We start from the raw sequence: 115,343 nt of genomic DNA on the forward strand, positions 1-115,343 counted from the left end.
CTCTTAAATCGGCGGGTGTTTCAGAAGTACCGTAGCGGGCAACCTCTTGAAAACTGTCTTCATAATCTCGGATTTCGGCATTGTCGCTATGTGTAAAAACATTGCCGTGAGCAGGCTCTAATATCTCTTCTTCAACAGGTCGGTCTTGGGCAATTTCGCGATCACTGTATTCTTTCAAAGTAGTAGCAGTCGGAATAGCTTCTAATCTTTCATAAGGAATTTCTTTTCCCGAAACCTTACAGACTCCATAGCTTCCGTCTTCAATTGCTTGAAGTGCAGCATTAATCTTGTCCAATTCGTCTTGGTCATGCTCTTCTAATGCTTGATCTCTTCCGCGTTCAAATAACTCTGTGCCCAAATCAGCAGGGTGGTTATCGTAGGTCGATAATTCACCGATAGAATCCTGCATCGTTTCTTCTTCTTTGTCATCTAATCTATTTGTCAATTGCTCTTTTTGTTCCTCTAATTGCTTTTGCAATGACGATATTTGTTCTTTTGTAAGCATTCTAGTCACATCCTTCAAATAGTTGATTGTAAAAAGCATCTATTGTCCATACTGTACAGTTCCCGCCTGTATACTACTTAAAACATGGAGTGATAAGTAAAAATACCAATTTCCGTAAACAATAAGAGACATAAGCAGAAATCCAATTTATCGAATAGGGATTAGCACAATATGGGACTAGATCATTGACATAACACGAAATAGAGGTGTATCTTAAAATAAGTTAAATTGAACATTTGTGAGCATATGAAATAGATATATCGCAGTTCAGTTCAAGGTCACGCAATGCGAAAAAAGATTGTATTGCAGATCTTTTAGGGGGATTTACAAGGTAATGAAAGAAAGTAAAGGACTTCTGTTAGAAGGCAGTGAATTAAATACTTCCACTTCTATTTTAAGAAGTAAGGTGATAAAGCTGGAGCAAAAACAAGATTTTATAACAATTTTTGCCCAGAATGATCAATATAAAGGAAAACGATTTTTTTGGAAAAGTCCTGATGGAGCATCGGTATTTGCCGGCATTGGGATTTGTAAAATGCTTCAATCCAATGGAATGGAGCAGATATATGAAGCGATAGAAAAGGAATGGCAAGAGCTTCTCGATGGAAGTGAAATTAATAATCCATTCCAGACAGCAGGTGTCGGTCCAATGTTGTTTGGCGGCTTCTCATTTGATCCTAAAAAGACACGAACACATCTTTGGGATAATTTTAAAGATGCTCATTTTTATTTGCCTGCGATTATGTTCAGTGAAATAGATGGAGAGCAGTATGTTACAGTCAATCAATACGGAAACGGGAATGATTTAGTAGAAGCTATCCAAGCTTGTTTCGAGGAACTTGAAAAAAGCGGAGATACATCTGCAGTAAACACAAGTGCTAATAAATTGTTGGACAGTAAAGAAATTAATGGTGAACAGTGGAAAATGATGGTGACAGAGGTTGTCGAGGACCTAGGACAATCCTTAAAAAAGGTTGTTTTGGCAAGAGAAAGCAGATTAGTTTTTGAACAAGATATTAAGACAGAAACTGTACTAGAAAATTTGCTGAACAGGCAAAAAAACAGCTATGTTTTTGCATTAGAATCAGACAAAGATTGTTTTATTGGAGCTTCACCAGAAAGACTTGTCAAAAAAGCAGGAAAACAAGTCTTTTCCGTATGCTTGGCCGGGTCTATTGCTCGGGGAATGAATGAAGAAGAAGATTATTCCTTAGGACAGGAACTGATGAATGATCCGAAGAACAGAGTGGAGCATGATTATGTCGTGCAAATGATAAGGTCTGCAATGGAAAAGGTGTGCAGCACATTTGATATACCGAATGAGCCGCGTCTTTTGAAAATGAGGGATATTCAGCATCTATTTACACCAGTGACTGGAACGCTGAAGAAATCAGCTTCTGTATTAGCTCTGATTAAATTATTGCATCCTACACCGGCATTAGGTGGATACCCGCAAGCACTGGCAATCGAAAAAATTCGCGAGGCTGAAATGTTAGACAGAGGTCTATACGGAGCGCCAATTGGCTGGCTTGATTATCGAGGCAACGGGGAATTTGCTGTAAGCATCCGTTCAGCCCTTATCCAAAAAAATGAAGCCTCTTTGTTTGCAGGCTGTGGTGTCGTTAAAGATTCAGATGCTGAAATGGAATTTAAGGAAACGGCAATTAAATTCAAGCCGATGCTTTCTGCATTAGGAGGTCATTTAGGATGAACCATCAAGAAAACTTAACCGCTTATTTACAATCATTTGTAAATGAGTTAATCCGAAACGGGATAAAAAATGCTGTTATAAGTCCCGGTTCTCGTTCAACACCGATTGCTTTGTTAATGGCTGAGCATAGTCAAATGAACGTACATGTTCATGTAGACGAGCGCTCTGCCGCCTTTTTTGCTTTAGGAATGGCAAAGGCTCTGAAGGAACCGACTGTGCTAGTGTGCACTTCAGGTACTGCTGCAGCCAATTATTTTCCTGCTATTGTCGAGGCGAAGATTTCAAGAATTCCACTGATTGTTCTGACTGCAGACAGGCCTCATGAATTAAGGGATGTAGGTGCACCGCAAGCAATCGACCAGGTAAATCTTTATGGAAACCAGGTGAAATGGTTTATGGAAATGTCACCGCCTGATGCAGCTCCTGAAATGCTTCGTTATGTGAAAACAGTTAGTTCGAGAGCAGTTGCATCAGCCATGAAGGAACCAAAAGGGCCAGTGCATTTAAATATGCCGTTTCGCGAACCTCTGATTCCAGATTTTGACAACTTAAGAAAGTATGAGAACGAAAGCCGTCATGTGGAAATTATGAATGGAACGTTAACTGTGGCAGATGAATATATAAAAGGGCTTGCCCAAAGACTTGAAGGGATGAGTGAAGGAATTATTGTTTGCGGTGAAATAGACAAGGAGAATTTTTCTGCTGCGATTTTGGATTTGGCAAAAGAGCTTGATTTTCCGATACTAGCAGATCCGCTATCACAGCTGCGTTCGATTGATGATCCAGATAATTTGATTGTCGATACATATGATGTGTTTTTACGGAACGATGCTGTAAAGCAAGTCTTAGCTCCTGAGGTTATCATTCGTTTTGGAAGCATGCCTGTGAGTAAACCTCTTACTTTATATATGAAGCAATCGGAAGCACTGCAAATAGTTGTTGACGGTGGCGCTGGTTTTCGTGATCCTAATCAGCTGACTTCTGAAATGATTTATTGTGATGAAACAATATTTTGTAGGAAGCTTGTGGAACATGTTAAGAAAAACAAGCACAATGATGGGCAGCTATGGAAGGACATCAATGAAAAAACAAAACAAGCACTTAGTCAGGTTGCAAATATAAGTGAATTAAGTGAAGCGAAATTATTTCACTTATTAGCTGAGCTGCTACCAGATAATTCGGTGTTATTTGTCGGCAACAGTATGCCTATTCGTGATTTAGATACGTTTTTCCATAAACAAAAGAAAAATATTTCTATTTATGCGAACAGAGGAGCAAATGGGATTGATGGAACAGTGTCAACAGCACTCGGGGTTGGTGCTGCAAAACAGCAGCCATTGTATTTAGTACTTGGAGATTTGACGTTCTTCCATGATATGAATGGTCTTATCGCTGCAAAACAATATAATGTGCCAATTACAATCATTCTCATTAACAATAATGGGGGCGGGATCTTCTCCTTTTTACCGCAAGCCCAGCATCCGAAACATTTTGAATTATTGTTCGGTACACCATTAGATATTCATTTTGAACATATCATCAGGATGTATGGCGGGAAATACAATGCTGTCGAGGATTGGGATCATCTTAAGTCTTTATGTGCTTCAAGTGAAGATTTTGGCATTAGATTATTCGAAATAAAGACAAATAGAGATGAAAACTTAAAAGAACACCGTCAGATCATGGCGAAAGTTTCCCAGGAAATACAACATTATTTGAGAGACGACAAAAAATGAATATAGTGGTCGATCATATTTCATATCATGTCGAAGTTTATGGTAAAGGACCTCCGCTAATGCTGTTACACGGCTTTACTGGAGATTCTAGTACGTGGACGCCTTTTATTCCGGTTTTTGCAGCAAACCGGCAGATTATTGTCATGGATATAATCGGACATGGCCAAACTGCCTCACCTGCAGAGAAGCACCATTATCATATAGAACATGCGGCATATGTTATGAAAAAAGTGCTTGAATCGTTAAAAATAACTTCCGTCGATCTTTTAGGCTATTCAATGGGTGGTCGGCTTGCGCTCTCATTTGCAGCTATATATCCTGAGATGGTATCGAAGCTGATACTTGAGAGTGCAAGCCCTGGACTTAAAACAGAAGAGGAAAGAAAAGAAAGACGAATACAGGATAAGCAATTAGGAGAGTATATTTTAACGAGTGGCCTTCTTAATTTTGTGAATAGATGGGAAAATATCCCGCTGTTTGCCACACAGTCTCGTTTAAGTAAAGCTGTTAAGGAACAAATAAGAAGCCAAAGACTTTCAAATAATGCACTTGGACTTGCTAATAGCTTGGAGCAGATGGGAACAGGCTCTCAAGTTTCCTGGTGGGATAGGCTTGAAACGCTTAATTGTCGGACATTGCTGATAACTGGAGACTTGGATAAAAAGTATTGCCAGCTAGCGGCAGAGATGCGAGAAAAGAATAATTGTATGGAATGGATTAATGTAAAGGATGCTGGCCATGCAATTCATGTGGAGAAACCGAAAATTTTTGGTACAATAGTAAGTGAGTTTTTGTCGAATAGCAGTTGAACAAGAAATTAAATTCGGCAAAATATAAAGGGAGGCAATAAAAATGGCAGTAGAATGGGTTGCTGTGCGCAATTATGACGAAATAATGTATGAAACATACAACGGCATTGCAAAAATAACAATCAACAGGCCGCATGTACATAATGCTTTTACACCAAAAACAGTAAATGAATTAATTGATGCTTTTGCAAGAGCAAGAGATGACAGCAGTGTTGGGGTAATTATCTTAACTGGTGCTGGTGAGAAAGCATTCTGCTCAGGTGGAGACCAGAAGGTAAGAGGACATGGTGGTTACGTTGGGGAAGATCAAATTCCTCGTTTGAATGTTCTTGACCTGCAACGATTAATTCGTGTTATTCCAAAACCGGTTATCGCAATGGTTAAAGGATACGCGATTGGCGGCGGTCATGTACTTCATGTAGTATGTGATTTAACAATCGCTGCAGACAATGCAGTATTTGGTCAAACAGGACCAAATGTAGGAAGCTTTGACGCAGGTTACGGTTCTGGCTATTTGGCACGTATTGTCGGTCATAAGAAAGCAAAAGAAATTTGGTTCTTATGCAGACAATATAATGCACAGGAAGCACTGGATATGGGACTTGTAAACACGGTTGTTCCTTTAGAGCAAGTTGAAGAAGAAACAATCAAATGGTGTGAGGAAATCCTTGAGAAGAGTCCAACTGCTTTACGTTTCTTGAAGGCAGCATTTAATGCTGATACAGATGGTCTTGCAGGGATCCAGCAATTTGCCGGAGATGCTACGCTTTTATACTATACAACGGATGAGGCAAAAGAAGGACGCGATTCCTTTAAGGAAAAACGCAAGCCAGATTTTGGTCAATTCCCACGTTTCCCTTAATGGTTAAGGGATAAAATGAAAAGGGTGACTCTTAGCATCTAACTTCCGCTCCAGCTAGAGAGAAAGGAAGATAGATGAGAGTCGCCTTTCTTTAATTTACAAATAAATAATTAGTAATGTTAAAGGGGAGAATTATATGGGAGAAATACTTCCTAATTTCCTGAAAAATCGTGCTTCTTTAACTCCTAACAAAGAAGCAATTGTTTACAATAAAAATCGTTTAACCTTTCATGAGCTATATGAAAAAGCATACTATACAGCAGGGGTATTGGCTGCAGAAGGAATCACAAAAGGGGACTATGTTGCTTTTTTAGTGAAAAACGATCTCCACACAGTAATTTCTCTTCTTTCTCTTCAGCTGCTTGGTGCAAGAGCAGTACTCTTGAATAATCGGCTTACAGCAAGTGAATTGCTGTATCAAATAAAAGACTCTAGTTCTCTGTTTCTTATTGCAGATAATGATTTTCGGACAAAGGCAGAGGACGTGCTCCGTAACGCTTCCTCCTTAAAAGTCATCTTTCAAAAAGAGTTGGAAACAAAGCCTTTTCAGCAGCCTTTCGTTCAGGAAACAGTGCATTTAAATGAAACATGTACAATTATGTATACGTCTGGTACAACCGGATTTCCAAAAGGTGTGATTCAAACATATGGTAATCATTGGTGGAGTGCTGTCGGGAATGTTTTAAATGCAGGATTAACAGAAAATGATGTTTGGCTGTGTACTGTTCCTATCTTTCATATAAGTGGCTATTCGATCTTAATGCGGAGTCTTCTGTATGGAATGAAGGTTATCCTTCATGAATCATTTGATGAAAAACGAGTGCTTGCAGATTTGGTGCAGGAAAAAATAACAATTATGTCTGTCGTAACAACAATGCTGAATCGAATTGAAAAGGCTGCAAATGGTGCGTTCCCTGACTATTTCCGCTATATGCTCCTTGGCGGCGGCCCTGCTTCTATTGAGTTAATATCGAGCTGTATGAATAAGGGAATACCTGTTTATTATTCGTATGGAATGACAGAAACCTCATCTCAAATCGTTACATTACCTCCTGAGGATGCCGCAAGAAAGATTGGCTCTGCAGGCAAGCCTTTATTTCCCGCCCAGCTGAAAATTCTCGATGAAAAAGGGAATGAGCTAGGAGCAAATGAAGCTGGGGAGATAGTTGTATTTGGACCTAATGTGTCAAAGGGATATTTAAACAAAGGCCCTCACTCTGTTGATGGCTGGTTTCATACAGGGGATATTGGGTATAAAGATTCAGAAGGCTTTCTGTATGTTCTCGATCGGCGCTCTGATTTAATTATATCTGGGGGCGAGAATATTTATCCAGCAGAAATAGAAGCTGTCTTATCCTCCATTACAGGTATAAAGGAAGCGGGTGTAGTTGGAATGGATGACCGAAAGTGGGGACAAGTTCCAATCGCTTTTGTCGTATGTGAGGAAGGGACGGAGGTTCTTGCAGCACAAGTTTTGGAGGTATGTAAAAGAAGATTAGCTTCCTATAAGCTACCGAAGGAAATCCGTTTTATTGAAGAACTTCCGAGGAATGCCTCCAAAAAAATCGTGAGAAGAACATTACGAGAATGGATTAAGCCGCACTAAAAACTAATTAAAATTAATTAGGGGGCAATCATAATGGAGCCAAATTTGTATCATGGAAATTTGTACTGGCCGCAAACACTGGAATACATTCCATCCTATCCTGCTCTTGCAGAGGATATCGTATGTGACGTGCTTATTGTAGGTGGCGGGATGTCAGGTGCAATTTCTGCTAATATCCTTTCAAAGGAAGATTTAAAGATAGTTGTTGCAGATAAACGAAAAATTGCGCATGGCAGCTCCTCGGCAAATACAGGGCTTCTTCAATATTCTAATGACATGATGCTTCATGAATTTGCCCAGTCAATTGGTGAGGAACAGGCTGTGAGATTTTACCGTCTCTGTTTTGAGGCGATGAAGGATCTTAAAAGCTTAGCGAGCTCTCTTAAAGAGGATGTTCAGTTTAAGCCAAGAAAAAGCTTGTATTATGCAAGTACGGAGCATGATGCAGCCAAACTGCAAACAGAATATAATATGTTAAAAAAACATGGCTTTCCTGTTGAATATTTGCATGAAAAGGATATTAAGGAACGATTTGGATTTTCTAAACCTGCTGCCATCTTAACAGATGGAGATGCAGAGGTTAATCCTCAGAAGTTTGTTATGCAACTTATGAAAGAGGCAGCTTCACAAGAGAACGTTCAAGTTTTTGAACAAACAGAAATGAAAGAGCTAGGATTTAATGATGGCTATTGGCATTTTAAATCCAATAAGGGAGCGACAATACGAGCGAAAAAGGTCATTTATTCGACTGGGTATGAGGCAGCACTTCATACAAACAAGCTTGGTGCAGAACTGAATCGTTCCTTTGCGATTGCGACTACACCTTTACAATCCTATCCTGGCTGGGAAGACATGAGTTTGGTTTGGGAAACAAAACGCCCCTATTTTTATATGAGAACTACATACGATGGCAGAATAGTGGCAGGCGGACTTGATGAGGATCCGATGGAAGCTCCGACCGATCCAGAAATTATTCAAAAATACGGGGAGAAACTACTGGCAAGAATAAAGGAGCATTACCCTGATTACGACATAGAGGTTGACTATGCTTATGGAGCGACCTTTGGTGAATCTGTTGATGGCAGACCATTTATCGGAAGACATCCAAACAAAGACGGTATTTTTTATTGTTTAGGGTATGGTGGGAACGGAACGGTGTACAGCATGTTTGGGGCAAAAATGATACGTGAAATGATTATGGATGGCCATCATCCTGATGAGGAACTAGTTGCACCTGACAGACCAATTGATAAATCTGCATCGAACTAAAAACGCAAAGAAAAGAGAGGCAATTGCCTCTCTTTTCTTTGCGTTTACTCAGTCGGCTGAAATGTTTTGCAGTCCGTTTCGCGGCTGTTATCAGCATATTCACCAACATGACTTACTACATAAATTTGATCTGCTCCACATAAATTTCCACTTTCCCAAAAACTACAGTTTCTTACTTCACAAAGTACATCTTTTGCCAATAGAAACACGCTCCTTATTTGGCTTATGCTTAATAGGAATCGGATAACCCTTTTCCTATAATTAGTATGGAGCAGGTACTTCGGATTTATACTAGTGTGAATGTGAGCCTATTTTTTAGTTGCTTGTAAGTATTTCTTATCATGCATAAATAGTTTCCAGAAAAAGTAGAAGCCAGGAAACAGGATAATAAAGGCAGCGATATAAGTTGCGAATATTGCATGAAAAGAACTAGGGCTTGTAAAGGAAGATGTAATTGTTACCTCAGGATAAACGATATATGGGAGATGAGCTTTACCGTAAACATAGCTTGCTATCATATATTGAATCGTAATCGAAACAATAGCGAGCCGCGGCAATCCCCTGATATCCTTGTTTTTTCGGGATGGAAGAAACAGACCTGCGCCTCCAAGCAGAAAAAAGAAAAGAGAGAGGAGAAGCAAATATAAATCATCCATCATCTTTACATAAATCCAATTTGCATCCTGCTTTAAAGTAATCATGATAAATACAGCCATCAGTAAGGAAATAGGACCAAGAATAATTGCATCCCTTCTGTAAAGCCGATAGGCCTCAGGCTCTTTCGAAACATTTGAATAGTCAGCCAGCAGCAAGGAAGACAAAAAAAGTGTGCTGCTCAAGGCAAAGCCAAAGAAGGCATATTCATTCGGACTTGAAAACAGGCCGACTAAATCAAGGCTCTGTTTACCATCAGCAAAATCAACAAATCCTCCATGTGTAATTGGAAGGACACTAAGCAAAATCCCGGGAATTAACATCCCGGTTATACCAGAAATATACGTAAGAGGCTTGCGGTATTCTTCAACAATATTTGAAAAGACAAGGAAGGCACTTCTGATTGCTAACAGCAGCAGAATCAGACTTCCTGGTATAAGGAGTACCGTTCCTAACGTATAGGCAGCCTTCGGAAATAAGCTGTAGACTGCGACAACAATTGCAACAACAAAGGTATTTGTCACTTCCCATGTTGGGGATAGATAACGGTTAGCGATATTGGTTGCTCTTGTCTTGTCTCTATTAATGTAAACCATTGACCAAAAGCCAGCGCCAAAGTCCATTGTTGCCATTATTGCATAGATAAAAACGAAACCCCACAGTACTGTAATCGCAAGTAATGAATCTGTCATTTTGCCACCACTCCTTAACTGTTAGATCCAAACAGTGGGATCTCTTTTTCCTTTGCAGCATTTAAGTCTTTCAGTACCGTGTTTTTACGGAAGTAATAGATAAGCACTAACGAAACGGTTACCCCAAGAATGATATAAACAATCATAAAAGAGAAAAACAGTAATGGAAGGTTACCGGAGGTCGTAACTGAGTCTGCTGTTGATAGCTTCCGATAAATAGTCCAAGGCTGTCGTCCTGTACATGCAAAAATCCAACCGCATTCAATACTTAAAATAGCAAGTGGTCCTGATGCCACAAATATCCACATTAAAAACTTAGGAAAACGTTCCTTCTTCAGCAAGTATTTCCATGCTAAGGAAGCAAAGGACAGCAAAATTAAAAACGAGCCTATTCCAACCATCGCATTAAATAGCGTATGTATATAAAGCGGCGGCCAATATTCCTCAGGGAAATCGTTTAAGCCTGTCACTACTGTATCGAAGCTGTTACCTGCCAAGAAACTAAGCGCCCAAGGTATCTCGATAGCACCGACAATTTCCTTGTTTTCCTTGTCCGTATAACCCCCAATAGCAAGAGGGGCATGCGATTGTGTTTCAAAAAGACCTTCTGCAGCTGCCAGCTTTTCTGGTTGATATTCGTACAGCTTCTGTGCAGATTCATGTCCATTTAACGCAGTAAGTAAGGAAAATACAGCACCAACTGCAAGGCTTAATACTAATGCCTTTTGATGGAACTGAAAAATTCGCGAGCCAAACGGCTGCTTCATCATCTTCACTGCAGAAACAGCTGCGACAACAAAAGCTCCTGTAGTGTACGCACTCATAGCGACATGTCCTGCCGAGACAAAGAAAGTAGGATTGAAGAAGGCCTTCCATGGATCTACGTCCGTTATTTCCCCGTTAGTCATATTAAATCCTTGAGGGGTACCTTCAAATGCATGAACATTTGTAATTAGAATAGCAGAAGCTAAGGCACCAATGGCAACAAGAATAAGACTGATGATTCTTGCCCATGGTGGAATCCTTTCGGCAGCATATACATAGATGGACATAAATAATGCCTCTATGAAAAAAGCATAGATTTCAATTTGAAACGGCAAGGCCATTACTTCTCCGATTACTTTCATGAAACCTGGCCATAAAAGAGAAAGCTGAAGACCTGCAATTGTTCCTGTAGGGATGCCGACACCTAGCAGAATCCCGAATGTCTTTGTCCATCTTTTTGCCATAATGACATAGTCAAGGTCCTTCTTTCGTTGATAAAGAATTTCTGCTACTAACATCATTAAAGGCAAACCGACACCAATTGTCGCGAATATGATGTGAAATCCCATCGTCATCCCGAACATACTTCGAGCAGTAACTAGATGATCCATTAATATCTATCCTTTCCTTCTATATTGCATTTACTGCTGTTAGTATTTTCAGGAATTGGCGGAATTATGTAAGATTACCTGTATGCAGGATTTGAGTTGTTATTTGAGGTGGTCTTCAAAAGATTTTTTTTTTACTATATAATATAGATGTATATAGTGAAAAAAAGCATAAACCAGAAAGATAGGAGATAAGAGAATGACATTATTAAATGATATTTTAACTTTTAACGAAGAATTTGTAGCGGAAAACAAATATGAGCGTTATATAACGACGAAATTTCCTAATAAAAAGATGGTTATTTTAACTTGTATGGACACAAGACTTCTTGAGCTATTGCCACATGCTTTAAATCTTGCTAATGGTGATGTAAAGCTAGTAAAAAATGCTGGCGCAATGGTAGTGCATCCTTTCGGAAGTATCATGCGAAGCATTCTAGTGGCTGTTTATGAATTGAAGGCAGACGAAGTAATGATTATTGGACATCATGATTGTGGAATGAGTGCATTAAACTATGACTCTATGCTGGATAAAATGAAGGATAGAGGAATTTCAGAGGATACGATCAGCACGTTAGAGAACTCAGGCATGGACTTGGATAAATGGCTGACAGGCTTTAGTTCTGTTGAAGAAAGTGTGTCACATAGTGTGAAAATGGTGAAGAATCATCCCCTTCTTCCACCGAAGGTTCCTGTTCATGGCTTAGTAATTGACCCTAAAACAGGAAAGCTTGACCTTGTTGTCGATGGCTATGAAGCTTAATTAGGGGAATGATCCTTTTTATGCGGCCATTCTTCCGGGACTGGATCGATTCCGCCTGGATGAAATGGATGGCATTTGGAAATGCGCCGAATTGTTAAAAAACCACCCTTCCATGCGCCATGCTTTTTGATAGCCTCTAATCCATAGGAGGAACAGGTAGGATAGAAGCGGCACGAAGGCGGGGTTAACGGTGAAATTGCCTTTTGATAAAAACGAATGATTAAGATGAACAGTTTGCTTAGCATGTTTAGCACTCCTAATTTAATGCTTAATGAAGACAGTATAGCATGCTGGCAATTGAGATGAAAATGTCAGCACTTCATGAGAAGAACATAATTGTGCCGGGGAAATATAATATAATTAAGTTGATGAAATTACTCGGGTTTTACGTTATAATAAAGTAACGAAAAAAAAGGGGATGACTTAAATGCCTTCAGTTGAAAGCTTTGAATTGGATCATAATGCCGTGAAAGCTCCTTATGTTAGACACTGTGGTGTCCACAAGGTAGGAAGTGACGGAGTTGTTAATAAATACGATATTCGTTTTTGCCAGCCAAATAAACAGGCAATGAAGCCTGATGTTATTCATACATTAGAGCATTTGCTTGCCTTTAATCTTCGAGCACATGTTGAAAAGTATGATCACTTTGATATTATTGATATTTCGCCAATGGGCTGCCAAACTGGCTACTATTTAGTTGTTAGTGGTGAACCGACAGTGGAAGAAATTATTGATTTGCTTGAAGATACAATGAAAACAGCAGTAGAAATCACAGAAATTCCTGCTGCAAATGAAACACAATGCGGTCAAGCAAAACTTCACGACTTAGAAGGTGCAAAAAAGCTAATGCAATTTTGGCTAAAACAAAGCAAGGAAGACTTGAAGCAAGTTTTCGCATAAAAATTAGAGATGCTGAAATTTTTTCAGCATCTCTTTTTTTATAACAATGGACTTAATAATCTAGAGAATGATTCCTTAAATTTAATCCACAATGATCTTTTTGAATAGCTGTCCAATGTCAGGGAAGTACATAATTTCATGTCCTCGAGGAAGCCGTTTGTGAGTGCTGTAGATATTTCCTCACTGTATATAAATGCGTTTACCTCGAAGTTAAGGCGAAAGCTTCTCATGTCAATATTAGCAGTACCGACAGAGCTGATTTTACTGTCCACAAGCAGTGTTTTTGCATGTATAAAGCCATTTTCATATATATACACCTTAGCTCCTGCCTTTAGCATTTCACCAATATAAGAGTAAGTTGCCCAGTATACAAACATATGGTCAGGTTTGTTAGGAATCATGATTTTGACATCAACACCAGATAGTGCAGCAATCCGTAAAGTGTCCAGCAAGCTTGTATCTGGGATGAAATAAGGTGTTTGAATAAACACAGATTCCTTGGCAGCAGTAATCATTTTAATATAACCGTTTTTAATCTGCTCCCATTCTGAATTAGGCCCACTAGAAACTATCTGCATGCCAATATTGCCGACAATTTCGTCAAGCTTGCCAGGGAAATATTCTGGTGAGTAATGAATTTCATGGTGCGGTGCCGCCTGATTCCAATCCAGGATAAATCTTGTCTGGATAGCATAAATGGCAGTTCCGACAATCCGTAGATGTGTGTCTCGCCAGTAGCCGAATTTCGGATTAAGCCCCAAATATTCATCTCCGACATTAAAGCCGCCGATATAGCCAGTTTGTCCGTCAATAATCGCAAGCTTGCGGTGATTACGGTAATTCATACGTAAATTAATCAAATGAAACTTACTCGGGAAAAAAACGGCAACCTGTCCGCCAGCTGCCTTTAAATCCTTAAACGCTCGCTTTCGTAATGTTCTGGAGCCGAGCTCATCATACAAAAGCCGAACCTCAAGACCTTCTTTTGCTTTCTCTGTTAACGCAGTTATTAATTTAGAGCCAATCCCATCATTTTTAAAAATATAATATTGGAGATGGATTGATTTCTTTGCATCCTTAATGTCCTGCAGCAATTGATCAAATTTTTCTTTACCGTCCGTAAAAATATCGACTGCGTTATTTTCGGTTAAGACTGCATCATTATTGAACAAATTCATATAAATAAGATCTTGGTTATTTTTGATAACATTATTTGTCGTCCGCAACTGATTAGAGCTAATTTGCAATAATTGAGACGCGAGTACTTGTTCGATTCCAAGCTTCTTTCTTTCATCCCATTGAAACATCTTTCGATTTCTCAAGTTTTGGCCAATAAGAAGATATAAGATAAATCCAAGAATAGGGATAAAGGTCAAAACCATGAGCCAAGCCCAAGTGGCAATAGGATCTTTTCTTTCAAAGAAAATAACAAGGAATGCGAAAATAATATTAAGTAAAATAATCGTACTAAGTAAAATGGTGTATACGTGCATAGAACAATCCCTTTCAACCTTGTGTCTTGTAATAAATAACCCATTTGTCTTATCTGTTGGAAGCGACAAAGGAAAAAATAGAGGTAAGCAGAAGATTTCTGTTTCATTATAGGTGATAACGAACGCAGTGGAAACTATTTTGTTCCTATATAATCTTCCCTCCAATAACCAATATTAAACGAAATAAACAGTTGGTAAAGGTAGTAATAATGTCGCAATAAAGATTTAGAAATAACTTTTATGGTTTCTAATTTTATATAGAAAAATCTCAGCAAATGAATCATAGGGGCTGAATGTAGCTTACTAAATACAAGTCACTGGATTTTCACAATAACAAATGGATTGTATAGTTAGCAGAGAGGCAGAGTATATGCTTTTGGAAGATGGAGAGCATGGGTTCAAGTGAAGGAAATAAAAAAAGTAACCTCACATTTTAACCGCAAAAAGACAAGCTTCTTTTCTAGAGCTTGTCTTTTTGCGTCAATATTGTTAATGCAAATTCCTTTGTGTAAACAGCGTATGCCCCTGCTGACGATAATCGTCTTTCGCAAATTTTCCTTTAAGGCTTTCAATTAAGTATAATCCCATAAAATCATATAGTTCCTGCTCATTTAATTCCTGAATGATATGCAGAAGATCATCTCTGGACATCTCCTCCAAAAAGGCAAATGCGAGCATATCAATATCTTCTTCATCGCCTGTTAGCTTATTCTTATATAGGTTATATAATTCATCAACTAATTTCATATTCCATTCCCTCCAATGGTATAATCTTGTTTTTATAATGTAAACGCTTTATTAAATATACATACTATAATATCGGAGAATGTCTATTTTCGCCACATCATATTTACAGCTTTCGGTTTCATTATTATATCCCTTTTCTTTATAATGGTTACATACCCTATCATTTGAAAGATATTCCATTCGAAATATAATAAATAGACTGGTGGATGCGAGGCAATAGATGAAAACATTTTATGACATAAATGGATTGATGGTGAATTTGTCATTTAAGGAAGAAGCATTTTCCCTTCGAGCAAAACATGTGCTTGTGATTTGTACTTGGCATGGCAGATGGTTACTGACAAAGCATAAGACAAGAGGCATTGAGTTTCCTGGCGGCAAGGTTGAAGAAGGAGAAACACTAATAGAAGCAGCTAGACGTGAAGTGATGGAAGAAACAGGAGGGATTATTGAGAGGATAGAGTGGATTGGTGAATATGAGGTCTGTGAACAAGAAGCAATATTTGTCAAAGCGGTTTTTTTCGCTGCTATTGGTGACATTCTAGAAAGGGATAACTATCTGGAAACAGATGGACCTTATTTTTTGGAAGGAAACATACTAGAAGCACGTTTTCATGACTCCTTTAGTTTTATTATGAAGGATAAAGTGCTCGATTACTGTATTAAAAGAATGGAAAAGCACTTATCAGGAGAAAATTTGGGGTATTAGATAAAAAACGAAGCAGGAGGGATTCATCTTGAATGGAGAAATTTTGGAGCAAACTAGATTCCCTTCCCCAAACCCTTCCATCGATTTATACATTGTCACATATGCTGTGAATGGATTAAAAGTGAAAGGCTTGCTTGCTGTCCCAAAACAGCAGGACATAACAGATGGGTTTCTATATTTACGGGGCGGAATCAAAAATGTCGGAAAGGTCAGACCTGGAAGAATCGTTCAATTTGCAGCAGAGGGCTTTATTGTATTTGCACCATTTTACAGGGGAAATCAAGGTGGAGACGGGAATGAAGATTTTGCGGGAGAGGATAGAGAGGATGCTATTGCGGGATTCGAGCTTCTAAAAAATTACCCTGGCGTTGAGCGTGTGCATGTCTTCGGCTTTTCAAGAGGCGGTGTAATGGCTTTATTTGTCGGCATATATTGTCCTGTTGCTTCTATTGTTACATGGGGTGGTGTTTCTGATATGGTGCTGACATATGAAGAGCGCAAGGATTTGCGAAGAATGATGAAAAGAGTCATTGGCGGTACACCGGCAAAATACCCTGAACGCTTTCAAGAACGAACTCCCCTTTATTACTTGGACAAGATTAATGCACCTACTTTAATTATTCATGGGATACAGGATAAGAATGTTTCAATTGAACATAGCATAAAGCTGGAGGAAGGGCTGCAAAAGTCAGGGAAAACGGCTGAGACTTGGTATTTTCCTGAGTTTACACACTATTTTCCACCGAAAGTTAATCGAATGGTAGTAGAAAATTTATGCGCTTGGATGAAAAAACAGGCTGAAAAACTGGTAAAATAATAGTGATGAGAAAAAAAGGGAGGGAAAGTATATGGGAATGCCCTTAGAATTAAACACAATGATCGTTACGAAAGGGAAAGAAACACGCTTGGAGGAAAATTGGTTTATGCTCGAGAAAGAAGCATATCGATTATATCCGCTGCATATTCCTTTAGAAGTGAAAAAAGCAATAGAAGGAGAACTGATTGGAACTGCTTCCATTGAAAAACTGGAATGGGCGGAAGGAAAGACGAAAATTACCTACCAGTTAATTGCATTAAATTCAACTAATTAAGGACAAATATATTGACATTAATGAAAAGATTGAGATATTATGAAGTCTTGAACGGATACTCTCTTATCCTGAGCTGGTGGAGGGACTGGCCCTATGAAACCCAGCAACCTACTATGTGAAGAAAATAGGCTGAAACATTCATTAGAGATGGATGGGGCAGACATGTTCTCTTAGGAAAGGTGCTAACCTGAAGCAAGGAAATATCCTTGAACGATAAGAGTGAAAGGTGCGAATCAATTTTGCTTGAAGCCTTTTCACTATTGAAAAGGTTTTTTGTGTGCAATTTGGTCCATTATCTTTTAAAAAATGTATATTTTCATGTGTGTTTTTTGAACTAAGAAGTTTTTTGCCGAAGGCTTACCCTTCTCGGATAAAAACGCCGTGTTTACTTCATACTATCTAGGGAATGAGTACCGTATCAATTTAGAGGGCAATTTATAGAAAAGACTATTCTTACTATGCTTGCCTTATAATAAGGAGGAAATCAGATGTCATCAAAACGTCGCTTGTTTACTTCTGAATCGGTAACGGAAGGTCATCCGGATAAAATCTGTGACCAAATTTCAGATGCGATTTTAGACGCTATTCTAGCAAAAGATGCAAATGCCCGTGTTGCAGCAGAAACATCTGTGACTACAGGGTTAGTTTTAGTTGCAGGAGAAATAACTACATCTACATATGTGGATATACCGAAAATTGTAAGAGAAACAGTTAAAGAAATTGGCTACACTCGTGCGAAATACGGTTTCGATGCACAAACGAGCGCAGTGCTTACTTCTATTGATGAGCAGTCAGCAGATATTGCTTTAGGTGTTGATCAAGCTTTAGAAGCACGTGAAGGTACAATGTCTGATGAAGAAATTGAAGCGATTGGTGCAGGAGACCAAGGTCTAATGTTCGGTTTTGCTTGCAATGAAACAAAAGAACTTATGCCTCTTCCAATCTCTTTGGCTCATAAGCTTTCAAGAAGATTGGCAGAAGTTCGTAAAGAGGAAATACTACCGTATTTGCGTCCAGACGGTAAAACACAAGTTACTGTTGAATATGATGAAAATGACAAGCCTGTAAGAATTGATACAATTGTAATCAGTACACAGCATCACCCTGAAGTAACTTTGGAGCAAATTCAGCGCAATATAAAAGAATATGTTATCAAACCAGTTGTTCCAGCAGAATTAATTGATGAAAACACAAAATACTTCATTAATCCGACTGGCCGTTTTGTTATTGGCGGACCACAAGGTGACGCAGGATTGACAGGCAGAAAAATTATCGTAGATACATACGGCGGATATGCACGACATGGCGGTGGAGCTTTCTCTGGTAAGGATCCAACAAAAGTGGACCGTTCAGCAGCTTATGCAGCACGCTATGTAGCGAAAAACATCGTTGCAGCAGGATTGGCTGACAAGGTTGAAGTACAGCTTGCATATGCAATCGGTGTTGCTCAACCAGTTTCTATTTCTATCGACACATTTAAAACAGGTACTGTATCGGAAGATGTACTGGTAGAAGCGGTTCGCGAAAACTTTGATCTTCGCCCAGCAGGAATCATTAAGATGTTAGACTTGCGTCGCCCAATATATAAACAAACGGCAGCATACGGACATTTCGGCCGTAACGACCTTGATTTACCTTGGGAACGTACAGATAAATCAGATGTATTAAAAACAGCTGTAGCTGGTAAATAAAAGAAGGAGTTGCACGTAAATAAAGTGTAACTCCTTCTTTCTTTTTTCGTCTAATTAGTCAGTAGAAAATTTTACTTGTTTTTAGCTCTTAAAATTATCAAGAGTTTCGTCTATAATGTATTAATGTGAAATATAAATGATAGTCAATATTTGCTAATAGGACATTTTAATGTTTTAAGATAGCTTCGATTACATTTAAAGAATAAAAGTAAAACTTTATACTAACAGTAATTTTGGTCTCCTTATACAGGAGAAGAATGGAGTAGGTGAGCAGTATGTGTGGTTTTGTAGGTTGTATACACGAAAAAGAGCAAAACTTCCAAGAGGCGCAAAAAGAACAATTTGCGAATATGAATAGAATTATTACACATCGTGGACCAGATGATGAAGGATATTTTTACGATGAGCATATTCAATTTGGCTTCAGAAGATTGAGTATTATCGATATTGAATCAGGGCATCAGCCGTTAACATATGAAAATGAACGTTATTGGATTATTTTTAACGGGGAAGTTTATAACTACCTTGAAATTAGAGAAGAGCTTGTAAAGGCAGGACTAACTTTCCAAACTAACTCAGATACAGAAGTTATCATTGCGTTATACAGCCATGAAAAAGAAAAGGCTGTTGAAAAACTTCGCGGTATGTTTGCATTTGTTATTTGGGACAAGCAGGAAAAGACATTGTATGGTGCTCGTGATCCTTTTGGAATTAAGCCTTTCTTCTATCATGATGATGGCGAAAAGACATACTTCGCTTCAGAGAAGAAGAGTATTTCGATGGCATTGGAAAGCGATGTATTAAACTATGAGTCTCTACAGCATTATATGACTTATCAGTTTGTGCCTGAGACTAATACAATGTCAGAGGGTATTCATAAGCTTGAGCCAGGTCATTACTTCACGAAAAAACTTGGTGAACCAATGGACATCAAATGCTATTGGAGAGCATCTTTCAAGCCTGTAAATAAAACAGAGTCAGATTTCGTTAAAGAAATTAAAGATGTGATGTTTGACAGTGTAAAAATGCATATGCGCAGTGATGTTCCAGTTGGGTCCTTCCTTTCCGGCGGAATTGATTCATCCATTATTGCAAGTATTGCTAAGGAATTCCACCCTGGAATCAAGACATTCTCAGTCGGTTTTGAGCACAATGGTTTTAGTGAAATTGATGTCGCGAAGGAAACAGCGGATAAGCTTGGTTTAGAAAATATCAGCCGTATCATTACACCACAGGAATATATGAATGAAATTCCAAGAATTATGTGGCATATGGATGATCCGCTTGCCGATCCAGCGTGTGTGCCTTTATACTTTGTTGCGCAAGAAGCTAGAAAACACGTTACAGTTGTTCTTTCAGGAGAAGGAGCAGATGAACTGTTCGGCGGATACAATATTTACCGTGAGCCACAGTCATTGGAAGTGTTTAATAAAATCCCTAAAATCGGTAAATCGCTGTTGCGTGCCATTGCAGCTATTCTTCCTGAAGGTGTTAAAGGGAAAAGCTTTATTCAACGCGGTGTGACTCCGATGGAGCAAAGATATATCGGCAATGCAAAAATGTTCACTGAAAGTGAAAAATCACAATTGCTGTCTATCTATAATAAAAATATCGACTATAAAGATATTACAAAACCTCTTTATGAAGAAAGCAAAGGGTATGATCCAGTTGATCGGATGCAGTTTATTGACATCCACACATGGATGAGGGGAGATATCTTGCTCAAAGCAGATAAAATGACGATGGCACACTCTCTTGAATTGCGCGTGCCGTTCTTAGATAAGGCTGTATTTGATGTTGCATCTAAAATTCCTTCAAGCATGAAAACGGCAAATGGAACGACAAAATACATTTTGAGAAAAGCCGCGGAAAGCTTTGTGCCTGAGCATGTATTAACACGCAAAAAACTAGGCTTCCCTGTGCCAATTCGTCACTGGCTGAAGGATGAGATGAACGAATGGGCAAAAACAATTATTAAAGAAAGCGATACAGACCATTTGCTAAACAAATCAGTTGTCTTGCAGCTATTGGAAGACCATTGTCAAGGCAAAGCGGACAACAGTCGTAAAATCTGGACTGTATTAATGTTCATGGTTTGGCATAGTGTTTATATCGAAAAAAAATATTCCTTCGAAAAGGAATATTTGAAAGAAAAAACACTTGTTTAATTTAGATTAGGGAAGTTAGTTGCTGTAAGTGATTGCTTGGCTTCCCATCTGCACCCACGATGCAATAAAATCATCGATGGGTGCTTTTTTGTTTTGTTCACCTGTCAATGGATCATTAAAGTAAACATAATCTTTGTCATAGCCTGTAATCAGGACAGCATGCTCGGAGTAAGTGACATCAATTGTCCCGCTTGGAGTTACCCATGTACGGAAGTTATCATCAGACAGCTCTTTGAATTTGGAAGTAGTAATAACCCAAACAGGACGGCCATCTGAAAGCTGCTCTTTTACAGTATCGAAATCAGAACCGGTGAAATCAACGATTGCGCCTGGAAGATACTTTTTCGCTAGCTCTGCAATTGGTTTGTGATAAACACCAAGCCCTGGACCTTCAAGAGAGTACATATCTCCGACAAATCCATCATTAGGATTACCATAGTAAATAGTGCCGTTCACAACTTCATACGCTGTAGTATTTTTAGTAACCTCTTCTGCGAGTGTCATTTTATCTACATTAACTCCTGCATATTGCAAAAGCATGGCAAGAGCTGTCACTTCACAGCCTCTTGGAAGCTCTGGCAGCTGATTAATGGCAGTTGCCTCTAAGCTTACCGATTCTTTAATCGTTACTTCTGAACTCAATTTTTCTATATTTTCTTTTGCTTTCACAGCTACTTCTTCAACCCGCTCTTTTGCGAAGGCGAAATTCTTAGAATCGTCTAAATTTAATACATAAAAGCTGATACCAGCTAATACAGCAATTAAGGAAAAGAGGAGCCCTTTTACGATTTTAGTAAGCCTTTTTTGAACTACAAGGAATAATACGAAAAATAGAGCAAGGACAGAGTATAGTATTATTTCGTTTGTATTCATCTTTATCACCTATTTCTTATATAAGTATTTATCGGTTAATTTTTGCGAAAATAAATAGTAGGAATTAAACTTTCTTGAATTAAAAATTTTTGCACCAAGCAGGCGCTTCCTATTTATTTTTTAATATTTCTTTTCCCGATAGTGCATAATATAAAAACCAATTTATTGTATTAGATGGTGTCTTTATCAAATATAGCGTACTGCGGCAACCTTTAATTTTCCTTAAATTATCGGGAGCAATGAATATTATTTAATTTAAAAATTTGTCAAAGTGCATTTACGTGTTACATAATAGAAGAAGCAATACTGTGATAAGTCGAATGGGGGAGTTTTTTTTATGTGGAAATGGGAAGCAGAAGGAGAAGCTAAAGCAGTCATTGTTATTGTCCATGGTGCAATGGAGCATCATCGCCGGTATGGATGGCTTATTGAAATGTTTCGCTTATCTGGTTTTCATGTCGTCATGGGAGATCTTCCAGGTCAAGGCATGACGACAAGGTCAAGCAGGGGGCATATCGACTCTTTCAGCGAATATACGATAGAAATTAAAGACTGGATTCAAGCAGCGTATCAATTTGATTTACCGGTTTTCTTGATTGCTCACAGCTTAGGTGGTTTAGCCTCCATTCGTTTGTTGCAGCAGGAAAAGCTGAAGATTGCCGGTGTTATCCTGTCATCACCCTGCTTGGGATTAAAGAAATATCCACCAAAGCTGTTAAGTGCCATTTCCATTCTCCTGAACAAAGTTGCGCCAAGGCTGCGCATGAACACAGGGTTAACAATCGATATGGCGACTAGAAATGCAGAAATTAGGGAAATAGACAGTAATGATACGTTATATATCACAAAAGTGTCTGTCAGATGGTATAGAGAACTCATCATTTCTATGGCCGCAGCCTTTGCGAATGCAAATAAAATGCAGGACTTGCCGCTTCTTGTTATGCAAGGTGGAGATGATTCCGTTGTTGATAAAAAAATGGTAAAAAACTGGTTCAATATGGTACCATTATCTGAAAAGAGATATAAAGAATGGCCACAGTGCTACCATGAAATTTTTAATGAACCAGAAAGAGATGAAGTGTTTGACTATGCGCTGGATTTCATTCGTAGTCAGCTGAAATCTATAGGCTATATTGTATAAGTGAGGTTTTAATAATGTCTGTACCGAATATGCCATTAACATTAATGTCTAAGGTGTACTTGAAGGTTTTTCCTGTAGTACACAAAGAACTGAATTATTGGACAAACAGAGCAACACAAATTCCAAATCCTGAACTGCGAAAACAGGCTTTGGCCAGTATTAAAGACAAAACATTCCACTGTGAAGGCGGCTCCATCATGGCCCTTATTTCAAGGCATGAGTACAAGGCAGCTATTAAATTTATTGTGGCATACCAAACAATCAGCGATTATCTTGATAATCTTTGTGATCGAAGCACATCGCTAGATCCGCAGGATTTCTCGGCATTGCATGAGTCGATGGAGCATGCACTGACAGTAGGAGCAGAAGCATCCAACTATTATCGATACAGGGAAGATCAAGATGACGGCGGCTATTTATATGATTTAGCCAAAACCTGTCGGGACACATTGGCTGAATTAGATAATTATGAACATATTAAAGACCATTTGCTTGAACTTTGCCGTTATTACTGCGATTTGCAAATACATAAGCATGTTTCTGTGGAGGAACGCATCCCGAGACTGCAGTCATGGTTTAATGATAATAAGCATGCAATTCCTGAAATGGAGTGGTATGAATTTTCGGCTTGCTCCGGTTCTACGCTAGGTATTTTTTGTTTAGTTTCATATGCCCTTAGAAAGGATTTCGAGCCTTCTTATTCCTCCAATATCCGTGATGGTTATTTTCCATATATACAAGGACTTCATATCCTGTTGGATTATTTTATCGACCAGGAAGAAGACAGGCAAGGCGGCGATTTAAATTTCTGCTTCTATTATAAGGACGAAACAGAGCTTTTCAGTCGCTTGAAGCATTTTGTGGTGGAAGCTGACAAGCATACGAAGAATCTGCCTCACCAAAGATTTCATAAGCTTATAAACAGAGGACTGCTAGGCGTATATTTATCAGATGAAAAAGTATATAAACAGCAGAACATTCGTAAACTGGCACGGGAAATCATTAAAACTTCTGGACCAGTAGGCTACTTCTTCTATATTAATGGACGTGCCTACCGTAAGTTTCAAAAAATGATGCCAGCAGGAATAGCACGAACAATGTCTAAATAATGACACCATCAAGGAGAGTGGCAGATGTTTCCTGTACTTGAGACAGAACGGTTGCTATTAAGAGAGATAGAAGAAAAAGATATTAAAGCAATCTATTCGATTTTAAGCCGTGAGGATGTTACGGTGCATTATGGACAGGAGCCTTTCAAGGCATATGAGGAAGCCAGATCCTTGCTTGCGATTTTTAATATGAATTACAGCATGCAAAGGGGTATTCGTTGGGGAATTGTTGAAAGGGACAGTGGTGCATTTGTCGGAACAATCGGGTTTCATGCATGGCACCAAAAGCATAGACGGGCAGAGATTGGTTATGAGCTTCATCCGGATTTTTGGAAAAAGGGTTATGGACAAGAAGCGGTTTCTGAGGTTATTTCCTTTGGCTTCTCTGTGCTGAAATTAAACCGTATATCTGCTATTTGTTATCCCGAAAACAAGCTTTCTCAAAAATTACTGGAAAGGGCGGGTTTCCAAAAAGAAGGCATATTAGCAAAGTATATGGTTCAAAATCAGCATGTTTATGATTGCTATATGTATTGTCTGCTGCATCCATCCTTGATTGGAGAGAATTAAAAAGGCAGGATAATCAGCTTTTGCTGGTTGTCCTGCCTTTTTTCATTTATCGCTTCTCAATAGCTATAATAAATGGTGGATTGTTTTTTTGGTTAATAAACTGGTATTGCAGCACATGTGCCTTTTCCTGGTTAAAATTTTCCAGATATTGCAGCAGCTCATCTTTTTCTGCCGCACCTTCAGCATGGCCGTGATAAATAACGAGAATAATTATTCCTTCTGGTGCGAGCATTTCAAAGATTTGTTCCACTGCTGAAATCGTTGTGGTTGCGTTCGTAACTATTGTTTTATCTCCGCCAGGTAAATAGCCTAAATTGAATATAGCACCCTTGACGCGGCCATGAAGGTCTTTCGGGACAATGCTTCTGACATGCTCATGGCCTGTCTTCGTAAGGATAACTCTGTCGGAAAGAGACTGGTCTGCAAGTCGCTTACTTGTTGCAAGCATTGCTTCGTCTTGAATGTCAAAACTGAATACCTTTCCTACCTTGCCAACAAGGTTAGCAAGGTAGACAGTGTCATGTCCATTGCCCATTGTTGCATCAATGGCAATGTCACCTTTTGCAACAGACTTGTCCAGTAAAGTCCTTGCGAATGGTAATATACGTTCTAGCTTCATACAAGCACCTTGTCAGACGGCTGATAGAACTTTCCTTGCCAGCTGTTTCGTCTTTTCAATTCTGCATCAATGCTGTTAAGTACTTCCCATTTGTTAACACTCCACATTGGTCCAACCATTAAATCAATCGGGCCATCGCCAGTAATGCGGTGGATAATCATTTCAGGCGGTAATATTTCTAATTGATCACAAACAAGTTGAATATATTCTTCGAACGTGAGGAATTCAAGCAATCCTTTTTCATATTGCTTCACCATTGGTGTACCTTTAAGTAAATGCAGTAAATGGATTTTAATTCCTTGGACATCTAGTTTGCTCACTTCTTTTGCCGTTTCCATCATCATTTCATTTGTTTCAAGGGGAAGCCCGTTGATGATGTGTGTGCAAACACGAATATTATGTTTTCTTAGCTTGTTAACACCTTCTATATATGTTTGATAATCATGGGCTCTGTTAATTAAAGTGGCGGTTTTTTCGTGAACCGTTTGCAAGCCAAGCTCCACCCAAAGGTATGTGCGCTCATTTAATTCTGCCAAATATTCAACAACGTCGTCAGGAAGACAGTCTGGACGTGTTGCAATGGAAAGCGCAACAACATTTTCCTGCTTCAAAACGGTCTCATATTTTTCTCTTAATACGTCAACAGGTGCATGTGTATTCGTATATGCTTGGAAATAAGCCATATATTTGCCATCTTTCCATTTTTCATGCATTTTATCCTTTATCTCATGGAATTGCTTCTCTAATGAATCGACACGATTGCCGGCAAAGTCACCGCTGCCGGCAGCACTACAGAAGGTGCAGCCTCCGTGTGCTACTGTGCCGTCCCTGTTAGGGCAATCAAAGCCGCCATCCAAGGCAATTTTAAATACTTTATGTCCGAACTCGCCACGCAAATGATAATTCCATGTATGATACCTTTTATTATCAGCTGCATAGGCAAATGGGTTTTGCTGATTCAAACGTTTAACCTCCCTCTCATGCAATACTCCACATGCATAACAAAAATTTTAACATGTATCCTCTTCTTATCCAAACAAAATTCAATGGCAGTTTTTAAAACAATTATTCAGTAAAGAAAAGGAAGTCATAAGAAGCCTAACCGCTACAGATAATATTTAGGAAGCAAATTGCTTCAAAATAGCAGGACTTGTTGGGAGGGCTATAAATTTGGCAACTCGTGATTCTATAGATGAACTTTTAGAAAGATGTAATGCAGCAATTGGCTATGCAGAGGAACAGTTTAAAATTTCTCAAATGCAGCAGCATTATAATATTGAAGAATATACGGACGCGCAATTTCAGCTGGAAAATGTATTTAATGCTTTGGAAACGATGGATCATAGTGCTAATGCTCAGCAAAGGGATCAGCTTTACAGAATGAGGCTTCTTGTTCAGGATAAGCAGAACCAAATGGCGATCCATCTTCCTTAACGATTTACACATAAAAAAAGGGCGAATCGGAATTGTATCCGATTTGCCCTTTTTTTATGTTTTTGCAACTTTGACTTTGCTGGCTTTTAAAGGAACTTCGTAGAAATACGAAGCAATCATGCCAAGCAGCAGTAAAAATACTAATACTGGCACAAGTAGTCCTATTCCGTTGACATCGACTAGATAGCCTCCTAATAATGGGCCTATCATTCTGCCGCCTGTCGCAGTACTGTTGATGATGCCCTGGAAGAATCCTTCCTTGCCCTTTGGAGCAAGTTTATCGGCAATTGTTGGAACAGCTGGCCAGACAAGCATTTCTCCAATTGTCAGAATGATCATAGCTGTAAGGAAACCAGCGAACATTTCTGCTTGCCCGACAATAAGGAAGGAAACGATGAAGATAAGCATGCCAATCAACATCTGCATTTTAACAGAAGAGCATATTTTCTTCGTAAACAGGCTGATAAGCGGCTGACCAAACACGATGAGTCCACCGTTAACTGCCCAAAGCAGACTGTATTGTGCAAGCGGGATATTCAATTCTTGCGTATGTGTTGAAATAGTTGCTTGCCACTGCACATAACAAATCCAGCAAAGCAAATAGCCGAACCCAAGTATTGCAAGTGCATATAGTTTAGGGTTTCGTTGCGAGCCTTTTCGTTTCATTCCGTTCTCTGCTGTGGTTTGCATACTTGGCTGAACTTGAATTTTTTTATAGCTAACTAAAGCAATAAAGAAAAATATGCAATACATTAATGTGTTGGAAATGAATATCCAAGTGAATGAATAGGATGCGATAACTCCACCGATTGCTGAACCTAATGCCACACCGGCATTTTGGGCAACATAAATGCTGTTGAATGCTTTTCTGCCACCTTCTGGCCAAACATTTCCAGCCATAGCATACATGCTAGGATAAATAATCCCAGATCCAAAACCAGACAATGTAAAGAAGAAGCAGTAAGCCCCCCACTCATTCCAAATGCTCAATCCTAACAAGGATAGAGCCGTTAAGGAAATTCCAAGCAGTATGGAAAGATAGCCTCCTAATTTATCATAAAGTGCTCCACCAATTAAATTTCCGATTACACTTGCGCCAGAATTAAGCATTAAGATAAAACCGGCAACGGTAAGCGATTTTCCAAGGTGGTCATGAATATATATACTGTTTAAAGGCCAAAGCAAGGAAGAGCCAGTTACATTGACAGCCATTCCAATTACTAAAAGCCATAGTGCTCTTGGCATATTGGTGCTCCTTTTTTAAGTTGATTTGCTACCAGAAATAAGTTTAATTCGGATTGTGTTGTCCTGCAATAGAAATAGCTTTAATATTATGAAGGCGGAAAATTGATTATTTTCTGCAAATTAAAGCGCTTTCGATTAGAAGATATAATATTTATTAACTGAATTTATTGAAAAATTAAACTTCTTCATCTACAGTAGAAATAGCATCTTTTGTTGATTAGGAAAGGAAAGGAATTAATGACAGATATTTGTTTAATAAGACATGGAGAAACAGACTGGAATTCACTTGGAAAGATACAAGGCAGAACCGATATTCCGTTAAATGACAATGGGATCAGGCAAGCTGAACAATGCAGGGATTATTTAAAACATTCAGCGTGGGACATTATCATCACAAGTCCCCTTCAGCGCGCAAAGGAGACGGCTGCTATTATCAATCAAGCTGTAAACCTTCCTATGATAGTTATGGAAGAATTTATTGAGAGAAGCTTTGGCGAGGCAGAAGGAAAAACAAAGGAGGAAAGACAGCTTCTTTATCCAAATATGGAATATCCAAACGAGGAGTCAAAGGATGTGCTTGAAGAACGTCTGAGGGCAGGCTTGGCATACATATTGCAAACATATCCTAAGAAACGTATTCTGCTTGTTGCACATGGTGCGGTTATTCATACTATCTTAAGAATTCTTTCTAATGAAGAAATCACCTTAGAAAATACGTACTTAACAAATGCTTGTTTAAGCAATATCCATTATAGAGATCAAAAGTGGGCGATTAAGGATTATAATATCGTCACACATTTACAACTTTAATTAGCGGAAGGGTGAGGAGATTGGAAAAAGATTTTGGAGCATATGCAGATAAACAGGTTGTGCTTGAGCCGGTGAGTGAAGGAGAACTATCAGGTCTTAGTTTCGCAGTAAAGGATGTTTTTGCCATTCAAGGGCACAAATCCACAGCAGGAAATCCAGATTGGCTAAAAACGCATGCTGCTGCAAAGGAAACAGCACCTGCGCTTACCAGTTTGCTTCATGCTGGTGCGAGACTTGAAGGAACGACGATAACAGATGAACTTATGTACAGCTTAAATGGAGAAAATTATCATTACGGGACACCAGTCAACCCAAAGGACCCTATGCGTATACCTGGTGGTTCTTCCTGTGGATCTGCAGTTGCAGTTGCAGCAGGGCTAGCAGATTTTGCGATTGGAACAGACACAGGTGGGTCTGTTCGAATTCCCTCTTCCTATTGTGGCATTTATGGCATAAGACCAACACATGGTATTGTCCAGATTGATGGTGTTATTCCACTTTCGAAAAGCTTTGATACCGTCGGCTGGATGGCAAGGGACGCCAGTACGTTATGGAAGGTTGGAAAAGTATTAATAGAAGCGGAAGAGACTGGATCGTTCACACGTATCATTACAGCCGAAGATGCTTGGAAATTAGTAGACAAAGAAGCAAAAGAGACATTGTTAACAGAACTGCATAAGTGGGATACGGCTTCTATGGAACAATCAACAACCATTTTGGCAGAAGAAGGCTTGGCAGAATGGGCGGAAACCTTCCGGATGCTTCAAGGCAGGGAAATATGGCAGGAGCATGGCGAGTGGATTAAAGCACATAATCCTACCTTTGGTCCGGGAATCGCAGAGCGTTTTCAATGGGCAAGTACACTGGCAGATACGGATATTTCTCCTTATTTACAGAAAAGAAGTATGATAACAGAAAAAGTGGAAAAACTGCTTAAGGATGACGGTGTGTTGATTCTACCAACAGCTCCTGGTACGGCTCCATTGCTTAATCTGCCTGTTGAAGAGCTGGAGGTACGCAGAAGCAAAACATTCCAGCTTTGCTGTATTGCAGGGTTAACAGGATTACCGCAAGTAAACATCCCACTTGCAGAGGTGAATGGTGTGCCAGTTGGTCTTTCAATTATTGCTGGAAAAAGACAAGACAGAAAATTGCTTAAATGGATAGCACAGCATGAAGCAAATCGAGTGTGACCATATTTCTTTAGTAAGCATATGCTGCCTTTAACAGGAAAGTTCATGCTTAATAACTGCTTGCATCCATGAAGAAAATAACATACAATAAACAACATATAGGGCAACAGCTAGGAAAAGGAATAGTAAAGATAATTTTTTGTTGAAGAGAGCTGGCGGATGGTGCAAGCCAGTCAAAAAAAATCTTGAACTCGCCTTTGAGTTGCAAGTGTGAACTAACAGTAATGCTTGCCGTACACCGCGTTAAGGGATGAATGAAGCGAGTGATTTATTCACTAATTGTGGGTGGTACCGCGGGAGATATACATATATTCCTCTCGTCCCTATTGGGATGAGGGGATTTTTTGTTTTCTGGTGAAAACAAACCTGCGAAAAGAAATTAAATAGGAGGAAATTAAGATGAGTTTTAGTCATCAAAACATAGAACAGAAATGGCAAAAATATTGGCAACAAAATAAAACGTTTAAAACAAGTGAAGATAAAGGGAAAAAGAAATTTTATGCACTTGATATGTTTCCATATCCATCTGGAGCTGGCCTTCATGTAGGACATCCAGAAGGGTATACAGCTACAGACATTCTTTCTCGTATGAAAAGAATGCAGGACTTTAATGTCCTTCATCCGATGGGATGGGATGCATTTGGTCTGCCAGCAGAACAATATGCATTGGATACAGGTAACCATCCAGCATTGTTTACAGAAAAAAACATTGAAACATTCAGACGCCAAATCAATTCATTAGGGTTCTCTTATGATTGGGACAGAGAAATTAACACAACAGATCCAGATTATTATAAATGGACTCAATGGATTTTCCTTCAGCTTTTCGAAAAAGGCTTAGCATATGTGGATGAAGTGGCAGTTAACTGGTGTCCTGCATTAGGCACAGTCCTTGCCAATGAAGAAGTAATCGACGGAAAAAGTGAAAGAGGCGGACATCCAGTTGAAAGACGTCCAATGAGACAATGGATTCTAAAAATTACTGCTTACGCTGATCGTTTGCTGGAAGATTTAGATGATGTGGATTGGCCGGAAAGCATTAAAGAAATGCAAAGAAACTGGATTGGGCGTTCTGAAGGCGCGGAAGTAACGTTCCAAATTGACAATCAAGAAGAAACATTCACTGTTTTCACAACAAGACCTGATACACTATTTGGTGCAACATATGCTGTCCTTGCACCTGAGCATGCTTTAGTTGACAAAATTACGACTGCTGAGCAAAAGGAAGCAGTTGAAGCATACTTAGAGAAAATCAAGAGTAAGAGCGATTTGGAAAGAACAGATCTTGCTAAAGAAAAAACAGGTGTATTTACAGGAGCTTATGCTGTTAACCCTGTGAATGGCGAAAAAATGCCAATTTGGATTGCAGACTATGTGCTTGTCAGCTATGGAACAGGAAGCATTATGGCAGTTCCTGCACATGATGAAAGAGACTTCGAGTTTGCAAAAACATTCGACTTGCCAATTAAGGAAGTTGTGGCTGGCGGAAATGTACAGGAAGAAGCCTATACTGGTGAAGGAGCTCATGTTAACTCAGAATTCCTTGATGGCCTGCAAAAAGAAGCAGCAATCACGAAGATGATTGAGTGGCTTGAAGAAAAGGGCATCGGTACGAAGAAAGTAACTTACAGACTTCGTGACTGGTTGTTCAGCCGTCAAAGATACTGGGGTGAACCAATTCCAATTATCCACTGGGAAGATGGCACAATGACAGGTGTTCCTGTGGAAGAATTACCGCTGACATTGCCTGATACAGCAGAAATTAAACCATCAGGCACTGGTGAGTCACCATTGGCTAACATTTCTGAGTGGGTTAATGTTGTTGATCCAGTAACAGGTAAAAAAGGCAGACGTGAAACAAACACAATGCCGCAATGGGCAGGCAGCAGCTGGTATTATATCCGTTATATCGATCCGAATAACAGTGAAGCTATTGCAGACCCTGAAAAACTGAAAGAATGGCTTCCAGTTGATATGTATATCGGTGGAGTGGAGCACGCAGTTCTGCATTTATTGTATGCGCGCTTCTGGCACAAGGTATTGTTTGATTTAGGTGTTGTTCCAACGAAAGAGCCTTTCCAAAAGCTGTTTAACCAAGGAATGATACTTGGTGAAAACAATGAAAAAATGAGTAAATCTAAAGGCAATGTTGTTAATCCAGACGAAATCGTGGAAAGCCATGGTGCAGACACACTACGCTTGTATGAAATGTTCATGGGACCACTTGATGCTGCTATCGCTTGGTCAACAAACGGACTAGATGGTTCAAGAAGATTCCTTGATCGTATTTGGAGATTGCTTGTGGACGATAATGGAGAAATTTCCGGCAAGGTTCAAGATATTGATGAAGCAAAAGGATTAGACAAAATCTACCATCAAACGGTGAAGAAGGTTACAGAAGACTTTGAAGGCTTGCGCTTTAATACAGCAATTTCGCAAATGATGGTATTCATTAATGAGTGCTATAAAGCAGATGCGCTACCAAAAGCTTATATTGAAGGCTTTGTGAAGCTTCTTTCTCCAATTTGCCCACATATTGCAGAAGAGCTTTGGGAAAAGCTTGGAAGCTCAGCAGGCACAATCGCATATGAAGCATGGCCTGCATATGATGAGGCGAAAATGGTTGACGATGAAATCGAAATCGTTATCCAAATCAATGGTAAAGTAAAAACAAAATTGATGGTTCCAGCAGATGCGAATAAAGATGCACTTGAGCAGATCGCAATGGAGGACAGTCAAGTGAAAGAGCAAATTGACGGGAAAACAGTTAGAAAGATTATTGCTGTACCTGGAAAATTAGTTAATATCGTAGCGAATTAATAGTAAAAGTCCAGCCAGTTATTGTGGCTGGACTTTTTTGTCTTAAAAAAAAGCCATTGGATTTGCATCTTTTTTTTAATTGTTCTATATTACAATGAGTAGAGTTAACAAGATAAGTAACGGTTGAATGGAGGAAACAATAAGTGGAAGATATTAAGATAATTACAACAGCAGAATTAGAGGACAAGCTAAATAAAGGGGAAAAGCTGGAGCTTGTTGATGTTCGTGAGGATGAAGAAGTAGCAGAAGGAATGATTCCAGGCGCTAAACATATTCGCATGAATGATATTCCTGAAAACCTAGACTATTTCTCACAGGATAAAGAATATATCTTTATATGCCGCTCTGGAAAAAGAAGCGAGAATGTTTGCTATTTCCTTGAAGACAAAGGCTATAAGGCTGTTAACATGGTCGGTGGAATGCTTAGCTGGAACGGTAAAACAGTGTGAACAATACTCCCTTCTGCTTCATTAGTGGAAGGGTTTTTTTTATTTCTCTTTTTTAGGTCTAAAATAGTGTGAATTTGGCTAATATTTTAATAGAATATTCTGTCACATTAGGAGAGTTGGATAGATGATTAAGGTGAAATTATTCGACCAAGAGCATGAAAAAGATTTGGAAATGGAAATGAATAAGTTTTTGGAGAAGATAGATGAAAAGAAGCTTGTGGATATAAAGTATAATATTGCTGCATTACAAGAAGACAATGAGGAACAAATATATTGCTTCTCCTCCATGATTATTTATAAAAGCTGAACGGACTTTGTAAAGCCGTTCAGCTTATTTTTTTAGTTATATATATTCTTTGCTTCTAAAGCGGCATTAACACCAGCAAGTCTTCCTGTTACAAACGCACTTGTGATGTTATACCCTCCTGTATATCCATGAATGTCCAATATTTCCCCGCAGAAGAACAGTCCAGGCATAAGCTTTGATTCCATTGTTTTCGGTGAAACTTCCTTGATAGAGACACCGCCGCCAGTAACAAATGCTTTCTCCAATGGCAGTGTTCCGTTTACATTAAAAGTAAATGCTTTGCATAAAGCTGTGAATTTTTTCAGCTTATCCTGCGAAACTGTTGCTCCTTGTGCTGCAGGGTCAATATCTGCCAGCTCAAGCAAAAATAGTAGATAGCGTTCTGTTAAGAAGCCTTTTAAGATATTCTTAACTGCTTTTTTAGGCTCGTCCTTAACAAGTTTGCTAATTTCCTGTAACAGTGGTTCTTCCTTTTTATCAGGGAATGAATCTATCGATACTGGAACCTCTGCTAATTTCGTTTTCTTCAGCTCTTTCACGACAAACTGGCTGCAGCGTAAAACAGCTGGACCGCTGATTCCTAAGTGAGTGAAGATCATGTCCATCTTATGTGTGATAATCGGTTTTCCTTTTTGGTTCAATACACTAAGAGCAACATCTCTTAAAGACAAGCCTTGTAAGGTTTTCTCTTTAATGAATTTTTCGCTGGAAGTGACAGGAACCTCTGTGGGAAACAGCTCAGTAATAGTGTGACCAGCACTTTGTGCCCAAGCATAGCCATCCCCAGTTGAACCAGTATGGGGAACAGATTTCCCGCCAACAGCAATGATAAGTGATTTGCACACTGCCTCTTTGCCATTTTGCAGTTGAATTGTTTTCGTGCCATCTTGATTATATACGACAGTCTTAACAGGAGTATTTGTACGAATTTCGACCTTCAGCCTGCTAAGCTCCTGTAATAAGGCATCCACAACGGACTGAGCCTTGTTAGAGACTGGGAACATTCTGCCATGATCTTCTTCCTTTAAGGCAATTCCTAAATTCTCAAAAAACGCAATAATATCTTCATTACTAAAGATAGAAAAACCGCTGTACAGAAAACGGCCGTTTCCTGGAATATGTTTAATAATTTCCTCGACTGGCAGGCGATTTGTTACATTACATCTGCCGCCACCAGAAATGGCAAGCTTCCGTCCTAGCTTTTCTCCTTTATCAATCAACAGGACTTTCGCATTGGAATCGGCAGCACCGATTGCTGCCATTAATCCAGACGGACCGCCCCCTATTACTATTACATCATATTGCATTAGTGAACCTACTTTCTTTTTTCCTATAATAGAGCTGACATAAATAGTCTATTTTCTTTATTTGCAAGCTAAAGTAGCGTTTCTAGCCAAGAAAAGGTAAACTACTAATAGTGTTTTAAAAAAATTGCTCAGTATTACACTTATTATCTTCATTCATTTCGTGTTAAAATAATTTGTTATGTTACATTGCAGCTTCGTTTAAGGAAGGGATTATATGTCGTCAAAATTGTTGAGAGGTACGTTTATTCTAACACTCGGAACTATGATATCAAAAGCACTGGGATTGTTCTATGTTATCCCGTTTAATATGATTGTCGGAAAAGAAGGAACTATCCTTTATCAATATTCATATGTAGCTTATACGATTGTCATCAGTATTGCAACAGCAGGGATACCTCTTGCTGTCAGTAAATTTATATCCAAATATAACGCGATGGGAGAGTATGGGGTCAGCAGGCGCCTTTTTAAGTCAGGTCTGCTTGTAATGACCTGTACGGGAATTGTCTGCTTCCTTGCCATGTATTTCCTTGCACCATTTCTTGCAGAAATTAATATTCCTGAGGATGATTTAGACTCTAGTGTCAAGGATGTAACGACTGTTATTAGGGCAGTTAGCTTTGCTGTTATCGTCGTTCCTGTCATGAGCTTGATTCGCGGCTTCTTTCAAGGGCATGAATCTATGGGGCCGTCTGCTGTATCTCAGGTTGTCGAGCAGATTGTGCGGATTATTTTCATGCTTGCTGGAGCAGCTGCCGTTTTGTACGTTTTCAAAGGCGATATTGTAACTGCAGTCAGCATTTCGACATTTGCCGCATTTGTCGGTGCGATTGGTGGTCTTGCTGTTCTTATCTATTATTGGGTTAAAAGAAAAAAACATTTTAACGCTATGCTTGAAGAAGATAGACAGCAAATTACAGATATATCATTAGGTTCCATGTATAAAGAGATACTCATTTCGGCAGCACCATTCGTTTTTGTCGGAATAGCGAACCCGCTCTTTCAATTTATCGATACAATAACCTTTAACCGTGCTATGGCTGTTGTCGGGTTAAGCGCCATTTCAGAAACACAATTAAATGCATTTAATTATCAGACACATAAAATTGTCATCATACCTGTGTCATTGGCTACGGCTTTTTCGATGACACTCGTACCGATGATAACAAGAGCATTTGTTAGTGGAGATCAAAAGTCTGTTAACCATAATTTAAACCAAGCATTTCAAATATTATTATTTATTACCTTACCGGCTACAATAGGATTATCGGTGTTAGCTGAGCCAGTTTACCGTCTGTTTTACGGGACAACAGATTTGGCTTTAGGAACAGAGGTACTGCGTTTATATGCACCAGTTGCGATTCTTTTCTCTCTGTATGCCGTTACTGCCGCGATTCTGCAAGGGATAAACGAACAGCGATTTACTGTTTTGAGTCTTTTAGTGGGGTTGTTGGTCAAGCTAAGCTTAAACATGCCGCTAATTGAAAGATGGGAAGCAAATGGAGCTATATTGGCTACTGCATTAGGATATACTGCTGCGATCATCATTAATATCTTTGTTATCAGGGTTTTTGCAAAATATCCGTTCAGGCTCGTGCTGCGAAGAAGTGTGCTTATCATCGGCTTCACGTTTCTAATGTATGTTGGTGCAGAAATAGTGTACAAACTTCTTGGACTGTTTTTGAAGCCAGAATCAGTTATTTCTTCCCTGCTTATGGTTGGAATTGTCGGATTAGCAGGCGGTTTGCTTTATATCTATTTAGCATATCGCTCCAAGCTTGTCTACCTGTTATTAGGAGAACGGGCAGCATCTATCAAAAGGAAGCTGAGGCTGCCATTTTAATATAAGAAGTAAAAAGTTTAAAGAAACGGATGGCAATACGAATGAAAAAAATGAGAATAGATAAACTGCTTGCCAATTTAGGATATGGCAGTAGAAAAGACGTAAAGTCACTGTTGAAAAGCAAGGCTGTTAAGGTTAATGATGAGGTTATCAAGGATGCGAAGCAGCAGGTTGACCCAGAAAATGATGTTATCACATTGCATGGAGACGTTGTGGAATACAAGGAGTTCATCTATTTAATGATGAACAAGCCGCCAGGTGTCATCTCTGCGACAGAGGATTCGAGAGAGGAGACGGTCGTTGATCTGCTTGAGATTGAGGATGCTGTCTATAATCCATTTCCTGTCGGAAGGCTTGATAAGGATACGGAGGGACTATTGCTGCTAACAAATGATGGAAAGCTGTCCCACCGTCTGCTTTCACCGAAAAAGCATGTGCCGAAAACGTATTTTGCTGTCATTAAAGGGGTTGTAACAGAAGAAGATATCGAGTCCTTTAAAAAGGGAGTAATGCTTGATGATGGCTATGTAACAAAGCCAGGTGATCTTGTCATCTTGAAGGCTGGAGAAACTTCCGATATTGAACTGACTATTTCAGAAGGCAAATTCCATCAAGTTAAAAGGATGTTCGAGAGTGTCGGCAAAAAAGTTACGTACTTAAAACGTAATTCCATGGGACCACTGAAGCTCGACGAAACATTGGAATTAGGAGAGTACAGGGAGCTTACAACAGAAGAAATAGACATGCTTCAACAATATGAAGTAAATGAATAGCAACAGCAACATAAAAAAACGCCAAACACTTGTTTTGGCGTTTTTTTATGAATACACGATTTTAGATTAGTATATTTTTCAATAATTAATCTTTGTTTGTAAGCTTAAGAAGTCATTTTCACTTTTTTTCTAGTTGTTGTCCATTTTCCACGACTAGGGCTCTGCACCAAATCGTTATAAGCTAACACATTCAAATCCCTTTGAATCGTCCGAGGAGTAATACCAAATTCCTCCACTAGCTCTTGTGTTGTTACTGTTCCACGCTTACTAATAAACATGTAGACGGATTTGATACGGTTTAACATCCGGTTAGTTGAAGGTTTCAATAAACCACTCCCTATCCTTTTTTCAAACCTTTGGCAAATTCCTACGACCGACAGCTTATTTGAAGATTTGTTCTTCAAGCGTATGTAATTTTCTTTTTTACAGACAACTCCTTTGCAAATGGCTAATAGTGAACAATAATGAACTCATATAAATATTGTATCCCTATTTACTGTTTAATTCTACATTATTTAATTAAATTTACAAAATATTTGATTATTAATGTATAAATATACCACCTCCTGATTAACTTGCTTATTTAATCATATGGTACAAACTGATAATTTTATGATAATAATTTTATCAAAAAGGAATAAAACTGTTTATTTGTACTTTTTTTACCATTATAATCTAGTAAATAAACATGTTGGAGGATTGGTCATTTGGATAACATTAGAAAAGAACAGCTTGTCCATCCCAGAGAGACTATTTATTTTGTCCTCGTATTGCTGGTCAGCGTTGGAACGTTAATCTTGTTGCTGTTTTCGATTATTGGCATTATATTTTTTGCGGTATTAACAGCAATCATGCTGTTTCTTCATGCACTTTCCATGGGAGGAATTAGAAGAAATGGCGTTAGACTAAGCGAAAATCAATTTCCAGAGCTATATGCACAGGCAATTGGCATTGCCAAGGATCTTGAATTAAGCAAGCTCCCGGATATTTATATCTTGGAATCAGAAGGAATACTTAATGCATTTGCGACTAAGTTTGTTCGCAGGAATATGGTAGTGTTATATTCCAGTATTTTTGAAATGGTTGATAAAGGAGCAGAAAAGGAAGTAATGTTCATCTTGGCACATGAGTTTACTCATTTAAAACGGAAACATGTTCATTTTGGATTTTTCCTATTGCCGGCACTGTATATTCCTTTCCTGGGAAATGCATACATGCGAGCATGTGAATATACTTGCGACAGAACAGCAGCCTATTATGTACAATCCTTTGATGCAGCCAAGAACGCACTTACAATGCTGGGAATTGGCACGACACTTTACAAAAAAGTCAATAAAGAAGCATATATGGAGCAACTTGAGAAGGAGAGCGGCTTCTTTGTATGGTTTAATGAAAAGCTATCAACACATCCTCATTTGCCAAAAAGGATTTATGCAATTGAGTCCTTTTACAATGCAGAGGAAGTTCGGCCTTTAAAGGAATCTAAGAAGGGGTTATGGATAGGCATTGGTTTATTTGCAGCGGCTTGCCTTGTTTCCATTGGATTAATCATTGCCGTGATTGCCGGAATTACAACTTTTATTGAGAAATCAAACATTATTCCGTATCTAGAATCAGAACTGCCAGCGGGATATGGAGATGCTGATGACCTTTATTATGGAGGATATACAGAGCTTCATGAAGCAGCATACAATAATGATATAGAGACAGTCAGTACCTTACTTGAAAGCGGGGCAGACCCGAATTCACAGGATGATGAAGGATATACACCACTTATGTCTGCTATTGATGGAGGATCAAATCCTGAACTTTTAAAACTTTTACTGTTTAACGGAGCCGATGTTACATTACAGGACGCATATGGCTACACAGCTTTTGACTATGCAGAGAGTTATGGAGATGAAGAAACAATTAGTCTGCTAGAAAGTTATCTATATCAATAAAAGGTAAGCGGCTGGATTATCCAGCCGCTTATGTTTTATTCTCAGATAATGCGAAATAGTCCTGCAAAAATTTCCTGTGGCTGCCGACCATTTTCTCAGGAAGATTGTCCTTGCTAAAGAACGCAAGTGTAAAGCCCTCATCCTTGTTTACTTGGATTTGCCCACTAAACTGCTTTGTATAATATGCGGCTGTAACCGAATAAAACGGATCACCGTTTGCTGCAACCGTGTAGAATTCTTGGCCAGAATAAATGTTTAACAGCTCGAGCTCTTCAACGCTTAAGCCTGTCTCTTCAAAAACCTCGCGTTTTGCCGTCTTCACCGTGCTTTCTGCCAATTCCATCAGACCGCCAGGGAGTCCCCATACTTTATGTGGATGCGTTCTTTCCTGCAAAAGGACCTTGTTGTTGTTGTCAGCAATGATGACAACCGCTCCAACGAGTATAAGTGGCATTTTGCCAACCTTTTGCCGCAATTCCTCAATATATCCCATCTCCTCATTCCTTTCCTTACTTTTTCCCTATTTTACAGGAAGATTCTTAAATCAGAAAATTTTTTCCTGATTGTGTGGAAAAAGAGGAAGAATTGTACAAAATAAGATTGGACCAGCATTTCTTAACTAGTACTTGTCTTTTTTTGATAAGAAGTAGAGAGATTATGGTAAAATATTTCTATGCAACTTGATACAAAAGGATGTAATTTTAAAAACAATTATGAAATCCATCCTTTTAACGAGCAAAAGCATATTGCTTCAATATGTTAAGGAGGCTTAGGTTAGTGAAAGCATTAGATTGGTTAAAAGAAGTGCATAATCGTAAAGATGACTTCATTCATGATTTGCAAGGATTGCTGCAAATAAAAAGTGTGTTGGATGAAGAAAATGCTACAGAGGATGCTCCGTTTGGTAAAGGGGTTAAAGAAGCTTTGACGTATATGCTGGAGCTTGGCAAAAAAGACGGATTTATAGAGAAAAATGTCAAGAATGTAGCCGGTCATGTCACATTTGGCTCAGGAGAAGAAAGCATCGGTATCCTTTGTCATGTGGATGTCGTGCCGGAAGGGGACGGCTGGACAAGCGATCCTTACAGTGCGGAGATCCGTGATGGTAAAATATTTGCAAGAGGAGCCTTGGATGATAAAGGTCCAACAATGGCTGCTTACTATGCGATGAAAATAATAAAAGAACTTAATTTGCCGATTACGAAGGAAGTCAAAATGATAATTGGCACAGATGAAGAAAGTGATTGGCGATGTGTAACAACTTATTTTGAAGAAGAAGAAATGCCGACAATGGGCTTTGCTCCAGATGCAGACTTTCCCATTATTTATGCAGAAAAGGGAATTTCCGATTTTGATATTGTCCAATCACTGCACAAAAAAGTACAGGCCAAGTCAGGTAAGGTGGAAGTAGTTGCGTTCTCTTCTGGCAGAAGATACAATATGGTCCCAGATTTTGCAGAAGCAAGGCTTCATGTCAGTGTCGATCAAACAGAAGTGATTCAACGCTTCCAAGAGTATTTAAGCAAGGAAAAGGCAAAAGGCCAATACATAGTCGACGCAGGTAACCTCGTTCTGGAAATGGAGGGAGTGTCTGCACATGGGCTAGAGCCGAAAAATGGTGTTAATGCAGGATTGAAGCTTGCTTCTTTTATAGCTGATTTAGACCTTGATGAAACGGCAGCAGCTTACTTCGAGTTTGTGAAGAGCTATTTTGAAGATGATTCAAGAGGACATAAGCTGGGAGTAGCTTACAATGATGATATAACTGGAGATTTGACATTAAATGTTGGCATTCTTCACTATGATCAACAAAACGGAGGAAAATTAGGTTTAACATGCCGTTATCCTGTAACAAATAAGATTGAAGAAACAAAAGCTGTTTTAGATGAGCTGCTTGCCGAAAAAGGCTTTTTCATCGATCATTTTACAAATTCCAAGCCACATCATGTTGATAAGAACTCGGAATTGATCAAAACATTAACTAAAGTGTATCTTGAACAGACTGGTGAGAAAGCAGAGTTAATCTCTATCGGGGGCGGAACATATGCAAGGTCACTTGAAAATGGTGTTGCATTCGGGCCATTGTTCCCAGGTAGAGAGGATATTGCGCATAAAAAAGATGAGTATATGTATATAGAGGACTTGCTAAAGGCTACTGCGATTTATGCCCAAGCAATTTATGAGCTTGCTAAATAAAAATAAGAACAATATATAAGGGGGAGAGAAATTGAGTATTGTATGGATGAATGGAGCGTTTATAGACAGATCGGAAGCAAAGGTAGATATTGAAGATAGAGGCTACCAGTTCGGTGACGGCATATATGAAGTAATAAGGGTATATAATGGACAGCTGTTTACTGCAAACGAGCATCTTGAACGTCTGCTTAGCAGTGGTGACAAATTAAGCATACAAATTGGTTATTCTGTTGAAGAGTTTAAAAGTCTGCTTGAGCAGCTTATTGAAAAGAATAGTCTTAAAACTGGAATAGTGTATATGCAGGTCACAAGAGGCGTAAGCGCGAGGAACCATGCATTTCCTGCAGAGGATACTCCTCCAACGTATATTGCCTATACGAAAGAAGTAGAAAGGCCAACGGAGCAGCTTGATAATGGTGTTACAGCCATTACAGTCGAGGATATTCGCTGGTCAAGATGTGATATTAAAAGCTTGAACCTTCTTGGAAATGTGATTGCAAAGCAAAAAGCAACAGAAGCTGACTGCTATGAAAGCATTCAATATCGGGACTTAACTGTAACGGAGGGCAGCTCCTCTAATATTTGGATTATTAAGGATAATGCGGTTAAAACACATGAAGCTAATCAGTTTATCTTAAATGGCATTACAAGACAGAAGATAATTGAGCTATGTCGGGGAAATGACATGGAAGTGGTAGAAGCAGCATTTACCATTGAGGACTTAATAGATGCTGATGAGGTATTTTTATCAAGCACTACGGCAGAAGTAATGCCGATCATTTCCATTAACAATGTGCCAGTTGGGAATGGTGAAATTGGTCCAGTAGCAAGAAAGCTGCAGCAGCTATTCAAGGACGCAATTGAACATGAATGCAACCAACTAGCATAAACTGCATACAAACCAAACAATCCCTCCGGCAGCAGCGGAGGGATTGTTTGTTAATCAAATGCAAACACATCACTGGATAAATATCTCTCACCAGTGTCGCAAACGATAAAGACAACAACATCATCTGGTGACAATTTCTTTGCAACTTGGACAGCAGCATAGCAAGCAGCACCTGAAGACGGGCCTGCTAATATTCCTTCTTCAAGGGCCAATCTTCTTGTATATTTATATGCCTCTTCATCACGAACTAGGTGAATTTTATTATATACGTCTTGGTTTAAGATGTCTGGAATAAACCCTGGGCTTGTTCCAACAAGCTTATGTTTGCCAGGCGCTCCCCCAGAAAGAACAGGAGATCCGGCAGGCTCTGCAACATGCACTCTTATGTCAGGAAATGCTGCCTTTAAGACTTCTCCAGTTCCGGTAATTGTACCGCCAGTTCCTGCTGTTGCCACAAATGCAGCCAGAGGTTTATTAAGCTCTGTCATTGCAGCGATTATTTCAGGAGCTGTCGTTTTGCGGTGTGCTTCTGGGTTATGATTGTTGCTAAATTGCATTGGTACAAAGGAGTTTGGTATTTGTTCTTGCAGCTCCAGTGCTTTTCTTATACTGCCAGGCATTTTTTCTTCTCCTGGTGTCAGAACAACCTCTGCTCCGTATGCTTTTAAGATGTTAATTCTTTCTTTTGTCATTGTGTCCGGCATCACAAGAATTGCTCGATAACCTTTAGCAGCTGCATTCATCGCCAAGCCAATACCAGTATTCCCGCTTGTCGGCTCGATTATCGTCGCACCAGGCACAAGCTTGCCTTCTCTTTCGGCAGCTTCAATCATGCTAAAAGCTGCTCTGTCCTTCACACTTCGGCTAGGGTTGAAATATTCCAGTTTCGCATAGATGGCAGCACCGTTACTTTCTGTAATACGATTAAGTCGGACTAACGGTGTGTCGCCAATAAGTTCAGTTACGGATTCATATAATTTCATTATTATTCCTACTTTCTTTTTTCTAGAAATGAATAAAATTGCTGCTAGATGGTGATTGCTGATAAGGTGAAAGTTTTTTACATATCCGTTTTTGCGCAATAAGATTAAAATCAAGTGAAAAGGATATATAATAACAATATATTTATTTTTCTAAAAGGACTTTTTACAAATATTTAATAGTATTATAGCTATAATTGCCCATAAAAAAAATAATTTACTTTTAAAAGGATGCTCTTTATGACAATGAATACACATTATTTTTTAGCAATTGGCTTGCCGGAAGCTGCCAGACAACAGATAGTAGATAAAAAAGCAATACTTCAAGCAGCCTTCCCCTTTAAAAAATGGGTGCATCCGCAAGACTACCATTTAACGTTAGCGTTTTTAGGAGATGCCCCAGAAGAGAAGCGGAATGAGCTTACGGCAATTTTGGATAATGCTTTATATAATACAGAGAGATTTACTTTAAATATCGATAAATTAGGTGTATTTGGGAATGAAGCAAGTCCACGAATTTTCTGGCTTGGAGTGGACGAGAATCCAGTACTATTCAGGCTGCAAGAGAATGTACATGAGTATTGCAAACAGGCTGGCTTTACGTTAGAAAAAAGGCCGTTCCATCCGCATATTACCCTTGCAAGAAAATGGGCTGGACAAGAGAAATTTCAAGCAGACAGGCTTGCGATAGAATCTCCATTTGTGGAAGAATTGGTTTCATTTGATGTAAATCAATTCTCATTATTTCAAACACACTTAAATAAAGAACCTAAATATGAAGCAATATATACGAAAAAATTATAAGTACAGGTGTTTTAGGGGGAAAAGCTTTGGCACAATTAATTAAGCTAAAAGACTACATATCACGCTATCAGCAAAATATTCTACTATATCCGTCGCGCTTTGTCCGTCTGAAGAAGCAAAAATGGGAAGGTGTAAAAAGTGCATTTGATTCAAAAGACATGCAAATATTTTATGAAAATACAGATTTGACGGAATATTTGCCAGAGGAAAAAGAATCTATCTTTCTGAAAATCAGAGGGATGATGAATCGAAAAGGGAAGGAAGAAGAAGCGCTTCTTTTTCCGGCTATCGTTAAGGATGAAGAAGACAAAGAAGACAAAGAAGAGCAATTATTTTCCTTTGACTATAAAGCAAACGAATATACTGAACCGCAAAGCTTGGAACAGTTGAAGCTGCAGTTTTTAAATCAGCTTTTCCAATTTCAGATGAAATGGGCAAGCTCGACACTGACAGAAAAGTCAACCGTCAAGAAAGCATTTTATTATGATGATTTGCTGAAATATTTTTTGCAGCGATTTCCAGACACATATCTGGTCCTTTATAAGCCAGTTTTCTTGTTGAAAAACGCGCCAATTGAGGTAGAGACAATCCTTGTAACACCAACTGCAGTCTGGTGTATTACTGTATTGGAAGCAGAAGATTCCGCTGTCTTTGTTGGTTCAAATGAGAAATTTTGGGTAAAGAAATACAATAGCAAAGAAAAAAAGATTTTAAGCCCGGTTATTGCACTGAACCGAACAGAAAAGATAATTCGAGGTGTTTTTGACAGGCATGATGTAACATTGCCTATTCAAAAAGCGATTTTAACAAGAAATGGCTATATCGATTATCCAACAATACCATATGATCTGAAAATCATTGAGAAAAGAAATTATGATGAATGGTTTCAGATGATGAGAAATAACCAGTCACCGATTAAGGCGATCCAGTTAAAAGGGGCAGAAAGTCTTTTGCAATATTGTTTGACAACCTCTGTAAGAAGATATGATTGGGATTTCCCAGGAGAAGAGAAATCTTGATTAATAATTGAAACAGAAGAAGGAGTGGGGAATTCATGCTGTCCATAAAAAGAGATTATTATGCTTATTTAGATGAGCTTTCTGTTATAACCATACTGCTTCCGTATATGTATCATGGCGGTGAAGCCAATGCTTTTACAGTACAGGGAGAGGATGGTTCTTCTATTAGTTTAACAATCAAGGCGAAGGAGACGGTACAGCAGTATGCTAAATACACTTGTATTTCCTCCGTGAAGTTAGATGCTGGCAAAAGCTATAAAATCATTGATAATCACAATGGCAGTACTGATTTGCAAATTGGTGCGGTAATAAGGACAAAAGAATTTGATGAGCGTTACTTTTATGAAGGTCCGCTTGGCATCCAGTACAGTACGGAAATGAGCAGTTTTTACTTATGGGCACCTACTGCCCAACAAGTGAAGCTCGTACTGCAAAATCCCCACAATCACACACGCAGTGAAATACCGATGAGCAAAAAAGACAAGGGAGCTTGGACAACAGAAGTTGAACAAAATGTAGACGGTTTTCACTACACGTATTTAGTTCTTATTAATTTAGAGTGGAGAGAGGCGGTTGACCCTTATGCGGTTGCTGTTAGCGTTAATGGTGAAAAAGGCGTCATTGTTGATTTAGGGAAGACGAAAACAGTGAAGCCTATCCTTCCTGACCTGCCATCTCCTGTTGATAGCATCATTTATGAAACACATATTCGCGACTTTACGATACATCCAAACAGCGGTGCAGATAAGAAAGGAACATATCAAGGGGCTGCCCAGCTTGGTACGAAAACAAGTTCAGGTGAAAGTACAGGTCTTTCCTATGTGAAGGAGTTGGGAGTAACACATCTCGAGTTACTGCCGGTCCATGACTTTGAGGAAGTTGACGAGCTAAACGTCTTCAAAAGATATAACTGGGGGTATAATCCTTCCCATTTTAATGTGCCAGAAGGCAGCTATTCGACTGACCCGACAAATCCGTATGCGAGGATTACGGAATTGAAACAGCTTATCCATGCTGTCCAAAAGCAAGGAATAAGGGTTATTACGGATGTCGTCTACAATCATGTGTACAAAAAAGAAGATTCTCCATTTGAGAAAATCCTCCCGGGATATTTTTTTCGTTATGACGGTAATGGAATGCCTGCAAATGGCACGGGTGTCGGCAATGATATTGCGTCAGAACGCTTGATGGTGCGGAGATATATTCATGATTCGGTTCGTTTTTGGCTAGAGGAATACCAGGTGGACGGATTCCGCTTCGATTTAATGGGAATATTGGATGTCGTGACAATGCAAGGTGTTCGTGAAATTTGCGATAACATGGACACAGATATCCTTGTATTTGGAGAGGGCTGGAATTTACAAACGCCGATTCCAGAAGAAGAAAAGGCGATTATTAGTAACCAAGAAAAGCTGCCACGGATCGGGCAATTCAATGATCAGTTCCGTGACCAAATAAAAGGAAGCACATTTGACTTGAAGAACAGTGGCTTTGCTTTAGGGAATGGCAGCATGCCTAATGTGCAAGATCTGCTGACAGGCAGCATCGGCTTAACGGATGATGAGGCTGGAATGTTTATGGAGCCAGTTCAGACGATAAATTACGTCGAATCACATGATAACTATACACTCTGGGATAAAATTGAAGCATGCTTTCCAGATTTAGAGGATGCTAATAAACGTAAAAAGCATGTGCTTGCTACTTCACTTGTTTTAATCAGCCAAGGAATTCCGTTTTTGCATAGCGGTCAAGAGTTCTTCCGAACGAAATATGGCGTGGAAAATAGCTATAAATCACCAGATGAAATTAACAGACTTGATTGGGACAGAAGAGATACATTCATTGACAATGTCCAATTTATAAAAGACCTAATTCAACTGCGAAAATCTTTAGCTGCACTCCGTCTGCCGAATGCAGACCTTATAAGAAAACATGCAAGCATTAAATTTCATTCTCCTTTATTTGTTGAATACAGGCTAAGTGAAGTCGGTAGCTATGGAGACTGGGAAACTTTGCACATCCTTATTAATGCAGACAATGGACATCAGAAAATGGATATTCCAGAAGGTGAATGGAAGCTGCTCTTAATGAAAGATAAGGTATATCTGCATGATTTTCCAAATGTAGAAAAAAATGCAGATGTTTATCAGACCAGCATAACAATTATTGGTAAGAAAAAAGCTGAACACTGAAAAGCCTGCAAGTGAATTTTTGAAAAATAATATTATATTGCAGATACACTTGACTAAAAAACCTAATAAGAGATAATATTTAATGTGATAGCTATTGTTGTCAGTTCCTGATCGTAATAGCTCTCTTTTTTTATAACAAAACATTATTTAAGATACATTGTTTTTTTATAAGCATAGTATTATTTTTTGTACTATGTCCTTTTCTGTTTATTATGGCAATTTATATGATGATTAATATTCCATTTATCGCGTAAAAACGCTAAGAATAAAGAAATACTATTAGTTAGAACGAATCAATCTGTTTGTTCTTCCTACAAAAAATAGGGATACAAAAGGTTCAAACAAGAATGACTCATCCTAAAATCATGGAGCAATATATATAGTAGGTGAACAATGTTGGAACATTTATTAGGACAAGATTGGGAAATAACCCCTGCAGGCGGAGAAACAGGAGAAGCCTTTTTCGCCCAAAACAATGGCCAAAAGCTATTTCTGAAGAGAAACTCTTCTCCGTTTTTAGCCGTTTTGTCTGCAGAAGGAATTGTCCCAAAACTTGTTTGGACAAAAAGATTTGAAAATGGGGATGTATTCACTGCACAGCAGTGGCTTATTGGCAGAGAGTTCAGCCAATCTGACATGACAGATGACAGGGTTGTTATGCTGCTCAAAAAGATTCATACATCTAAACCGTTATTGGAAATGCTTAAAAGGCTTGGGAAAACAACACTGATGCCGAATATGATTCTTGCAGTCATTAAAGCAGAATTGGATGAAGCGCTGACTAGTAATGAAACAATTACGAAGTCTATTGCCTTTTTAGAAGAAAATATTCCATTTATAAAGAGCGAAGAAGAAGTTGTGTGTCACTGTGATGTTAATCATAACAACTGGCTGCTTTCAGAAGACAACCAGTTGTATTTAATCGATTGGGATGGAGCAATGATTGCAGATCCAGCAATCGATTTAGGAATGCTTCTTTACTGGTATATCCCAAAATCAGAATGGACAGAATGGCTTGAAAAATATGGATTTGAACCGACAGACAGCCTTATGCTTCGCATGAAATGGTATGTGATTGCCCAAACCCTTAATTCTATCCAATGGTATAAAAAGAAATCCCGTTATCATGAGATGGAAAAGTGGATACAGTTTCTAAATGACTTGGATTAATAATTTAGCCTGTAAATCCATTAATGCCGTCAACCCATTGGGACAGCTGCTCTTGAGAGGACTCAATGTGATTGTTTAAATTGCTTGTGTGAATCCCTCTCTGGCTGTACTGGCTGATTTCCTCCAGAATAGGAAGAATATTTTGGTCAATATTGCCATTGACCTTCAAGGAAGTCACAAGACGTTCAAGTTGTTCACATTCAGACACAGAACCACAGCAGTCTTCTTGATGGTTACTTAAAATGTCCTTTAATAAACCTAATTGATGTTCATGTGTAAGTGGCATTTAGTTGCACCCTTTCTTTTAGGTTTCTTTAAAAAAAATAAGATTTCTGGGTCAAATACCAGTAAAGGAATTCACTAATAGGTTGTGAATTCTTTTTTTTCTTTATACTTTATTTGCATTTGAAAAATTACCCTGTCTAATTCGTAAGAATTGGGGCAAGTTTGGAAAAGAAAAGAGTATTGCATGATAGCCTTAAGAATGTTATTGTTTGATGGATATATGTAAAGGATATATGTAAAGAAGGAGTGTCACCAATGCGATTAAGACATAAACCATGGGCGAAGGACAAGCTGCTGGCATATCCCCAATATGCTGTCAAGCATCCTGAAGAGTGGAAAGGAAAATGGGATCAAGCATTTAGCGGTAAAGGACCCATTCATATAGAAGTAGGTACAGGTAAAGGCAGATTTATTACAGAAATGGCTAAAGCAAATCCGCATATTAACTATATCGGAATTGAATTGCAAGAAAGTGTTATTGTTGCTGCATTAGACAGGGTAATTGAAGCAGAGGTACCCAATTTAAAGCTAATGAATTTGGATGCATCCAAGCTGACTGATTACTTCCTTAAAGGGGAAGTAGAGCGCGTCTACTTGAATTTCTCTGATCCATGGCCGAAAACAAGACATGAAAAGAGAAGACTTACGTTCAAGACATTCTTGAAATCGTACGAGGAAGTGCTTATCCCAAATGGTGAAATCCACTTCAAAACAGATAATCAAGGCTTGTTTGAATACTCGCTGCGAAGCTTCTCTGAGTATGGCATGCTGCTGAAATTTGTCAGCCTTGACCTTCATAATAGTGATTATGAAGGAAATATTATGACAGAATATGAAGAGAAATTTTCGTCACGCGGCAGCAGAATTTTCCGAAGTGAAACACAATTTAAATCATGATTGAAAAGAGACTATGCTCATGGCTAGTCTCTTTTTTTATGCTATATTCTTATACTTCTTAGTAAAATCGAATATAATTTTAATTAAGGACATTCTTAGGAGGTATGCTTGCATGAACAGTTTAAAAATAGGGGAAATTACGTTAACGTGGTTAAATGGCGGCAATACTAAAATGGATGGCGGGGCCATTTTTGGGGTAGTACCGAAGCCGTTATGGACAAAAAAATATGAGTGCAATGAATTAAACCAAGTCAATCTGCCAAGTGACCCGATATTTTTCGAATACGCTGGAAAGAAAATTCTTGTTGATGCAGGAATCGGAAATGGCAAACTGACTGAAAAGCAAAAGCGTAATTATGGAGTGGATGAAGAATCCTCACTAGAAGAAAATCTCCGTACACTCGGAATTTCTCCTTTCGATATTGATTATGTGCTGATGACACATATGCATTTTGATCATGCTAGTGGATTGTCAAAGCTAGAAGATGGTGAGCTTGTATCCATATTTCCAAATGCAGAAATTATTACGTCAAATCAAGAATGGACAGAGATGAAGGATCCAAATATACGGTCCCGAAATACTTATTGGGAACAAAACTGGAGACCGATTGAAAGCCAAGTGAAAACCTTTGAACAAAAGTGGAGTATGGGGCCAATTAAGCTTGTTCACACGGGAGGCCATAGTAACGGTCACTCTATTCTTATCATAGAGGATGGTGGTGACATCGCTATTCACCTGGCTGACCTGCTACCAACACATGCCCATCAAAATGTGCTTTGGGTGACAGCATATGATGATTATCCAATGACATCCATTGAGGAAAAACAGAAATGGATTAACTGGGGAATTGAAAACGATGCTTGGTTCACATTTTATCATGATGCAGTCTATCGTGGAGTAAAATGGAACGATAAAGGTGAAATAAAGGAAGCGATAAAACGAGCTTAAAGTGTCCATTGCTAGTGGGTTAAGCAATGGACTATGTAAATTTAAATTTCATAAATATCGAGCAGATTTCCTGTCTTGCTATCTGCCAGAAATTCATAGGATTGATTAATTCCCTCATTCAGTCTTGTGATGCCCCCGCGGTAAATCTGGTGAGTGGCACCTGCTGTTTCAAATGGTTCTTTTTGCATATTAATCCAGCTGCCAGTAATTGGTCCTTGCTCTTTAAACGCTGCTTTAACTGTTTTAAGAACAGTGTCACTGGAGATGGAATAGTTTCTTGAAATTATTTCCTTTGTTGCATAGCTTGTTGCAAAACCTACTGCCGCTCCTGCCAATAACGTTTTCCAGTTCATATCTTTGCTCCTTTCCAATCTGTTTATTATTATAGCCAAAATAGCAGAGATAAGTGAAATAAAACAAAAAATCGTAATTATTTCACGATTGAACAATAAGAGGAATATTGCAATTGTTATGTATATTGGTAGCGATAATATTAATATTTCGATAAAATAAATAAATACATAATTTTTAAAAAAAGAGGAGCATTACAATGAACGAGCAAACAATGGATTTATTCCGTACATTGACTGAATTACGAGGTATTGCAGGAAATGAACATGAAGTAAGAAATTTTATGCGCACAGAGCTTGAAAAATACAGTGATGAAATAATTCAAGACAATCTTGGCAGTATTTTTGGTGTGAAAAATGGATTAGAAGAAGGGCCAAGAGTTATGGTTGCTGGCCATATGGACGAAGTTGGTTTTATGGTAACATCTATTACGGAAAATGGGATGATTCGATTTCAGCCAATTGGAGGCTGGTGGAGCCAAGTACTGCTTGCCCAACGAGTGCAAGTGATGACAGATAATGGTCCGATAATCGGGGTGATCGCATCTATTCCTCCGCATTTGCTTGATGATGCACAGCGCAGCAAGCCGATGGATATCAAAAACATGCTTATTGATATTGGCGCTGATGATAAAGCAGATGCTGTGTCAATCGGTATCAAGCCAGGACAGCCAATTGTTCCGATTTGCCCATTTACTCCAATGGCAAATAAAAAGAAGATTATGGCGAAGGCTTGGGATAACCGCTATGGATGTGGGCTTGCTATCGAGTTGCTGAAGGAGCTTCAAGGTGAGCAGCTTCCTAATACCTTATATTCTGGTGCAACAGTACAAGAAGAGGTTGGACTGCGCGGAGCGCAAACGGCTGCTAATATGATTCAGCCTGACATATTTTATGCATTGGACGCAAGCCCTGCAAATGATACTTCTGGTGACAAAAACCAATTTGGTCAATTAGGAAAAGGTGCTTTGCTTCGTATATACGATCGCACCATGGTGACACATAGAGGGATGAGGGAATTTATCCTTGATACAGCGGAGAGCAATAATATTGCTTATCAGTACTTCATCTCACCAGGCGGAACAGATGCAGGGCGAGTGCATACTTCAAATGAGGGTGTACCAAGTGCTGTAATTGGTATTTGCTCGAGATATATTCATACTAGCGCTTCTATCATTCATGTGGATGATTATGCAGCAGCGAAAGAGCTAGTTGTGAAGCTTGTGAAAGCAACAGATAAAACGATGGTGGAATCCATTAAAGCAAATGTGTAATAAATAGTCAAAGAGGCAGATATAACTGTCTCTTTTTTCCATTGAAAAAAGGCAAGCAGGATAGGAGAGTCTAACATGATTGTATGTATTGGAACAAAAAATCCGGCAAAGTCAGGGGCAGTTAAGGAAGGCTTCAGCTTAATGTCGGATGTGGAATTTTTGGAGCTTGATGTTGCATCAGGTGTAAGTGCTCAGCCGTTTTCTGATGAAGAAACGATTACAGGTGCAATTAACCGTGCTAAAAATGCGTTAGTTACTGGAAAAGGAGATATCGGTATCGGTCTTGAAGGCGGTGTTAAGCAAACAGAACATGGCCTGCTTATTTGTAACTGGGGAGCTCTTGTCCTTAGGTGTGGACGAACATATATTGGCGGAGGTGCAAGCATTCCTTTACCTGCAGACGTTGCAAATGCACTGCTTGCAGGAGAAGAACTTGGTCCTGTTATGGATCGCTATGCAAACAAAAAGAATGTCCGACACAATGAAGGCGCAATTGGCGTTTTCACAAATGGCAAAATAACTAGGCAAAGAATGTTTGCACAAGTCATGGAGTCGTTAGTTGGTCAATATGAATATGATTTAAAGACAAGCCAATAATAAAGAAGCGAGCATAATAGTAGTGAAAAGACAGATGTTTTGTTAGTATCAAATAATAAATGTCAGCGATAGGGGGATTAACAAATGAGAGATTTACAGTCACAAGAGGAGTTTAACGAGTTAAAAAATAGCAGCAATAAGCATGTGTTTTTATTTTCTGCCAATTGGTGCGGAGATTGCCGTTTTATAGACCCATTTATGCCAGAAGTAGAACAGAAGTACAGCGAGTTTACATTTATTCACATTGATCGTGATAAATTCATTGATACATGCATCGAATTAGATGTGTTTGGTATTCCAAGCTTTGTTGCCTTTGAAGGTGGCAAGGAACTTGGCCGCTTTGTCAGCAAAGACCGTAAAACACAAGAAGAAATTGAGAACTTTATTGAATCATTGTGATTGAAATAGTAAAGGCATGAAGCAGCGTTTCTATGTTGAACGCTGCTTTTTTTTTGTATGTAGAATTCCAGATTCTTTGAAAAGACAGTCAACTGCTATTATAATAGGAAAAGCAATTATTATTACCCACTCTAAAAGGGGGAAACAGCGTTAATGAAGATGGACAGCAAAAAAATGAAGAACCTCTTACAAGACAGGCTTAAAGCAGAAGGAAGAGTGTTTACGTTTGATTCTAAAAAGGATCAACTTCGTATAGAGAGCAAGGATGCTGGCAAAGGTGTCACAATTTCTTTACCAGGAATTATTGCAAAATGGGAGCAAGAAAAGGAAAAAGCTGTAGATGAAGTTGTTTATTATATTGAAAATGGCTTAACTGCATTGGTAGAGGATCCAGCCCTTGAAGGGAAAGAAAAAAATATTTACCCTGTTATTCGCTCGACCTCATTTCCGTTGCAAACTAATGAAGAAATACCATTCGTAGTGGATGAGCATACAGCAGAAACAAGAATTTATTATGCATTGGATATGGGCAATACTTATCGTCTCATAGATGAAAAAATCATGCATAAGGAAAACTGGAAGCACAGCCGAATTAAGGAAGTGGCTCTCTTTAATGCCCGTTCTTTACGGACAAGTTTTAAAACTGATCAGGTTGCAGGCAACACATTTTATTTCTTGAATACGAATGACGGATATGATGCAAGCCGTATTCTTAACGATTCTTTCCTTAAGGAAATGAGTGAGACGGTAAAGGGCACAATGGCTGTAGCAGTACCGCATCAAGATGTGTTAATTATTGCAGATATAGAAAATGAGACAGGCTATGACATTTTAGCGCAAATGACAATGAGCTTTTTTGCAAGCGGCAGAGTTCCAATTACAGCACTGTCCTTCCTTTATGAAGATGGAAGTTTAGAACCTGTGTTTATTTTAGGGAAAAACAAGAAAAAAGAGCAGTGAACATTTTCTTGCTTGTTTGCAAAACTTAATCTGTTTGATTCGAGATTATTGCCTGAATGAAAACAGGATGTAATATTCGTTATTTAAAATAAGGGTAGTGTACGAGAATCAGTTTAGACAAATGGTCCTGCTGATTCGGTGTCTGCCCTTTTTCGTATGGTAGCATATTGGGGAATGTTAGTTTTTTTAGCAAGTTTTGCCTCCTTGCAATTGGAAAATAGTGAAATATAATAGAATAGTACAGGGAATATATCGATTTTTATCTCGATTTTATCAATAAACTGTTAAAATAGTAGAGAGAAAGATGGAAAGAGTGATTTACAGTGAGTTGGTTCAAAAAAGTAATAAAGCAGTTTATTAAAGAGGACCACGAAGAGATGGAGCCATTTGAAGCTGCACAAAAACAAGAAGATCCACATATTCGAAACGAGTGGAATAATGAGTGGAAAAAAGAAGAAGATGCAAAAATCATTTACCAATATCCGAAGGGGAAATTTCGGTTTCCCGTCATTTCTGATGAAGAAATAGGCATTCCTGGCAGACAAGGAAGACAGGACCACCAAGCTGAACGAAGGCAAAATGCTCAAGCAACAGAAGGACAGGAGCCTGCTGAAGCAGTAAGGCAAAGTGGACAAGGCTATACGGAAAAACACGACCATATTGCTGATAAAAGGCAAAATGGGGTCAGCTTTACTGGGAGGCAAGAGCAGTCTAACAGAAATCAACACGCGTCAACTAATGCAGGCAGACATGAGCGACCGAATGACAGAAGACAAAATGTGTCAGCACATAAAGGCATGCAGGAACTTACGTCAGACAGAAGGCAAGCAAACAGGCAGGAGATTTCTAACAACAGAAGAACAAGCTCTCAAGCCATACATAACAGGACGAAGCCGCGGGAAGTACCTGAAAGCACTCCAAATCCGAAGAGCTACCAGTCAAAAATGCCTTTTAAACCGACAGAAATCCCGTCTCCTATTTATGGATATAATAATAGGCCGAAAGTCGATGTGCAACCAATAGTAGAAGTAGCGCGCACGAAAATGGACAGCAGTGATTTCCTTACTTCTGTTATGAGAAGGAAAGAAGCAGCAGAGCAAGCCGCTTTAAGGGCGGAGTTGAAGAAGGAAGAGTCAAAAGAAAGTAATTTCTTTGAAAAAGGTTTTGCTGAAGAAGTCAAAATGGAGCAAACCACAAAAGAAACAGCAATAAATACAGAAGCTTCAGACCTAAACAAAGTAACACTCGAAAATTCAAACCCGGCAGTACATTCAAATGAAGAAGAACTGCAGCCGGCTTTCATAATGGAAGAAACGGAAGAATTGAATTCTCTAATTCAAAATGAAGAAATTCAAAATGAAGGATTATTTGTTAGCTTAATAGCAGAAGAAAAAACACAGCCACAAGAGGCAGAAGCTGTAATGTATGCTGAGTCGACTGTCGTTTATGAGCTGGTGGAGGAACAGACCTCAGCGAAAGTGGAAGTTATTTTGCCACAGGAAGAAGAGCTGTATGCAGAGCCAGCAGTAGTCGTGGAGTCGGATAGAGAACCACTTCGTAAAGAGGAGGAACAGACCTCAGCGAAAGTGGAAGTTATTTTGCCACAGGAAGAAGAGCTGTATGCAGAGCCAGCAGTAGTCGTGGAGTTGGATAGAGAACCACTTCGTAAAGAGGAGGAACAGACCTCAGCGAAAGTGGAAGTTATTTTGCCACAGGAAGAAGAGCTGCATGCAGAGCCAGCAGTAGCCGTGGAGTCGGATAGGGAACCACTTCGTAAAGAGGAGGAACAGACCTCAGCGAAAGTGGAAGTTATTTTGCCACAGGAAGAAAAGATGTATGTCGAGCCAACAGAGGTTGTGGAGCCAGCAGAGCGTTATTCAACGCAAGCAGAGAGCAGCCTGCAGTTTGAAGAGCTTCCAGCTATCAATGAATCGGCAGTAATGCTAAAAATGGAAGAAACAGCAAATAGTATAGAAGAGAAGTTTGAGATTGCTGCGAAAGAACATGTACCAGTGGAAGTGGAACAGTCAAGCCATTCGGAAGTATCATCTGTCTTGACAGAAGAGCAACCTTCTAATGAAAAAACAGAAGTAACGGCAGTGAACACATCCGTTGCAAAACAGGATCAATCGGATGTGGAAGAAACGAAGGAACCACAGGATGCTCCTGTTAAGAAAAGAGCTTTACCGTTTAATGTGTTGATGTTAAATACGGATAGAAAATCTCTTGAAACTAAAAGAAAAGAACAGCAAATAAAGAAGCGAGAGCAAACTTCGCAATTAATAACTGAAAGTGCAGCAGCATTAGAGCCAGTCGATCGAGAACAAGAGGAACAGGCAGCAGCATCAGAGCCAATTGTTCAAGTACAAGAGGAACAGGCAGCAGCATTAGAGCCAATTGTTCAAGTACAAGAGGAACAGGCAGCGGTGTTAGAGCCAATTGTTCAAGTGCAAGAGGAACAGGCAGTGGTGTTTGAGCCAGTTGTTCAAGTGCAAGAGGAACAGGCAGCAGCATCAGAGCCAGTTGTTGGAGTACAAGAGGAACAGGCAGCGGCATTAGAGCCAGTCGATCGAGTGCAAGAGGAACAGGCAGCGGTGTCAGAGCCAGTTGTTCGAATACAAGAGGAACAGTCAGTGGTGTTAGAGCCAGTTGTTCGAATACAAGAGGAACAGGCAGTGGTGTTAGAGCCAGTTGTTGGAGTGCAAGAGGAACAGTCAGTGGTGTCAGAGCCAGTTGTCGAAGAGCTGCCTTATTATGTTTTCCCTGAGGATGAACTTTTGAGCCCGCCGATTTATAATACAGAGCATGATGGCTGGATAGAAGAACAGACGGAGCTTTTGAACCATACTTTTAAGAACTTCAATGTTCATGCAAAAGTGGTCAATGTTACTCAGGGACCTTCCGTTACAAGGTATGAAGTACAGCCTGAGCCTGGAGTTAAGGTTAGCAAGATTACTAACCTATCCGATGATTTGAAATTGAGCCTAGCTGCTAAAGATATTCGGATTGAGGCGCCTATTCCTGGGAAGCATACAATCGGAATCGAGGTTCCTAATCGTACGAGCAGACCTGTATTGCTGAGTGAAATTCTTAATAGTGATGAGTTTAAAGATTCTGCTTCACCATTGACGGTTGCTTTAGGGCTTGATATTTCCGGCAAGCCGATTGTCACTGATTTGCGCAAAATGCCGCATGGGCTAATTGCAGGTGCAACTGGTTCTGGTAAAAGTGTTTGTATCAATACGATGCTTGTTAGTCTTCTGTATAAGGCAAAGCCCGAAGACTTGAAGCTTTTACTCATCGATCCAAAAATGGTAGAACTTGCGCCATATAATTATATTCCTCATTTGGCTAGTCCTGTTATCACAGATGTGAAAACAGCAACAGCTGCATTAAAATGGGCTGTCGAGGAGATGGAGCGGCGTTATGAGCTGCTTGCACATGCAGGTGTTAGGGATATAACGAAATATAATCAGCTGGCTGAAGAGAACCAACAATATGCACAAAAGCTGCCGTATATTGTTATTATAATTGATGAGCTTGCCGATTTAATGATGATGGCCCCTGCAGATGTAGAGGAAGCCATCAGCAGGATTGCTCAAAAGGCAAGAGCTTGCGGCATTCATTTACTTATTGCCACGCAGAGACCGTCTGTAGACGTTATTACAGGGCTTATAAAAGCAAATGTCCCAACAAGGATAGCATTTTCTGTATCATCTCAAATCGACTCAAGAACAGTTATAGATATAAGTGGAGCAGAAAAACTCCTTGGAAAGGGAGATATGCTCTTTTTGGAGAATGGGACATCAAAGCCAGTTCGTTTACAAGGAACATTTGTTTCAGATGAAGAAATTGACCAAGTCGTTGCACATGCCAGAAGAGAGAGAAAACCGGATTATTTATTTGAACAAGAAGAGCTATTGAAGAAGGTTCAAATGTCAGAAGAGGAAGATGAGCTATTCTATGAAGCGTGCGAATTTATCATTGAACAAGGCGGCGCATCTACATCGAGTCTTCAAAGAAACTTTAAAATCGGCTATAATCGAGCAGCGCGACTTATTGACATGATGGAAAAGCAGGGGTATATTTCAGAGGCAAAAGGCACAAAGCCAAGAGACGTACTTATAACACAAGTGGAGTTTTTACAGCTCCATGACACAGAGCAGCATTAATTTTTTCGAAAACTGCATGTATCACTAATATAATTCCTTTCAATAGGGAATATGATTGATACATAGTTTTTCTTAATAAAAGATGGTATAATGAATAAATGCGAGTAAAAAAAGGAAAAAAAAGTTAAATCTACCCCGTTTGAATATTTTCCTTTTCTAAAAGGTCTTTAGGAGAAAAAATAGTTATAAACGGGGTCCATAGTGGAGAAATTTATGCTATGAGCAAATTATAGGTTCATTTCATATACTGTGTAAAAGATATACGATAGTTGGAGGTTCTTTTATATGACTATTTACCACTTCGTAGGTATTAAAGGGTCAGGGATGAGTGCACTTGCACAAATCCTGCATGATATGGGTTTACAAGTTCAAGGATCGGATGTAGAAAAGAGATTTTTTACACAGGTGGCTTTAGAACAGTCAGGAATTAAAATTCTTCCTTTCTCAAAGGAAAACATTCAGCCTGGGATGAATATTATTGTGGGAAATGCTTTCTCTGATACGCATGAAGAGGTTGTGGAAGCAAATGCATTAGGTCTTCCAGTTGTGCGCTACCACCGTTTTTTAGGCGATTTTATGAAGCAGTTCACAAGCGTTGCCGTAACAGGTGCTCATGGAAAAACATCAACAACAGGCTTGCTTGCGCATGTTATGAAAGGTGCAAAGCCGACAGCCTATTTAATTGGAGATGGAACTGGAAGAGGAACAGAAAATGCGGAGTACTTTGCATTTGAAGCTTGTGAGTACAGACGACATTTCTTATCATACTTCCCTGATTATGCGATCATGACTAACATTGATTTTGATCATCCTGATTATTTTGCTAATGTTGATGATGTCTTTTCTGCATTCCAGGAAATGGCTTGGCAAGTGAACAAAGGAATCTTTGCTTGTGGTGATGATGAACAGCTCCAAAAAATTCAAGCAAAAGTGCCTGTAGTTTTTTATGGTTTTGATGATGAAAATGACTTCCAAGCAAGAAATGTTGTGAAGACTACAGAAGGTACAACGTTTGAAGTATATGTAAGAAATACTTACTACAATACATTCTCTATTCCGACTTTCGGAAACCATAATATTTTAAATGCATTATCTGTCATTGCCCTAAGTCATTATGAAGATTTAGATGCAGGTATTGTGCAGGAACGACTTATGTCATTTGAGGGTGTTAAGCGCAGATTCTCTGAAAAGCGTATTGGTGAGCAAGTAATCATTGATGACTATGCCCATCATCCAACAGAGATTAAGGCAACGATTGAAGCGGCTAGACAGAAGTATCCAGACAGAGAAGTAGTAGCAGTTTTCCAACCGCATACCTTCTCAAGAACACAAACTTTCTTAAATGAATTTGCCGACAGTTTAAACCTGGCAGATTCTGCTTATCTTTGCGAAATTTTCGGGTCAGCTCGTGAGAACCATGGCAAGCTGAGCATTGAAGATTTGGCAGAGAAGGTACCAGGCAGCAAAATCATTGCTGAAGAAAGTATTGAAGCATTAAAAGCTCATGAAAAGGCAGTTATCCTGTTTATGGGTGCTGGCGATGTTCAGAAGTTCCAGGATGCTTATGAAAAAACATTAGTATAAAGTAAAAAAAGATGCTGAGAAATCAGCATCTTTTTTTGGCTATTATTTTAGATTTTCAGGATTCAGTGCTTCCAATTCAGGTATCACAAATCTTCCATCTTTTCTAATAAGTACGCCGTCAAAGGAAATTTCTCCACCGCCGTAATCAGGTCTTTGGATGTTGACCATATCCCAATGGATATTAGAATGGTTGTCATTGAATGCATCGTCATAGCATTGTCCTGGTGTGAAATGGAAGCTTCCGTCAATTTTTTCATCAAACAAAATATCCTGCATCGGGTGAAGGATATATGGGTTAACACCAATGGCAAATTCGCCGATAAATCTTGCTCCTTCATCCGTATCAAGAATTGCGTTTAAGCGTTCTGTATCATTGGAAGTAGCTTCAATGATTTTGCCGTCCTTGAATGTCAGTTTAACCTGCTCAAACGTAAAGCCTTGGTATGGAGATGGTGTATTGTAAGTAAGTGTTCCATTAACAGAATTACGCACAGGAGCTGTATAAACCTCTCCATCAGGAATGTTCATTTGTCCTGAGCATTTTATTGCAGGTATATCTTTGATAGAGAAAGTTAGATCTGTTCCCGGACCAGTGATTTTAACTTCGTCTGTTTTATTCATCAGGTCAACGAGATTGTCCATCGCCTTATCCATTTTGCCATAATCAAGGTTGCACACATTGAAGTAAAAGTCTTCAAATCCGTCTGTGCTCATTTTAGCAAGCTGTGCCATGGATGGGCTTGGATAGCGCAGCACAACCCATCTTGTTTTCGGAACGCGGATTTCACGGTGTACTTTCTTTCCGACAGTAGCACCCTCAATTTTCATTTTTTCTGCAGGCACATCAGCATGCTCATTAATATTATCTCCCGCACGAAGCCCGATATAAGCATCCATCTGGCTCATCACATTTGCTTCAAAGCTAGCCAGCATCTCATATTGCTCCTCTTGTGCACCTAAAAGCAATGCTCTGTTGACATCATTATCCTTTAAGGACACAAATGGGAATCCCCCTACAGCATATGCTTCTTTAACAAGTGCTTTGACAAGCTCCTTTTGCAAACCAAAATTTTCAATTAGGACTTTTTCACCTTTTTGCAATCTGATCGAATAATTAATTAAATTTTTAGCTAACAGTTCTATACGTGGGTCTTTCATATAATGCCTCCTGTATTTTTAAAAGATTTTGACACTTCGTCATATGTAGAAATTGTTGAATAGCACATTTAGTCTTTGTTCGTTCAACCATTTTATTGTACCCCAAAAAATATTTTTCTTAAATAATATTGTGTAAAATTAACCAAACTATTGATGCGTTTTGACACGAAAGTTATAGGATGAATTTACCTGTTTTATTTGTTTCTGGATGTTTTTCCAACTATAATAGAAGAAAGGTTTAGGCATTAGCCAAATTGGGAAAAACAATGAAAAAGCGGAGGTGTAGCTGTAAATGATTATCATTTTATATTGTAGTGTTGCATTAATTGCCATTGCTTTCACTATTTTGGTTGTGTATGTTGCCAGAACATTGAAATCGTTACATATCACTCTTGATAGTGTCTCAAAGACATTAGTTGGTCTTGAAAGACAGCTTGACGGGGTTACAAAGGAAACGACTATCTTGCTGCATAAGACAAATGAGCTTGCTGAGGATATTCAGCAAAAATCAGAAAGCCTTAACGGTGTGGTTGATGCAGTGAAGGGCATTGGCACTTCAGTAAAAGGATTCAATGATTCTATTCAAAACATCAATCAAAATGTGGAGCAAAAGCTTGTGCATAATCAGGACAAGATTGCCCAAGTACTTCAGTACAGCAAAATGTTCTTTAACATTAGAGATCAGTGGAAAGCTAGAAGAACAGCAGAGAACGGCATAAAAGTAAAAGTAAAAGCACATTAAACTTTTTAGGAGGGATAATGATGACAAGAGAATACGAAACAACAGTCGTTGAAAATGAAAGTACAGGTGGAAAAGACTTTTTAATTGGTGCAATTGTAGGAGGAATTGTTGGAGCTGCAACAGCCCTTTTTCTTGCTCCAAAGCCTGGAAAAGAATTGATTCAAGATCTTAATCAGCAAGCTGGTATCCTTAAGGAAAAAGGGATTGAACTTTCTGGAACTGTGAAGGACAAAGGGACAGAATATATCAGTATTGCCAAAGATAAGACAGGCAGCATTGGCAGCACTGTTTCCAAGCATTCAAACGATTTAGTGGGCAAGGTGAAAGGCTTAGGTAAGGATGAACAGCAACCAGAAGAGGCTGTTGCCGCCGGAGCTGAAAATGATCCTTTTCAACGTGAGTACGATGAGATTCAAAGAAAGCTAGAAGAAACGAAAAAAGCTTTTGATGAAACAGAAAGTAAATATAACCAATAATAGTAGGACGCCCCAGTAATGGGGCTGCCTTTTTATAGGATGATAAGACTGGAGGGGTATTATGGAAAAGATTGAAACAGTTGAGCAATTTGAAGAAGTTTTGAGCAACAATAAGTCAGCATTCATCGTAAAGCATAGCCTGACATGTCCGATAAGTGCAGCAGCATTTGACGAATACAAGCAATATGCGGATGCAAATGCAGAAGTGAACACTTATTATTTGGCTGTTCAAGATGCACGACCACTTTCTAACTATATCGCGGAAACATTTGGTATAAGACATGAGTCACCGCAAGCACTGTTGTTTTCCGATCGTTCTGTCGTGTGGAATGCATCACATGGTGGGATTACCGTTAATTCACTTAAAGAAGCAAGCGTTAAAGCATAAGAAAAAGGATGGCATATTGGATTTATCCATATGCCATCCTTTTTTATGTTGCAGGAACCTTCCATACAATAGAAAGTTCATCCCCTTTGTTAATTGGAGTTAAAAAGGTTGCCGATTCTCCATTTTTCAAGAGCTCAAAGCTACCTTGCTTATCCTGTGGGATGTCAATTTGCACATAAGCAAATAAATCCTGGAACAGAAATCCTTCAAATGGTTTTTGCTCGATTTGGATTTTTTCATAAGGTGGAACCTTGTCATCCAGTTTTAATGTATGCCCGTTTTTTGTTACCTGGGCAAGCTGTTTAGTAAGTGTCAGCTTTTTACCGTTAAAGGTGACTGGGAGGACTTGGTACAATAGCATCTGTCTTCTTTCAGCCAGCTCCGTCACTGTTGGAACTAGTCTTTTTTCGATGAGTATGTCATCCGCACTTTCAAAGCTGTGAGTTAATCTAGAAGGAAGTCCATTACGAAAAAGCTTTCCAGAAAAAGCAGGTATAATTGTATCCTTATCGTTTATTTTAATTTGATATGGACGCAGCTCCTCCAAATAGGCGTGTAATTCGAGTGTTTCAAGGAGCTCCTGAAGTGTTTTGACAGTCAAGACATTAATGTCATCGCGATCCTCGATCCAGGCTTCATGTGATGTTGCTTTGCCATTACATAATAGTTTAGGCTGTATGGTATATTCCTTCCCATTAATACGGACAACTCTTCCGCTGTCTAAATCTATTAAGCTTTTAATTTGAACTTGTGTTGGCTCTCCATCCATCCCTTTAAACACTTGCAGGCTTTGTCCGTTTTCGACAAGATCATCTAATGAGCAGATTTTGCCATCCCGTTTTATCACAGGACCTTCTCCATGTGAACCAGGAATGGTTATTTTCTGTCCATTTAATGAGATGATTTTTGCCATCCCTGGCTTGCCATATAATTTGGAAAGGGATAAGCCCGAGGCAAGCAGACAGTCGCCGATTGTCAGTTTATTGACCTCAAATAGTCTGATAGGCTGGTCATTTACATATACAGTCTTATACTGCACAGGAGATTTCTCGGCTGCAATTGCTATTCCTGCTGGTGTAACAAGCTCTGGCCCTTTAATGGAAGGGTCCTTAAAGGTAATGTTGCTAATGGCATCAATCCCTCTGATGGCAACACGGTTTGCAGGCAAATTCAGCATGTCTGCGATTTTTTGCTGAAGGGCAGGTGTTTGGCTGCCTCCGCCAACAAGCATAACAGCCTTCGGAGACTGGTGGTTATTTAACAATAAAATCTCCCTGCAAATAGCATCTGCCAGCTTATCAAGGGCAGGTGAAATTTGTTCAATAACTTCTGCCCTGCTTAACTCTGTTGAAAAGCCAAGAATATCGGTAACAGTTATTTGCTCCAGCTCTGACAGCTGTTTTTTTGCTTCCTCTGCGAGTGGGAAATCTAATAAATATTGGTCACTTATTGCTTCGGTAATTTCATCTCCAGCAACAGGTACCATTCCATATGCAATAACGGTTCCCTGATCTGTGATGGCAATATCAGATGTGCCTGCTCCAATATCGACAAGAGCGACATTCAGTCTTCGCATAGATGGGGGAATTAATACGTTGATGGCAGCAATCGGCTCAAGTGTCAATGCTTCCATTTCCAAGTCTGCCCTATGCAAGGCAGCAATCAATGATTCAACGACAACCTTCGGCAGAAATGTAGCGATAATTTCAACTTTTGCAATACTGCCTTGCTGGTCAATTAAGCTTCCCATTTCTTGCTCATCAAGTGTATAACGAAGGACAGAATAGCCAACACAGTAATAAAATTGACTGTTTTCCCGGCTGTTTTTCTCCGCTACAACACTTTGGGCTTGTTGCACGGCAGCAAGCTCCATATGTAATATATCCTGATTTGTCATCATCGGCTTGCCCTCTATCTCAACAGCATAAGCAGCCTTTTCCGTTTTTAGTGCTCGGCCTGCAGCAGCAACACTTACTTTACGAAGTGGACCGTGCTTTTCTTCCATTTTTGACTTTATTTCTTGAATGATTTTGGCTACTGCCAGCACATCATGAATTTGCCCATCAAGCATGGCTCTTTCTTTATGCTCAATGGAAAGAATGTCAGCAACATGATAATTATTATCCAGCACTTCCATTATGATGCCCACTACAGACCGAGTACCAATATCTAATGCAAATAATTTTTCTTTATTTTGCAAAAAATACACCTTCTTCTGTTTAAATAGTAATGATTTACTAGAAATTTCATAAAAATAAAGAATAAAATACTTTAGTGCTTAAAAGCGTTTAATTAATAAAGAAAATTCGTGACATTGGAATAAAGTTGTTTTATAATTAACCCAATTAAGAGAAATGTAACATATTTTTAAGTTGGTATAAAGACTAATACACAATTGACCAAACAGGCTTTTTGTAAAGTGAAAATTGTTTGGTTTGTTGATTGAAGGGATGATGGAGAAAGTGAGCAATAAAGAATTAGAAATGCTTCGTGACAGAATTGACGAGTTAAACTTAGAAATATTAGAGAAGATTAATGAAAGAGCTGATCTTGTTCAAAAAATAGCACAAACAAAGGTAACGCATGGAGCACATCGCTATGACCCGGTAAGGGAGCGTAAAATGCTTGATAACATTTTAGCAAAAAACGATGGGCCATTTGATAATGGAACAATTGCTCATTTATTCAAGCAAATTTTTAAAGCAGGCTTACAGCTGCAGCAAGAAGATGACAGTAAAGCACTTCTTGTTTCACGCAAGAAGAAACCGGAAGATACAATTGTTGATATTAGAGGCACAAAAATTGGTGATGGTGTCCCTAAATTTGTTTTCGGTCCATGTTCAGTGGAATCATATGAACAGGTAGCTAAGGTTGCTGAGAGCGTTAAGGCAAAAGGTTTAACATTGCTTCGCGGTGGAGCATTCAAACCAAGAACTTCTCCATACGATTTCCAAGGACTTGGTGTGGAAGGACTAAAAATTTTAAAGCGAGTTGCAGATGAATACGATCTTCGTGTAATCAGTGAAATTGTTAGTCCGCAGCATATTGAAGAAGCATTGGATTACATTGACGTTATTCAGATTGGCGCAAGAAACATGCAAAACTTTGAACTGTTGAAAGCAGCAGGAAGTGTGAAAAAGCCAATCTTGCTAAAAAGAGGCTTAGCAGCAACAATTGAAGAATTCATTAATGCAGCAGAATATATCATTTCCCAAGGTAATGATCAAATCATACTTTGTGAGCGAGGTATCCGCACATATGAACGTGCGACAAGAAATACACTGGACATTTCTGCAGTGCCAATTTTAAAGCAGGAAACACATCTTCCTGTATTTGTTGATGTAACGCATTCAACAGGCAGAAAAGACTTGCTGCTGCCTTGTGCAAAAGCGGCCCTTGCAATTGGAGCAGATGGTGTCATGGCGGAGGTTCATCCGGATCCTGCTGTAGCATTATCAGATTCAGCACAGCAAATGGATATCCCTCAATTCGACGAGTTCTATAAATCAATTCTTGAATCACCATATGTAAGAGCATAACAGGAAACAGATGGAATTATTCCATCTGTTTTTTTGTTTAAATCTTATTATGTATATGATTAAGCAATTATGTCCATAAAAAGAGTAGTATAGTGTATACAGGTTATTACGGGTAATTTATATCATAATATGTTAGAATATTTAGAAATGAAAACGCTCTGTTTGTAGAGCGATGCTTAAGTAATTAAAAAAAACGGTTTTTTTGAAAAAAAATGAAAGCTTGTCATTGCGGCATTTGCAACGTTATCGTATGATTAAATACATAATTAGACAAGATTAGCTAAAATGAAACAAAAATGTTTAGGTTCTAGCTACTTGCCGTAAAATAAATATAGAGAATGTACGTTAGAAGGAGTGTAAAACATGAATATTACAATATATGATGTCGCAAGGGAAGCCAGCGTATCCATGGCAACTGTTTCCCGTGTGGTTAACGGAAACCCGAATGTGAAACCTGCAACAAGGAAAAAAGTACTTGAGGTAATTGATCGCTTAGGATACAGACCTAATGCTGTAGCCCGCGGTTTGGCAAGCAAAAAGACAACAACTGTAGGTGTTGTTATTCCTGATATTTCAAGCACTTTCTATGCAGAGCTTGCAAGAGGAATTGAAGATATCGCTACAATGTACAAATATAACATTATCTTGAGCAACTCGGATCAAAATAAAGATAAAGAGCTTCACTTGCTTAATACAATGCTTGGGAAACAGGTGGATGGAATAGTATTCATGGGCGGTAACATTACAGAAGAGCATGTTCAGGAATTTGAAAAATCTCCAGTACCAATCGTTCTGGCTGCAAGCGTTGAATCAAGCAAAAAAATATCTTCTGTAAACATTGATTATGCACAAGCAACATATGATGCTGTGACATCTTTTGTAGAAAAAGGTCATAAAGTTATTGCACTTGTACTTGGATCATTAGAAGAGCCTATTAACAGTGATCATAAGCTTGAAGGCTATAAGCGAGCGTTGGCAGATGCGGGTATTGCTTTCAAGGAAGAGCTTGTTATTGAAGGTGACTACACATATGAGTCTGGAATGGAATCCTTTGACAAACTGATGGAATTGGATGAAAAGCCAACAGCTATTTTTGTTGGATCAGATGAAATGGCAATTGGTGTTATTCACAGTGCAGAGGATAAAGGCTTTAAGGTTCCAGATGACTTTGAAATCATCAGTTCAGACAACACAAAACTAACTTTGATGGTAAGACCACAGTTGACAACAATTGTACAGCCTCTTTACGATATCGGTGCTGTAGCAATGAGATTGCTGACAAAATACATGAACAAAGAAACAGTGGAAGACGGAATTGTAGTATTGCCACATCGAATTGAAGCAAGACAATCAACAAAATAAAGACAAAGATGGCTTAATAACAGCCATCTTTTTTTGTTTTTCCAAGGCTTTTTTCCCATTAATTACACCTAGTTTTTAAGTCTATTGGTCTATAAAATAAATTTGTATGACAGATATTACATTACTAAATTTTATAGATATAGAAAGATAGATTTGTTTCTAGGGGGAAATACATGAAAAAACTAATGTCCATTATGCTCATTTTTGCAGTTATTCTTTCTGCACTTCCTCAGACTTTGAAGGCGGACTCCCTTCCAATGATAGAAGTGAGGCTTGTCAATTATCTTGGCAATACATCATCTATCACGGTTGTATTTAATGGGGATTACACACTTACAAATGGCATTAAGGTCAGCAAAGGTACAGAGGCTATAATGAGCATAATTAACAGTACGTTAAAGCTGGCAACAAAAAGTGGACAGGTTTTAATGGAAAAGGAAACGAGTATAAGTGCAACACCAGTACAAACAGATGGAAATCTTGCTATTAATGACCGTGGTTATTATGGTTCTTTCCAGTTTGTAATGGAAAAAGACACGAAATCAAATAATATATATATTCGTCCAATTAATAAAGTGGATGTAGAAACATATTTAAGAGGAGTTGTTCCTCAAGAAATGCCGGCACTATGGAGCATGGAGGCACTTAAAGCTCAAACAGTTGCCGCAAGAACATATGCGTTAAAGCATAAAAATGATGCCAATATGGTCGATACAATTGCGAAACAAGTATACGGCGGTATTGTCGGAATCCATCCACGCAGTGATACAGCAATACAACAAACGTCAGGAATGGTTCTGAAATATAATAATAGCTTAATAGATGCAGTGTTTTCGGCAAGCAATGGAGGCAAAACAGAAGTTAACAGCAATGTTTGGGGAGGAACGGCATTGCCTTATTTTGTCGTTGCAGAGGATGCCTTTGATTTTAATCCTGCGACTAAGGACAAATTTCCTTGGGCTATTCAACTAAAGCAACAGCAGCTTCCAGAATCGCTTGATTTAAATGATGCGAATTCATGGTGGGTTACTCAGAAGGAAGCGGATGCAGATAATCAAGTTTTAAAAAATATGAAAACATGGCTGAAAAATGAAGGCTATATTAATGATGTAAACACAGTAAAAATTATGAAAATCTCTAAGCTCGAGCTTAACGTATCTTCTTTATCCTCAGGAGGAAGAGTGTCAAAAGGAAATGTGAATATAGACTATCTAGTTAAGACAAATGAAAAGGCTATCGAAAAGAAAACACTTGTGCTTAATGACACAGCAGCATCGAGAATTCGAGCAATGGTTGGTATCGACAAAATGCCAAGTTATTTAGTAGATGTTTCTAAAGTAGAAACTGGAAGCATCTATATCCAAGGAAGAGGAAATGGTCACGGTGTTGGTCTTAGCCAATACGGTGCTAGAAACAGAGCAGATGCTGGACAAAGTTATCAACAAATATTACAATTCTATTTCCCAGCATCTACTCTGGTGAAGGAATATAGTGGTGTAGCAAACTCTTTACAAGAAAATACAACTGTGAAAAAGGATACAGAAGTACCTGTAACTCCATCACAGGACAAAAATAATACAGAAGCACCTGTTAAAATCGCAGTACCTGCCAAAAAAGATACAGCTGCACCTGTTATCTCAACCTTTAAAGCAAGCTCAGATTATAAAAAAAATATCAGTAAGCTATCTATGAAAATTAATAAGTCTGGAAAAATGACAATTGCTATTAAAGATTCAAAAGGCAAAATTATTTCAACACTGGCAAAAAATAAAACAGTAAAATCTGGGACGCTTATCTTTGATTGGAATATAAGCAAGGTGGGAAATGGCACATATACAGCTGAAATGACAGCTGAAAATGCAGATGGATTTAAGAAGACGATTATGCAAAAGTTTTCGATTCAAAAGCCTGCTAAAGAGAAAAAGGGCAGTGTTAAAGCAACTGTGCTTAATATGAGAGAAAAGGCAACCACAGCGTCAAAGGTTGTCACAAGACTAAAGAACAAGCAGACAGTCGTCATTCTTGCACAGCGAGGTTCATGGTATAAAGTGAAATATGGTTCGAAGACAGGCTATGTATCTGCGAAGTATATCACTGTATCAAAATAAAAAAGACGTTCCGTTTTAACGGAACGTCTTTTTGCTGCTATATCAAGTATTATCGGTTTTTTCTTCTTTGTTTTCTGCACTAGAGTCTTCTTTTTTATTATCTGAATCATTGTTTTCTTGCTTTTTTTTCTCTGATGCTTCCACTTTATTTTCTTCTGTTTTTTTAGCAGTTGTTTTATTCGCTTTTTTGTCGTCCTCTTTTGCCTTGCTGCTCTGTTTGCTAGCTACTTCAATCTTATTGGAGCTAGAGGATTCTTTTCCGGCGATATCTACTGCTTTGACAACATAAGATCCGCTGCCTGCTTTATAGAGAAGAGTGTCACTCGCCTTAATGCTCGCAACCTTTTTACCGTTTTGATATACACGGTAGCCGATAACATCTTTTTCACCTGATTTAGACCAAGCGATGTTGCTTCCGCTATTGCTGATCTTAGGTGCAGCTGGTGCCTTGCCGTTGTCACTTATTTTATTGGACGGGACAATGACATTTTTTAGTGCTGTATTATTACGGATTAAGTCACTTGGATCAGATACTTTAATACCAAACAGCTTTTCAATATAATCAGGATTTAATATGACTCCTGTTTCAGCGAATTCGCTTGGAGTGGAGTCTAATGCCATGTATTTTGTATTGCCAATCTGCACATATTTTCCAGTGACGATGCTGTCATCTGTCTTATTAGGCACAGCACTTGATTTGAATAAATCTGTTGTGACAAGTCCTGCTTTTGAACAGCCTTCTGAGGCAAGCAAGCCAGAAAGTGAGCAAACAGACCTTCTGACAATGCCACCTGGCATCGAGAAGCTTTCAGACGGGTCAACAAGCTTCGAATCTACATCGTAAGCAGCATTCATTAAATCTGCCCATAAATAGTTGTTACGCATGCTGTAGCTCATCGTGCCGGAGCTTACGAGTGATTTAGGTGTATCATACCCTGTCCAAACACCAAAGGAGACATTCGGGTTTGTTGCAACAAACCAGGAGTCTTTAAAGTCCTGTGTCGTACCTGTTTTTCCAGCCCAGTCTGAGCTGAACTTCAAGCGGCCTTTAACAGCTTGTGCTGTTCCTTGATTAATAACATCCCGCATCATATCAATAGTCAAATAAGATGTTTGCGGGCTGAACACCTTCACTTTTTCTGTTTTATGCTTGTAGATGACTTTGCCGTCTTTATCGACAATTTTGTCAATCATATAGGCATCAACAAAGTTTCCGCCATTTGCAAATGTAGCAAAAGCATTCGTATTTTCCTCAACAGAGACTCCGTTTGTCAGGCCACCGATAGATGTTGATCTGTGCGTATAATCACCATCCGTCAATGTGGTGAAGCCCATTTTTTCGAGATAATTAGCTGGCTTTTGCGGCAGAATCTGCGCATAAGCTTTAACCGCAGGAACGTTATATGATTTAGCCATAGCAACCCTGGCTGTTACAAGACCGTGAAATTGGAAGTCATAGTTATTCGGCCAGATGGTACCAGGTCTTGCTGGGTCAAGTGCAAGCGGAACATCCGGCAGGACTGTTCCAGGTGATAGTGTTCCCAGTTCAATGGCAGGCCCATAAACTAGCAGCGGCTTCATGGTTGAGCCGTTCGGTCTTGGGCTTGTACTATGATTTGTTGCTTCTCGTCCATAGTCTCTTCCGCCGACAAAGCTGATAATAGCACCTGATTTATTGTCAATCAGGATTGCACCTGTTTCTACAGGCTCCATAATGGTTTTCTTTTCACCAGTTTCACTGTCTGTGACAGTTTGCGGTTTATCAGGTCCAAAATACGGGTATTTAGCTACTACTTCTGTGAATTTATCATACATCTTTTTATTAATGGTGCTGTGAATTTGATAGCCGTTTTGATGGATTTGGCGATCGGCAAGTTCTGAGTACTGATCTTCAAGAACCTCATCCTCTTCTAAATCCTTCGCAGAATAGCCATCTTCTTTTGCAAGCATTTCAGCAATAATTTGTGTCGCTCTATTTTCGATTTCATAGGTAACCCAAGGGTATTTTTCAATTGGGCTTGCAACAGGACTCGCAAAATCCTTTGTTATGTCATATGCTGCTGCTTTGTCATAATCTTCTTTTGAGATTTTGTGTTGATTGTACATTCTAGCAAGAACTGTTTTCATTCGTTCTAAGCCAGGCTCGAGATTTTCTTTGACCGTGCCATCCTGTGTGAATGGAGTGTAGCCAAATGGACTTTGCGGCAGGCCAGCAATAAAGGCTGATTGCGGCAATGTAAGATGCTTCGCCTCCACACCAAAAATACCCTGTGCAGCTGCTTGAACACCGGCAATATTTCTCCCAGATGAGTTTCTGCCAAATGTCGATACATTTAAATATGCTTCGAGAATCTCTTCTTTTGAGAAGAATTTTTCAAGCCTTAAAGCTAGGAGAATTTCCTTTGCTTTTCTTTCAAAGGATACTTCATTCGTCAAAATCTGGTTTTTGATTAACTGCTGTGTTAAAGTGCTTCCCCCAGACTGTGTGGAGCTGTTGGAAACCTCCTGGAATAATGCCCTCATAATCGCTTTAGGAACTACACCATCATGTTTGTAGAAGTTCTCATCCTCTGTCGAAACGATCGCATCTACTAAATATGGCGAGACATCCTTAATTTTTACTTCTTCTCTTTCTAAATCTGTCGGCAGTTTTCCTAAATACACATTATCGGCAAAATACAGCTCGGACGTTTCTTCATAATTGTAGATGTCCTTTTGCATTGTCTTGTATGATCTTATTGGTTCTTCCTTTACAAGGGATGCAAAATAGCCTGCGCCGATTCCTCCAGCAAAAGCACCGCCGACAATTAACAAGATAATGAATATCAGAATAATATTCCAAGAGACTTCGTAAGTGATTCGAGCCCTTTTGACGGTTTTTTTATTGGTGAAGAAGCTTAGGAAACCATGGAGATAGTTTTTCCACTTCGGCCTTTCATTCATATGGTATCATTCCCCCTAAAATCACATACATTATAGCATAAAGCTATGGGCTATATGAGCAATGTTCGATAATTTCCAACCTTTTTCGCAAAAGCATTTGACATGCTAAGCTCTTTTATGGTAAAAATAACTCAAACTAATATTGATTCGTTATTGCGTTGAAGGGAATAAGTAGTTCTTTTATCACTATATTAAGAGAGCCATTGGTTGGTGTGAAATGGCATAAATAAAAGGATGAATTACCTCCCGAAGCTTCTGTTGGGAAAGCCGTAAATAAAAAGGCAAGTAGCAGCAGACGGTTATAAACCGTTATCTTTTTTAAGTGGAGAGACTTGTCTCTCAATTAGGGTGGTACCGCGCTTTTTGCGTCCCTGCATGTATATGCAGGGGCTTTTTTATGCTTAAAAGGATATAAGCTAGCAAGAATGAAGAATCAGTTGCAAAGGAATACGAATGGAGGAATTATCGTGAATTTATTAGAGGATTTACAATGGAGAGGTATTGTTTACCAGCAGACAGATGAAGCAGGCTTGAAGGACGTATTAGCTAATACAAAAATCAGCTTATACTGTGGCGTAGACCCGACTGCAGACAGCATGCATATTGGTCATTTACTGCCATTTTTAACATTGAGACGTTTTCAAAATGCAGGACATACACCAATCGTGCTTGTCGGCGGAGCAACAGGTTTGATTGGAGATCCAAGTGGAAAAAGCGAAGAAAGAAATCTGCAAACATTAGATGCAATCGGACATAATGTTAGATGCTTGCAAAAACAACTAGAGAAAATTTTTGATTTCGACGGTGAAAATGGTGCAGAAATGGTTAACAACTATGACTGGGCTGGAAAGATGGATATCGTTACATTTTTAAGAGATTACGGCAAGCATATCGGCATTAATTATATGCTGGCTAAAGACACCATTTCTTCCCGATTAGAAACAGGCATTTCTTTCACAGAATTTACGTATACAATTCTACAGGCACTGGACTTCTTACATCTATACGATAACCATAACTGTAAGCTGCAAATTGGCGGAAGTGATCAATGGGGAAATATTACGACAGGCCTTGAGCTTATCCGTAAAAACAATACAGAAGGCGCAAAGGCATATGGACTGACAATTCCGCTTGTTACAAAAGCAGATGGAACAAAGTTCGGTAAAACTGAAAGCGGCGCTATATGGCTTGACCCAGAAAAAACAACACCATATGAATTCTACCAGTTCTGGATTAACACAGCAGATGCTGATGTTATCAAATACTTAAAATTCTTTACGTTCTTGTCAAAAGAAGCAATTGAAGCATTAGAAACATCTCTCAAAGAAGAGGCACATTTACGTAAAGCACAAAAGGCCCTTGGTGAAGAAATGACAAAAATGATTCACGGGGAAGCAGCATTAGAACAGGCTTTGAAAATAACAGAAGCACTATTCAGCGGAGAAATTAAAAATCTGACTGCGTCTGAGATTAAGCAAGGCTTCAAGGATGTACCGACATACAAGCATGAAGAGGGTGATGCTGTCCTAGTTGATCTATTAGTAGCAGCAGGGATTGTCTCATCTAAAAGGCAGGCTCGCGAGGACATCACTAATGGTGCTGTGTACATTAATGGTGAACGTAAACAAGAGCTGGACTATGTTCTTGGAACAGAGGACCGCATTGAAGACCAGTATACTGTTATAAGAAGAGGAAAGAAAAAATATTTCTTAATTCAATACTAATTGACACAAAACTCCTTGGACATTTTGTCCAAGGAGTTTTTTATGGGGATAGCTGGATTCTCTTTAGGGAAATAAATTTTTGTCGTACAAGTCCCCTCCGCTGAATAGACTAGAAACAAACATACATATGCGGAGGGATTTATGGTTACTTTTATTCCATATATATTATTAGGTGTATCTTTGGCTGCACCTGTTGGTCCTGTTAATGCAGCGCAATTGGACAAGGGGATACGGAATGGCTTCTTTCATGCGTGGATTTTTGGTATTGGAGCATTGATCGCAGATGTTATCTATATGTTGATGGTGTACTTGGGGATCAGCCATTTCATTAACACACCATTTATGAAAACCTTTTTGTATTTGTTCGGTTTTTTCGTTCTAACCTATACGGGGATTGAAAGCTTAATTACTTCAGCAAAAATTAATATTTTAGAACGGAAAAAACAGGACAATTCGCTGTTTAAGTCCTTTTTTTCTGGCTTTTTGATGTCAATTTCTAATCCATTAACGATTTTGTTCTGGCTTGGTATTTATGGCTCTGTTATGGCAAAATCAGCTGACAGCTTTTCTAATAAAGCCTTCATTTTAAGCAGCTTAGCGATTATCTCAGGAATATTATTATGGGATTTAACAATGGCGCTTATCTCTGGAGTTGCGAGAAGACTGCTTCATTCTAATATGCTTTATATTATTTCCGTGGTATCTTCCATCTCTATGATTGGCTTTGGACTCTATTTTGCCTTCCAGGCATATAAAGCGTTATTTCTGTAATCGATGGTAATTACTTGTAACACGTTAATTTCCTGCATGTATTTGTTAAATCCATGCAAAATATGATTTGTATGATAGAATACATGCCGAAAGCGGCTTTAGGAGGAAAAAAGAAATGGCAAAAACAAATGGTACTCCAATCGCAGGAAAAATCTATAATTCAGATGATTATAAAAGTACAGAGAGTGTCTCAAAAGGACTTGCTGAGACACACGAACAAACTTCTGATACTTATATGGAAGGCACGGTTGATGGTTTAACCGAAAATGCTGCAGATAAAGAAAAAACTGACAAGTAGAATTATTCAGACAAAAAAGAAGGCTGAGGAGTATAAATCCATGCCTTCTTTTTGTATATTAAAATAAACAGGATATAGTAGTAAAGAACTAAAAATGAATATTTTTATGGTTCTTTACTACTAATTGTACAGAATTAACTAAACTTAAGTAAAATAATTTGGTAAAATTTGTTGTATATTGTCGATAAAAGAAGAAATATAAATCTTCTTTGTATCCGTTTCCCCTTGGTAATATATATATCTGTGAAAATTACTAAAGGGGCAAACTACATATGACCATTCATTTGAATGAGCAAATCGAAAAGCTGAGGGAAAATATGATTTCAACGGGAATGACAAAAGGCTTTACTTCTGAAGAAACCATTTTACTTAGTAAAAGATTGGATAATTTAATGAATATACAGATGTTGTTTCGACATGGAACAATGCTTCATAGAAATCGGCAATATCGAAAATAAAGATAGAAGGAAGATGGAAATTGCAAGCACTTATTAGAAATAACAGCGATAAATTGATGACATTATATGATTTAGACAAAGCTTATGTTATAAATACTTTAAGGTGGGAAAGTGATTTTAGAGTGCCTGCTAAAGGTGGAGCTAGGAGAATAAAAAGTACAGAGCTCATTGAGCGACTTATAGAAGATCAGTCGAAGGATGAGATAAGGAAGCTTGTAACAATGATGAAAGCCATCAAAAAAAGAGATGCTTCTGTAAGGACATTAATAGAGACTATTGCGATAGGCTTGATAAAATAATAGAAATACAGAAGACCTGAGGGGGGTCTTTTTTTTATGGAAGCGGAGCAAAGGAAAACGGTGAGAAGTCGGGGATCGCTAAAACACCTTTGCTCCATATAAGACTTATAGCCGGATTCACAAGGAATAAACGTGTATTTTTGTAAACGAACTTTGAAGGTTTAAATTATCACTGTCATGACGCTGTTTTGCTCAGCTTTTATTTTTAAAGGTAGAGGGATATGTTTATGAAACTGATAAAAGGACCGATACAAGTGAAAAATGCAAAGAAAGACCTTCACAAAAGTTGTGAAGGTTCAATCTCGATTCTTTGATAGAATTTATTGTGTATTTATTAAAGTACACATTATTGCATAAACCGAGTCATGTAATCAGTTTCCGCTGACTACATGTAAATTGTATCATGATTACTTTTATATAATAAAGTTAACACCAATATCAGTTCCACTTAACACAGCTATACCAAAAATTTAGTTTTCGTGTTTTCAATATAATTAATAATCTTAGTGAATTGGAGCTAAGAAAAATTGTTTAAAATAATTAGTTTACATGGATTGTTTAGGTGGAAAAGGATTTTTTTTGAAGGTTCTTTGTGTCAAGCACTGAAGGAGAGTAAGCAAGGGAAGAAATTTCATCAAAGTGATTCTTATAAGTATGGCAGAATAAATACTGGATAATAAGTTGATTTACAAAGCAAACTAAATAAAAAAACCCCAGAAAGCGTTGGTATAACGCGGTTTCTAGGGTTTGGTAATGCTTTATTAACAAAGCAAATCTATTAACGAGAGTAGAACTCAACGATAAGAGCTTCGTTAATTTCAGCTGGCAATTCAGAACGTTCTGGTAAACGAGTGAATGTACCTTCTAATTTATCAGCATCGAAAGTCAAGAAATCAGGTACGAAGTTGTTCACTTCAACTGCTTCTTTAACAATATCAAGATTACGTGATTTATCACGCAATGTGATTGTTTGACCTGCTTTTAGACGGTATGATGGGATATCTACGCGTCCACCATCAACGATAACGTGACCGTGGTTAACAAGCTGACGTGCTTGACGACGTGTGCGAGCAAGACCTAAACGATAAACAACGTTATCAAGGCGAGATTCTAGAAGCGCCATGAAGTTTTCACCGTGTTTACCTTTCATTTTGCCAGCAATATCGAATAAATTACGGAATTGACGCTCATTTACACCATACATATGACGTAATTTTTGCTTTTCCTGTAATTGTAAACCGTATTCTGATAATTTTTTGCGTTGGTTTGGACCATGTTGTCCTGGAGCGTAAGGGCGTTTATCTAACTCTTTGCCAGTACCGCTTAAAGAAATCCCAAGACGACGAGAAAGTTTCCAACTTGGACCTGTATAACGAGCCATTGATGACTCCTCCTTCATGTTTTTATTTTGGTAAAATAAAAACAGATGCAACTAGCCTTTATGTTTATTTTGTCTTCATGTACCTTCGCCCTAGCAGCTAAGGGTTACACAATACACCATCAAAACGTGTTTTGAGGAACAAACTAAAACAAGAAAGTGATTTGCATATGCTGCAATATTTTACACAAAGAGTATTATATGATTTTACCAATGAAAAAGCAAGTATAGATTGCAAAATTCTATCCTAGTAGAAATTTACCTATTCATAATAAGGAAAATTTTTAACTGCTGTATTCTTATTCCAGCGCCATGTGATATAATTGTTTTAATTTACTATGAGAATTGTCCGATAATTTAAATGTGAAAAATCCTACTTTCGACTTAGACGAAAGTGTCCGTTTTTTTTGTTGTATGTTATAAAAGCCATGAGTCTTTTCTCCTTATCACGTTTGTAAGATGGCTTTAGAAGGTATATAAGCAATATCTTAATGGTAACATGGGGAAAATAGAATGAATAGTTAGATGAATAGGTGATAATAGATGGATAAGCTCGACCACCAATCAATAGTAAATCTAAAAAGTCGGTTCTTCGATCTCTTTGATATAGATAGTAAAACTTTTAATTATGAGTTAATTTTGCGAGAAATGCTGTATATTATTAAAAACTTCTTGCATGCCTCTGAAGTTACCTATTACAGTGCGAATGAGTGGAACGATGAATGGGCTGCAGAAGCATCAACAAACCCTTATTCGACAGCAGCCATTCTTCCGTATACAACGGAAATGAAAAATAAGCTGTTAAGTAAGGAAGTTTCTAGAAAGCCAATTGGCATTAACACATTAGAACATTATGATTTGCTGATCCCGTTGAAAAACAAAGATGGTTTTTATAATTTTTTTGTTGTCCAATTAGATGAATCTGCGCAAGTGAGTAATCAAATTGGTACCGATTGTCTTTATAAGCTTATTAGTGAGGAATTTAGTTTCTATATAATTAAGGTTCAGGACTTGCTTGAAATTGTTGCGGAAGAAAAAAGATATAAAAAGCTCTTTAAAGTTACTGAAACATTCCACTCTTCCATGGATACAGAAGGAGTATTGCGGGCAATTATCAATACATTGAAGGATATTTATCCATCTCTTGGCTATTATCTTTTGTTGTCCCATGATAATAACACGCATGGCGATTTGCCGATCAAGGATTTAGAATACGACAGTGAAAACCTTGCTGCAATGGAAGCCTATGTAACTGGAGAGATTCAGTTCGAGTATGTGAAAGAAAGCAGAAATTCCATCTTGTATGCTCCTTTAAAAGGAAAGCAAGGTGTATATGGGGTTTTGCAAGTTATCGCTAAGAATTCGGTTAAATTTCCAAAAAAAGAAGTCGAATTCATTACCCTGCTGGCCAATACAGCTGGTGGTGCTTTGGAAAACGCCCAGCTTTATCAGCAATCAAAAAAGCTAGTGTCTGATTTACAGCTCATTAATGAGGCTTCCCATCGATTAAACTCGAATTTAAGGCTTACGGAAATGATGACATATATGTCAAACCGCATTTCAATGAGCTTTGGGGCCGAGGAGGTTGGTTTCATCCTGTTTTCCTCTGAGACGAACTCATTGACTGTATTAAACGGCAGCACTGATTTTTTCTGCACAAAGGCTGCTGAGACGTATATCCATTATTTTAAAGAGAAGATCAAACAAGAAAAGGATTCGTTGTTTTTAGGCGATTTCAGTATGCCTTCTGAAGAGGATGCTGCTTACAAATCAATCATGGCTGTGCCGATGATGCAAACGGGTGTTTTGAAGGGGTTTGCGATTGTAATGCATCAATTGCCGTATCATTTTTCTTTTGATACCTTTAAATTGCTGCAATCTCTTATTCATCACTCTACGTTGGCCCTGACAAATTCCATGCTAAGAGAGGAATTAGAGAAGATGGTGGTTACAGACCATCTGACAAAACTCTATTCGAGGAGCTTCCTAGATGAAAAGCTGGAAAGATCGCTTGTTGAGGATGCAGAGGGCACCTTTATTTTAATTGATATTGATAATTTCAAGGCAGTGAATGATACGTATGGACATCAAGTTGGTGACGAGATTATCATTCAGGTTGCCAATATTATTATGGAAAACATAAGAGCAACAGATATAGGAGCACGATGGGGTGGTGAGGAGCTTGCAATCTATTTGCCAAGAGTTCCTCTCCAAGTCGGTGTTTTCATTGCTGAAAGGCTTGTTGAAAAAGTTCGGGAAAGCTCGGTACCTCCTGTAACCATTTCCTGTGGTGTGTCTTATTGGATGAGAAATAATAAAGAAAATTATCACTCCATCTTTAAGCGGGCAGACAAAGCATTGTATATTGCGAAAGAGACTGGAAAGGATCGGGTTGTTGTCCAAGATGCCTTTCGTACTAGTTGAAAGCTTTATATTTGAATAAAACAAAAACACCTCGAAAAGTTTCGAGGTGTTTTTGTTTAAGCATTATTTTACATATTCCATCAATGTGGAGACGAAAATTTCTAAGTATTTCCTATCTGTTTCATCAAAGCGGGCCTTTTCAGGTGAATCAATATCAAGAACACCAAGTAATGTGCCGTCTTCCTTCACTAATGGCACAACTATTTCTGATTGTGAGGCTGCATCACATGCGATATGTCCTGGGAATTGATGAACATCCTCGACTAATACTGTTTCTAAGTTTTTGGCAGATGTACCGCAAACGCCTCTTCCGAAAGGAATGCGTACACATGCTGGCAAACCTTGGAACGGCCCAAGAACTAGCTCAGTTCCTTCTGTCAAATAAAAACCTACCCAATTCACGCGGTCCAAAAATTGATTTAAAAGAGCCGCTGCATTTGATAAGTTAGCTATTGTATTTGATTCGCCTTCAAGAAGAGCCTTAAGTTGTTTTACCACTAATTCATATTGCTTTTCCCGATTGCCGTTGTAAGTTTCGACGTTAAACAAGCAAATCACCTAACTTCCTTCAATTATTGTCATTATTTTAGCAGTTTAAGAGCGAACCTATGAAAGTTTTGTCGACTTTCTTTTAAAGGATTAGCCAGTATTATCAAGAAAAGTATATAGAGTCTTTTCTTTCCTTCATTGTTTTATGCTGCACGAAAATAATTATTATTCAAACATATTTTATCATGAATAGCAAGAGAAACGAGGCGATTCTTAAGATGAAAAAAAATTCAAAGGAAGCAATTGTCGAATCTGCAATTACGTTATTTAACAGGAATGGTTATTATGGGACCTCCATAAGGGATATTGCCGGACATGCGAAAGTTAATATAGCGAATATCTCTTATTATTTTAATGGCAAGCATGGTTTGCTGGAGCATTGCTTTACTACTTATTTCGAGAATTACATGGAGGTATTAGAGGCAGCTAGCCGCCGTGATTTTAAAAGCATAACTGATAAACTGAAGCATGTTGTTCGAGAAATTATTGAATTTCAATGGCAAAACCTACAACTGACAAGATTTGTGCTTCGAGAAGTTTCCATTGATTCCCAAGTCGTCAGAGAAATTATGTCTACTTACTATGTAAAGGAGCGATATTATCTTATAAGCATATTGGAAGAAGGCATAGAAAAGAAGGAATTTGCCAAACAATCTGTCCAGTACAGCATGATTCAATTAAAAAGTTTTCTTACTATGCCTTTTCTTAATGCTTCTTATATCCAAGAAGTGCTCCATATATATTTAAATGAAGCATACTTTATTAAAAAATATTTAATGGAAATAAATAGATGGATTGATGAAGTGCTTTGCCGTTCATACAGCTTAACGGTTTCCAGCTAGTAGATGCAGCCCTTGCCCCATATCCTTCGCTTGATGGGCATCTGAACCATATACAAGTGGAATTTGCAAGCTCAATGCTTTTTTCACAGCCCACTGGGGTGGATATGTCTCCTCGCATAAAGGTTTATATAACCCAGCTGCATTATAATCCAACTCATACCCAGCACTTTTGACTTGGTGAAGTAACTCTAGGATTTTATTAGAAAAATCCTGAATGGGCGGGTATTGTTTTTGAAACTTATGAACAAGTGTCATATGGCCAATTCTTGTCGGTTTGTATGGTCCTAAATCGGCAGAAATTGATTTTGAAACTGTTTGAAAATAGCATTCATAAATGCGGTCAACATTGCCATAGAGACTGATCATTTCGCCGAATAAATCGGAGCTATAGTCAAGACAATCATACTTTTCTAAAGGGTTTTTTAAAAAATGCACACTTAAAACACTATCATTCAAGAGATGTCCCCACTTTTGTAAAAACTCTTTAGTTCCATCCTCATAACCCTCAATATAATCGATCTCAAGGCCGAGATTGATTTTCAGTTCGCGTTGAAAAAGATCCTTTACAGTTTGGACTTCATCAAAATAGGTTAGCAGCTGCTCTGTAGTCATACTGCTGTCCTTTGTAGGAGCAGTATCTTCAAATCCAAGTGGTAATGGTGCATGCTCTGTGAAGGTTATTTCCTCAAATCCTAAGTCTATTGCCCTTTTTATATACTCCTTTAATCCATCATTTGTCCCATGCGGACAAAATGGAGTATGTATATGACCATCTCTTTTATACATGAGTATCCTCCTATACAATATGCTATAACTCATTATACATTTTCTCGTTTGAAATACGGGCATCCTTTTGTATGTAAAGGTAAAATTACCGTATTAAATAGCTTTAAAAGAGGGGGATATTGTCCAAATTGGTTCGCTACAAGCAATAATGTTTGTCTTACGTACATTCACGTAAGAAATCAGTGGATAGGATAATAACAATTTTTCTTAAAAAAAAATAAAATATTAGTCAAAAATTGTCGTTTACATGGTATCATAAATACAAATATATAACCTTTACATATTGTATGTATGTTGAAATAAATTTGGTCGGTGTAGGAACAGGGGGCTTCAAATGAATTACATAATCGGAGTAGTAGGTATTTTGATCTGCCTATTTGCAGCAGGATATTTTATTAGAAGAAAATATTACGGGATTGTAGATGAGCTTGAAAGCTGGAAAATCGATATTATGAATCGGCCGGTCTTGTCTGAGCTTTCTAAGGTAAAAAAGCTTAATATGATAGGGCAAACGGAAGAGCTTTTTGAAAAATGGCGCGCTGATTGGGATGGAATTGTCGCAGACCAGCTGCCTGAACTAGAAGAGCTTTTGTTTGATACGGAAGAATCTATAGATAAATATAAGTTTAGAAAAGCAAAGGAACTGCAAAAAGGCATTCGTATTAAATTGGAATCAATGGAACGCAGCATTGAGACAATGCTTGAGGAGCTTAATAATTTAATCGGCAGTGAGGAAAAAAACAGAACTGAAATTGATGCTTTGAAAGAATCTTACCGGGAGAGCAAAAAAACATTGCTCGCACACAGACACACATTTGGAGATACAGAAAGCAAAATTGAAGAGATGCTGCAGGAAACTGCTGTTAAGTTAAAAGAATACGAGGAAAAAACAGATAATGGTGATTATTTGGAAGCTCGCGAGATTATTCATGCGATTGAAAAGCTTACAGAAGATATTCGCTACTTAATTGAAAATATTCCTCCATTATTGATTGAGTGTCAAGCAAAGCTTCCAGAACAGCTTAACAATTTGAAGGAAGGCTATGCAGATATGCTCGAACAAGGCTTTATTCTCGAACATATTCAGCTTGAAGCAGAAGTGGCGGAAATTGAAGAAGAGTTAGAACAAAGCAAGGAGTTGCTTAATGATGGCAAGCTAGAGCAGGTTCAGGCTGTCATAGCAGAAATACAGGAGAAATTAGATCTTTTATATGACTTGCTTGAAAAAGAAGTGATGGCAAGGAACTACTGGAATAAGAATTTAGATCCAGCAAAAGCAATTCTGGATGACATTAAGGCTGGCAATGCTCGTCTTCAAGAGGAGGTTTCTTTGCTGCAACGAAGCTATAATTTGAATGATGAGGATCTTGAGCTGCAATTTAAGCTCGATAAACGTTTGAAGCTGTTATATAAACAATATGAAGTGCTTGAGCATAAGCTTTTAACAGAGTCTGCTGCACATACTATTTTGAGTGAAGAACTAAAAAGTCTCAAACAACAGCTGGAGAGTGCATCAAAGGAACAGGAAGAGCTGTTTGATAAGCTCCATGCTTTACGAAAAGATGAAGTTATTGCACAAGAAAAAATGACTGAGCTCTCCAAACAAATGGCCAATGCGATGAGGATGGTGGCTAACAGTAACTTGCCAGGTGTTACATCTGAATATAACGAACTGGCACAAGAGACACAGGAAGCAATCGCCAAGTTAAAAGACGTGCTGCAGGAAGCACCGCTAGACATGCCGACAGTTCAGCATTTGGCTGATCATGCAGAGCAAGTAACAATAGCGCTGGTGAATGGCACAGAGGAACTGGTTGAAACAGTGCTACTGGCAGAGAAGGTTATTCAATACGGAAACAGATACCGTCGTAAATACCCACAGGTGGAAAATTCACTTGGAGAAGCAGAAATGCTATTCCGTAAGTACAGATATAAAGAAGCATTAGAGCATGCGGCAGCAGCTGTTGAAGAAATCGAACCTGGCAGCATCCAAAGGATGGAAGCATGGGTTACTGATTTGCGAGAAAAGGAATTGAAGTGATAAAAAGATAGCCTTGCAAGGCTATCTTTTTTTTGCAGGCAGATTGCGCCACCAATTTTAAGTAGGGGCATAGCTCTACTATATTTTCAAATAATGCTTACTATGATACCATAAAGTGCTGGAGTTCTTATTTAGGAGGGGCTTATGATATATTTAGATAATAGTGCTACAACGAAGCCGTTTCCAGAAGTGATTGAATCATATACAGCAGTTGCAGCAAACTACTTTGGTAATCCCTCTTCCATCCATCGGATGGGGATGGAAGCAGAAAAGCTTTTAATGCAAGCGAGGGCACAAATTGCCGCAATCTTAGAGGTTAAACCTAGCGAAATATACTTCACTTCTGGCGGGACAGAAGGAAACAATATGGCTTTAAAAGGAGTTTCAAGCTTTTATAAGACGAGAGGAAAACATATCATCACGACAAGAATTGAGCATGATTCCATAAAACGGGTGATGGAGCAGCTTGAGCAAGATGGTTTCACTATTACCTATCTTCCAGTTGATGAACAAGGCTTCGTAGCTGTCGATGATATAAAAAAACATATACAAAATGATACTATCTTAGTATCGATTATGCATGTCAATAATGAAACGGGAGCAATCCAGGACATTGCTGCAGTTGGTGAGCTATTACAACAATATCCAAAGATTCTTTTTCATGTGGACGGTGTCCAAGCTATTGGGAAAACACCTCTTTCATTTAAGAATCTTCATATAGATTTATATACAATGTCTGCCCATAAATTTCATGGCTTAAAGGGTAATGGTATTTTGTATGCAAAAGAAGGTCTGCTACTGTCCCCTTTGCTTGCTGGCGGAGGACAAGAGCGTAATATGCGCAGCGGGACTGAAAATGTGGCAGGGGCCGTGTCTACAGCTAAAGCTTTAAGAATGCAGATGGAAAACTACAAAATGCATTATAGTAAAATGCAGGAGCTTAATACGTTTATCCGTAAACAATTGGAAAGCATGGACGAAACAATAGTCCATTCTCCGCTTCACAGTGTACCGCAGATTATTAATTTTTCGGCAGAAGGGATTAAGGCTGAGGTACTTATTCATGCACTTGAAGAAAAAGGTATCTTTATTTCGACAACAAGCGCGTGTTCATCAAAGACAAACACAGTAAGTAAAACATTATTGGCAATGGGTGTGCCTGAACATATTGCAGAAAGCTCTTTTCGAATTAGTTTAGCTTATGAGAATAATAAACAAGAGCTGGAAGAAGCGATGGCTGTATTAAAGGAAACTATCCATTGGCTAAGAGGAGTTATGAATAAATGAAATATGATCGTATATTAATACGTTATGGTGAGCTTTCTACTAAAGGAAAAAATAGAAAGAAATTCGTTGATAAATTAAGAAACTCTATTGCAGAGGCATTAAGCAGCTTTTCAGGAATTAAAATAGACGGACAGCGGGATCGTATGTATGTCGTTCTTAATGGGAATGAAGCAGGTGCTGTCGTTGATTCTTTGAAAAACATATTTGGAATACAGTCCTTTAGTCCTGCTATTAAGGTGGAAAGAGATTTAGAAGTGCTGAAAGATGCAGCATTAGAGCTTGTCACTTCTATCTATAAGGATGGAAATACGTTTAAAGTGAGTGCGCGCAGATCGGACAAAACCTTTTCGCTTGATACAAATGAACTGAATCACTTTTTTGGTTCTCATATTCTTAAGAATGTCCCAGGTATTAAGGTGGATGTCAAAAATCCAGATATTACACTGCAGGTTGAAGTAAGAAGTGAAGCTGTTTATCTATCGAGCGAAAACTTTGCTGGTGCAGGCGGATTACCGACAGGGGCTAGCGGAAAAGCGGTACTTATGCTGTCAGGCGGGCTAGACAGTCCTGTTGCAGGTTACTTGTCCATGAAGAGGGGGCTTGAATTGGAGGGAGTTCACTTCTTTAGTCCTCCGTTTACTAGTGAAAGAGCGAAGCAAAAGGTAGTCGACATCGGTAATGTTCTTGCTTCTATGAATGGACGGTTTGTTCTTCACATCGTGCCGTTTACAGAAATTCAGCAGTTAATTCATAAGCAAATTCCAGAAAACTATACGATGACTGCAACAAGAAGATTGATGCTGCGCATAACTGATGAGATAAGAAGAAGACAAGAAGCATTAGCAATCATTACAGGGGAAAGCCTTGGTCAGGTTGCAAGCCAGACTCTTGAAAGCATGTACGCAATTAATGCTGTCACGAGCACACCTATTATTCGCCCATTAGTTACATCTGACAAAGGCGATATTGTAGATATTGCGAAGCAAATTGGAACATATGATATTTCTATTAGACCGTATGAAGATTGCTGTACAGTATTTGTGCCTGCTTCTCCAAAAACAAAACCGAAGAAAGAAAAGGTGGAGTTTTACGAGAGCTTTGTTGATTTTGAGCCAATGATTAAAGAGGCTGTCGACAAAGTAGAAACAATCATATTAACTGGTAAACAAGAAAATAACAGCTTAACGGACAGTTTATTTTAATAGTAGAACTACAAATAAGCTGTTTATGAAATTATTGTGAACAATTACCAAAAATTAAAATGAATGAAGTCCATGTGTATTACACATTCTATTATCAACAAGGAGGTGATACACATGGCAAACAACAACAGCAGCAACAACTTAGTAGTACCAGGAGCTGAACAAGCTCTTGAACAAATGAAATACGAAATCGCTTCAGAATTTGGCGTTAACTTAGGTGCAGAAACAACTGCTCGCGCTAACGGTTCTGTTGGTGGTGAAATCACAAAACGTCTAGTTCAAATGGCTGAACAGCAATTTGGCGGATACCAAAAATAATAAATAATATGGCGTAAGAGATGAGGCGATTGCCTCATCTCTTTTTTGTATGCTCCAGGCTTTGAAAATGAAATATTTTAAAAATCAGAGAGTTAGTAGTATAATGACATAAGAATTTTTTATAGCCTAATTACTAGGGGGAAATGATATGAGTCGGGAAGAATTATTGGCTCCGGAAATATACAACTTTGTTTCCGAGATCGAGAAGTTTGCGCAAAACAAAGAAAGACTTGCATTGCGCTGGGAAAATGAAAATGGAGATAAGCAGGAAATTACATACAGCCACCTTTTGCAGCAAGCAAATAAAGTGGGAAATGTCTTTAAAGCTGCAGGTCTTAAAAAAGGGGATGTTGTATTAGTCATTGTACCAAGGCTAATTGAAGCATACCAAGTTTACATAGCTGCACTTAAATTAGGTTTGACTATCCTTCCGAGCTCTGAAATGCTGCGAGCAAAAGATTTGCAATATAGAATTACACACGGTGAAGTAAAGGGTGTTATCAGCTATCATCCATATTTGGACGAACTTAATAAGGTAGAAGAGGTAAGTAATCTGAAGCGATTCGTCATTGGTAAGGAAGCTGATGGCTGGGAGTATTTAGATAAGGCTACAGATAACTCTTCAGCTGAACTGGAATTGACACAAACGAATAAGTCAGATACTGCCTTTATCTCGTACACTTCAGGCACTACTGGAAACCCAAAAGGTGTTGTACATACACATGCATGGGCATATGCCCATCTTAGAACTGCTGCGCCAAACTGGCTTTGTATTGAAGAAGGAGACTTAGTGTGGGCAACTGCAGGACCTGGCTGGCAGAAATGGGTATGGAGTCCGCTTCTTTCTGTACTTGGTTCTGGAGCAATAGGCTTTGTTTATCATGGCAAGTTTGACGCTCATAAATACTTGCAGCTGCTTGAAGACTATGAAATCAATGTGCTGTGCTGTACTCCTACAGAGTATCGCCTAATGGCAAAAGTAGAGGAGATAGGTAGTTTCAAGCTTCCAAGCTTAAGAAGTGCTGTGTCAGCAGGAGAACCGCTTAATAGGGAAGTAATTGACGTATTCAAGGAGCATTTCAATTTGGATGTTCGTGATGGATATGGACAAACCGAAAATACGTTGCTGCTTGGCATTACAAAAGGAGTTTCCCTCAGACCAGGCTCAATGGGCAAGCCAACACCAGGCAATATTGTCGAAATAGTCGATGAGGATGGAAGCCCGTGTGCAGTTGGAGAAGTCGGCGATATTGCTGTACATAAAGACACACCGGCCCTATTCAAGGAATACTTTAAAGAGCCTGAACGAACGAAACAGCAGTTCAGAGGTGACTACTACGTTACAGGTGACAGAGCGAAAAAGGATGAAGACGGCTATTTCTGGTTTGAAGGTAGAAGTGATGATATCATTATCAGTTCTGGCTATACAATAGGCCCGTTTGAGGTAGAAGATGCTCTTGTTAAGCATCCAGCAGTAAAGGAGTGTGCTGTTGTCGCAAGTCCTGATTCTATCAGAGGGAATGTAGTTAAAGCATTTATCGTGCTGCGTGACGGAATTGAAGGGACAGATGGCTTAGTCAAGGAATTGCAAACACATGTCAAAAATGCAACTGCTCCGTATAAGTATCCGCGTAAAATTGAATTTATTAATGAACTTCCTAAAACGGCTTCAGGAAAAACAAGAAGAGTCGAGCTAAGGGATAATGAATTAAAAAACAAAGGATAACTTGTTCTTAGTATGGATAAACTGGATTATTAGCATCTTTCGGTTTTCAAACAATTGTCTATATAACTGAAGGAATAGGCAGCATGTATGCGAAATATATACATAGCTGCTTATTTATTTAGGAGGAAAAAATGGGAACGTTATTTTATGGTGGAACAATATACACAATGAGACAAGAGGGAGAAACGGTTGACGCTGTTTATGCAAATGGCTCACACATCATGGATTATGGAAGTGTAAAGGAACTGGAAAGAAAATATGGCAAGGAGTTGACTGACCGCGTTCATTTGAAGGGCGGAGTTATGCTGCCAGGCTTTGTCGACAGCCATATGCATTTAATCGGTCATGGAGAAAGACTGATTCGCTTAGATCTTTCAGCATGCACCTCCAAGCAAGAAGCACTATCTCTTATTAAGAAATCTGCAGAAAAAACAGCAGATGGGGAATGGATACTTGGCGGAGGCTGGAATGAAAACCTCTGGGATGATAGAACACCATTTACAAAAGAAGAATTGGACAACGTAGTCCCGCATAATCCAATTGTTTTGGACAGAATCTGCAAGCATGCAATTGCTGTTAATACAAAAGCTTTGGAGCAGGCAAAAGTAACAAGCGATACAGCAGAACCGTTTGGCGGGGTGATTGAAAAAGACGGAACGGGAGCACTCACAGGTGTATTAAAGGACAAGGCGCAAGAGCTTATTACAAATGCCATCCCAGAAAAAAGCCATGAATATGTAAAGAATGCGTTGCGTAGAGGAATTAAGGATGCCTATAGACTTGGTTTAACTGGAGCTCATACAGAGGATTTATTTTACTATCACGGATATGAAGGAACACATCAGGCCTTCAAGCAGGTAATTGAAGAGGAAGGTCTTTTGTTTCGCACACATCTGCTTGTCCATCATCGCGTATTCGCTGAAATGATAACAGCAGCACCTCAAACTGCCTACCAATCTGGTGGAGCTTGGGTGGAGCTTGGTGCTATGAAAATATTTGCGGATGGCGCCTTTGGCGGACGGACAGCATTTTTAAGCAGACCCTATGCCGATGATCCGTCTACACAAGGTGTCTGCATATTTACGCAAACCCAGTTAGATGAGCTAGTGAAGCAGGCAAGAGACAACAATATGCCAGTAGCGGTGCATGCTATTGGTGATGAGGCCTTTGATATGGTTCTTAAGGCAATTGAAAAGCATCCATTAAAGGGATATGGCAGAGACAGGCTTATCCATGCGACAATGCTTCGTGCAGACTTAATCGAGCGCTTAAAGGGACTTCCACTCATACTGGATATTCAACCAAGCTTTGTTACTTCTGATTTTCCATGGGTGTATGATCGCCTTGGTAAGGATAATATGCAATATTGCTATGCATGGAAAACATTACTTGCAGAAGGACTTCATTGTGCCGGCGGTTCAGATGCACCAATTGAGTCTGCAGATCCACTTGCAGGCATCTATTCAGCCGTATTAAGAACAAACGATGAGGATTTAAGCGGCGCTGGATATATGCCTGAGCAAGCTTTATCTGTATATGAGGCAGTGAGCTTATATACAAAAGGGAGTGCCTATGCTATTTGTCATGAGAAGGACAGGGGCATCATCGAAAAAGGATACCTTGCTGACTTTACTGTGCTTGATCAAGATCTGTTTGTGATAAATCACCGTGATATCCAGAACGTAAAAGTATCAAAAACAATTATTGCAAGTGAAGTTGTCTATGAAAAATAAAAGTAATTCGAGATTAGGGAACAGCCTAATCTCTTTCTTTTTTTAAAAAGTTCGGGTTGTGAAATATCGCGAATAGAATTATAATATGAAATATTTCGAAAATAGAAAGAAGAGATAAAGATGAAAGATAATGAGACGAAAACAGGGATATTGTATGCCGTATTTGCATACTTGATTTGGGGTTTGTTCCCTATTTATTGGAAGAACCTGCAAGGTGTTGGCGCCGATGAAATTCTGGCAAATCGTGTTTTATGGTCTTTTGTATTTATGGTTTTGCTTGTGACTATAACAAGAAAGTGGAAGAAGCTGGGGCAAGTGCTATACAGCTTTAAAACAAATAAAAAACAAGGTTTTATGCTGTTTATCGCCTCTGTGCTAGTAAGCTGCAACTGGTTTATTTATATTTGGGCAGTGAATGCCAATCAAATTATTGAAACAAGTCTTGGCTATTATATTAATCCATTGGTCAGCGTTATGCTCGGTATGTTTGTATTAAAGGAAAAGTTAACGAAAGTCCAGTATGTCTCAGTCGGATTAGCAGCTATCGGAGTACTAATCTTGACGATTTCTCATGGAAGCTTTCCATGGATTGCATTATCTTTAGCATTTACCTTTGGTTTGTATGGCTTGGCGAAAAAACTTATCTCCATAGATTCCGAAATAGGACTCACTTTAGAAACGATGTTCATTACACCAATTGCCCTCCTTTACATAGTTTATTTATTTGTAAAGGGAGATCATGCCTTTCTAGCAGGATCTTCAGGTATGGATGTGCTGCTGATGATATCTGGTGTGTTGACAGCTATACCGCTCCTCTTTTTCGCTAAAGGCGCCCAAAGAATACCGCTGTCGATGCTTGGCTTCATTCAGTACATGACACCTACCTTAACATTAATTTTAGGTGTATTTGTTTATGATGAGCCATTTACCTCGACACATCTATTATCCTTTGTATTCATTTGGAGTGCATTAACACTTTATTCATTGTCAAAAACAAAGCTGTTTTCACAATCTAATCACGCAAAACGAAAAGATAGGGCAGAGGCCTAATTGCAAGGATAAAAATGAATGTTAGTAGATGATTAATAAGGAAATATGAAACATTTGGGAGTTTTATACGTAAAAACAAGAGATGAAAAAGGAGGGATACATAAAAAATGAATAAAAAAAGATGGGCCGCCCTTGGAATCGCTGCATTTATATTTGCGTTTTCCATTGCTACAAGTCTTGTGTCAACAGCATTAACGACTGATTTCAACAGTCTCTTTTCGGACTTAGTGGCAAGCGGCAATGAAGAGTTTACAGAGGATACGCTGGAAGACGGGAATGAGTTTAATAAAATAGCCGTTCTTGAAGTGGATGGAACAATACAGGATACTGGTGACACACAATCCATTCTGTCCTCTGCAGGATACAATCATAAGGCATTTATGAAGAAGCTCGATAAAGTGAAGGATGATACAAGCGTAAAGGGAATTATCCTTAAAGTGAACACTCCTGGTGGCGGAGTTGTGGAAAGTGCGGAAATACATGATAAAATAGTCGAAATTCAAGAAGAGGCGAAAAAACCTGTATACGTGTCAATGGGATCTATGGCTGCTTCTGGAGGCTATTATATTTCTGCTCCTGCGGATAAAATCTTTGCAAGTCCTGAAACATTAACAGGGTCATTAGGAGTTATCATGTCAGGCTATAATTTTGAAGGCCTTGCAGAAAAGTACGGAGTTGAATTTGTAACAATTAAAAGCGGTCCTTACAAGGATATCATGAGCTCAACAAGAGAAATGACAGACGAGGAAAGAGATATTCTACAGACGATGATCGACAACTCCTATGATGGCTTCGTGAAGGTAATTGCTGATGGAAGAGGCCTGAAGGAAGACGAAGTTCGAAAAATCGCAGATGGCAGGATATACGATGGCAGACAAGCGAAGGATCTAAACTTAATTGATGATTTTGGTTACCTTGAAGATGTTATTACAGCAATGAAAACCGATAATAAATGGAATGATGCAATGGTTGTAAGCTATAGCGATACTGGAGGGTTTGCTTCAATGTTCGGTATGACTGCAAAAAGTCTGCTAAGCGGAGAAGAAAAAGAAATGGCCAATATACTTAAGATAGCGACAAATGCAAATTCGCCTCGGCTTATGTATTTGTATGCAGAATAGGAGGCCTGAATTATGAGTATGGATATCACAAACACAGATATCGATTCCCTTCCTCAACATGGTGAGGAACCGCCTAAAGCGTACGATTTTAACCATTATGCTGGTTTTTGGATGAGATTTTGGGCATATTTAGTCGATATCATTATTATTACAAGCATACACCGTATCATTATTTATCCAGTATTTCGTTTGTTCGATTTTCCCACTGAAAACACGGGCTTGTTCTCTGTTATTAACATACTCACAGCCCTTGTTTTTTACTTGTACTTTGTTCTAATGACAAAATATTTTAAACAGACGCTTGGGAAAATGATTTTTGGATTGAAAGTAATACCCTTGAAAAAGGAGAAATTGACATGGGATACTGTTATTTTTCGAGAGTGGATCGGCCGGTTCATATCAGCTAGCATTTGGATTCTGTATGCTGTTGTGGCGTTTCAGCCGAAAAAGCAAGGATTGCATGACTTGTTCGCAGATACGGCTGTTGTGCATGAAAGACAAAGAAGATAAGCTTTGAAAAACCTGCCAGGATGGCAGGTTTATTTTTTTTATCTTTAACCAATAATAGTAAGGTTTGAAAGGATGTGCACATTTTGAGAGTGTTATTCATCATCGGCATCATTGTTTTGTGCCTGCTGCTTTTGCTATTACTGCTTTTATTCATGAAAATTACTGTAAAAATACGCTACTACCATGCAAAAGATAATGATGATCTTTCTATTGAAATCAGACTATTATTTGGCCTTATAAGAATAAAGAAGAAATTCCCGCTAATTAAAGTGGATGATAATTCACCTTCGCTTGTCGTGAAGGAAGAAACAAAGGTTAAGGTTGGTGAAGATGGGCCACAGCAAAAAGGTGATAAGAAGACAAAGCAATTTACGGCACAGGAATTATTAAATACCTTATCCAATACAAAAGAAATGCTGCAGCATGTTGTCGGCTTGCACCGGATCATCCGTTATTTACTCTCGAAATTTCAAATAAAGGACATTGAGTGGAGTTCCATTGTCGGTCTTGGAGATGCAGCTCATACAGGTGCTATCGCAGGTGCAGTCTGGGCAGTTAAAGGGGCCATTATTGGGATCGTAAGTAATTATATGAAAATGCAAAACATGCCACACATACATATCTATCCACAATTTCAGCGCAATGTCTCAGAAACTTTATTTAAGTGTATGATTCGTTTTCGCCTAGGGCATGCTATGATTGCAGGAATTAAACTGGTTAAATATTGGAAAGGCGGTCTGCCTCATTTAAAAACAAATAATGAAGCGTCTGCCATCCAAAAATAATAATGCATAATGCAAATGGAGGAATAAACATGTCAGATCATCCAATACAAGGCTTAATGACAACTGCAATGGAAAACTTAAAGGAAATGATCGATGTCAATACGATTATCGGTGATCCTGTTGAAACTCCGGATGGCAGTGTTATATTGACTGTTTCCAAAGTAGGCTTCGGTTTCGCTGCAGGCGGAAGTGAATTTACACTTGAAGATCATTCTTTGGGTGAGAACAGTGTTAGTAAACATCCATTTGGCGGCGGTAGCGGTGGCGGTGTTTCCATTACACCGATTGCTTTCCTGATTGTTAACGGACAAGGTGTCAAAATGGTTCATCTTGATGAAAGCACGCACTTATATGAAAAGCTTTTAGATTTTGCTCCACAAGCTGTAGACAAAATTCAGCAAATGTTCTCTAAAAACGGAGACAGCCAGCAGCAATCTTCAAGTCAACAACAGCAATCCCAATCCAGCAAAAAAGAAGATATTGAATTTTAATAAACAATAAATAAAGTCTGAAACACAGCTAGGCAGTTCGTCAGGCTAGTGTTTCAGACTATTATTTTTTTAACAGACATTTTCTTTGCAAATAGGACCATATATCCGATATGATAAATACATATACATATTTATAAAACGGGAAGGATTGAGTGCAATGCCTGCAATAACATTTAAAAACAAGCCGGTCACTTTGCTTGGCAATGAAGTAAAGGTAGGAGACAAGGCTCCTGAATTTCATGTGCTTGCAAATGACATGTCTGAGATTACGCTAGACAGCTCTAAAGGAAAGGTGCGTTTGTTTAGTGTCATTCCATCCATTGATACAGGTGTTTGCGATGCGCAAACAAGACGCTTTAATGAAGACGCAGCAAAACTGGAAAATGTGGAAGTAATCACAGTAAGTGCAGATCTTCCTTTTGCTCAAAGAAGATGGTGTGCGAGTGCCGGTATTGACAATGTAATTACTGTCTCAGACCATAAGGATCTTTCTTTCGGCAAAGCATTTGGTGTTGCAATGGAAGAGTTACGTTTACTTGCGAGAGCTACGTTTGTCGTGGATTCAAGTGATACTGTTACATATGTAGAGTATGTGGAAGAAGCAAGCAGTCATCCAAATTATGAAGCAGCTATCGAAGCGGCAAAAGCTGCAAAATAAGAAATAAAAAAGTCATCGGGAAATTACATAGAAAGTCTCGAAAAGGTTTCGAGGCTTTTTCTGTGTGAATTATAAAGATAATGAAATTTACAGGGAAGACAGGTGAGGGACATGACAATTAGTCCTGTTGAACAATTATTTACCGTATTTAATGAAACAGCGACTTTGCTGCAAGAGGAATTGCAATGCACCTATTTAGAGGCATTAGCAGAAACAGGAGAAAATATATTTCAAGCAGCCATTTTGCAGGATGAATTGAGTGAAGTTACAAAGAAAAGGCTGATGAAAAGCTATGAGTCAGTTTCTTTAGATAAATTCAGCAAAGAGGATATCCGTAAAGGGTTTCAATTGTCTATTCTAAAGGGCATGAAGGAAAATACACAGCCAAACCATCAAATGACTCCAGACTCCATCGGAATGTTTATTGGCTATCTTGTTCAGAAATTTTATACAGATAAAGAAATGCGTTTGTTAGATTTGGCTGTTGGAACTGGTAATCTTTTGACTTCTGTAATCAACCAGCAGGGCCAAAAAAAAGCAGAAGCAATTGGAGTCGATATCGATGATCTTCTTCTCCAGCTTGCGTTTATTAATGCTAATCTCCAGGAGCAGCCGATTGAATTTTTTAACCAAGACAGTCTTGAAAAGCTGTTTATTGACCCAGTAGATATTGTTATTAGTGATTTACCTGTCGGTTATTATCCAAATGATGTTGGAGCAAGTGAATATGAGCTTAAGGCTGAAACTGGTCATTCTTATGCACATCATCTTTTTATTGAACAATCAATAAATCATTTAAAACCGGGTGGATTTGGTTTCTTTATGGTTCCAAATGGCTTGTTTGAAAGCGAACAGGCTCCAACGCTTCACGCTTATTTAAAAGAAGCAGTCCATATTCAAGCAATCATGCAGCTGCCATTGACATTATTTAAAAATAAACAGGCAGGAAAAAGCATTTTGATATTGCAGAAAAAGGGGGATACTATAAAAGCACCGAAGCAAGTGCTCCTTGCCAGCATTCCAAGTTTCTCGAACATGCAGGCGATGGAAAAAATTCTTGGTCAAGTTGACCAATGGCTACAGGAAAACAAGCAGCAAATGGATGGGACAAAAAAGTGACGCCAAAAGTACATCATTACCTGTTCTACTTAAAACAGCATTTGTACTAATACAGTCTGACGCTATTATATAAAAGCTTTTTCTTGTTTTTATGGCGAAATCATGAAAAAAAACAAAAAAACAAGAAAAAATCGAAGAACTGTATCAATATAACTTGAAATGTTCCTGACACAATGTTTAAATGAGAAATTGAGAGATATTTGTCCAGTATAATTTATATATAAAGCTGTTCAATGTCAGATTAGCACAATAAAATGTTGTTATATAAAAGGGGAGTAAAATACTTTATGGCAAAAATTATTGCGATCAATGCAGGTAGTTCTTCACTAAAGTTCCAACTTTTTGAAATGCCAAGTGAGGAAGTAATCACAAAAGGTCTTGTCGAACGAATCGGATTAAATGAAGCTGTCTTTAATATTTCATTTAATGGTGAAAAAATCAAAGAAGTAACAGAAATTCCTGATCACGAAGTAGCAGTAACAATCCTATTGAATAAGTTAACTGAACTTGGCATCATCAAGTCACTAGACGAAATTGAAGGTATTGGTCACCGCGTTGTTCACGGTGGAGAAGAGTTTGCTGACTCAGCATTAATTACAGATGAAGTATTAGAGAAAATTGACAATTTGTCAGAATTAGCACCACTTCACAACCCTGCTAACTTAACAGGAATTCGTGCATTCCAAAACGTTCTTCCTGAAGTGCCAGCTGTTGCTGTTTTTGATACTGCTTTCCATCAAACAATGCCTGAAAGCTCATATCTATACAGCCTTCCGTATGAGTATTATGAAAAATACGGCATTCGTAAATACGGTTTCCATGGAACAAGTCATAAATATGTTTCACAACGTGCTGCAGAGATGCTTGGTCGTCCAATTGACCAACTTCGCTTGATTTCTTGTCACTTAGGAAATGGTGCAAGTATTGCTGCAATTGAAGGCGGTAAATCAATCGATACTTCAATGGGCTTCACACCACTTGCTGGTGTAACAATGGGTACACGTTCAGGAAACATTGACCCTGCCTTAATTCCATATATCATGGAAAAAACAGATCAATCTGCAGATGAAGTATTGCAAGTATTGAACAAAAAGAGCGGATTGCTTGGAATTTCAGGATTCTCAAGTGACCTTCGCGATATTACAGAACAAGCTCAAGCCGGCAACGAGCGTGCAGAATTGGCGTTAACTGTTTTTGCTGAGCATATTCATAAGTATATCGGTTCATACGCTTCTGGAATGAATGGTGTAGATGCAATCATCTTCACAGCTGGTATCGGAGAAAACAGTGAAGTTGTTCGTGCAAGAGTACTTCAAGGACTTGAGTTCATGGGTGTATATTGGGATCAGTCACTTAATAAGATCTCTGGTGAAGAATCATTCATCAACTACCCTCACTCTCCAGTAAAAGTTATGGTTATTCCGACAAACGAAGAAGTAATGATTGCACGCGATGTAACAAGAATCGCAAGCGTATAACCACTATAAATAAAAAGACAATTCTTTGCTCTGCAAAGGATTGTCTTTTTTTAGTTTAGGCTAGTTCAAATGGTATACTAAACAGTGAGACTACATTTAATAGGGCTGGTACATAGAAAGGAGTCAATTTATGCTGACATATAGGGAAGAAGAAGTACTTAAGGAATTGTCCGAGTGGGAGAGAGTACTTTTTTCGTATGATAAGACAGATTTGGAAAGCTTATATGAGAAGTATGTAAGAAAAAGCATGTCGTTTATGGAAGAAAGTAAGTGGGCTGAACTTTATTCCATTGTCGATAGTTCCTTGTTCCATGCATATACAATGATTCTTAGCTCCAGCCTTCATGAAAACTCCAATGAACGAATGCTCTCAACAGCAAGAATATTTAATGAAAATATTACAGACATAGCTGATATGAAAAAACTAACAATTGATCAGCTCCATTTTATTGGCCAGCAGCAAATGGCGAAGCATCGTCTCTATGCGTGTGTCCAAGGCGGTATCGCTGGAACAGGGGGGATTGCTGCAGCTGCAACAGACTTCTTGGCATTAATGGTGATTAATATACGCTTCTGTCAGCAAACCTCTGCCCTTTTTGGTTCACCAAGCAATACGCCGACAGAAATAATGACAGCATTAAAGGTGCTCCACGGCGCATGTCTGCCAAAAAGACTCCAAGGAAGGGCTTGGGCAGAGCTGATGGAAGAGATGGAAAGGCCGAGTAATTACTTTTATGAAGGAACAGAAAATGTTGCCAGCAATGAGACGGTAGAGGTCATGCTGCAGCAAACAATGAAAATGTTTAGTATTTTTCTTTTCGGTAAAAAAACATACAAAAAAATGCCGCTTGTCAGTATGCTGATTGGTGCAGGAGCAAATTATCAATATACAAATAAGATAACTGAATTTTCCTACAAGTATTATCAAAGACGCTATTTGTATGAAAAGCTGCAGGGCAGAACTAATTAGGGAGGAAAAAGGCTTGAGCATAAACGAGCATACGAACAAAAAGTATACCCATATCGCATGTAAAGTGATTACCATAAGTGACACAAGAACAGAAGCAGATGACAAAAGCGGGAAAATGATAATCGACCTGCTTGAAGCAGCAGGTCATCATGCAGTGAGTTATGTGATTATTAAGGATGAAAAAACAGAAATCCAAAGAGAACTGACAGATTCAGCAGCAGTAGAAGCTATTATCTTAAATGGTGGAACAGGTATTTCCGAAAGGGATGTTACGATTGAAGCAGTCAAACCATTATTAACAAAAGAAATTAGCGGGTTCGGAGAGCTGTTTAGAATGCTCAGCTACACAGAGGATATTGGACCCGCAGCAATGCTGTCAAGAGCGATTGCGGGAACGCTTGGAAGGCGTGTTGTTTTTGCAATGCCTGGTTCGACAGGTGCTGTTAAGCTAGGGATGAAAAAGCTGGTGCTCCCAGAGCTGACTCATATTGTGAGCGAGCTTCATAAATAATCGGAACTTCTGAATAAGATCTTGCATAAAAGGGAGGGAAACCTCTCTTTTTTTGAGTGGTTTTTATTAGGGTGAAAATTCTAATTGTTCTGAACTAGTAATGAACTCAAGATAGTGCAACTTCTTATGTGGAACAGGTGTGAGACGGATATTATAAATATAAATATTTTTGTATTTTTATAAAATTAAAGCTTGATATTCTAAAAGAAAGTTGTTAAAGTGATTAATATAGTTTTTGAATAAAAATATAAATAAATGAATAAATATTCGTATATATAGGAGGAAAAACGCTCATGGCGAATCCAAAAATTGTTTTAGCATATTCAGGTGGTTTAGATACATCCGTAGCAATCAAATGGCTTCAGGATCAAGGGTATGATGTTGTTGCTTGCTGTCTTGACGTAGGGGAAGGCAAGGACTTGAAATTCGTACAGGAAAAAGCTTTATCTGTTGGAGCGGTTCAATCATATGTAATTGATGCTAAAGAAGAGTTTGCACAGGAGTTTGCTTTAGTGGCAATGCAGGCACATACTTTATATGAAGGTAAATATCCTCTTGTGTCTGCTCTTTCAAGACCATTGATTGCGAAAAAACTAGTAGAAGTGGCAGAAAAAGAAAATGCAGTTGCAGTAGCACACGGATGTACAGGGAAAGGAAATGACCAAGTACGTTTCGAGGTTTCCATCCAAGCCCTTAATCCAAACCTGAAAGTGTTGGCGCCAGTGCGCGAATGGGGCTGGTCTCGTGAGGAAGAGATTGAATATGCAAAAGAAAAAAATATTCCAATTCCTATCAATTTAGACAGTCCATTCTCTATTGACCAAAATTTATGGGGACGCAGCAATGAGTGCGGTATCTTGGAAGATCCATGGGCAGCACCGCCAGAAGAGGCTTATGACTTAACAGTTAGCTTAGAGGATGCGCCAGATACACCAGATGTTATTGAAATTGACTTTAAAGAAGGTGTACCGGTAAGCATTGACGGTATTTCATACAAATTGTCTGACCTCATTCTTGAGTTGAATAAATTAGCAGGTAAACATGGAGTTGGCCGTATTGACCATGTTGAAAACCGCCTAGTTGGCATTAAATCTCGTGAGGTTTATGAATGTCCTGGTGCCATTACATTAATTAAAGCTCATAAAGAGCTTGAAGATATTACACTTGTTAAAGAAGTGGCTCACTTCAAACCAGTTATTGAGAAGAAAATCACTGAGGTTATTTATGAAGGCTTATGGTTCTCTCCATTGACTAAAGCCTTGCAAGCATTCTTGCAGGAAACACAAAAGAACGTGACAGGAACTGTTCGTGTGAAGCTGTTTAAAGGTCATTCCATTGTAGAAGGAAGAAAGTCTCCGAACTCCTTATATGATGAAAAGCTAGCAACATACACTTCTGATGATGAGTTCGATCATGCAGCTGCAGTTGGCTTCATTAAGCTTTGGGGTCTGCCAACAAAGGTGCAAAGCATTGTGGAAAACAACAAGAAGGTGACAGTGTGAAGAAATTATGGGGAGGCAGATTTACAAAATCTGCAGAAGAATGGGTAGACGAATTCGGTGCATCCATCTCCTTTGATCAAGAGCTTGTCCTTGAAGATATTGACGGAAGCATTGCCCATGTGGCAATGCTTTCTGAAACAGGAATCATAACTTCGGAGGAAGCGGAAAAAATCAAAGCTGGGTTGCTTCTTTTGAAAGAAAAGGCAGAAAAAGAAGAACTGGAATTCTCTGTGAAACTGGAGGATATTCATTTAAATCTGGAAAGTCAGCTGACTGAGCTGATTGGTCCTGTTGGCGGGAAGCTTCACACAGGCAGAAGCCGAAACGACCAGGTTGCAACAGATATGCATTTATATTTGCGCAAGCAAGTGCAAAGCATTATTTCTTTGTTAGAAGAGCTTCAAGGAGCATTACTTGAAAAGGCTGAAGCTAACATCGAGACAATCATGCCTGGATATACACATTTGCAAAGAGCGCAGCCGATTTCCTTCGCACATCATTTAATGGCTTATTTCTGGATGTTTGAAAGAGACAAGGCTAGATATAAGGAAAACTTAAGCCGCATTAATGTATCTCCGCTTGGGGCAGGTGCTTTAGCTGGTACAACCTTCCCGATTGACCGTTACAAAACGGCTGAGTTGCTCGATTTTGCTAGCATCTACGAGAACAGTATGGATGCTGTTAGCGATCGTGATTTTATCTTGGAATTTTTATCAACAAGCAGCATCTTGATGATGCATCTTTCTAGATTCAGTGAAGAAATTATTCTTTGGTCAAGTCAGGAGTTCAAATTCATAGAATTGGATGACAGCTTCTCGACAGGCAGCAGCATTATGCCACAAAAGAAAAATCCTGATATGGCTGAGCTGATTAGAGGCAAAACAGGCAGAGTATACGGAAACCTTATGGGATTGCTGACGGTATTAAAAGGACTTCCGCTTGCTTACAACAAGGATATGCAGGAAGATAAAGAAGGTATGTTTGATACAGTAAAAACAGTTGTAGGTTCCTTAAAGATTTTTGCTGGCATGGTTCAAACGATGAAGGTGCAAACAGATACAATGGAACAGGCAACAAAAAATGACTTTTCAAATGCAACAGAGCTTGCTGATTATTTATCAGATAAAGGCATGCCATTTAGAGAAGCACATGAGGTTGTTGGGAAATTAGTATTGCATTGTGTTCAAAAGCAGTGTTTCTTGGCAGATTTGCCGCTTGATGAACTTCAAGCAGCAAGCGCACTGTTTGAAGGGGACATATATGAGGTACTAAATCCTCGTACTGCCGTTCAAAGAAGAAACAGTGCTGGTGGAACAGGATTCCTACAAGTGGAACAAGCTATTCAAAAAGCCAAAGAATGTTTAGAACCGCTAGTAAAGGCATAAGGAAAAGAGGCATCCAATATGGAATGCCTCTTTTTTCATATTCCGTTTCTTACAATTAAAACATCACAAGGTGCATTGCGGGCAATACCTTCGGAAACGCTTCCGATAATAAACCGTTCGACCGTATTTAATCCAGTAGCACCACAGATAATCAAGTCTGCATCATATTTTTCAGCGATTTCCCTTGGAATTACCGCTCTTGGTGAACCGAATTCAATTGCCTTTTCCACGCCTGAAAGTCCGACTCGTTCTGCCTTTCTTGTATACTTATCCATTAGTTCCTTAGCAAACTCGTCTGCTTTGGAAGCAACGGACTGGTCAAATGCCGCAACTGTTGCGAAAGAACGAGTGTCAATAACATGTGCTAAAATAAGTTCAGCATCATTTTTCAACGCAATAGAAACAGCCTTTTCAAATGCTTTTTCCCCCTGCTCTGAACCGTCGACGGCAACAATGATTTTCTTATACGATAACTCCATATTAACAGCCTCCTTTTACTCTCTCTTAATTATATACCCACAGCCTGCATAACATTAACGTTAAAATGCAACAATAAAAAGGCATTTCAAAACAGGAGGGGACAGCCATCATGAGGGATACAAAGGGAAACACAAAATTTGATTATGATGAAAACGGCCATTTAGAAGTAACGGCACAAGTGATGGACGCTTATAATGACGGAGCCATTGACAACTTAATCATCCGCAGTCAAGAGGAAAAATAAACAAAAAAAACTGACTCAAACTCCGTTGTCAAACGGTCATTTGAGTCAGCACCTCTATTATGAGATGACTTGAAGCTCCTTTGGAAACTTCGTCAATATTTCCACGCCATCTTCTGTTACATAAACATCATCTTCAATTCTTACTCCAGCAATATTCGGTACATAAATACCCGGCTCAATTGTGTAAACCATGCCAGTTTTAAGTACAAGCGGATTTGTTGAAGTAAGGGATGGATACTCATGAACACTAATGCCAAGTCCATGTCCAAGACGATGCGGGAAGTATTCTCCGTACCCTGCGTCTTTAATGACATTGCGTGCTGCAAGATCTATATCCATGCATTTTGCTCCAGGCTTTGATGCATCAAGAGCAGCAAGCTGTGCCTTTAATACAGTGTCATAAATATTCTTTTGGTCATCATTAATATCGCCATAAGCTACCGTTCTTGTTATATCTGAACAATATCCATCAACGACAACCCCAAGATCAAACAGAACCAAATCTCCTTTTTTGATCTTCGTATTGTCTGGGTTTCCATGTGGAGAAGCTCCGTTTTTACCTGTTAGTACCATTGTAGAAAAGGACATTTTGCCAATTCCTTTTTTCTTCAGTTCATATTCTATTGCAGCCAAAACTTCCATTTCTGTTTTGCCTTCTGTAATCTCACTGCAGCCAACTTCAATTGCGTAATCGGCCCATTTACAGGCTTCACGGATCTTCGCAAGCTCCTGCTCTGATTTTACCATTCTTACTTCATTGAGCTTTTCCTCTGCAGGGAGGAAGCCTTCAACAGCAGGGAAATATTGCTTCAAAGCTTCATAGCGTTGAACGTTCATATGCTCCTTTTCAACGGCGATTCTTTTTGCCGAAGCTTTTTTTGCTACCTTTTCTTGAATTGCTTCCCAAGGATTATCTGTATCGCTATAGCCAATTATGTCATATTGCCAGCCAGCATTTCTTGCATCATTTTGCTCCATTGCTGGACAGACAAGGATTGGCTCTTCCTTTGGAAAAAGAATAAGCGCTAATAATCGTTCATGCGGGTCACTATAAAAACCGCTTAAATAAAAAATATTATCTGTTGATGTCAAGAAAGTAAAATCAATTGCTTCCTGTTCCATCCATGTTGAAATTTCCTTTAATTGTCTTTCCAAGGAATTATTCCTCCTTAATATACAAGCATGTACTATTAATTATCACTAATAAGATTATCAACAACTCTATTGCTTGTAAACCTTTAGCAGCTCGAAATAATTATTATTAACATTTTTCAAACTTGTCCGCATAGAATGATTATAAGTGAGAAATGAGGAGGCAGAAAATGAAGAAGAATCGTTATTTACTTTGTATTTTATTATGTGGTGTCCTTCTATATTACGGAGTGCCAAGACTTGCTCCATATGATGCCGGAATAGCAGGTGTCTTTTCCATCACTTGGCTGGCCTTTGCCATATTCGTGCTGGCAGGAAATTTAACTGCATTGTTATATGCTCCAAAAGGAAAACAAGGAAGTAAAAAAACGCTGCAGCAGCTACAGAAAAAAAGAAAGATTCGTTACTATCAATAACTAATATAAAAGCTTGCCAACCTTACATCCACACCGGCGTTTGAAATTGCCAAATGGTGGATAAAAAAGAAGGGGTTTGGCAAGCTTTTTTTTATCCAAATATTATTACAGTTGGTATTTTTGTTTATAACAAATTAACAGCTTGTTTGAATTTGCACTGTGAAATAAGTATAAAATGATTTATCTGCAAAAACTGTACTAATAATTTTTTGAATAAAATTTAGACTGTTATATATATAATAGATTGAATAGAAGGATTGGACATTCTATAATAATAGATAAGAAAAAAACTTGTTAAAATATATTTTTTAAAAAAATACAGGAATGAACAATATGAAGATTTTTACATAAAGATACAAGTTTAAAGGAGGGTGAACAGTGGCGACAAAACATGAACAAATTCTTACCTATATTGATGAGCTTCCTGTCGGTGAAAAAATCTCGGTCAGACAGATAGCAAAGGCGCTGAGCGTAAGTGAAGGGACAGCCTATCGTGCAATAAAAGAAGCTGAGAATAAAGGCTATGTCAGCACGATTGAAAGAGTAGGAACAATAAGAATTGAAAGGAAAAAGAAAGAAAATATTGAAAAGCTGACATTTGCAGAGGTAGTTAATATTGTCGATGGCCAAGTTCTCGGGGGAAGGGACGGGCTTCATAAAACACTCAACCGTTTTGTAATCGGAGCGATGAAGCTTGATGCAATGATGCGCTATACTGGTGCAGGTAACCTTATGATTATTGGTAACCGAATCAAAGCACAGGAGCATGTGCTAAGAGCAGGGGCTGCTGTATTAATTACAGGTGGATTTGATACAGAAGACCACGTAAAGCGGCTTGCAGACGAGCTGCAGCTGCCGATTATCTTGACAAGCTATGATTCCTTTACGGTGGCGACGATGATTAACAGAGCAATTTATGATCAATTAATAAAAAAAGAGATTGTTCTTGTCGAGGATGTCTTAACACCACTAGAAGAGACCATTTATCTTAAAACAGATGACCCTGTATCAATGTGGCAGCAGTATAATGAAGAGACGCTGCATGGCAGATTTCCGGTTGTCGATGCCAATATGAAGGTGCAAGGTATGGTTACATCGAAGGATATAATCGGAAAACTTAAGGATATTCCCGTTGAAAAAATTATGACCAAAAACCCTGTCACAGTTGGCGGCAAAACAAGCGTTGCTTCTTGCTCTCATATTATGGTTTGGGAAGGAATAGAGCTTCTTCCTGTTGTTGATGAAGCGAATCGTCTGCATGGCATCATCAGCAGACAGGATGTCTTAAAAGCACTGCAGATGAATCAAAGACAGCCGCAAATTGGGGAAACGATTGATGATATTATTACAAAGCAAATCAATGTTACAAAAGGGAAGCTGAAGTCAGAAAATTCCTTTACTTGTGAAGTAACCCCGCAAATGACCAATCACTTAGGAACTATTTCTTATGGAGTTTTTACAACCATTGTATCAGAGGCTGCAAACAGGGCACTGAGAGGGCATAAGAAAGGCGATTTAGTTGTAGAGAACTTAACTATTTATTTCATTAAGCCAGTGCAGATTGACAGTACAATCGAGATAGTTCCAAAAATCTTAGAGGTCGGCCGAAAGTTTGGAAAAGTAGATGTTGAGGTGTTTAACCAAGGTGTACTTGTCGGTAAAGCGATGATGATGTGCCAATTGATTGACAGACATTAAAAGGAGAGAGAAGACAATGAAGCAAAGTATATTAGACGCTATCAAGCAGTTTGATACGATTATCCTGCACAGACATGTCCGCCCAGATCCTGATGCATATGGTTCACAGGGAGGGCTTGCTGAAATCATTAAAACGTCTTTTCCTGCTAAAAAAGTGTATACAGTTGGGAAAGAAGAGGAATCCCTTCATTTCATGCGCAGGCTCGATACAATCGAGGACAGCACTTATAAGGATGCACTAGTAATTGTGTGTGACACGGCAAATCAGGCACGGGTTTGTGACTCGAGGTATACTACAGGGAAAATGCTTATCAAGATCGATCATCACCCAAATGATGATCCTTATGGAGATATTGTGTGGGTGGACACATCTGCAAGCTCTGTCAGTGAAATGATCTATGATTTTTTCTTGTTTGGTAAAGACCAGGGCCTTCAATTAAATGATGAAGGAGCAAGGCTGTTGTATGCAGGAATTGTCGGCGATACTGGCAGATTCTTGTACCCTAGCACATCAGAAAAAACATTCAATTATGCTGGCGAATTGATAACTTATAACTTCACAAGACCTGACATGTACAACCAAATGTATGAGCTTGACCCGAATATCGTAAAGCTGAGTGGATATGTACTGCAGAATTTTACAATGCTGCCAAGCGGAGCAGCCTACATGAAGCTTGATAAAGAGGTATTGAGCAGCTTCCATGCAATTCCTTCTCAAGCATCCTTGCTAGTCGGGGATTTGGGAAATGTGAAGGGGATAAAGGCTTGGGTATTCTTTATTGAGGAAGAAGACCAAATCAGAGTTAGATTTCGCTCTAAAGGGCCAATCATTAATGTGCTTGCTAAGAAGTATAACGGTGGTGGCCATCCGTTGGCATCTGGTGCGAGTATTTTCAGCTGGGACGATGCAGAGGATGTAATTCGAGATTTAGAAGAGCTTTGCAACCAATAAAGATAACAAAAAAAAATCCCGAGAAGCTTTTGGCTTCTTGGGATTTTTTGCTATTGCTAGTCTGCAAATGTGACACTAAGCTCCACATAGACTGTGGTGTAAATAATCAGCTCAGAGACCTTAAATCTGTATCGTTTTTGATCTGATTCAACCACTTTGTTTTCAATTGATTTTTTTAAAAGAGCCCTGCTTTTATAAACAAGCTCCATATCCTTTGCAACAATTGTTCTAAGATCTTCTTTTATAGCATCTTCCATTTCTAAAGCATTAAATGGTTTAATATTGTATTTATCCTTATCTTTGCTGTTTATCTTTACGACTATTCCTTGGATAGTCAGTTTTTCCTCTGCTTTTTTATTCAGCTCAGAAAATTCCTGCTGCCATATTTCTTTATCTTTTTCTAGGTTATGAATGGTGCTTTTTTGGTTTTTTATCTCTGTGCTGTACCTTTCCTGCCAAACACCAAACATAAACAAAAAGACGCACCAGCTTATAAAGCCTCCTATCACCATTCCAGCGAAAAACCGTTGAAGGGAAACATTCTTATAAAATGGTGGAATTCGCATATTAAATATACTCCTGCGTAATCCATCTTAGTATTGTCGCACCAGAGTGGGCGCCGCCAAATGCGGCAACGATTAAAAGAATTTGCTTAAAAAGATCCTTTGTTCCAGCATCATAAATACCCTTCTCAATTGTATGAATAGCATCAAACGTGCCGCCGATTGCTGTCACTATTGCCCAAATCCGAATCATATCCGATAATTTCGTTATTTCTGTTAAAAGAGGCTTTCCTGTCATGAATGCAGCCAATCCGCCAAGTAATGCTCCTCCAAGTACAACTCCAAGTGCAATAAAGTAACTTTCGATAAATGCTGAAAAAAACGGTTCTTGATTCATTTAAGTCAACCTCACAGTCCCTATTATTCTCTTAGTTATACATATGGACAAACAGAAGCAATTATGATTGCCAGTCCAAGTTAAACATGAAAAATCTAAAAGGCGAATGTGCATGTTCGATAATTGGGAGATTAAAGGAGACGAGATAAGAACATATTTTCTTTTTTTATGCAATACAACTATAATAAAAGGATAATAAGTTGCTGTAGTCGAACAAATAAAGATTGCGGCAGTAATAAGAATAACTTAAGAAAGCTTTTGTAAAAGAGTGGTGATAAATATGTCTTATGTTCATCTGCAAGTATCGAGCGCGTACAGTTTGCTGTCTAGTACGGCTTCTGTCAAACAACTCGTTTCCTCTGCAAAAAATAGAGGCTTTAGTGCGCTTGCCTTGACGGATCGCAATGTTTTGTATGGGACAGCAGCCTTCTATAAGGAATGTATAGCGCAAAACATCAAGCCGATTATTGGTCTTACTGTCGATGTAATTAGTGAAAAACACGAAGATTTGGCCTTTCCGCTTGTCTTGCTAGCGAAAAACGGAAGTGGATTTCAAAATCTCTTAAAATTATCGAGTGCCATCCAAACGAAAAATAAACAGGGTATTCCAATTAAATGGTTAAAGCATTATGCTGATGGCCTTTTTGCTTTTACCCCAGGATATGTTGGAGAAATAGAGCAGTCACTGCTCAAAGAGGACATGGAGCATGCAAAGGAAACAACTTTATTATTTAAAGGTATTTTTGCTAAAGGGCATTTTTTCTTGTCGCTCCAAAAACACGGAATCATCGCTGAAGCAGCTTTAAATGAAAAGCTGAAGCAGTTGGCTGCACAAACAGAAACAAAGCTTGTGGCAACAAATGCTGTGCAGTACACAAACAAGGAAGACAGGTTTGCACAAACATGCTTGGCTGCGATAAAATCCGGCATTACCTTGGCGAATATTGTGCAAGATGAATGGGAGTCAGACGAGCGTTATTTGAAAAGTAAGCAGGAAATGGTGGAATTGTTCAGTGATGAGCCGGAAGTACTTGAGAATACTTGGGGAATTGCTTCTGCATGCGAGTTCCAACCAGGAGAAAAGGTTGCAGCATTACCGAAATATCCACTTCCTGCTGATGAAACAGCCGCAAAATATTTATTGCACCTATGTGAACAAGGGCTGCAGCAAAGGTATGGAAATCCATCGGAAATACATATGGAACGGCTTCGTTATGAACTGAACGTCATAAACAGGATGGAATATAGTGATTACTTTCTTATTGTTTGGGATTTCATGAAGTATGCACGAGATAATGGAATTCTTACAGGTCCGGGCAGGGGAAGTGCTGCTGGCTCTATGGTTGCATATGCATTGTTTATAACAGATGTCGATCCAATTAAATATGACCTTTTGTTTGAGCGCTTTTTAAATCCGGAACGGATTACGATGCCTGATATTGATATTGATTTTCCAGATGACAAGCGGGAACAGGTTATAGAATATGTCAAAAATAAATACGGGGAACTGCATGTAGCCCAAATCATTACATTTGGGACTTTAGCAGCTAAAGCGGCATTAAGAGATGTTGGCAGGGTTTTCGGTTTAACAATGAAAGAGCTGGAGCAGCTTTCAAAGGCAGTGCCCTCCAAGCTTGGCATCACATTGGAACAAAGCTTAAAAGAATCAAAGCAGCTGCAGGTGTTTGTTGCAGAATCGCCAAAAAATAAACAGATTTTCGAGACAGCGAGCAAAATTGAAGGCTTGCCACGACATGCATCAACACATGCAGCAGGTGTTGTTTTAAGTGAGGAGCCGTTAGTGCAAATAGTTCCGATACAACAAGGCAGCGAGGACGTTTATTTAACACAGTACAGTATGGAACACCTTGAAGAGCTCGGATTACTGAAGATGGATTTCCTCGGCCTGAGAAATCTCTCTTTGCTTCAAACCATACTCGATACCATTCAACGTCAGACGAGAAGACAGATTCCTATTAAAGAAGTGCCTTTGAATGATGCTGCTGTTTTTGAGCTATTGAGCAAAGGCGAAACAACCGGGATATTTCAGTTGGAATCAGATGGAATGAGAAGTGTTCTAAAAAGACTAAAACCGACTGAATTCGAGGATATTGTGGCTGTCAATGCCTTATACCGTCCAGGTCCGATGGAGAATATTCCACTGTATATTAACCGTAAACATGGCAAGGAGAAAATTGATTATTATCATCCAGACCTACAGCCGATTTTAGAGAAAACATATGGAGTAATCGTCTATCAGGAGCAAATCATGCAAATAGCCTCGAAAATGGCTGGGTTCACACTAGGTGAAGCAGATTTGTTAAGAAGAGCAGTAAGTAAAAAGCAGCGGGATGTTTTAGCAGCTGAAAAGGTTCATTTTGTGAAGGGTGCTTTGGCAAAAGGCTATGCAGAAAGTGCTGCGAATGAAATATATGAACTGATAGTCAGATTTGCTGATTACGGGTTTAATAGAAGCCATGCAGTTGCATACAGCATGATTGCCTATCAGCTTGCATATTTGAAGGCAAATTATCCGCTCTTTTTCATGTCGTCATTGCTTACGTCAGCAGTTGGCAATGAAGGGAAAATGATGCAATATATTCAAGAACTGAAACAAATGAATATAAAGGTGCTGCCTCCTTCCATTAATAGGAGCCATTTCGCTTTCACTGCAGAAGGAAGCAATATTTTATACAGCCTTGCTGCTATTAAAGGGATTGGAGCTTCCGTTCTAAAAGAAGTTTTTCGTGCGAGAAGGCAAAAAAAGTTTGAAGATCTATTTGATTTTTGTCTGCGAACCTCCCCGAAAATTGTCAACAGAAAAATCATAGAGGCATTTATTCATGCAGGCTGTTTTGATGAGTTTGGGGAGGATAGGGCTATATTGCTTGCGACCATTGATGTTGCCCTGCAGCATGCACAGCTTGTTCATCCGGATGGAATGGAGCAGGAAGACCTCTTTGGTGAGGAGGGCTTCTTCTTCAAACCGAAATATGTCCAGGTAGATCAGATGGATGCAGAAGATAAGCTTTCATTGGAGAAAAAAGTTCTCGGTCTTTATCTTTCTGACCACCCAGTCTCCATCTATGAAAAACACAAGAAATCCTTGCACTGCAAGGAGCTTGCGGAGATGAATCAAGGTGGGAAATATCGAACTATTACCTATATTACTGACTGGAAGGCTATTCGCACTAAAAAAGGGGAACCAATGGCTTTTCTTACTTTGAATGATGAAAGCGGAGAATTAGAGGCAGTGGCATTTCCAGCAGTTTATAAAAAAATACAGCACCTTCTTCAAAATGAAAAAATTTTATTTATGGAAGGAAGGGTTGACGAACGAAACGGAAATAAGCAGTTTGTTATTCAAGAGTCTGAAAAAGTTTCCGAAAAAGTCCAATCACTCAATTCGAATAATCATAAATTATTTATTAAGATTGTCCAGGAAAAAGATACAGACGAAATAAAAGGTAGACTATTGGACATCATTAACCAATATAAGGGGGCAGTGCCTGTCATCATTCATTATGTGCAAACAGGAAAGACGATTCAGCTTAACGACGAATATCTCATTAATCCGACAAAAGAATGCATCAGTAGCTTTGAGGAATTGCTTGGGACAAATAGTGCAATCTTGTCTGATTAACTTTACATCTTCTTAAAGTTGTTATATTGTTTAATAAGTCAACTGGTCTGACCACTTTTCAGCTCTTGTTTTCTTACAAAAAAAGGCAGTTTTTTTAAGGGCGGAATGAAAGCTGGCCAGAGATTTAAGGACATGCTAACTAGAAGCAGGTGATGATGAACGGTGAATGAGTCTTCTTCCAACAGCTCCAAGCTTTACTTGGACATAGTCAATCATTTAAGAGAAATGATTGAAAAGGATGGCTTAAAACCAGGAGACAGACTTCCCTCTGAACGCTCCCTTTCCGAAAGGCTTAATGCAGGAAGATCATCTGTGAGAGAAGCACTGCGGGCGTTGGAGCTTTTAGGGCTTATTGAAACGAAAAAAGGGGAAGGTACTTTTCTTCGGGATTTTCAAGGACATCGTCTTGTACAGTTAATCAGCACCTTTGTACTGCAGGATGAAAAGGCGAAATTGGATGTTTTAGAAACAAAAGACTTTATACAATTGAATTGTTTGCAGATCGCAATGGAAAAAATGACAGAGACGGAGCTGGCTGAAATGGCAGAGTGGATTTGCTCTGACATGGTCAGTGAAAGTGATTTTTTTTTCAGGATTGTCCAAACAGCTGACAACTACTTGCTGTTTCGCTTATGGACCATACTAAAGGATTATTATTTTTCTCTTGGTTTTCCCAATGTATATTGGTCAAAAGAAGATTATTTGCTGCTATTAGATAATATAAAAAGCAAAAATGAACAAGATTTAATCATGAATTATAGGAAAAAGAAGCAAACATAATGGAATCATACTTTTACTTTTAATATCCTGACTTTTTTTATCATGAACATTTAAATAAAAAGCAGGAACATGTCTATGCTCTTTTTTACTAAGATGTGCACCAGTAGGATTAAGACCTAGGGTAGTCACATAACGCAGAAAAATGGGGAGGCTTCCACATTGATGATAAAGGAAATATTTTCGAAACCGAAAAAAAAGAAATATGCGACAATCCCTTCTGAATCATCTAAAAACGATGTTCCTGAAGGTGTCATGACAAAATGCGGCAACTGTAAAAAAATTATGTATACTAAAGAATTGCAAAAAAATCTTAAAGTTTGTTTAAACTGTGGTTTTCATTTGCCAATGACAGGTTATGAGCGCTTAAGCTCTTTGCTGGATGAAGATACATTCACAGAAATGAACCAAGACATGAAAACAGGAAATCCACTTAATTTTCCTGGTTATGAAGAAAAGATTGCAGGCGATCAAAAGAAGACAAATATGAATGAAGCGGTCGTAACTGGAACAGGTGAAATAAACGGTATTAAAGTAGTGATCGCAGTCATGGATTCTACCTTCCGCATGGGAAGCATGGGCTCCGTTGTTGGTGAGAAGATTACCTTAGCAATTGAAAAGGCTGATGAGCTTTCATTGCCATTTATTATTTTCACTGCTTCAGGCGGTGCAAGGATGCAAGAAGGTGTCCTTAGTTTGATGCAAATGGCGAAAACGAGTACAGCATTGAAAAAGTTCAGCGACAATGGTGGACTTTATATTACAGTGATGACACATCCGACTACCGGAGGCGTTTCCGCGAGTTTTGCTTCGTTAGGTGACTTTAACTTTGCTGAGCCTGGCGCGCTTATCGGATTTGCTGGACGAAGAATTATCGAACAGACAATTGGAGAGAAGCTGCCAGAGGATTTCCAAACATCTGAATTTCTATTAAAGCATGGACAGCTCGATGCCGTCATACCGAGACTGGAAATGAAAGAAAAGCTTCATTTAGTATTAGAAATGCATCAGGCAGGCGGTGATTCAGAATGGTAGAACTAGAATTTGACAAGCCAGTTGTTGAATTAAAAAACAAGATTAAAGAATTAGAAGATTTCTCCAAAAAGGCGAATGTAGATCTTTCCACTGAAATTGAAAAGCTGGAAAAACGATTGGAAAAATTGGAAAAAGAGGTTTATGAGAACATGAAGCCTTGGGACAGGGTGCAGATTGCAAGGCATCCAAGCAGGCCGACAACTCTTGACTATATTCCTTATCTTTTCACAGATTTCATGGAGCTCCACGGTGACAGGACTTTTGGCGATGATGCTGCGATTGTTTCAGGTATTGCCAAATTTAAAGGTTTGCCAGTTACGGTAATTGGTCACCAAAGAGGAAAGGATACGAAGGAAAATATTCGCAGAAACTTTGGGATGCCACATCCTGAAGGATATAGAAAAGCATTAAGGCTGATGAAGCAAGCAGATAAATTCAGAAGACCAATCGTATGCTTTATTGATACGAAAGGTGCTTATCCAGGTAAGGCTGCTGAAGAGCGAGGCCAAAGCGAGGCTATTGCAAAAAACCTGTTTGAGATGGCTTCCTTGAAGGTACCTGTTGTGTGTATAGTAATTGGAGAAGGCGGCAGTGGTGGTGCTTTAGCATTAGGCGTCGGAAATTATATGCATATGCTGGAAAACTCCACTTATTCGGTTATTTCTCCGGAAGGTGCTGCTAGTATCCTGTGGAAGGATTCAAATCAGGCGAAGCAAGCTGCTGAAAGAATGAAAATCACAGCTCCCGATTTAAAGGAAATGGGGATTGTTGATAAAATCATTCCAGAGGTAAGAGGCGGAGCACATCATGATGTGGAAGCACAGGCGAAAGAAATTGAAACTGTGCTGTTTACTTCCCTTAAGGAACTTAAAGCAATGACAGAAGAAGAGCTTGTTGAACATCGCTACAATAAGTTTAAAGCGATTGGAGAACACATTTCCGAGTGAGCCAATACGGGAGCTTAAATGGGGAGCATAAGCTTTCTTATTTAAGCTCTTTTCTTTTGTAATGAAAAAAGACATAAAATTTTGTATGAATTGTAGCATTTATTAGCAGAAAATGAGAAAATGCAAAAGGGCAGTAAAAAAAGTAATGGAAGATATGTTAAAATAGCATGCAGAATGGTTTAAGCTTCTTTATTCGGGAAAAGATAAAGAGTGAGTGAAAAAAACTTGCTGACAATTTCGTCTTTTATTTTTTTTTCATATAAAGTTGAGATAGATGAGCCTTCATGATATGTTAGAATTGTTATAGTCAAATGTAATTAGAATGAAAGCTAAATTATCATAATTAGGAAAAGGTACCTTGAAAATTATCTTTTTTTCGGAATGTTTATCTTTTTATTTGTAATATTTGTGACAGATATTGCAGAATGATGTTATATAATTTAGTATATGTATGTTTTTATCTACATAGCAGTAGATTAAATTGTATGAGGTGATTTTAATGGTGAAAAGAATTGGGGTACTAACTAGTGGCGGTGATGCGCCAGGAATGAATGCGGCAGTAAGAGCGGTTGTGCGTAAAGCAATTTATCACAACTTGGAAGTATACGGAGTTATTGGCGGATATGCAGGTCTTATCAGTGGAAACTTCAAGAAATTAGAAGTTGGTTCTGTTGGTGACATCATCCACCGTGGTGGAACTTTCCTATTTTCTGCGCGTTGTGAAGAGTTTAAAACAAAAGAAGGTCAGCAAAAAGGGATCGAACAGCTTAAGAAGCATGGTATCGACGGTCTTGTAGTTATTGGCGGAGACGGTTCCTACATGGGGGCGAAGGCGCTTACAGAACAAGGCTATCCATGTGTCGGCGTGCCGGGAACTATTGACAATGATATTCCAGGAACAGAGTTGACAATCGGCTTTGACACTGCTTTGAACACAGTTATTGATGCGATTGATAAAATCCGCGACACAGCAACATCTCATGAACGCACATTCATTGTGGAAGTAATGGGAAGAAATGCTGGTGACATCGCGCTTT

At 38.8% G+C, this 115,343-nt stretch carries 106 protein-coding genes, 1 riboswitch and 2 other annotated features (2 of these 109 cut by a window edge); of the genes, 79 read left to right on the plus strand and 27 right to left on the minus strand.

All coding sequences use genetic code 11. The features are described 5' to 3' along the window. A protein-coding gene (locus tag CEQ21_RS17285; protein WP_185765584.1) for a TraR/DksA C4-type zinc finger protein crosses the window boundary here: on the minus strand, positions 1-505 show its 5' portion. 233 nt of this gene lie to the left of the window's left edge; only the first 505 of its 738 coding nucleotides appear in the window; the start codon lies at positions 503-505; the stop codon falls past the left edge of the window. Positions 506-839: 334 nt separating this feature from the next. On the opposite strand from CEQ21_RS17285, the gene CEQ21_RS17290 reads away from it, so the two are divergent. The 6 genes from CEQ21_RS17290 (at position 840) to CEQ21_RS17315 (ending at position 8,498) form a co-directional block, all read left to right on the plus strand. Further along, the gene (locus CEQ21_RS17290) at positions 840-2,216 is read left to right on the plus strand and encodes an isochorismate synthase (RefSeq protein ID WP_185765585.1); all 1,377 of its coding nucleotides are present in this window, start codon (positions 840-842) and stop codon (positions 2,214-2,216) included. Next, a complete protein-coding gene (menD, locus tag CEQ21_RS17295) occupies positions 2,213-3,952 on the plus strand; it encodes a 2-succinyl-5-enolpyruvyl-6-hydroxy-3-cyclohexene-1-carboxylic-acid synthase (protein ID WP_185765586.1) in 1,740 nt (579 codons plus the stop codon). The genes CEQ21_RS17290 and menD overlap by 4 nt, the downstream gene beginning before the upstream one ends. Beyond that, positions 3,949-4,761 (plus strand): 2-succinyl-6-hydroxy-2,4-cyclohexadiene-1-carboxylate synthase, encoded by an 813-nt coding sequence (menH, locus tag CEQ21_RS17300; protein ID WP_185765587.1) that lies wholly within the window; start codon positions 3,949-3,951, stop codon positions 4,759-4,761. The genes menD and menH overlap by 4 nt, the downstream gene beginning before the upstream one ends. Positions 4,762-4,804: 43 nt before the next feature. Next, complete coding sequence (gene menB, locus CEQ21_RS17305) at positions 4,805-5,623, plus strand: 1,4-dihydroxy-2-naphthoyl-CoA synthase (RefSeq protein WP_144458477.1); 819 nt, start codon at positions 4,805-4,807, stop codon at positions 5,621-5,623. Between the two features lie 136 nt (positions 5,624-5,759). Continuing rightward, entirely contained in the window at positions 5,760-7,229 is a 1,470-nt protein-coding gene (locus tag CEQ21_RS17310) for an o-succinylbenzoate--CoA ligase (RefSeq protein ID WP_185765588.1), read from the plus strand. 33 nt (positions 7,230-7,262) lie between these two features. Next, the gene (locus tag CEQ21_RS17315; protein ID WP_185765589.1) at positions 7,263-8,498 is read left to right on the plus strand and encodes an NAD(P)/FAD-dependent oxidoreductase; all 1,236 of its coding nucleotides are present in this window, start codon (positions 7,263-7,265) and stop codon (positions 8,496-8,498) included. A 44-nt stretch (positions 8,499-8,542) separates the two neighbouring features. On the opposite strand, the gene CEQ21_RS17320 is transcribed toward CEQ21_RS17315, so the two are convergent. From CEQ21_RS17320 to CEQ21_RS17330, 3 genes are all read right to left on the minus strand, one after another. Then, positions 8,543-8,698: a DUF1540 domain-containing protein gene (locus tag CEQ21_RS17320; RefSeq protein ID WP_144458303.1), complete on the minus strand. Its 156-nt coding sequence runs from the start codon at positions 8,696-8,698 to the stop codon at positions 8,543-8,545. Positions 8,699-8,806: 108 nt separating this feature from the next. Next, positions 8,807-9,844, minus strand: a complete 1,038-nt coding sequence (locus CEQ21_RS17325; protein WP_185765590.1) for a cytochrome d ubiquinol oxidase subunit II — start codon at positions 9,842-9,844, stop codon at positions 8,807-8,809. Positions 9,845-9,858: 14 nt separating this feature from the next. Beyond that, a complete protein-coding gene (locus tag CEQ21_RS17330) occupies positions 9,859-11,220 on the minus strand; it encodes a cytochrome ubiquinol oxidase subunit I (RefSeq protein ID WP_185765591.1) in 1,362 nt (453 codons plus the stop codon). A gap of 196 nt (positions 11,221-11,416) precedes the next feature. On the opposite strand from CEQ21_RS17330, the gene CEQ21_RS17335 reads away from it, so the two are divergent. Beyond that, positions 11,417-11,980: a beta-class carbonic anhydrase gene (locus CEQ21_RS17335; protein ID WP_185765592.1), complete on the plus strand. Its 564-nt coding sequence runs from the start codon at positions 11,417-11,419 to the stop codon at positions 11,978-11,980. On the opposite strand, the gene yidD is transcribed toward CEQ21_RS17335, so the two are convergent. Next, entirely contained in the window at positions 11,977-12,225 is a 249-nt protein-coding gene (gene yidD, locus CEQ21_RS17340; RefSeq protein WP_185765593.1) for a membrane protein insertion efficiency factor YidD, read from the minus strand. The genes CEQ21_RS17335 and yidD overlap by 4 nt on opposite strands. A 182-nt stretch (positions 12,226-12,407) precedes the next feature. Here yidD and CEQ21_RS17345 point away from each other — a divergent pair, with 182 nt between their 5' ends. Then, the gene (locus tag CEQ21_RS17345) at positions 12,408-12,881 is read left to right on the plus strand and encodes an S-ribosylhomocysteine lyase (RefSeq protein ID WP_185765594.1); all 474 of its coding nucleotides are present in this window, start codon (positions 12,408-12,410) and stop codon (positions 12,879-12,881) included. Positions 12,882-12,919: 38 nt separating this feature from the next. Here the strand turns inward: CEQ21_RS17345 and cls are convergent, their stop codons facing one another. Further along, positions 12,920-14,374 carry a cardiolipin synthase gene (gene cls, locus CEQ21_RS17350; protein WP_185765595.1) on the minus strand — a complete coding sequence of 485 codons (1,455 nt, stop codon included), beginning with the start codon at positions 14,372-14,374 and terminating at the stop codon, positions 12,920-12,922. A gap of 489 nt (positions 14,375-14,863) precedes the next feature. After that, entirely contained in the window at positions 14,864-15,121 is a 258-nt protein-coding gene (locus tag CEQ21_RS17355; RefSeq protein WP_185765596.1) for a DUF6154 family protein, read from the minus strand. A 220-nt stretch (positions 15,122-15,341) separates the two neighbouring features. Here CEQ21_RS17355 and ytkD point away from each other — a divergent pair, with 220 nt between their 5' ends. From ytkD to asnB, 5 genes are all read left to right on the plus strand, one after another. Continuing rightward, positions 15,342-15,830, plus strand: a complete 489-nt coding sequence (gene ytkD / locus CEQ21_RS17360) for an RNA deprotection pyrophosphohydrolase (RefSeq protein WP_185765597.1) — start codon at positions 15,342-15,344, stop codon at positions 15,828-15,830. A 25-nt stretch (positions 15,831-15,855) separates the two neighbouring features. After that, complete coding sequence (locus CEQ21_RS17365) at positions 15,856-16,647, plus strand: alpha/beta hydrolase family protein (protein WP_185767313.1); 792 nt, start codon at positions 15,856-15,858, stop codon at positions 16,645-16,647. Between the two features lie 31 nt (positions 16,648-16,678). After that, positions 16,679-16,921: a DUF2584 domain-containing protein gene (locus tag CEQ21_RS17370; RefSeq protein ID WP_185765598.1), complete on the plus strand. Its 243-nt coding sequence runs from the start codon at positions 16,679-16,681 to the stop codon at positions 16,919-16,921. A 60-nt stretch (positions 16,922-16,981) separates the two neighbouring features. After that, a riboswitch (SAM riboswitch) is annotated at positions 16,982-17,141 on the plus strand. Positions 17,142-17,409: 268 nt separating this feature from the next. Beyond that, a complete protein-coding gene (metK, locus tag CEQ21_RS17375; RefSeq protein WP_127736856.1) occupies positions 17,410-18,612 on the plus strand; it encodes a methionine adenosyltransferase in 1,203 nt (400 codons plus the stop codon). Between the two features lie 275 nt (positions 18,613-18,887). Continuing rightward, positions 18,888-20,780 (plus strand): asparagine synthase (glutamine-hydrolyzing), encoded by a 1,893-nt coding sequence (gene asnB / locus CEQ21_RS17380; RefSeq protein WP_185765599.1) that lies wholly within the window; start codon positions 18,888-18,890, stop codon positions 20,778-20,780. 15 nt (positions 20,781-20,795) lie between these two features. Here asnB and CEQ21_RS17385 read toward each other — a convergent pair whose 3' ends face one another. Beyond that, positions 20,796-21,653, minus strand: coding sequence for a C39 family peptidase (locus CEQ21_RS17385; protein WP_185765600.1), 858 nt, complete (start codon positions 21,651-21,653; stop codon positions 20,796-20,798). A gap of 337 nt (positions 21,654-21,990) precedes the next feature. On the opposite strand from CEQ21_RS17385, the gene CEQ21_RS17390 reads away from it, so the two are divergent. From CEQ21_RS17390 to CEQ21_RS17400, 3 genes are read left to right on the plus strand one after another with little or no spacing between them, the layout of a single operon-like run. Beyond that, positions 21,991-22,794, plus strand: coding sequence for an alpha/beta hydrolase (locus tag CEQ21_RS17390; protein WP_185765601.1), 804 nt, complete (start codon positions 21,991-21,993; stop codon positions 22,792-22,794). Positions 22,795-22,808: 14 nt separating this feature from the next. Then, positions 22,809-23,903 carry a tetraprenyl-beta-curcumene synthase family protein gene (locus CEQ21_RS17395; RefSeq protein ID WP_185765602.1) on the plus strand — a complete coding sequence of 365 codons (1,095 nt, stop codon included), beginning with the start codon at positions 22,809-22,811 and terminating at the stop codon, positions 23,901-23,903. 24 nt (positions 23,904-23,927) lie between these two features. Next, positions 23,928-24,473, plus strand: coding sequence for a GNAT family N-acetyltransferase (locus CEQ21_RS17400; protein ID WP_185765603.1), 546 nt, complete (start codon positions 23,928-23,930; stop codon positions 24,471-24,473). Positions 24,474-24,519: 46 nt separating this feature from the next. Here the strand turns inward: CEQ21_RS17400 and CEQ21_RS17405 are convergent, their stop codons facing one another. Together CEQ21_RS17405 and CEQ21_RS17410 are read right to left on the minus strand one after the other, a co-directional pair. Next, positions 24,520-25,092 (minus strand): tRNA 5-(aminomethyl)-2-thiouridylate-methyltransferase MnmM, encoded by a 573-nt coding sequence (locus CEQ21_RS17405; protein ID WP_185765604.1) that lies wholly within the window; start codon positions 25,090-25,092, stop codon positions 24,520-24,522. Next, positions 25,089-26,054, minus strand: coding sequence for a tRNA modification radical SAM protein MnmL/YtqA (locus CEQ21_RS17410; RefSeq protein ID WP_185765605.1), 966 nt, complete (start codon positions 26,052-26,054; stop codon positions 25,089-25,091). The genes CEQ21_RS17405 and CEQ21_RS17410 overlap by 4 nt, the downstream gene beginning before the upstream one ends. A gap of 208 nt (positions 26,055-26,262) precedes the next feature. Between CEQ21_RS17410 and CEQ21_RS17415 the strand changes: the two genes are divergently transcribed. Further along, a complete protein-coding gene (locus CEQ21_RS17415) occupies positions 26,263-26,526 on the plus strand; it encodes a YtzC family protein (RefSeq protein ID WP_185765606.1) in 264 nt (87 codons plus the stop codon). 54 nt (positions 26,527-26,580) lie between these two features. On the opposite strand, the gene CEQ21_RS17420 is transcribed toward CEQ21_RS17415, so the two are convergent. Then, complete coding sequence (locus tag CEQ21_RS17420; protein ID WP_185765607.1) at positions 26,581-27,771, minus strand: MDR family MFS transporter; 1,191 nt, start codon at positions 27,769-27,771, stop codon at positions 26,581-26,583. Positions 27,772-28,008: 237 nt separating this feature from the next. On the opposite strand from CEQ21_RS17420, the gene CEQ21_RS17425 reads away from it, so the two are divergent. From CEQ21_RS17425 to CEQ21_RS17445, 5 genes are all read left to right on the plus strand, one after another. Continuing rightward, positions 28,009-28,581, plus strand: coding sequence for a histidine phosphatase family protein (locus tag CEQ21_RS17425; protein WP_185765608.1), 573 nt, complete (start codon positions 28,009-28,011; stop codon positions 28,579-28,581). 20 nt (positions 28,582-28,601) lie between these two features. Next, complete coding sequence (locus CEQ21_RS17430; RefSeq protein WP_185765609.1) at positions 28,602-29,774, plus strand: amidase; 1,173 nt, start codon at positions 28,602-28,604, stop codon at positions 29,772-29,774. Positions 29,775-29,877: 103 nt separating this feature from the next. Then, positions 29,878-30,102: a binding site (T-box leader), on the plus strand. 71 nt (positions 30,103-30,173) lie between these two features. After that, positions 30,174-32,594, plus strand: a complete 2,421-nt coding sequence (gene leuS, locus CEQ21_RS17435; RefSeq protein WP_185765610.1) for a leucine--tRNA ligase — start codon at positions 30,174-30,176, stop codon at positions 32,592-32,594. A 143-nt stretch (positions 32,595-32,737) separates the two neighbouring features. Next, on the plus strand, positions 32,738-33,043 hold the full coding sequence (locus tag CEQ21_RS17440) for a rhodanese-like domain-containing protein (protein WP_185765611.1): 306 nt from the start codon (positions 32,738-32,740) through the stop codon (positions 33,041-33,043). Positions 33,044-33,167: 124 nt separating this feature from the next. Continuing rightward, complete coding sequence (locus CEQ21_RS17445; protein ID WP_144458259.1) at positions 33,168-33,350, plus strand: sporulation protein Cse60; 183 nt, start codon at positions 33,168-33,170, stop codon at positions 33,348-33,350. Positions 33,351-33,382: 32 nt separating this feature from the next. Here CEQ21_RS17445 and CEQ21_RS17450 read toward each other — a convergent pair whose 3' ends face one another. Continuing rightward, on the minus strand, positions 33,383-34,657 hold the full coding sequence (locus tag CEQ21_RS17450) for a BaiN/RdsA family NAD(P)/FAD-dependent oxidoreductase (RefSeq protein WP_185765612.1): 1,275 nt from the start codon (positions 34,655-34,657) through the stop codon (positions 33,383-33,385). A gap of 214 nt (positions 34,658-34,871) precedes the next feature. Between CEQ21_RS17450 and CEQ21_RS17455 the strand changes: the two genes are divergently transcribed. Then, positions 34,872-36,497, plus strand: coding sequence for a putative polysaccharide biosynthesis protein (locus CEQ21_RS17455; protein ID WP_185765613.1), 1,626 nt, complete (start codon positions 34,872-34,874; stop codon positions 36,495-36,497). Positions 36,498-36,547: 50 nt separating this feature from the next. Then, on the plus strand, positions 36,548-37,270 hold the full coding sequence (locus CEQ21_RS17460) for a pseudouridine synthase (protein WP_185767314.1): 723 nt from the start codon (positions 36,548-36,550) through the stop codon (positions 37,268-37,270). A 104-nt stretch (positions 37,271-37,374) separates the two neighbouring features. Here CEQ21_RS17460 and CEQ21_RS17465 read toward each other — a convergent pair whose 3' ends face one another. After that, positions 37,375-37,596 (minus strand): DeoR family transcriptional regulator, encoded by a 222-nt coding sequence (locus tag CEQ21_RS17465; protein ID WP_016202849.1) that lies wholly within the window; start codon positions 37,594-37,596, stop codon positions 37,375-37,377. Positions 37,597-37,977: 381 nt separating this feature from the next. On the opposite strand from CEQ21_RS17465, the gene CEQ21_RS17470 reads away from it, so the two are divergent. Beyond that, positions 37,978-39,213: a M48 family metallopeptidase gene (locus tag CEQ21_RS17470; protein WP_185765614.1), complete on the plus strand. Its 1,236-nt coding sequence runs from the start codon at positions 37,978-37,980 to the stop codon at positions 39,211-39,213. Positions 39,214-39,241: 28 nt separating this feature from the next. Here the strand turns inward: CEQ21_RS17470 and CEQ21_RS17475 are convergent, their stop codons facing one another. Further along, positions 39,242-39,706, minus strand: coding sequence for an NUDIX hydrolase (locus tag CEQ21_RS17475; protein WP_185765615.1), 465 nt, complete (start codon positions 39,704-39,706; stop codon positions 39,242-39,244). A gap of 284 nt (positions 39,707-39,990) precedes the next feature. Here CEQ21_RS17475 and pepV point away from each other — a divergent pair, with 284 nt between their 5' ends. Both pepV and dat read left to right on the plus strand, forming a co-directional pair. Beyond that, complete coding sequence (gene pepV, locus CEQ21_RS17480; RefSeq protein WP_185765616.1) at positions 39,991-41,409, plus strand: dipeptidase PepV; 1,419 nt, start codon at positions 39,991-39,993, stop codon at positions 41,407-41,409. Between the two features lie 31 nt (positions 41,410-41,440). Beyond that, positions 41,441-42,298, plus strand: a complete 858-nt coding sequence (gene dat, locus CEQ21_RS17485) for a D-amino-acid transaminase (RefSeq protein WP_185765617.1) — start codon at positions 41,441-41,443, stop codon at positions 42,296-42,298. A 50-nt stretch (positions 42,299-42,348) separates the two neighbouring features. Here dat and cysK read toward each other — a convergent pair whose 3' ends face one another. Further along, positions 42,349-43,281, minus strand: coding sequence for a cysteine synthase A (gene cysK / locus CEQ21_RS17490; protein WP_185765618.1), 933 nt, complete (start codon positions 43,279-43,281; stop codon positions 42,349-42,351). Positions 43,282-43,518: 237 nt separating this feature from the next. Between cysK and thpR the strand changes: the two genes are divergently transcribed. The 4 genes from thpR to CEQ21_RS17510 all read left to right on the plus strand — a co-directional run bounded on the left by thpR (position 43,519) and on the right by CEQ21_RS17510 (position 48,463). Beyond that, positions 43,519-44,082 carry an RNA 2',3'-cyclic phosphodiesterase gene (thpR, locus tag CEQ21_RS17495; protein WP_185765619.1) on the plus strand — a complete coding sequence of 188 codons (564 nt, stop codon included), beginning with the start codon at positions 43,519-43,521 and terminating at the stop codon, positions 44,080-44,082. 26 nt (positions 44,083-44,108) lie between these two features. Continuing rightward, positions 44,109-45,101, plus strand: a complete 993-nt coding sequence (locus tag CEQ21_RS17500; RefSeq protein WP_185765620.1) for an NERD domain-containing protein — start codon at positions 44,109-44,111, stop codon at positions 45,099-45,101. Positions 45,102-45,136: 35 nt separating this feature from the next. After that, positions 45,137-47,293 (plus strand): type I pullulanase, encoded by a 2,157-nt coding sequence (gene pulA / locus CEQ21_RS17505; protein WP_185765621.1) that lies wholly within the window; start codon positions 45,137-45,139, stop codon positions 47,291-47,293. Between the two features lie 396 nt (positions 47,294-47,689). Beyond that, positions 47,690-48,463 (plus strand): phosphotransferase family protein, encoded by a 774-nt coding sequence (locus CEQ21_RS17510; RefSeq protein WP_185767315.1) that lies wholly within the window; start codon positions 47,690-47,692, stop codon positions 48,461-48,463. A 4-nt stretch (positions 48,464-48,467) separates the two neighbouring features. Here the strand turns inward: CEQ21_RS17510 and CEQ21_RS17515 are convergent, their stop codons facing one another. Beyond that, positions 48,468-48,749 (minus strand): YtzH-like family protein, encoded by a 282-nt coding sequence (locus tag CEQ21_RS17515; RefSeq protein ID WP_185765622.1) that lies wholly within the window; start codon positions 48,747-48,749, stop codon positions 48,468-48,470. 254 nt (positions 48,750-49,003) lie between these two features. Here CEQ21_RS17515 and trmB point away from each other — a divergent pair, with 254 nt between their 5' ends. Then, on the plus strand, positions 49,004-49,645 hold the full coding sequence (gene trmB / locus CEQ21_RS17520) for a tRNA (guanosine(46)-N7)-methyltransferase TrmB (RefSeq protein ID WP_185765623.1): 642 nt from the start codon (positions 49,004-49,006) through the stop codon (positions 49,643-49,645). A 112-nt stretch (positions 49,646-49,757) separates the two neighbouring features. Further along, positions 49,758-50,594 (plus strand): YtnP family quorum-quenching lactonase, encoded by an 837-nt coding sequence (locus CEQ21_RS17525; RefSeq protein WP_185765624.1) that lies wholly within the window; start codon positions 49,758-49,760, stop codon positions 50,592-50,594. Positions 50,595-50,635: 41 nt separating this feature from the next. On the opposite strand, the gene CEQ21_RS17530 is transcribed toward CEQ21_RS17525, so the two are convergent. Further along, positions 50,636-50,947 carry a hypothetical protein gene (locus tag CEQ21_RS17530; RefSeq protein WP_185765625.1) on the minus strand — a complete coding sequence of 104 codons (312 nt, stop codon included), beginning with the start codon at positions 50,945-50,947 and terminating at the stop codon, positions 50,636-50,638. A gap of 197 nt (positions 50,948-51,144) precedes the next feature. Between CEQ21_RS17530 and CEQ21_RS17535 the strand changes: the two genes are divergently transcribed. The 6 genes from CEQ21_RS17535 (at position 51,145) to murC (ending at position 59,930) form a co-directional block, all read left to right on the plus strand. Further along, on the plus strand, positions 51,145-52,218 hold the full coding sequence (locus CEQ21_RS17535; RefSeq protein ID WP_185765626.1) for a M42 family metallopeptidase: 1,074 nt from the start codon (positions 51,145-51,147) through the stop codon (positions 52,216-52,218). 75 nt (positions 52,219-52,293) lie between these two features. Further along, positions 52,294-52,815 (plus strand): DUF84 family protein, encoded by a 522-nt coding sequence (locus tag CEQ21_RS17540; RefSeq protein WP_185765627.1) that lies wholly within the window; start codon positions 52,294-52,296, stop codon positions 52,813-52,815. An 84-nt stretch (positions 52,816-52,899) separates the two neighbouring features. Beyond that, positions 52,900-53,214, plus strand: coding sequence for a thioredoxin family protein (locus tag CEQ21_RS17545; protein ID WP_185765628.1), 315 nt, complete (start codon positions 52,900-52,902; stop codon positions 53,212-53,214). 159 nt (positions 53,215-53,373) lie between these two features. Further along, positions 53,374-54,174 (plus strand): DUF1444 domain-containing protein, encoded by an 801-nt coding sequence (locus CEQ21_RS17550; protein WP_185767316.1) that lies wholly within the window; start codon positions 53,374-53,376, stop codon positions 54,172-54,174. Between the two features lie 323 nt (positions 54,175-54,497). Next, positions 54,498-58,346, plus strand: coding sequence for a DNA translocase FtsK (locus tag CEQ21_RS27415; RefSeq protein ID WP_328593483.1), 3,849 nt, complete (start codon positions 54,498-54,500; stop codon positions 58,344-58,346). 285 nt (positions 58,347-58,631) lie between these two features. After that, entirely contained in the window at positions 58,632-59,930 is a 1,299-nt protein-coding gene (murC, locus tag CEQ21_RS17560) for a UDP-N-acetylmuramate--L-alanine ligase (RefSeq protein WP_185765629.1), read from the plus strand. A 42-nt stretch (positions 59,931-59,972) separates the two neighbouring features. On the opposite strand, the gene CEQ21_RS17565 is transcribed toward murC, so the two are convergent. Beyond that, positions 59,973-61,088, minus strand: a complete 1,116-nt coding sequence (locus CEQ21_RS17565) for an aminopeptidase (protein ID WP_185765630.1) — start codon at positions 61,086-61,088, stop codon at positions 59,973-59,975. A gap of 292 nt (positions 61,089-61,380) precedes the next feature. Between CEQ21_RS17565 and CEQ21_RS17570 the strand changes: the two genes are divergently transcribed. The 3 genes from CEQ21_RS17570 (at position 61,381) to ytxJ (ending at position 62,694) form a co-directional block, all read left to right on the plus strand. Continuing rightward, positions 61,381-61,830 carry a DUF948 domain-containing protein gene (locus CEQ21_RS17570; protein WP_185765631.1) on the plus strand — a complete coding sequence of 150 codons (450 nt, stop codon included), beginning with the start codon at positions 61,381-61,383 and terminating at the stop codon, positions 61,828-61,830. A gap of 17 nt (positions 61,831-61,847) precedes the next feature. After that, positions 61,848-62,306: a YtxH domain-containing protein gene (locus tag CEQ21_RS17575; RefSeq protein ID WP_185765632.1), complete on the plus strand. Its 459-nt coding sequence runs from the start codon at positions 61,848-61,850 to the stop codon at positions 62,304-62,306. Between the two features lie 61 nt (positions 62,307-62,367). Continuing rightward, on the plus strand, positions 62,368-62,694 hold the full coding sequence (gene ytxJ / locus CEQ21_RS17580) for a bacillithiol system redox-active protein YtxJ (protein WP_185765633.1): 327 nt from the start codon (positions 62,368-62,370) through the stop codon (positions 62,692-62,694). Positions 62,695-62,737: 43 nt separating this feature from the next. Here ytxJ and pilM read toward each other — a convergent pair whose 3' ends face one another. Further along, positions 62,738-64,894: a cell division protein FtsA gene (pilM, locus tag CEQ21_RS17585; RefSeq protein WP_185765634.1), complete on the minus strand. Its 2,157-nt coding sequence runs from the start codon at positions 64,892-64,894 to the stop codon at positions 62,738-62,740. A 262-nt stretch (positions 64,895-65,156) separates the two neighbouring features. Here pilM and CEQ21_RS17590 point away from each other — a divergent pair, with 262 nt between their 5' ends. The 3 genes from CEQ21_RS17590 (at position 65,157) to CEQ21_RS17600 (ending at position 69,703) form a co-directional block, all read left to right on the plus strand. Continuing rightward, entirely contained in the window at positions 65,157-66,233 is a 1,077-nt protein-coding gene (locus CEQ21_RS17590) for a bifunctional 3-deoxy-7-phosphoheptulonate synthase/chorismate mutase (RefSeq protein WP_185765635.1), read from the plus strand. Positions 66,234-66,596: 363 nt separating this feature from the next. Beyond that, positions 66,597-67,595, plus strand: coding sequence for a catabolite control protein A (gene ccpA, locus CEQ21_RS17595; protein WP_185765636.1), 999 nt, complete (start codon positions 66,597-66,599; stop codon positions 67,593-67,595). 173 nt (positions 67,596-67,768) lie between these two features. Next, the gene (locus CEQ21_RS17600; protein ID WP_185765637.1) at positions 67,769-69,703 is read left to right on the plus strand and encodes a SpoIID/LytB domain-containing protein; all 1,935 of its coding nucleotides are present in this window, start codon (positions 67,769-67,771) and stop codon (positions 69,701-69,703) included. A 42-nt stretch (positions 69,704-69,745) separates the two neighbouring features. Here the strand turns inward: CEQ21_RS17600 and CEQ21_RS17605 are convergent, their stop codons facing one another. Beyond that, positions 69,746-72,646 carry a transglycosylase domain-containing protein gene (locus CEQ21_RS17605; protein WP_185765638.1) on the minus strand — a complete coding sequence of 967 codons (2,901 nt, stop codon included), beginning with the start codon at positions 72,644-72,646 and terminating at the stop codon, positions 69,746-69,748. Between the two features lie 149 nt (positions 72,647-72,795). Beyond that, positions 72,796-73,022: a binding site (T-box leader), on the plus strand. 91 nt (positions 73,023-73,113) lie between these two features. Here CEQ21_RS17605 and tyrS point away from each other — a divergent pair. The 5 genes from tyrS to CEQ21_RS17630 all read left to right on the plus strand — a co-directional run bounded on the left by tyrS (position 73,114) and on the right by CEQ21_RS17630 (position 76,196). Continuing rightward, positions 73,114-74,370, plus strand: coding sequence for a tyrosine--tRNA ligase (gene tyrS / locus CEQ21_RS17610; RefSeq protein WP_185765639.1), 1,257 nt, complete (start codon positions 73,114-73,116; stop codon positions 74,368-74,370). A gap of 141 nt (positions 74,371-74,511) precedes the next feature. Further along, positions 74,512-75,141, plus strand: a complete 630-nt coding sequence (locus tag CEQ21_RS17615; RefSeq protein WP_185765640.1) for a LysE family transporter — start codon at positions 74,512-74,514, stop codon at positions 75,139-75,141. A gap of 115 nt (positions 75,142-75,256) precedes the next feature. Beyond that, on the plus strand, positions 75,257-75,439 hold the full coding sequence (locus CEQ21_RS17620) for a YozQ family protein (protein WP_185765641.1): 183 nt from the start codon (positions 75,257-75,259) through the stop codon (positions 75,437-75,439). 272 nt (positions 75,440-75,711) lie between these two features. Next, complete coding sequence (locus CEQ21_RS17625; protein ID WP_185765642.1) at positions 75,712-75,897, plus strand: aspartyl-phosphate phosphatase Spo0E family protein; 186 nt, start codon at positions 75,712-75,714, stop codon at positions 75,895-75,897. Between the two features lie 20 nt (positions 75,898-75,917). Then, positions 75,918-76,196: a hypothetical protein gene (locus CEQ21_RS17630; protein ID WP_185765643.1), complete on the plus strand. Its 279-nt coding sequence runs from the start codon at positions 75,918-75,920 to the stop codon at positions 76,194-76,196. A gap of 778 nt (positions 76,197-76,974) precedes the next feature. Here the strand turns inward: CEQ21_RS17630 and rpsD are convergent. Beyond that, complete coding sequence (gene rpsD / locus CEQ21_RS17635) at positions 76,975-77,577, minus strand: 30S ribosomal protein S4 (protein ID WP_185765644.1); 603 nt, start codon at positions 77,575-77,577, stop codon at positions 76,975-76,977. Between the two features lie 540 nt (positions 77,578-78,117). On the opposite strand from rpsD, the gene CEQ21_RS17640 reads away from it, so the two are divergent. Continuing rightward, a complete protein-coding gene (locus CEQ21_RS17640) occupies positions 78,118-79,998 on the plus strand; it encodes a sensor domain-containing diguanylate cyclase (protein WP_185765645.1) in 1,881 nt (626 codons plus the stop codon). 63 nt (positions 79,999-80,061) lie between these two features. Here the strand turns inward: CEQ21_RS17640 and CEQ21_RS17645 are convergent, their stop codons facing one another. Next, on the minus strand, positions 80,062-80,547 hold the full coding sequence (locus tag CEQ21_RS17645) for a GAF domain-containing protein (protein WP_185765646.1): 486 nt from the start codon (positions 80,545-80,547) through the stop codon (positions 80,062-80,064). Positions 80,548-80,765: 218 nt separating this feature from the next. On the opposite strand from CEQ21_RS17645, the gene refZ reads away from it, so the two are divergent. Then, positions 80,766-81,389 (plus strand): forespore capture DNA-binding protein RefZ, encoded by a 624-nt coding sequence (gene refZ / locus CEQ21_RS17650; protein WP_185765647.1) that lies wholly within the window; start codon positions 80,766-80,768, stop codon positions 81,387-81,389. Here refZ and hisJ read toward each other — a convergent pair. Next, positions 81,372-82,175, minus strand: coding sequence for a histidinol-phosphatase HisJ (gene hisJ, locus CEQ21_RS17655; protein WP_185765648.1), 804 nt, complete (start codon positions 82,173-82,175; stop codon positions 81,372-81,374). The genes refZ and hisJ overlap by 18 nt on opposite strands. Positions 82,176-82,509: 334 nt before the next feature. Here hisJ and ezrA point away from each other — a divergent pair, with 334 nt between their 5' ends. The 18 genes from ezrA (at position 82,510) to argH (ending at position 102,062) form a co-directional block, all read left to right on the plus strand. Continuing rightward, complete coding sequence (ezrA, locus tag CEQ21_RS17660) at positions 82,510-84,216, plus strand: septation ring formation regulator EzrA (RefSeq protein WP_185765649.1); 1,707 nt, start codon at positions 82,510-82,512, stop codon at positions 84,214-84,216. A 144-nt stretch (positions 84,217-84,360) separates the two neighbouring features. Beyond that, the gene (locus tag CEQ21_RS17665; protein ID WP_185765650.1) at positions 84,361-85,503 is read left to right on the plus strand and encodes a cysteine desulfurase family protein; all 1,143 of its coding nucleotides are present in this window, start codon (positions 84,361-84,363) and stop codon (positions 85,501-85,503) included. Beyond that, complete coding sequence (gene thiI, locus CEQ21_RS17670) at positions 85,500-86,705, plus strand: tRNA uracil 4-sulfurtransferase ThiI (protein WP_185765651.1); 1,206 nt, start codon at positions 85,500-85,502, stop codon at positions 86,703-86,705. Before CEQ21_RS17665 ends, thiI begins: the two co-directional genes overlap by 4 nt. 114 nt (positions 86,706-86,819) lie before the next feature. Further along, complete coding sequence (locus tag CEQ21_RS17675; RefSeq protein WP_127737003.1) at positions 86,820-87,023, plus strand: alpha/beta-type small acid-soluble spore protein; 204 nt, start codon at positions 86,820-86,822, stop codon at positions 87,021-87,023. Positions 87,024-87,171: 148 nt separating this feature from the next. Further along, positions 87,172-88,749 (plus strand): acyl-CoA synthetase MbcS, encoded by a 1,578-nt coding sequence (mbcS, locus tag CEQ21_RS17680; protein WP_185765652.1) that lies wholly within the window; start codon positions 87,172-87,174, stop codon positions 88,747-88,749. 131 nt (positions 88,750-88,880) lie between these two features. After that, a complete protein-coding gene (locus CEQ21_RS17685; protein WP_185765653.1) occupies positions 88,881-90,482 on the plus strand; it encodes an amidohydrolase in 1,602 nt (533 codons plus the stop codon). Positions 90,483-90,602: 120 nt separating this feature from the next. Next, positions 90,603-91,532 carry an EamA family transporter RarD gene (gene rarD, locus CEQ21_RS17690; RefSeq protein ID WP_185765654.1) on the plus strand — a complete coding sequence of 310 codons (930 nt, stop codon included), beginning with the start codon at positions 90,603-90,605 and terminating at the stop codon, positions 91,530-91,532. A 107-nt stretch (positions 91,533-91,639) separates the two neighbouring features. Beyond that, complete coding sequence (gene sppA / locus CEQ21_RS17695; protein WP_185765655.1) at positions 91,640-92,653, plus strand: signal peptide peptidase SppA; 1,014 nt, start codon at positions 91,640-91,642, stop codon at positions 92,651-92,653. Positions 92,654-92,671: 18 nt separating this feature from the next. Then, on the plus strand, positions 92,672-93,163 hold the full coding sequence (locus CEQ21_RS17700) for an RDD family protein (RefSeq protein ID WP_419181622.1): 492 nt from the start codon (positions 92,672-92,674) through the stop codon (positions 93,161-93,163). Between the two features lie 89 nt (positions 93,164-93,252). After that, complete coding sequence (locus CEQ21_RS17705) at positions 93,253-93,948, plus strand: DUF2953 domain-containing protein (protein WP_328593506.1); 696 nt, start codon at positions 93,253-93,255, stop codon at positions 93,946-93,948. A 29-nt stretch (positions 93,949-93,977) separates the two neighbouring features. Then, positions 93,978-94,439, plus strand: a complete 462-nt coding sequence (gene ytfJ / locus CEQ21_RS17710; protein WP_185765657.1) for a GerW family sporulation protein — start codon at positions 93,978-93,980, stop codon at positions 94,437-94,439. A gap of 157 nt (positions 94,440-94,596) precedes the next feature. Continuing rightward, the gene (tpx, locus tag CEQ21_RS17715; protein WP_185765658.1) at positions 94,597-95,097 is read left to right on the plus strand and encodes a thiol peroxidase; all 501 of its coding nucleotides are present in this window, start codon (positions 94,597-94,599) and stop codon (positions 95,095-95,097) included. A 111-nt stretch (positions 95,098-95,208) separates the two neighbouring features. After that, positions 95,209-96,216 (plus strand): class I SAM-dependent methyltransferase, encoded by a 1,008-nt coding sequence (locus CEQ21_RS17720; protein ID WP_185765659.1) that lies wholly within the window; start codon positions 95,209-95,211, stop codon positions 96,214-96,216. A 287-nt stretch (positions 96,217-96,503) separates the two neighbouring features. Continuing rightward, positions 96,504-97,694, plus strand: coding sequence for an acetate kinase (locus CEQ21_RS17725; protein ID WP_185765660.1), 1,191 nt, complete (start codon positions 96,504-96,506; stop codon positions 97,692-97,694). Positions 97,695-97,824: 130 nt separating this feature from the next. Continuing rightward, positions 97,825-98,664, plus strand: coding sequence for an EcsC family protein (locus CEQ21_RS17730; RefSeq protein ID WP_185765661.1), 840 nt, complete (start codon positions 97,825-97,827; stop codon positions 98,662-98,664). A gap of 13 nt (positions 98,665-98,677) precedes the next feature. Further along, on the plus strand, positions 98,678-99,175 hold the full coding sequence (locus CEQ21_RS17735) for a MogA/MoaB family molybdenum cofactor biosynthesis protein (RefSeq protein ID WP_235907281.1): 498 nt from the start codon (positions 98,678-98,680) through the stop codon (positions 99,173-99,175). 293 nt (positions 99,176-99,468) lie between these two features. Beyond that, complete coding sequence (locus CEQ21_RS17740) at positions 99,469-100,677, plus strand: argininosuccinate synthase (RefSeq protein WP_127737023.1); 1,209 nt, start codon at positions 99,469-99,471, stop codon at positions 100,675-100,677. Beyond that, on the plus strand, positions 100,674-102,062 hold the full coding sequence (argH, locus tag CEQ21_RS17745) for an argininosuccinate lyase (RefSeq protein ID WP_185765663.1): 1,389 nt from the start codon (positions 100,674-100,676) through the stop codon (positions 102,060-102,062). The genes CEQ21_RS17740 and argH overlap by 4 nt, the downstream gene beginning before the upstream one ends. A 35-nt stretch (positions 102,063-102,097) precedes the next feature. Here the strand turns inward: argH and CEQ21_RS17750 are convergent, their stop codons facing one another. Further along, a complete protein-coding gene (locus CEQ21_RS17750; RefSeq protein ID WP_185765664.1) occupies positions 102,098-102,541 on the minus strand; it encodes a universal stress protein in 444 nt (147 codons plus the stop codon). Between the two features lie 110 nt (positions 102,542-102,651). On the opposite strand from CEQ21_RS17750, the gene CEQ21_RS27280 reads away from it, so the two are divergent. Next, positions 102,652-102,786, plus strand: coding sequence for a hypothetical protein (locus CEQ21_RS27280; protein WP_268878994.1), 135 nt, complete (start codon positions 102,652-102,654; stop codon positions 102,784-102,786). Between the two features lie 57 nt (positions 102,787-102,843). Here CEQ21_RS27280 and CEQ21_RS17755 read toward each other — a convergent pair whose 3' ends face one another. Beyond that, positions 102,844-103,941, minus strand: a complete 1,098-nt coding sequence (locus CEQ21_RS17755; protein WP_185765665.1) for a M24 family metallopeptidase — start codon at positions 103,939-103,941, stop codon at positions 102,844-102,846. A gap of 167 nt (positions 103,942-104,108) precedes the next feature. On the opposite strand from CEQ21_RS17755, the gene CEQ21_RS17760 reads away from it, so the two are divergent. The 3 genes from CEQ21_RS17760 to CEQ21_RS17770 all read left to right on the plus strand — a co-directional run bounded on the left by CEQ21_RS17760 (position 104,109) and on the right by CEQ21_RS17770 (position 107,004). Next, complete coding sequence (locus tag CEQ21_RS17760) at positions 104,109-104,354, plus strand: hypothetical protein (protein ID WP_185765666.1); 246 nt, start codon at positions 104,109-104,111, stop codon at positions 104,352-104,354. A 378-nt stretch (positions 104,355-104,732) separates the two neighbouring features. Continuing rightward, on the plus strand, positions 104,733-106,052 hold the full coding sequence (locus CEQ21_RS17765) for a CBS domain-containing protein (protein WP_185765667.1): 1,320 nt from the start codon (positions 104,733-104,735) through the stop codon (positions 106,050-106,052). A 16-nt stretch (positions 106,053-106,068) separates the two neighbouring features. Further along, complete coding sequence (locus CEQ21_RS17770; RefSeq protein ID WP_185765668.1) at positions 106,069-107,004, plus strand: DHH family phosphoesterase; 936 nt, start codon at positions 106,069-106,071, stop codon at positions 107,002-107,004. Between the two features lie 56 nt (positions 107,005-107,060). Here the strand turns inward: CEQ21_RS17770 and ytrI are convergent, their stop codons facing one another. Together ytrI and CEQ21_RS17780 are read right to left on the minus strand one after the other, a co-directional pair. Next, positions 107,061-107,570, minus strand: a complete 510-nt coding sequence (gene ytrI, locus CEQ21_RS17775; protein ID WP_144456585.1) for a sporulation membrane protein YtrI — start codon at positions 107,568-107,570, stop codon at positions 107,061-107,063. Between the two features lies 1 nt (position 107,571). Beyond that, the gene (locus CEQ21_RS17780; protein ID WP_144456583.1) at positions 107,572-107,904 is read right to left on the minus strand and encodes a sporulation membrane protein YtrH; all 333 of its coding nucleotides are present in this window, start codon (positions 107,902-107,904) and stop codon (positions 107,572-107,574) included. A 280-nt stretch (positions 107,905-108,184) separates the two neighbouring features. On the opposite strand from CEQ21_RS17780, the gene dnaE reads away from it, so the two are divergent. The 5 genes from dnaE to pfkA all read left to right on the plus strand — a co-directional run. Next, positions 108,185-111,547, plus strand: coding sequence for a DNA polymerase III subunit alpha (dnaE, locus tag CEQ21_RS17785; RefSeq protein WP_185765669.1), 3,363 nt, complete (start codon positions 108,185-108,187; stop codon positions 111,545-111,547). A 162-nt stretch (positions 111,548-111,709) separates the two neighbouring features. Beyond that, positions 111,710-112,327, plus strand: coding sequence for a FadR/GntR family transcriptional regulator (locus CEQ21_RS17790; RefSeq protein WP_185765670.1), 618 nt, complete (start codon positions 111,710-111,712; stop codon positions 112,325-112,327). A gap of 162 nt (positions 112,328-112,489) precedes the next feature. Continuing rightward, positions 112,490-113,359: an acetyl-CoA carboxylase, carboxyltransferase subunit beta gene (gene accD, locus CEQ21_RS17795; protein WP_185767318.1), complete on the plus strand. Its 870-nt coding sequence runs from the start codon at positions 112,490-112,492 to the stop codon at positions 113,357-113,359. Next, the gene (accA, locus tag CEQ21_RS17800; protein ID WP_185765671.1) at positions 113,353-114,306 is read left to right on the plus strand and encodes an acetyl-CoA carboxylase carboxyl transferase subunit alpha; all 954 of its coding nucleotides are present in this window, start codon (positions 113,353-113,355) and stop codon (positions 114,304-114,306) included. The genes accD and accA overlap by 7 nt, the downstream gene beginning before the upstream one ends. Before the next feature lie 502 nt (positions 114,307-114,808). Continuing rightward, positions 114,809-115,343 carry the 5' portion of a 6-phosphofructokinase gene (pfkA, locus tag CEQ21_RS17805; protein WP_127737897.1) on the plus strand. The gene runs 425 nt beyond the window's last position, so only the first 535 of its 960 coding nucleotides appear in the window; it begins with the start codon at positions 114,809-114,811; its stop codon lies beyond the right edge, outside the window.

The organism is Niallia circulans, assembly GCF_007273535.1.
Classification (GTDB): Bacteria; Bacillota; Bacilli; order Bacillales; family Cytobacillaceae; genus Niallia; species Niallia circulans_B.

What these genes read in the sequence shown, in the direction of transcription:
- thpR (WP_185765619.1), top strand. Translation starts at nt 43,519, where the DNA reads ATGACAATGAATACACATTATTTTTTAGCAATTGGCTTGCCGGAAGCT.
- cysK (WP_185765618.1), bottom strand. Translation starts at nt 43,281, where the DNA reads ATGAAATTATATGAATCCGTAACTGAACTTATTGGCGACACACCGTTA.
- ytfJ (WP_185765657.1), top strand. Translation starts at nt 93,978, where the DNA reads ATGTCAGATCATCCAATACAAGGCTTAATGACAACTGCAATGGAAAAC.
- CEQ21_RS17355 (WP_185765596.1), bottom strand. Translation starts at nt 15,121, where the DNA reads ATGAAATTAGTTGATGAATTATATAACCTATATAAGAATAAGCTAACA.
- CEQ21_RS17400 (WP_185765603.1), top strand. Translation starts at nt 23,928, where the DNA reads ATGTTTCCTGTACTTGAGACAGAACGGTTGCTATTAAGAGAGATAGAA.
- CEQ21_RS17725 (WP_185765660.1), top strand. Translation starts at nt 96,504, where the DNA reads ATGGCAAAAATTATTGCGATCAATGCAGGTAGTTCTTCACTAAAGTTC.
- CEQ21_RS17425 (WP_185765608.1), top strand. Translation starts at nt 28,009, where the DNA reads ATGACAGATATTTGTTTAATAAGACATGGAGAAACAGACTGGAATTCA.
- CEQ21_RS17620 (WP_185765641.1), top strand. Translation starts at nt 75,257, where the DNA reads ATGGCAAAAACAAATGGTACTCCAATCGCAGGAAAAATCTATAATTCA.
- ccpA (WP_185765636.1), top strand. Translation starts at nt 66,597, where the DNA reads ATGAATATTACAATATATGATGTCGCAAGGGAAGCCAGCGTATCCATG.
- ytkD (WP_185765597.1), top strand. Translation starts at nt 15,342, where the DNA reads ATGAAAACATTTTATGACATAAATGGATTGATGGTGAATTTGTCATTT.
- CEQ21_RS17535 (WP_185765626.1), top strand. Translation starts at nt 51,145, where the DNA reads ATGAACGAGCAAACAATGGATTTATTCCGTACATTGACTGAATTACGA.
- accA (WP_185765671.1), top strand. Translation starts at nt 113,353, where the DNA reads ATGGTAGAACTAGAATTTGACAAGCCAGTTGTTGAATTAAAAAACAAG.
- CEQ21_RS17455 (WP_185765613.1), top strand. Translation starts at nt 34,872, where the DNA reads ATGTCGTCAAAATTGTTGAGAGGTACGTTTATTCTAACACTCGGAACT.
- tpx (WP_185765658.1), top strand. Translation starts at nt 94,597, where the DNA reads ATGCCTGCAATAACATTTAAAAACAAGCCGGTCACTTTGCTTGGCAAT.
- CEQ21_RS17515 (WP_185765622.1), bottom strand. Translation starts at nt 48,749, where the DNA reads ATGCCACTTACACATGAACATCAATTAGGTTTATTAAAGGACATTTTA.
- metK (WP_127736856.1), top strand. Translation starts at nt 17,410, where the DNA reads ATGTCATCAAAACGTCGCTTGTTTACTTCTGAATCGGTAACGGAAGGT.
- pulA (WP_185765621.1), top strand. Translation starts at nt 45,137, where the DNA reads ATGCTGTCCATAAAAAGAGATTATTATGCTTATTTAGATGAGCTTTCT.
- CEQ21_RS17530 (WP_185765625.1), bottom strand. Translation starts at nt 50,947, where the DNA reads ATGAACTGGAAAACGTTATTGGCAGGAGCGGCAGTAGGTTTTGCAACA.
- rpsD (WP_185765644.1), bottom strand. Translation starts at nt 77,577, where the DNA reads ATGGCTCGTTATACAGGTCCAAGTTGGAAACTTTCTCGTCGTCTTGGG.
- CEQ21_RS17730 (WP_185765661.1), top strand. Translation starts at nt 97,825, where the DNA reads ATGCTGACATATAGGGAAGAAGAAGTACTTAAGGAATTGTCCGAGTGG.
- CEQ21_RS17760 (WP_185765666.1), top strand. Translation starts at nt 104,109, where the DNA reads ATGAAGAAGAATCGTTATTTACTTTGTATTTTATTATGTGGTGTCCTT.
- yidD (WP_185765593.1), bottom strand. Translation starts at nt 12,225, where the DNA reads ATGCTAAGCAAACTGTTCATCTTAATCATTCGTTTTTATCAAAAGGCA.
- sppA (WP_185765655.1), top strand. Translation starts at nt 91,640, where the DNA reads ATGAATAAAAAAAGATGGGCCGCCCTTGGAATCGCTGCATTTATATTT.
- ytrI (WP_144456585.1), bottom strand. Translation starts at nt 107,570, where the DNA reads ATGCGAATTCCACCATTTTATAAGAATGTTTCCCTTCAACGGTTTTTC.
- CEQ21_RS17390 (WP_185765601.1), top strand. Translation starts at nt 21,991, where the DNA reads ATGTGGAAATGGGAAGCAGAAGGAGAAGCTAAAGCAGTCATTGTTATT.
- CEQ21_RS17605 (WP_185765638.1), bottom strand. Translation starts at nt 72,646, where the DNA reads ATGAATGAAAGGCCGAAGTGGAAAAACTATCTCCATGGTTTCCTAAGC.
- refZ (WP_185765647.1), top strand. Translation starts at nt 80,766, where the DNA reads ATGAAAAAAAATTCAAAGGAAGCAATTGTCGAATCTGCAATTACGTTA.
- leuS (WP_185765610.1), top strand. Translation starts at nt 30,174, where the DNA reads ATGAGTTTTAGTCATCAAAACATAGAACAGAAATGGCAAAAATATTGG.
- ytxJ (WP_185765633.1), top strand. Translation starts at nt 62,368, where the DNA reads ATGGAAAAGATTGAAACAGTTGAGCAATTTGAAGAAGTTTTGAGCAAC.
- rarD (WP_185765654.1), top strand. Translation starts at nt 90,603, where the DNA reads ATGAAAGATAATGAGACGAAAACAGGGATATTGTATGCCGTATTTGCA.
- CEQ21_RS17345 (WP_185765594.1), top strand. Translation starts at nt 12,408, where the DNA reads ATGCCTTCAGTTGAAAGCTTTGAATTGGATCATAATGCCGTGAAAGCT.
- CEQ21_RS27280 (WP_268878994.1), top strand. Translation starts at nt 102,652, where the DNA reads ATGAGGGATACAAAGGGAAACACAAAATTTGATTATGATGAAAACGGC.
- CEQ21_RS17310 (WP_185765588.1), top strand. Translation starts at nt 5,760, where the DNA reads ATGGGAGAAATACTTCCTAATTTCCTGAAAAATCGTGCTTCTTTAACT.
- CEQ21_RS17445 (WP_144458259.1), top strand. Translation starts at nt 33,168, where the DNA reads ATGATTAAGGTGAAATTATTCGACCAAGAGCATGAAAAAGATTTGGAA.
- CEQ21_RS17290 (WP_185765585.1), top strand. Translation starts at nt 840, where the DNA reads ATGAAAGAAAGTAAAGGACTTCTGTTAGAAGGCAGTGAATTAAATACT.
- thiI (WP_185765651.1), top strand. Translation starts at nt 85,500, where the DNA reads ATGAAATATGATCGTATATTAATACGTTATGGTGAGCTTTCTACTAAA.
- trmB (WP_185765623.1), top strand. Translation starts at nt 49,004, where the DNA reads ATGCGATTAAGACATAAACCATGGGCGAAGGACAAGCTGCTGGCATAT.
- ezrA (WP_185765649.1), top strand. Translation starts at nt 82,510, where the DNA reads ATGAATTACATAATCGGAGTAGTAGGTATTTTGATCTGCCTATTTGCA.
- CEQ21_RS17545 (WP_185765628.1), top strand. Translation starts at nt 52,900, where the DNA reads ATGAGAGATTTACAGTCACAAGAGGAGTTTAACGAGTTAAAAAATAGC.
- CEQ21_RS17780 (WP_144456583.1), bottom strand. Translation starts at nt 107,904, where the DNA reads ATGAATCAAGAACCGTTTTTTTCAGCATTTATCGAAAGTTACTTTATT.
- menD (WP_185765586.1), top strand. Translation starts at nt 2,213, where the DNA reads ATGAACCATCAAGAAAACTTAACCGCTTATTTACAATCATTTGTAAAT.
- CEQ21_RS17395 (WP_185765602.1), top strand. Translation starts at nt 22,809, where the DNA reads ATGTCTGTACCGAATATGCCATTAACATTAATGTCTAAGGTGTACTTG.
- accD (WP_185767318.1), top strand. Translation starts at nt 112,490, where the DNA reads ATGATAAAGGAAATATTTTCGAAACCGAAAAAAAAGAAATATGCGACA.
- CEQ21_RS17325 (WP_185765590.1), bottom strand. Translation starts at nt 9,844, where the DNA reads ATGACAGATTCATTACTTGCGATTACAGTACTGTGGGGTTTCGTTTTT.
- CEQ21_RS17385 (WP_185765600.1), bottom strand. Translation starts at nt 21,653, where the DNA reads ATGAATACAAACGAAATAATACTATACTCTGTCCTTGCTCTATTTTTC.
- CEQ21_RS17740 (WP_127737023.1), top strand. Translation starts at nt 99,469, where the DNA reads ATGGCGAATCCAAAAATTGTTTTAGCATATTCAGGTGGTTTAGATACA.
- CEQ21_RS17615 (WP_185765640.1), top strand. Translation starts at nt 74,512, where the DNA reads ATGGTTACTTTTATTCCATATATATTATTAGGTGTATCTTTGGCTGCA.
- CEQ21_RS17450 (WP_185765612.1), bottom strand. Translation starts at nt 34,657, where the DNA reads ATGCAATATGATGTAATAGTAATAGGGGGCGGTCCGTCTGGATTAATG.
- CEQ21_RS17315 (WP_185765589.1), top strand. Translation starts at nt 7,263, where the DNA reads ATGGAGCCAAATTTGTATCATGGAAATTTGTACTGGCCGCAAACACTG.
- menH (WP_185765587.1), top strand. Translation starts at nt 3,949, where the DNA reads ATGAATATAGTGGTCGATCATATTTCATATCATGTCGAAGTTTATGGT.
- menB (WP_144458477.1), top strand. Translation starts at nt 4,805, where the DNA reads ATGGCAGTAGAATGGGTTGCTGTGCGCAATTATGACGAAATAATGTAT.
- CEQ21_RS17330 (WP_185765591.1), bottom strand. Translation starts at nt 11,220, where the DNA reads ATGGATCATCTAGTTACTGCTCGAAGTATGTTCGGGATGACGATGGGA.
- CEQ21_RS17335 (WP_185765592.1), top strand. Translation starts at nt 11,417, where the DNA reads ATGACATTATTAAATGATATTTTAACTTTTAACGAAGAATTTGTAGCG.
- CEQ21_RS17420 (WP_185765607.1), bottom strand. Translation starts at nt 27,771, where the DNA reads ATGCCAAGAGCACTATGGCTTTTAGTAATTGGAATGGCTGTCAATGTA.
- CEQ21_RS17570 (WP_185765631.1), top strand. Translation starts at nt 61,381, where the DNA reads ATGATTATCATTTTATATTGTAGTGTTGCATTAATTGCCATTGCTTTC.
- CEQ21_RS17750 (WP_185765664.1), bottom strand. Translation starts at nt 102,541, where the DNA reads ATGGAGTTATCGTATAAGAAAATCATTGTTGCCGTCGACGGTTCAGAG.
- CEQ21_RS17625 (WP_185765642.1), top strand. Translation starts at nt 75,712, where the DNA reads ATGACCATTCATTTGAATGAGCAAATCGAAAAGCTGAGGGAAAATATG.
- mbcS (WP_185765652.1), top strand. Translation starts at nt 87,172, where the DNA reads ATGAGTCGGGAAGAATTATTGGCTCCGGAAATATACAACTTTGTTTCC.
- asnB (WP_185765599.1), top strand. Translation starts at nt 18,888, where the DNA reads ATGTGTGGTTTTGTAGGTTGTATACACGAAAAAGAGCAAAACTTCCAA.
- CEQ21_RS17675 (WP_127737003.1), top strand. Translation starts at nt 86,820, where the DNA reads ATGGCAAACAACAACAGCAGCAACAACTTAGTAGTACCAGGAGCTGAA.
- CEQ21_RS17770 (WP_185765668.1), top strand. Translation starts at nt 106,069, where the DNA reads ATGAAGCAAAGTATATTAGACGCTATCAAGCAGTTTGATACGATTATC.
- CEQ21_RS17575 (WP_185765632.1), top strand. Translation starts at nt 61,848, where the DNA reads ATGATGACAAGAGAATACGAAACAACAGTCGTTGAAAATGAAAGTACA.
- CEQ21_RS17540 (WP_185765627.1), top strand. Translation starts at nt 52,294, where the DNA reads ATGATTGTATGTATTGGAACAAAAAATCCGGCAAAGTCAGGGGCAGTT.
- CEQ21_RS17685 (WP_185765653.1), top strand. Translation starts at nt 88,881, where the DNA reads ATGGGAACGTTATTTTATGGTGGAACAATATACACAATGAGACAAGAG.
- CEQ21_RS17700 (WP_419181622.1), top strand. Translation starts at nt 92,672, where the DNA reads ATGGATATCACAAACACAGATATCGATTCCCTTCCTCAACATGGTGAG.
- CEQ21_RS17460 (WP_185767314.1), top strand. Translation starts at nt 36,548, where the DNA reads ATGAGAATAGATAAACTGCTTGCCAATTTAGGATATGGCAGTAGAAAA.
- CEQ21_RS17565 (WP_185765630.1), bottom strand. Translation starts at nt 61,088, where the DNA reads ATGAAAGACCCACGTATAGAACTGTTAGCTAAAAATTTAATTAATTAT.
- hisJ (WP_185765648.1), bottom strand. Translation starts at nt 82,175, where the DNA reads ATGTATAAAAGAGATGGTCATATACATACTCCATTTTGTCCGCATGGG.
- cls (WP_185765595.1), bottom strand. Translation starts at nt 14,374, where the DNA reads ATGCACGTATACACCATTTTACTTAGTACGATTATTTTACTTAATATT.
- CEQ21_RS17550 (WP_185767316.1), top strand. Translation starts at nt 53,374, where the DNA reads ATGGACAGCAAAAAAATGAAGAACCTCTTACAAGACAGGCTTAAAGCA.
- dnaE (WP_185765669.1), top strand. Translation starts at nt 108,185, where the DNA reads ATGTCTTATGTTCATCTGCAAGTATCGAGCGCGTACAGTTTGCTGTCT.
- CEQ21_RS17600 (WP_185765637.1), top strand. Translation starts at nt 67,769, where the DNA reads ATGAAAAAACTAATGTCCATTATGCTCATTTTTGCAGTTATTCTTTCT.
- CEQ21_RS17720 (WP_185765659.1), top strand. Translation starts at nt 95,209, where the DNA reads ATGACAATTAGTCCTGTTGAACAATTATTTACCGTATTTAATGAAACA.
- CEQ21_RS17370 (WP_185765598.1), top strand. Translation starts at nt 16,679, where the DNA reads ATGGGAATGCCCTTAGAATTAAACACAATGATCGTTACGAAAGGGAAA.
- CEQ21_RS17640 (WP_185765645.1), top strand. Translation starts at nt 78,118, where the DNA reads ATGGATAAGCTCGACCACCAATCAATAGTAAATCTAAAAAGTCGGTTC.
- CEQ21_RS17665 (WP_185765650.1), top strand. Translation starts at nt 84,361, where the DNA reads ATGATATATTTAGATAATAGTGCTACAACGAAGCCGTTTCCAGAAGTG.
- CEQ21_RS17475 (WP_185765615.1), bottom strand. Translation starts at nt 39,706, where the DNA reads ATGGGATATATTGAGGAATTGCGGCAAAAGGTTGGCAAAATGCCACTT.
- murC (WP_185765629.1), top strand. Translation starts at nt 58,632, where the DNA reads ATGACTATTTACCACTTCGTAGGTATTAAAGGGTCAGGGATGAGTGCA.
- CEQ21_RS17405 (WP_185765604.1), bottom strand. Translation starts at nt 25,092, where the DNA reads ATGAAGCTAGAACGTATATTACCATTCGCAAGGACTTTACTGGACAAG.
- CEQ21_RS17525 (WP_185765624.1), top strand. Translation starts at nt 49,758, where the DNA reads ATGAACAGTTTAAAAATAGGGGAAATTACGTTAACGTGGTTAAATGGC.